This is a genomic window from Vibrio gallicus, from assembly GCF_024346875.1.
Lineage (GTDB): Bacteria > Pseudomonadota > Gammaproteobacteria > Enterobacterales > Vibrionaceae > Vibrio > Vibrio gallicus.
The window spans coordinates 862557-977899 of sequence record NZ_AP024872.1 but is presented as its reverse complement, the minus strand read 5'-3'; the positions used below and the strand labels follow the sequence as shown (position 1 = coordinate 977899).

The 115343-nt window shown below is 43.8% G+C and carries 97 protein-coding genes, 3 pseudogenes and 1 riboswitch (1 of these 101 only partly in view); of the genes and pseudogenes, 64 read left to right on the top strand and 36 right to left on the bottom strand.

Going from position 1 to position 115343, the window contains the following annotated elements:
- Nucleotides 1-329: 329 nt before the first annotated feature.
- Together OCU28_RS16100 and OCU28_RS16095 are read right to left on the bottom strand one after the other, a co-directional pair.
- Complete coding sequence (locus tag OCU28_RS16100; RefSeq protein WP_261817895.1) at nucleotides 330-1214, bottom strand: LysR family transcriptional regulator; 885 nt, start codon at nucleotides 1212-1214, stop codon at nucleotides 330-332.
- Nucleotides 1215-1313: 99 nt separating this feature from the next.
- Nucleotides 1314-3158 carry a TonB-dependent receptor domain-containing protein gene (locus OCU28_RS16095; protein ID WP_261817894.1) on the bottom strand — a complete coding sequence of 615 codons (1845 nt, stop codon included), beginning with the start codon at nucleotides 3156-3158 and terminating at the stop codon, nucleotides 1314-1316.
- Nucleotides 3159-3198: 40 nt separating this feature from the next.
- Nucleotides 3199-3421: riboswitch (cobalamin riboswitch) on the bottom strand.
- Nucleotides 3422-3635: 214 nt separating this feature from the next.
- Here OCU28_RS16095 and putA point away from each other — a divergent pair.
- From putA to OCU28_RS16075, 4 genes are all read left to right on the top strand, one after another.
- Nucleotides 3636-6803, top strand: a complete 3168-nt coding sequence (gene putA / locus OCU28_RS16090) for a bifunctional proline dehydrogenase/L-glutamate gamma-semialdehyde dehydrogenase PutA (protein ID WP_261817893.1) — start codon at nucleotides 3636-3638, stop codon at nucleotides 6801-6803.
- Nucleotides 6804-6814: 11 nt separating this feature from the next.
- Entirely contained in the window at nucleotides 6815-7519 is a 705-nt protein-coding gene (locus OCU28_RS16085) for a hypothetical protein (protein ID WP_261817892.1), read from the top strand.
- Nucleotides 7520-8126: 607 nt separating this feature from the next.
- Nucleotides 8127-9215, top strand: coding sequence for a patatin family protein (locus OCU28_RS16080; protein WP_261817891.1), 1089 nt, complete (start codon nucleotides 8127-8129; stop codon nucleotides 9213-9215).
- Nucleotides 9216-9312: 97 nt separating this feature from the next.
- On the top strand, nucleotides 9313-10101 hold the full coding sequence (locus tag OCU28_RS16075; protein WP_261817890.1) for an ABC transporter permease: 789 nt from the start codon (nucleotides 9313-9315) through the stop codon (nucleotides 10099-10101).
- Nucleotides 10102-10200: 99 nt separating this feature from the next.
- Here OCU28_RS16075 and OCU28_RS16070 read toward each other — a convergent pair whose 3' ends face one another.
- A complete protein-coding gene (locus OCU28_RS16070; protein ID WP_261817889.1) occupies nucleotides 10201-11292 on the bottom strand; it encodes a mechanosensitive ion channel family protein in 1092 nt (363 codons plus the stop codon).
- Between the two features lie 3 nt (nucleotides 11293-11295).
- Nucleotides 11296-12252: a LysR family transcriptional regulator gene (locus OCU28_RS16065; RefSeq protein ID WP_261817888.1), complete on the bottom strand. Its 957-nt coding sequence runs from the start codon at nucleotides 12250-12252 to the stop codon at nucleotides 11296-11298.
- 81 nt (nucleotides 12253-12333) lie between these two features.
- On the opposite strand from OCU28_RS16065, the gene chrA reads away from it, so the two are divergent.
- Entirely contained in the window at nucleotides 12334-13479 is a 1146-nt protein-coding gene (gene chrA, locus OCU28_RS16060) for a chromate efflux transporter (protein ID WP_261817887.1), read from the top strand.
- A 13-nt stretch (nucleotides 13480-13492) separates the two neighbouring features.
- On the opposite strand, the gene OCU28_RS16055 is transcribed toward chrA, so the two are convergent.
- Nucleotides 13493-14686, bottom strand: coding sequence for an ISL3 family transposase (locus OCU28_RS16055; protein WP_261816841.1), 1194 nt, complete (start codon nucleotides 14684-14686; stop codon nucleotides 13493-13495).
- A gap of 148 nt (nucleotides 14687-14834) precedes the next feature.
- Complete coding sequence (locus OCU28_RS16050) at nucleotides 14835-16010, bottom strand: multidrug effflux MFS transporter (protein ID WP_390623839.1); 1176 nt, start codon at nucleotides 16008-16010, stop codon at nucleotides 14835-14837.
- An 81-nt stretch (nucleotides 16011-16091) separates the two neighbouring features.
- Between OCU28_RS16050 and OCU28_RS16045 the strand changes: the two genes are divergently transcribed.
- Nucleotides 16092-16976: a LysR family transcriptional regulator gene (locus tag OCU28_RS16045; RefSeq protein ID WP_261817885.1), complete on the top strand. Its 885-nt coding sequence runs from the start codon at nucleotides 16092-16094 to the stop codon at nucleotides 16974-16976.
- A gap of 210 nt (nucleotides 16977-17186) precedes the next feature.
- A pseudogene (aroG, locus tag OCU28_RS16040) lies at nucleotides 17187-18239 on the top strand (3-deoxy-7-phosphoheptulonate synthase AroG).
- Nucleotides 18240-18795: 556 nt separating this feature from the next.
- Here the strand turns inward: aroG and OCU28_RS16035 are convergent.
- From OCU28_RS16035 to glgX, 6 genes are all read right to left on the bottom strand, one after another.
- Entirely contained in the window at nucleotides 18796-18990 is a 195-nt protein-coding gene (locus OCU28_RS16035) for a hypothetical protein (RefSeq protein ID WP_261817884.1), read from the bottom strand.
- A gap of 106 nt (nucleotides 18991-19096) precedes the next feature.
- The gene (astB, locus tag OCU28_RS16030; RefSeq protein ID WP_261817883.1) at nucleotides 19097-20458 is read right to left on the bottom strand and encodes an N-succinylarginine dihydrolase; all 1362 of its coding nucleotides are present in this window, start codon (nucleotides 20456-20458) and stop codon (nucleotides 19097-19099) included.
- 20 nt (nucleotides 20459-20478) lie between these two features.
- On the bottom strand, nucleotides 20479-21519 hold the full coding sequence (gene astA / locus OCU28_RS16025; protein ID WP_261817882.1) for an arginine N-succinyltransferase: 1041 nt from the start codon (nucleotides 21517-21519) through the stop codon (nucleotides 20479-20481).
- 311 nt (nucleotides 21520-21830) lie between these two features.
- Nucleotides 21831-23663 carry an ABC transporter ATP-binding protein gene (locus OCU28_RS16020; RefSeq protein WP_261817881.1) on the bottom strand — a complete coding sequence of 611 codons (1833 nt, stop codon included), beginning with the start codon at nucleotides 23661-23663 and terminating at the stop codon, nucleotides 21831-21833.
- Nucleotides 23664-23751: 88 nt separating this feature from the next.
- Complete coding sequence (locus tag OCU28_RS16015; RefSeq protein ID WP_261817880.1) at nucleotides 23752-25542, bottom strand: diguanylate cyclase domain-containing protein; 1791 nt, start codon at nucleotides 25540-25542, stop codon at nucleotides 23752-23754.
- Between the two features lie 199 nt (nucleotides 25543-25741).
- Nucleotides 25742-27742: a glycogen debranching protein GlgX gene (glgX, locus tag OCU28_RS16010; protein WP_261817879.1), complete on the bottom strand. Its 2001-nt coding sequence runs from the start codon at nucleotides 27740-27742 to the stop codon at nucleotides 25742-25744.
- A 467-nt stretch (nucleotides 27743-28209) separates the two neighbouring features.
- On the opposite strand from glgX, the gene lamB reads away from it, so the two are divergent.
- The 3 genes from lamB to OCU28_RS15995 all read left to right on the top strand — a co-directional run bounded on the left by lamB (nucleotide 28210) and on the right by OCU28_RS15995 (nucleotide 31585).
- On the top strand, nucleotides 28210-29451 hold the full coding sequence (gene lamB / locus OCU28_RS16005; protein ID WP_261817878.1) for a maltoporin LamB: 1242 nt from the start codon (nucleotides 28210-28212) through the stop codon (nucleotides 29449-29451).
- A gap of 127 nt (nucleotides 29452-29578) precedes the next feature.
- Nucleotides 29579-30400 carry a MalM family protein gene (locus OCU28_RS16000; RefSeq protein ID WP_261817877.1) on the top strand — a complete coding sequence of 274 codons (822 nt, stop codon included), beginning with the start codon at nucleotides 29579-29581 and terminating at the stop codon, nucleotides 30398-30400.
- Between the two features lie 546 nt (nucleotides 30401-30946).
- Nucleotides 30947-31585: a tetratricopeptide repeat protein gene (locus OCU28_RS15995; RefSeq protein ID WP_261817876.1), complete on the top strand. Its 639-nt coding sequence runs from the start codon at nucleotides 30947-30949 to the stop codon at nucleotides 31583-31585.
- 103 nt (nucleotides 31586-31688) lie between these two features.
- Here the strand turns inward: OCU28_RS15995 and OCU28_RS15990 are convergent, their stop codons facing one another.
- A complete protein-coding gene (locus OCU28_RS15990; protein WP_261817875.1) occupies nucleotides 31689-33758 on the bottom strand; it encodes a YjbH domain-containing protein in 2070 nt (689 codons plus the stop codon).
- An 84-nt stretch (nucleotides 33759-33842) separates the two neighbouring features.
- Nucleotides 33843-34781 (bottom strand): hypothetical protein, encoded by a 939-nt coding sequence (locus OCU28_RS15985; RefSeq protein WP_261817874.1) that lies wholly within the window; start codon nucleotides 34779-34781, stop codon nucleotides 33843-33845.
- Between the two features lie 496 nt (nucleotides 34782-35277).
- Between OCU28_RS15985 and OCU28_RS15980 the strand changes: the two genes are divergently transcribed.
- Nucleotides 35278-36162: a DMT family transporter gene (locus OCU28_RS15980; RefSeq protein ID WP_261817873.1), complete on the top strand. Its 885-nt coding sequence runs from the start codon at nucleotides 35278-35280 to the stop codon at nucleotides 36160-36162.
- A gap of 1 nt (nucleotide 36163) precedes the next feature.
- On the top strand, nucleotides 36164-37003 hold the full coding sequence (locus OCU28_RS15975) for a methylated-DNA--[protein]-cysteine S-methyltransferase (protein ID WP_261817872.1): 840 nt from the start codon (nucleotides 36164-36166) through the stop codon (nucleotides 37001-37003).
- 825 nt (nucleotides 37004-37828) lie between these two features.
- Here OCU28_RS15975 and OCU28_RS15970 read toward each other — a convergent pair.
- The gene (locus OCU28_RS15970; protein ID WP_261817871.1) at nucleotides 37829-39490 is read right to left on the bottom strand and encodes a mechanosensitive ion channel family protein; all 1662 of its coding nucleotides are present in this window, start codon (nucleotides 39488-39490) and stop codon (nucleotides 37829-37831) included.
- A gap of 366 nt (nucleotides 39491-39856) precedes the next feature.
- Here OCU28_RS15970 and coxB point away from each other — a divergent pair, with 366 nt between their 5' ends.
- Genes coxB through OCU28_RS15950 form a run of 4 tightly spaced genes read left to right on the top strand, consistent with a single transcriptional unit; the run spans nucleotide 39857 to nucleotide 44161 of the window.
- The gene (coxB, locus tag OCU28_RS15965; protein WP_390623826.1) at nucleotides 39857-41011 is read left to right on the top strand and encodes a cytochrome c oxidase subunit II; all 1155 of its coding nucleotides are present in this window, start codon (nucleotides 39857-39859) and stop codon (nucleotides 41009-41011) included.
- The gene (gene ctaD / locus OCU28_RS15960; RefSeq protein WP_261817870.1) at nucleotides 41011-42672 is read left to right on the top strand and encodes a cytochrome c oxidase subunit I; all 1662 of its coding nucleotides are present in this window, start codon (nucleotides 41011-41013) and stop codon (nucleotides 42670-42672) included. The genes coxB and ctaD overlap by 1 nt, the downstream gene beginning before the upstream one ends.
- A 5-nt stretch (nucleotides 42673-42677) precedes the next feature.
- Nucleotides 42678-43289 carry a cytochrome c oxidase assembly protein gene (locus OCU28_RS15955; RefSeq protein WP_261817869.1) on the top strand — a complete coding sequence of 204 codons (612 nt, stop codon included), beginning with the start codon at nucleotides 42678-42680 and terminating at the stop codon, nucleotides 43287-43289.
- Complete coding sequence (locus OCU28_RS15950) at nucleotides 43286-44161, top strand: cytochrome c oxidase subunit 3 (protein ID WP_261817868.1); 876 nt, start codon at nucleotides 43286-43288, stop codon at nucleotides 44159-44161. The genes OCU28_RS15955 and OCU28_RS15950 overlap by 4 nt, the downstream gene beginning before the upstream one ends.
- A 9-nt stretch (nucleotides 44162-44170) precedes the next feature.
- Here the strand turns inward: OCU28_RS15950 and OCU28_RS15945 are convergent, their stop codons facing one another.
- On the bottom strand, nucleotides 44171-44386 hold the full coding sequence (locus OCU28_RS15945; RefSeq protein WP_261817867.1) for a DUF2909 domain-containing protein: 216 nt from the start codon (nucleotides 44384-44386) through the stop codon (nucleotides 44171-44173).
- Nucleotides 44387-44399: 13 nt separating this feature from the next.
- On the opposite strand from OCU28_RS15945, the gene OCU28_RS15940 reads away from it, so the two are divergent.
- From OCU28_RS15940 to cyoE, 4 genes are read left to right on the top strand one after another with little or no spacing between them, the layout of a single operon-like run.
- Complete coding sequence (locus tag OCU28_RS15940; RefSeq protein WP_261817866.1) at nucleotides 44400-45113, top strand: SURF1 family protein; 714 nt, start codon at nucleotides 44400-44402, stop codon at nucleotides 45111-45113.
- Entirely contained in the window at nucleotides 45103-45660 is a 558-nt protein-coding gene (locus tag OCU28_RS15935) for a hypothetical protein (RefSeq protein WP_261817865.1), read from the top strand. Before OCU28_RS15940 ends, OCU28_RS15935 begins: the two co-directional genes overlap by 11 nt.
- A 6-nt stretch (nucleotides 45661-45666) precedes the next feature.
- Complete coding sequence (locus OCU28_RS15930; protein WP_261817864.1) at nucleotides 45667-46728, top strand: COX15/CtaA family protein; 1062 nt, start codon at nucleotides 45667-45669, stop codon at nucleotides 46726-46728.
- The gene (cyoE, locus tag OCU28_RS15925) at nucleotides 46725-47621 is read left to right on the top strand and encodes a heme o synthase (protein WP_261817863.1); all 897 of its coding nucleotides are present in this window, start codon (nucleotides 46725-46727) and stop codon (nucleotides 47619-47621) included. Before OCU28_RS15930 ends, cyoE begins: the two co-directional genes overlap by 4 nt.
- A gap of 9 nt (nucleotides 47622-47630) precedes the next feature.
- Here the strand turns inward: cyoE and OCU28_RS15920 are convergent, their stop codons facing one another.
- A complete protein-coding gene (locus tag OCU28_RS15920) occupies nucleotides 47631-48410 on the bottom strand; it encodes an NAD(P)H-dependent oxidoreductase (RefSeq protein WP_261817862.1) in 780 nt (259 codons plus the stop codon).
- Nucleotides 48391-48984 (bottom strand): annotated as a pseudogene (locus OCU28_RS15915) (AarF/UbiB family protein); the annotation flags it as partial. The gene OCU28_RS15920 and the pseudogene OCU28_RS15915, both read right to left, overlap by 20 nt.
- A 223-nt stretch (nucleotides 48985-49207) precedes the next feature.
- Here OCU28_RS15915 and OCU28_RS15910 point away from each other — a divergent pair.
- From OCU28_RS15910 to OCU28_RS15865, 10 genes are all read left to right on the top strand, one after another.
- Nucleotides 49208-50113, top strand: coding sequence for a homocysteine S-methyltransferase family protein (locus OCU28_RS15910; RefSeq protein ID WP_261817861.1), 906 nt, complete (start codon nucleotides 49208-49210; stop codon nucleotides 50111-50113).
- Nucleotides 50100-51641, top strand: a complete 1542-nt coding sequence (locus OCU28_RS15905) for a BCCT family transporter (protein ID WP_261817860.1) — start codon at nucleotides 50100-50102, stop codon at nucleotides 51639-51641. Before OCU28_RS15910 ends, OCU28_RS15905 begins: the two co-directional genes overlap by 14 nt.
- 154 nt (nucleotides 51642-51795) lie before the next feature.
- Nucleotides 51796-52089 carry a DUF1330 domain-containing protein gene (locus tag OCU28_RS15900; protein ID WP_261817859.1) on the top strand — a complete coding sequence of 98 codons (294 nt, stop codon included), beginning with the start codon at nucleotides 51796-51798 and terminating at the stop codon, nucleotides 52087-52089.
- A 178-nt stretch (nucleotides 52090-52267) separates the two neighbouring features.
- Nucleotides 52268-52927 carry an endonuclease III domain-containing protein gene (locus OCU28_RS15895; protein ID WP_261817858.1) on the top strand — a complete coding sequence of 220 codons (660 nt, stop codon included), beginning with the start codon at nucleotides 52268-52270 and terminating at the stop codon, nucleotides 52925-52927.
- A gap of 173 nt (nucleotides 52928-53100) precedes the next feature.
- Nucleotides 53101-53520 carry a D-ribose pyranase gene (gene rbsD / locus OCU28_RS15890; protein ID WP_261817857.1) on the top strand — a complete coding sequence of 140 codons (420 nt, stop codon included), beginning with the start codon at nucleotides 53101-53103 and terminating at the stop codon, nucleotides 53518-53520.
- 24 nt (nucleotides 53521-53544) lie between these two features.
- Complete coding sequence (gene rbsA / locus OCU28_RS15885; RefSeq protein WP_261817856.1) at nucleotides 53545-55050, top strand: ribose ABC transporter ATP-binding protein RbsA; 1506 nt, start codon at nucleotides 53545-53547, stop codon at nucleotides 55048-55050.
- Complete coding sequence (gene rbsC, locus OCU28_RS15880; RefSeq protein WP_261817855.1) at nucleotides 55047-56036, top strand: ribose ABC transporter permease; 990 nt, start codon at nucleotides 55047-55049, stop codon at nucleotides 56034-56036. Before rbsA ends, rbsC begins: the two co-directional genes overlap by 4 nt.
- Before the next feature lie 90 nt (nucleotides 56037-56126).
- Nucleotides 56127-57008: a ribose ABC transporter substrate-binding protein RbsB gene (rbsB, locus tag OCU28_RS15875; protein WP_261817854.1), complete on the top strand. Its 882-nt coding sequence runs from the start codon at nucleotides 56127-56129 to the stop codon at nucleotides 57006-57008.
- Between the two features lie 126 nt (nucleotides 57009-57134).
- Nucleotides 57135-58049 (top strand): ribokinase, encoded by a 915-nt coding sequence (gene rbsK, locus OCU28_RS15870; protein WP_261817853.1) that lies wholly within the window; start codon nucleotides 57135-57137, stop codon nucleotides 58047-58049.
- 9 nt (nucleotides 58050-58058) lie between these two features.
- The gene (locus OCU28_RS15865) at nucleotides 58059-59063 is read left to right on the top strand and encodes a substrate-binding domain-containing protein (RefSeq protein ID WP_261817852.1); all 1005 of its coding nucleotides are present in this window, start codon (nucleotides 58059-58061) and stop codon (nucleotides 59061-59063) included.
- 120 nt (nucleotides 59064-59183) lie between these two features.
- Here OCU28_RS15865 and OCU28_RS15860 read toward each other — a convergent pair whose 3' ends face one another.
- The gene (locus tag OCU28_RS15860) at nucleotides 59184-60083 is read right to left on the bottom strand and encodes a LysR family transcriptional regulator (protein WP_261817851.1); all 900 of its coding nucleotides are present in this window, start codon (nucleotides 60081-60083) and stop codon (nucleotides 59184-59186) included.
- Between the two features lie 140 nt (nucleotides 60084-60223).
- On the opposite strand from OCU28_RS15860, the gene OCU28_RS15855 reads away from it, so the two are divergent.
- The 4 genes from OCU28_RS15855 to OCU28_RS15840 all read left to right on the top strand — a co-directional run bounded on the left by OCU28_RS15855 (nucleotide 60224) and on the right by OCU28_RS15840 (nucleotide 66695).
- Nucleotides 60224-61912 (top strand): L-lactate permease, encoded by a 1689-nt coding sequence (locus tag OCU28_RS15855; protein WP_261817850.1) that lies wholly within the window; start codon nucleotides 60224-60226, stop codon nucleotides 61910-61912.
- A 59-nt stretch (nucleotides 61913-61971) separates the two neighbouring features.
- A complete protein-coding gene (gene lldD / locus OCU28_RS15850; protein WP_261817849.1) occupies nucleotides 61972-63138 on the top strand; it encodes an FMN-dependent L-lactate dehydrogenase LldD in 1167 nt (388 codons plus the stop codon).
- Nucleotides 63139-63209: 71 nt separating this feature from the next.
- Nucleotides 63210-66026, top strand: coding sequence for an FAD-binding and (Fe-S)-binding domain-containing protein (locus OCU28_RS15845; RefSeq protein ID WP_261817848.1), 2817 nt, complete (start codon nucleotides 63210-63212; stop codon nucleotides 66024-66026).
- 69 nt (nucleotides 66027-66095) lie between these two features.
- Nucleotides 66096-66695, top strand: coding sequence for a class I SAM-dependent methyltransferase (locus tag OCU28_RS15840; RefSeq protein ID WP_261817847.1), 600 nt, complete (start codon nucleotides 66096-66098; stop codon nucleotides 66693-66695).
- Here OCU28_RS15840 and OCU28_RS15835 read toward each other — a convergent pair whose 3' ends face one another.
- The 4 genes from OCU28_RS15835 to hisC all read right to left on the bottom strand — a co-directional run bounded on the left by OCU28_RS15835 (nucleotide 66696) and on the right by hisC (nucleotide 69825).
- Nucleotides 66696-67331, bottom strand: a complete 636-nt coding sequence (locus OCU28_RS15835) for an HD domain-containing protein (RefSeq protein ID WP_261817846.1) — start codon at nucleotides 67329-67331, stop codon at nucleotides 66696-66698.
- Nucleotides 67328-67807, bottom strand: coding sequence for an ASCH domain-containing protein (locus OCU28_RS15830; protein ID WP_261817845.1), 480 nt, complete (start codon nucleotides 67805-67807; stop codon nucleotides 67328-67330). The genes OCU28_RS15835 and OCU28_RS15830 overlap by 4 nt, the downstream gene beginning before the upstream one ends.
- Before the next feature lie 156 nt (nucleotides 67808-67963).
- Complete coding sequence (locus OCU28_RS15825) at nucleotides 67964-68737, bottom strand: ABC transporter substrate-binding protein (RefSeq protein ID WP_261817844.1); 774 nt, start codon at nucleotides 68735-68737, stop codon at nucleotides 67964-67966.
- Between the two features lie 11 nt (nucleotides 68738-68748).
- Nucleotides 68749-69825, bottom strand: coding sequence for a histidinol-phosphate transaminase (gene hisC / locus OCU28_RS15820; RefSeq protein WP_261817843.1), 1077 nt, complete (start codon nucleotides 69823-69825; stop codon nucleotides 68749-68751).
- 153 nt (nucleotides 69826-69978) lie between these two features.
- Between hisC and OCU28_RS15815 the strand changes: the two genes are divergently transcribed.
- The 3 genes from OCU28_RS15815 to OCU28_RS15805 all read left to right on the top strand — a co-directional run bounded on the left by OCU28_RS15815 (nucleotide 69979) and on the right by OCU28_RS15805 (nucleotide 71915).
- Nucleotides 69979-70863 carry a LysR substrate-binding domain-containing protein gene (locus tag OCU28_RS15815; protein WP_261817842.1) on the top strand — a complete coding sequence of 295 codons (885 nt, stop codon included), beginning with the start codon at nucleotides 69979-69981 and terminating at the stop codon, nucleotides 70861-70863.
- A 109-nt stretch (nucleotides 70864-70972) separates the two neighbouring features.
- Nucleotides 70973-71161, top strand: coding sequence for a hypothetical protein (locus tag OCU28_RS15810; protein WP_261817841.1), 189 nt, complete (start codon nucleotides 70973-70975; stop codon nucleotides 71159-71161).
- Between the two features lie 31 nt (nucleotides 71162-71192).
- Nucleotides 71193-71915, top strand: coding sequence for a DUF4344 domain-containing metallopeptidase (locus OCU28_RS15805; protein ID WP_261817840.1), 723 nt, complete (start codon nucleotides 71193-71195; stop codon nucleotides 71913-71915).
- A gap of 180 nt (nucleotides 71916-72095) precedes the next feature.
- Here OCU28_RS15805 and OCU28_RS15800 read toward each other — a convergent pair whose 3' ends face one another.
- The 4 genes from OCU28_RS15800 to OCU28_RS15785 are packed head-to-tail and all read right to left on the bottom strand — an operon-like array spanning nucleotide 72096 to nucleotide 76590.
- A complete protein-coding gene (locus OCU28_RS15800; protein WP_261817839.1) occupies nucleotides 72096-74252 on the bottom strand; it encodes a c-type cytochrome in 2157 nt (718 codons plus the stop codon).
- Nucleotides 74252-74863, bottom strand: coding sequence for a cbb3-type cytochrome c oxidase subunit II (locus OCU28_RS15795; RefSeq protein WP_261818298.1), 612 nt, complete (start codon nucleotides 74861-74863; stop codon nucleotides 74252-74254). The genes OCU28_RS15800 and OCU28_RS15795 overlap by 1 nt, the downstream gene beginning before the upstream one ends.
- The gene (gene ccoN, locus OCU28_RS15790; protein ID WP_261818297.1) at nucleotides 74857-76272 is read right to left on the bottom strand and encodes a cytochrome-c oxidase, cbb3-type subunit I; all 1416 of its coding nucleotides are present in this window, start codon (nucleotides 76270-76272) and stop codon (nucleotides 74857-74859) included. The genes OCU28_RS15795 and ccoN overlap by 7 nt, the downstream gene beginning before the upstream one ends.
- Nucleotides 76273-76284: 12 nt before the next feature.
- Nucleotides 76285-76590, bottom strand: a complete 306-nt coding sequence (locus OCU28_RS15785) for a c-type cytochrome (protein WP_261818296.1) — start codon at nucleotides 76588-76590, stop codon at nucleotides 76285-76287.
- A 286-nt stretch (nucleotides 76591-76876) separates the two neighbouring features.
- Here OCU28_RS15785 and OCU28_RS15780 point away from each other — a divergent pair, with 286 nt between their 5' ends.
- Nucleotides 76877-77350: a DUF4442 domain-containing protein gene (locus OCU28_RS15780; RefSeq protein WP_261818295.1), complete on the top strand. Its 474-nt coding sequence runs from the start codon at nucleotides 76877-76879 to the stop codon at nucleotides 77348-77350.
- Nucleotides 77351-77371: 21 nt separating this feature from the next.
- Complete coding sequence (locus OCU28_RS15775) at nucleotides 77372-77731, top strand: hypothetical protein (RefSeq protein ID WP_261817838.1); 360 nt, start codon at nucleotides 77372-77374, stop codon at nucleotides 77729-77731.
- Between the two features lie 98 nt (nucleotides 77732-77829).
- On the opposite strand, the gene OCU28_RS15770 is transcribed toward OCU28_RS15775, so the two are convergent.
- The gene (locus OCU28_RS15770) at nucleotides 77830-78816 is read right to left on the bottom strand and encodes a zinc-dependent alcohol dehydrogenase family protein (RefSeq protein WP_261817837.1); all 987 of its coding nucleotides are present in this window, start codon (nucleotides 78814-78816) and stop codon (nucleotides 77830-77832) included.
- 313 nt (nucleotides 78817-79129) lie between these two features.
- On the opposite strand from OCU28_RS15770, the gene OCU28_RS15765 reads away from it, so the two are divergent.
- From OCU28_RS15765 to OCU28_RS15755, 3 genes are all read left to right on the top strand, one after another.
- Entirely contained in the window at nucleotides 79130-80254 is a 1125-nt protein-coding gene (locus tag OCU28_RS15765; protein WP_261817836.1) for an acyl-CoA desaturase, read from the top strand.
- Nucleotides 80255-80575: 321 nt separating this feature from the next.
- Nucleotides 80576-81016 carry a hypothetical protein gene (locus OCU28_RS15760; RefSeq protein WP_261817835.1) on the top strand — a complete coding sequence of 147 codons (441 nt, stop codon included), beginning with the start codon at nucleotides 80576-80578 and terminating at the stop codon, nucleotides 81014-81016.
- 175 nt (nucleotides 81017-81191) lie between these two features.
- Nucleotides 81192-82700, top strand: coding sequence for a lytic polysaccharide monooxygenase (locus OCU28_RS15755; protein ID WP_261817834.1), 1509 nt, complete (start codon nucleotides 81192-81194; stop codon nucleotides 82698-82700).
- A gap of 143 nt (nucleotides 82701-82843) precedes the next feature.
- Here the strand turns inward: OCU28_RS15755 and OCU28_RS15750 are convergent, their stop codons facing one another.
- Nucleotides 82844-83605 (bottom strand): RluA family pseudouridine synthase, encoded by a 762-nt coding sequence (locus tag OCU28_RS15750; protein WP_261817833.1) that lies wholly within the window; start codon nucleotides 83603-83605, stop codon nucleotides 82844-82846.
- 70 nt (nucleotides 83606-83675) lie between these two features.
- Nucleotides 83676-84539 carry an SDR family oxidoreductase gene (locus OCU28_RS15745; RefSeq protein ID WP_261817832.1) on the bottom strand — a complete coding sequence of 288 codons (864 nt, stop codon included), beginning with the start codon at nucleotides 84537-84539 and terminating at the stop codon, nucleotides 83676-83678.
- A 158-nt stretch (nucleotides 84540-84697) separates the two neighbouring features.
- On the opposite strand from OCU28_RS15745, the gene OCU28_RS15740 reads away from it, so the two are divergent.
- Nucleotides 84698-85612, top strand: coding sequence for a LysR family transcriptional regulator (locus OCU28_RS15740; protein ID WP_261817831.1), 915 nt, complete (start codon nucleotides 84698-84700; stop codon nucleotides 85610-85612).
- 194 nt (nucleotides 85613-85806) lie between these two features.
- Nucleotides 85807-86671 (top strand): annotated as a pseudogene (locus OCU28_RS15735) (DMT family transporter).
- Between the two features lie 59 nt (nucleotides 86672-86730).
- On the opposite strand, the gene OCU28_RS15730 reads toward OCU28_RS15735, so the two are convergent.
- A complete protein-coding gene (locus tag OCU28_RS15730) occupies nucleotides 86731-86979 on the bottom strand; it encodes a hypothetical protein (RefSeq protein ID WP_261817830.1) in 249 nt (82 codons plus the stop codon).
- 248 nt (nucleotides 86980-87227) lie between these two features.
- On the opposite strand from OCU28_RS15730, the gene OCU28_RS15725 reads away from it, so the two are divergent.
- The gene (locus OCU28_RS15725; protein WP_261817829.1) at nucleotides 87228-88226 is read left to right on the top strand and encodes a transposase; all 999 of its coding nucleotides are present in this window, start codon (nucleotides 87228-87230) and stop codon (nucleotides 88224-88226) included.
- A 341-nt stretch (nucleotides 88227-88567) separates the two neighbouring features.
- Nucleotides 88568-89008 carry a DUF411 domain-containing protein gene (locus OCU28_RS15720; RefSeq protein ID WP_261817828.1) on the top strand — a complete coding sequence of 147 codons (441 nt, stop codon included), beginning with the start codon at nucleotides 88568-88570 and terminating at the stop codon, nucleotides 89006-89008.
- A gap of 118 nt (nucleotides 89009-89126) precedes the next feature.
- Here the strand turns inward: OCU28_RS15720 and OCU28_RS15715 are convergent, their stop codons facing one another.
- On the bottom strand, nucleotides 89127-89441 hold the full coding sequence (locus OCU28_RS15715; RefSeq protein WP_261817827.1) for a hypothetical protein: 315 nt from the start codon (nucleotides 89439-89441) through the stop codon (nucleotides 89127-89129).
- Between the two features lie 227 nt (nucleotides 89442-89668).
- Between OCU28_RS15715 and OCU28_RS15710 the strand changes: the two genes are divergently transcribed.
- Both OCU28_RS15710 and OCU28_RS15705 read left to right on the top strand, forming a co-directional pair.
- Nucleotides 89669-90514: an SDR family oxidoreductase gene (locus OCU28_RS15710; RefSeq protein ID WP_261817826.1), complete on the top strand. Its 846-nt coding sequence runs from the start codon at nucleotides 89669-89671 to the stop codon at nucleotides 90512-90514.
- 176 nt (nucleotides 90515-90690) lie between these two features.
- Nucleotides 90691-91845 carry a glycerate kinase gene (locus tag OCU28_RS15705; protein WP_261817825.1) on the top strand — a complete coding sequence of 385 codons (1155 nt, stop codon included), beginning with the start codon at nucleotides 90691-90693 and terminating at the stop codon, nucleotides 91843-91845.
- 12 nt (nucleotides 91846-91857) lie between these two features.
- Here OCU28_RS15705 and OCU28_RS15700 read toward each other — a convergent pair whose 3' ends face one another.
- On the bottom strand, nucleotides 91858-92829 hold the full coding sequence (locus OCU28_RS15700) for a GlxA family transcriptional regulator (protein ID WP_261817824.1): 972 nt from the start codon (nucleotides 92827-92829) through the stop codon (nucleotides 91858-91860).
- A gap of 112 nt (nucleotides 92830-92941) precedes the next feature.
- On the opposite strand from OCU28_RS15700, the gene OCU28_RS15695 reads away from it, so the two are divergent.
- The 9 genes from OCU28_RS15695 (at nucleotide 92942) to OCU28_RS15655 (ending at nucleotide 102347) form a co-directional block, all read left to right on the top strand.
- Nucleotides 92942-93733, top strand: a complete 792-nt coding sequence (locus tag OCU28_RS15695; RefSeq protein WP_261817823.1) for an MBL fold metallo-hydrolase — start codon at nucleotides 92942-92944, stop codon at nucleotides 93731-93733.
- A 286-nt stretch (nucleotides 93734-94019) separates the two neighbouring features.
- Entirely contained in the window at nucleotides 94020-94214 is a 195-nt protein-coding gene (locus OCU28_RS15690) for a hypothetical protein (RefSeq protein WP_315972404.1), read from the top strand.
- A gap of 60 nt (nucleotides 94215-94274) precedes the next feature.
- Nucleotides 94275-95888 (top strand): ABC transporter substrate-binding protein, encoded by a 1614-nt coding sequence (locus OCU28_RS15685; RefSeq protein ID WP_261817822.1) that lies wholly within the window; start codon nucleotides 94275-94277, stop codon nucleotides 95886-95888.
- Between the two features lie 2 nt (nucleotides 95889-95890).
- Nucleotides 95891-96883 carry an ABC transporter permease gene (locus OCU28_RS15680; protein WP_390623838.1) on the top strand — a complete coding sequence of 331 codons (993 nt, stop codon included), beginning with the start codon at nucleotides 95891-95893 and terminating at the stop codon, nucleotides 96881-96883.
- Entirely contained in the window at nucleotides 96880-97689 is an 810-nt protein-coding gene (locus tag OCU28_RS15675; protein WP_261817820.1) for an ABC transporter permease, read from the top strand. The genes OCU28_RS15680 and OCU28_RS15675 overlap by 4 nt, the downstream gene beginning before the upstream one ends.
- A complete protein-coding gene (locus OCU28_RS15670) occupies nucleotides 97664-99067 on the top strand; it encodes an ABC transporter ATP-binding protein (RefSeq protein ID WP_390623823.1) in 1404 nt (467 codons plus the stop codon). Before OCU28_RS15675 ends, OCU28_RS15670 begins: the two co-directional genes overlap by 26 nt.
- A 139-nt stretch (nucleotides 99068-99206) precedes the next feature.
- Nucleotides 99207-99725, top strand: coding sequence for an RNA methyltransferase (locus tag OCU28_RS15665; RefSeq protein ID WP_261817819.1), 519 nt, complete (start codon nucleotides 99207-99209; stop codon nucleotides 99723-99725).
- Nucleotides 99726-100147: 422 nt separating this feature from the next.
- Nucleotides 100148-100978, top strand: coding sequence for a hypothetical protein (locus OCU28_RS15660; protein WP_261817818.1), 831 nt, complete (start codon nucleotides 100148-100150; stop codon nucleotides 100976-100978).
- A gap of 379 nt (nucleotides 100979-101357) precedes the next feature.
- Nucleotides 101358-102347 carry a 2-hydroxyacid dehydrogenase gene (locus OCU28_RS15655; RefSeq protein WP_315972403.1) on the top strand — a complete coding sequence of 330 codons (990 nt, stop codon included), beginning with the start codon at nucleotides 101358-101360 and terminating at the stop codon, nucleotides 102345-102347.
- Nucleotides 102348-102424: 77 nt separating this feature from the next.
- Here the strand turns inward: OCU28_RS15655 and OCU28_RS15650 are convergent, their stop codons facing one another.
- Entirely contained in the window at nucleotides 102425-103324 is a 900-nt protein-coding gene (locus tag OCU28_RS15650; RefSeq protein WP_261817817.1) for a LysR family transcriptional regulator, read from the bottom strand.
- A 147-nt stretch (nucleotides 103325-103471) separates the two neighbouring features.
- Here OCU28_RS15650 and OCU28_RS15645 point away from each other — a divergent pair, with 147 nt between their 5' ends.
- The 4 genes from OCU28_RS15645 (at nucleotide 103472) to OCU28_RS15630 (ending at nucleotide 109386) form a co-directional block, all read left to right on the top strand.
- A complete protein-coding gene (locus OCU28_RS15645; RefSeq protein ID WP_261817816.1) occupies nucleotides 103472-104782 on the top strand; it encodes a serine hydrolase domain-containing protein in 1311 nt (436 codons plus the stop codon).
- A 486-nt stretch (nucleotides 104783-105268) separates the two neighbouring features.
- Nucleotides 105269-106837, top strand: coding sequence for a polysaccharide lyase 6 family protein (locus OCU28_RS15640; RefSeq protein ID WP_261817815.1), 1569 nt, complete (start codon nucleotides 105269-105271; stop codon nucleotides 106835-106837).
- 207 nt (nucleotides 106838-107044) lie between these two features.
- Nucleotides 107045-108043: a transposase gene (locus tag OCU28_RS15635; protein WP_261817814.1), complete on the top strand. Its 999-nt coding sequence runs from the start codon at nucleotides 107045-107047 to the stop codon at nucleotides 108041-108043.
- 359 nt (nucleotides 108044-108402) lie between these two features.
- Nucleotides 108403-109386, top strand: coding sequence for a polysaccharide lyase (locus OCU28_RS15630; protein WP_261817813.1), 984 nt, complete (start codon nucleotides 108403-108405; stop codon nucleotides 109384-109386).
- A gap of 181 nt (nucleotides 109387-109567) precedes the next feature.
- Here the strand turns inward: OCU28_RS15630 and gcvP are convergent, their stop codons facing one another.
- Nucleotides 109568-112435: an aminomethyl-transferring glycine dehydrogenase gene (gcvP, locus tag OCU28_RS15625; protein ID WP_261817812.1), complete on the bottom strand. Its 2868-nt coding sequence runs from the start codon at nucleotides 112433-112435 to the stop codon at nucleotides 109568-109570.
- Between the two features lie 161 nt (nucleotides 112436-112596).
- Nucleotides 112597-112977: a glycine cleavage system protein GcvH gene (gcvH, locus tag OCU28_RS15620; RefSeq protein ID WP_261817811.1), complete on the bottom strand. Its 381-nt coding sequence runs from the start codon at nucleotides 112975-112977 to the stop codon at nucleotides 112597-112599.
- A 222-nt stretch (nucleotides 112978-113199) separates the two neighbouring features.
- Between gcvH and OCU28_RS15615 the strand changes: the two genes are divergently transcribed.
- From OCU28_RS15615 to OCU28_RS15605, 3 genes are all read left to right on the top strand, one after another.
- Nucleotides 113200-113823 (top strand): helix-turn-helix domain-containing protein, encoded by a 624-nt coding sequence (locus OCU28_RS15615; RefSeq protein ID WP_261818291.1) that lies wholly within the window; start codon nucleotides 113200-113202, stop codon nucleotides 113821-113823.
- Nucleotides 113824-113961: 138 nt separating this feature from the next.
- Complete coding sequence (gene gcvT / locus OCU28_RS15610; RefSeq protein WP_261818290.1) at nucleotides 113962-115080, top strand: glycine cleavage system aminomethyltransferase GcvT; 1119 nt, start codon at nucleotides 113962-113964, stop codon at nucleotides 115078-115080.
- 68 nt (nucleotides 115081-115148) lie between these two features.
- On the top strand, nucleotides 115149-115343 hold the 5' end (the start) of the coding sequence (locus OCU28_RS15605) for a fumarylacetoacetate hydrolase family protein (protein ID WP_261817810.1). Its footprint extends 414 nt past the window's final position; only the first 195 of its 609 coding nucleotides appear in the window; it begins with the start codon at nucleotides 115149-115151; the stop codon falls past the right edge of the window.

Below are 115343 nucleotides of genomic sequence, written 5' to 3'. Positions count from 1 at the left end.
CCGCCTGCGCGGGGAGGACGTGGGAGGCGGAATCGGTGTATCGATGTAGCTCCACACTCAATTTCGTCATGCCGGTGGTGTTTTGAGCCGGCATCTGTGGTTGCTCGGTGTTTGTTTTGATCTGTGTGCTGTGCTTGAGACCGAGTGTTTACAGATCCCCGCCTGCGCGGGGAGGACGTGGGAATCGATGTTTCGATGAGTCGATGTAGCGCCACACTCAACTGCGTCATGCCGGTGGTGTTTTAGGCCGGCATCTGTAGTTGCTCGGTGTTTGCTTTAGTCTATGTACTGTGCTTGAGCTGCTTCTCAACTCGTCGCTTTTGTTCTCCCTATAAATTCAACCTTGGTTGTATGAACTCGATAAAGGCGGTGAGCTTTTTGGCGGGGGATGCAGAGCGGTAGTAGACGGCGTTAACTAACTCACGTCCGGTATTGGTTAGTTTATGCTCCTCTAATAGAGCGACCAATCGGCCTTGCTCAAGGTCTTTTTTGATCATGAATCCTGATAAGCAGGCAATTCCATTCCCTTCAATTGTTAGTTGGCGTACGGTTTCGCCATTACTTGAACTCATATGTGGCGTAATGGTGTTTTCGCCGATAAATGGCCACTTATTTAGTGCTTTAATGCCAGAAAAGCCAATTAGGTCATGTTGTTGTAGCTGCTGAGGAGCGGTTGGAGTACCACGTAATTCTAAATACTTTGGTGAGGCTACTATGTATAAATGGCTCTTACCTAAAGGCTTGGCATGAAGGGTTGAGTCTTCAAGTTTACCGATTCTAATCGCGATATCTGTTCTTTTTTCAATGAGGTCAACAATGCCTTCATTGGAGGTTATCTCAAGGTCAATATCCGGATAGGCTTGTTTAAACTCGGCTACTAAGGGAACTAATTGATGGAATACGAACGGGCTTGCCGCATCAACACGCAGGTGTCCTTTGGGGAGTTCTCCTCGGGTAATCACTTCTTCTTCAGCTTGTTGAATAACCTGCAGGCCGTTTCTAATTGCTTCAATAAATTGCCGGCCTTCATCGGTTAATTCTATGCGACGAGTGGTGCGATTAAGTAATGTAACCTTGAGTTGGGTTTCGATCTTCCTTACCGATCTAGAGACCTTAGCTACTTGGATATTTAATGTATCCGCGGCTCCAGAGAAGCTACCACTATCTACGACGGCGAGTAGAATTTGAAGATCATCAGAACGAGTCAGTAACATTTATTGCTCAAAATAAGAAAGTGTTGCTTTGATTATATTATTTTTTGCAAAAAATGCCTCAACCGAGGCTGAGGCTTGAGATTGTATAATAGGTTTCGCTTAGAAGCGGTAATCTAGACCAGCATAGTAGCTACGCTCTTGGCCAACCCAATTGTATGTGCCACCATCGGCAATATCGTAGTCTTCGTCAAGAAGGTTATTGATCTTAAACTTAGCATCTAGGTTATCGGTAATACCGTACTTAGTGGCGAAGTCTAGAGTAATGTAGCTATCGAGTGTCTTGCTAAAGTCAGCACGTTTACCTACGTATATAGTAGATACAGACAGGTCGAGAGCTTGATAGCTATAGTCGACGATCCATTTGTAGTTTTGTTTAGCGCGGCGAAGCAACTGCTCACCAGTTGATTTATCTTCGGTATCTTTCCAGTCCCCAACCAAGGTGTGGTTAATTGGCCCGGTCGCGAAATCAACGGTCAGTTCAATACCCTTAATTTGCGCTTTATTGATATTCTCTAAACTGCCATTCCACGGGTTACTTGCTGTTGGTTGAGAAACCCAAGTGATTAGGTTGTCGATATCATTTTTATAGGCAACCAAGCTCCAATTTGCCCAAGAATGGTAGCCATTTAGCCCAACTTCAAATGACTTTGCTTCTTCAGCTTTAAGGTCTTTGTTGCCACCAAATGGACCATAAAGGTCAGTAAAGCTTGGCGCTTTAAAAGAGGTGCCGTAATTAGTGGTTAACTGTAGCGAGTCAATAATGAACCAACCAGCACCAGCACCCCATGTAGTATTGCCACCATAGATGCTATTTTCATCATGTCGCACATTTGCTTCAAGGGTTACAGGGTTAAGGTTTATGCTTGCACCTGTAAATACCGCGGCATTGTTACGGCTATTTTTATCAAAATCTGTTGTAGCAGCAGGTTTTTCAGCCTGCTCATAACTGTAATCTACCCCAGCGATAATATCGGTTCCCTCGATTCCAGAATAATGGTTTACCCAAAGTACTGAGGTACGCTTAGACTCGATATAATCCTTCTGTGCATTTTTTTGATCTAGACCATCGGCTTGATCTTCATTAGCAAAGCTTACTTGTAGAGAAGAGTTATAGGTGTCTCGGGTGTAATCTAGATTAGCAGCAAGGTTGTAAGCATCGGTTTCTTGAAGCTTAGCGGTATCGGCAGGGGTTGTTCCAACATACTGGTTTTCAAGTTGTTGCCAAACACCGTTGAAGCCTGCGTTCCAGTTGTCGCTAAGTTGTTTGTTAAAACCACCGCTAACGAATTGGGATTTATAACCAAAGTCTTGACCATTTGGATCGCTAGAGATGTTGTAGCCTTTGCTGCCTTCATTGCTGACTAAGATATGACCTTGCGCAGTATCTGAAAGTGCACCTGAAGAGCGCCAGCCTTCTTGGTGGTAATTATTTGAACCACCGTTGAGGGTGACTTCATGTACTGAGCTTTCTTGAGGCTTGGTAGTGATGCTGATAACGCCACCGATAGCATCGGCACCATAAACGGCTGCGCGTGGACCACGAATAACCTCAATACGCTCAATTGCAAAGGCTGGTATTAAGCCAAGAGTGCTGTAACGACTCGATGCTGCAGTGTTTAGTCGGACGCCATCTAAAAGAATAAGGGTTTGGTTGCTGTTTGCGCCACGGATGAAGATGCTGCTCGCACCTGCCTTGGTTCCTTGGCTACGCACCTCAACACCAGGTAGTGTTTTTAATACGTCAAATGCACTATCTGCTTGTAGCTTTTCGATCTGATCGCGTTCAACCACGCTAATAGAGGCAAGAGCTGAGGTTTGTGTTGGTTCAAAGCGGTTAGCGGTAATTACCATAGTTTCATCAACGTTTGTTGAGTCAACTTCTTGGGCAAAAAGAGAGGGAGCGTACAGCGCAACAATGGCTGTAGCTAAAATTGTTTTTTTCATTATGTATTCCTAATACGCGTAGTAAATAAAACGCTTATATTTGCGTTCTTTGTTACTGGCAGGTATTCGGACTTATGAGCTCTGTAGTTAATCTACAACCTTGCGTCTCACTTCCCACGTATTGCAGTGTGTGGCATAGCCATAGACGTTTGTTCTCAAATACCGCTGCGCGTCAGTTTTGGATTCACACCAAATTCCCTTTTAAGTCTGAAACCAAAACCCTTGAAGGGAAGGTTTGAGACACCAGCGGTAGGGAGTGTATAGATTGTTATAATCGATGTAAAGTTCCCCTGCGCACATGTTAATTACTGCAAAATGATTTGTTAATGAACCGTAATCACACTTCTCTAAATTGGAAATCCATATTCTTTGATCTACAACAATTGCCTAGGTAGGATGAGGCCAACTTTTGTTCAATATCGCGTAGACAATAACTGGTTTTTTGTCAAGGTGAGTGGCTTTTTAAGAGGTGGATCAATGTTTAAAGCGTCTAGAGTTTTCGACCCCGAGTTTATTAATCAGCCCAGAAAGACTTTGTGGGCTGAGATCTCCTTAATGTATATGGTGGATGAATCGGCATGGCTAACAGAACTTTTACCTATTGCTACTCCGACTGCAGATGAAAAGCTGCGAATTGAGCGACAAACCACTAAGTTGATTGAGGCTATTCGAGCGGATAAACGATCGATCCAGATGATTGATGCCTTATTACTGGAATACAGTTTAGATACTCAAGAGGGGATCTTGTTGATGTGTCTTGCTGAGGCACTGATGCGAATTCCCGATAAACAAACGGCCGATGCCTTAATCAAAGATAAATTAACCGTAGCGGATTGGAAATCTCACCTTAGCCAATCTGACTCTGTGTTTGTAAATGCCTCGACGTGGGGGTTAATGCTGACAGGTAAAGTGGTTGGAGTTAATGATGTAGATAAGACTAGCCCTAGCTCAGCCATTTCTAAGCTAGTAAATAAGATGTCTGAGCCGGTTGTGCGCAATGCGATGCACCAAGCAATGAAGATTATGGGGCATCAGTTTGTGTTGGGACGCAATATTGTTGAGGCGCAAAAAAACGGAGCGTCCTTGCGTAAGAAAGGCTTCACCCATTCTTTTGATATGCTAGGAGAGGCCGCATTAACTACCTCTGACGCCCATAAATATTTTAAAGATTATCTGTGTGCGATTGAATCTGTTGGTCAACATAGCGTTGGTAAGGATTCTTCGGCTGCGCCATCTGTCTCCATTAAACTATCTGCTCTGCACCCTAGATATGAGGTTGCCAATAAAGATCGCGTGATGGATGAGTTGTATGATGTATTGATGCAGCTTCTCAAGCGCGCTGTTGAATTAGATGTCGCAATTACCATTGACGCTGAAGAAGCTGATAGATTAGAGCTTTCCTTGGCGCTTTTTGAGAAAGTCTATTGCAGTGAACTTGTTCAAGGTTGGGGAAAGTTTGGGCTTGTGATCCAAGCTTATTCTAAGCGCTGTCTTCCGGTGTTGGTTTGGATCAACGCCCTTGCCCGTGAGCAGGGAGATATGATCCCATTGCGCCTGGTGAAAGGAGCTTACTGGGATAGCGAAATTAAATGGTCACAACAGGCAGGTTATAGCAATTACCCAGTATTTACTCGCAAAGAAGCTACAGATACATCGTATCTAGCCTGTGCTCGCTTTTTGCTTAGTGAGGGTGTTAGAGGCAATATATATCCTCAATTTGCCAGCCATAACGCGCATACCGTAACAGCTATCGGAGAGATGGCAGAGCATCGTGACTATGAGTTTCAGAGATTACATGGGATGGGGGAGTCTCTTTATCATCATGTAATGGATAAGTACGGTCAAACAGTTCGGATCTATGCTCCGGTTGGAAGCCATAAAGATCTGCTACCGTATTTGGTGCGTCGCTTGTTAGAAAATGGTGCCAACAGCTCCTTCGTCCATCGCTTAGTGGATGCGAGTTGTCCGGTTGAGTCATTAACGCAGCACCCAGTTGATACCCTACTTTCTAATCATAGCTTAAACAATACCAGTATCCCTTTACCAACTGAGATCTTTGGTGATCGTAAAAACTCCCTTGGCATCAATATTGATATCCACAGTGAGGCATCCCCCTTTGAATCGCAGGTAGAATCTTTTCTAAATAAAGCCTGGATCGGTGGCCCAATCATAGATGGGGACATAAAAACCGAAAGCATGATCAAGGCTAAAAGCGTTGTTACGCCGTTTGATCACAGTGTTAAAGTTGGTGAGATCACGTTTGCTTCTCTTGATCATGTTTCCGATGCTATCGCTGTCGCACAATCTGGTGTTGATAAGTGGCAACGCACACCAATTTCAAAGCGCTCTGCGTATCTCCGAGTATTGGCGGACAAGCTGGAAGCCAATCTTGCAGAGTTAGTGGCTCTTTGCCACATGGAGGCGGGAAAAACCATTCACGACAGTATTGATGAGGTACGTGAAGCGGTCGATTTCTGTCGTTACTATGCTGACAATGCGGCTTTACTTGGCCCTGAATCAATCAAAGATTTTGATGGTAACCTGCAATGGTGTGAGCGCACGGGGCGAGGTGTGTTTGTTTGTATTAGCCCTTGGAATTTTCCATTAGCGATTTTCCTCGGTCAGATCTCAGCCGCACTTGTGGCGGGAAATACGGTAGTCGCAAAACCTGCCGAACAGACTAGCTTAATTGCGGTGAGAGCGGTTGAATTGATGCTTGAGTCGGGATTGCCTAAAGATGTCATCCAGTTACTGACAGGTGCTGGGGCTGAAATAGGTTCGGCTCTTACAGGCCATAAAGCAATCGCCGGCGTCGCTTTTACCGGATCTACCGCCACCGCACAACGAATTAACCAAGCATTGGCTGAACGCGACTGTGAGCCAGTGCCGTTTATCGCAGAAACCGGTGGTCAAAATGCGATGATTGTAGATTCGACAGCCTTGCCAGAACAAGTCGTGCGTGATGTGGTTCGAAGTGCGTTTGCTTCCGCTGGGCAGCGCTGCTCTGCGCTACGAGTTCTGTTTGTACAGCAGGATATTGCTCCGCGTATTACCTCCCTGATAAAAGGTGCAATGCAACAGTTACGTGTTGGAACACCTTATCTGCACTGTACCGATGTGGGGCCGGTTATTGATCTCAACGCCAAATCAAAGCTATTGCAGCATATCGAGAATATGCGTCAAACCCAGCAGATTCTTGCCGAAGTCGAGTTACCTGATGAGTGTGAGCACGGCACTTTTGTTGCGCCGACAGCTATTGAAATTAGTGATATCTCTGTTCTGAAAGAGGAACAATTTGGTCCTATTTTGCATATCGTTACCTTTAAGGCCAACGAGCTGGCATCGGTTGTGGAAACTATCAATGCTACGGGATTTGGTTTAACTATGGGTATCCACTCACGTAATGAGACTACGTATCGCTGGATAGAGCAAAATGCGAGAGTCGGAAACTGTTATATAAACCGCGACCAAGTTGGTGCTGTGGTTGGAGTGCAACCTTTTGGCGGGCAAGGGCTTTCTGGAACAGGTCCAAAGGCGGGTGGTCCGAATTACCTATATCGATTTACCAATCATATGTGTCGTGAACGTCACCTGCAGCCTAGTGCTGACATGACAAACCATCAATCAGCACTTTTGGATACATAAGGAGTAGTAACATGAAATCAGCATCGATTTATTTTTCGAAAGCGCAGCAGGTTTGGAGTATATGGAACCAGATTCCATTTGCTAAGCGTGTTGAACTGATAGAATCCGCCGCAAATAAGTTGGCGTTACCTTCTTTATTAAAGCCTTTGGCATTTCATAAAGAGCACTGCACGTTATTACTTTCTGAGCCACAGTTCATGCCCGGACCTACAGGTGAAACGAATGAACTGTATACCGCAGGTCGAGGTGTAGCCTTGATTATTGCCGACCAGTCCGTAACTTGTGAATGCTCTATGGCTTTGTTTGCACAGCTATCGGTAGCTTTGCTAGCCGGGAATACCTTGCTGGTATGCGTGCAAGATAGCGAACTTGCTGAACAAGTGCGCAATTTAATTGAAACGGGGCAACTTCCTAACGACGTACTTAACTTGGTTGAGTATGAGCAATATACGCAGTTATTAGACTGTGATGTTCGAGTAGTGGGTGTTATTTCGCAACATAACCTTGCCCACGTCGTTAACCGTAAACTCGCGGCTAAGTCGGGTGTGATTGCTCCCTTGATTGTAGAGTCAGACGTTAAGCATATGCCAGTCGCATTAGACTCCAAATTGGTGCTTCGCTTCATTACCGAGCGAACCCGTACAATTAATATTACCGCGGTGGGGGGTAATGCAACGCTGCTTGAATTAGGCGCGGGAGGCGAGGTAGTGGTGTAAGGGGAAGCGGAGTCGATGTGGCGGTGAGTCTGTGTATCGGTGTATCGATGAGTCGATGTGGCGGTGAGTCTGTGTATCGGTGTATCGATGAGTCGATGTAGTGCCACACTCAACCTCGTCATGCCGGTGGTGTTTTAAGCCGGCATCTGTGGTTGCTCGGTGTTTGTTTTGAGCGATGTACTTTGCTTGAGCCTGAGTGTCTGCAGATCCCAGCCTTCGCGGGGAGGACGTGGGAGGTGGAATCGATGTGGCGGTGAAACGGTGTATCGATGAGTCGATGTAGCGCCACACTCAACCTCGTCATGCCGGTGGTGTTTTAAGCTGGCATCTGTGGTTGCTCGGAGTTTGTTTTGTTCTATGTATTTTGCTTGAGCCCGAGTGTCTACAGATCCCCGCCTTCGCGGGAAGGACGTGGGGGGCGGAATCGGTGTGGCGATGAGTCGATGTAGCGCCACACTCAACCTCGTCATGCCGGTGATGTTTTAGGCCGGCATCTGTGGTTGCTCGGTGTTATCAACCGCTCACTCTAACGCTATAATTTACAATGTAAATTCTTCGGAGTATGTTGATTATATAGAGTTAAACTAAAATGGGTTAGGGACGAATTATGAGATGGGAAGATCAGCAAAAATACGCACTTGTTGTTCAAGGTGGTGGACAAAAGGGCGTATTTGCTGCGGGGGTCTTAGACGCCTTTCACTCTGCAGAATTTGACCCTTTTTCGCTGTATTTAGGCACTTCTGCTGGGGCGTTGAATGTCTCTTCGTTTGTGACAAAGCAGAGAGGTTTAGGTTTGGATTTTATTCTTAACTATACCACCAAAAATCGCTTTTTCGACTTTAATAAACTCGTTACGAAACAGCAACCAATGGATCTAGATTGGGCCTTTCAGTTTGTTCATAGTGGTGAATTTCCCCTTGATATTAAGAGGGGGGCACAGTGCCTTGGGAGTGAAAGAGAAGCATTGGCGTGTGTTACCCATGTCGAAGAGATGAAGGACTATTATTTTCCAATCTTCTCAGAAAATTGGTTTGATGTACTGCGAGCGACCTGCGCTATTCCGTTACTCTATAACAATGATATTGAGATTGATGGCGCAAAATGGGTTGATGGCGGAGTATCAGCGACTATCCCTGTGCAAGAAGCCTATCGTCGGGGTATTAAGCATATGGTCGTGATTACCACCGAGCCTATTATTGGACATCACAGTACTTCATTTATGCCGGTTGCCAGTGAACCCTTTGAAAAAATAAAAGCGGAATGGCACAAGGGTATTGATGGTTATTTACAACGCATTGCCCCGGTTGCTTCCAATGATTCAATAAAACAACTGGGTGGGCTCATTGCTGACCGAGTGCACAAGATGAAGGCCGATTCTCATTGGCCAACCTTTAATTCAACGCCTAAGAATTGGTTGCCGAATAGTGAAAAACTCACTGAGCTTTTGATTCAGCAATCACAAAAATGGCGCACCCATACCCCTCGTTCAATGGAAATGCTGTTTTCTCACTATGCCAATCATATGAGTGTCAGTGAATTTATGAATTGTCCGCCTGAAGGTGTGGTTATTCATGAACTAGCCCCAGATAAGCCGTTAAGTTGTAGCGGTTTGATGAGCGGTAAAAGTGACATTCTAGCTGACTATGAAAGAGGGATAATGGTGGGTAAAGATTTCTTAAAGCGCATCCAATCTTAATCCTATTTCATACATATTACTTATTAATACTATTGATTTGATTCATTTTAATGTGAGTATTACTTTATTGAGAGTAACAACATAGTGAGTACTTTCTATGCAATCCTCCATTGATATTGACTGGTGGTTATTGGCTCTATTTAGCTTAACCTTAGCCGGCCCTTTTGCAATTAATCGCTATTTTGGGTTGAGGTTAGGTAAAGATACCGCCATTTCAATACTACGTATGACCATTCAGTTACTGCTGATTGGCCTATATCTTGAGTATTTATTTGAGGTAAACAACCCTTGGATAAACCTAGTATGGCTGGTGGTGATGATTGGAGTGGGAGCGAGTGCCATTGTAGGAAAGGCAAAACTGCCCAAGCAGGTGTTGCTGCTGCCTGTCGCGATAGGCTTAACCCTTGGATTAACACCGATATTGCTTGTGTTGTGTGGGTTAGTGATACAACCCGTTCCTTTTTACAGTACGCAGTATATGATTCCGTTGGCTGGAATGCTGCTTGGAAATTGCTTAAGTAGTAACATTATTGCCTTGCAGAATCTTTATGGCGCGCTCAATGAGAGAAAGAGTGAATATGAGGCGGCAATCGCACTTGCAGCCCCTATTCCCTACGCCACTCGCCCTTTCGTTCAACACGCGATGCGTAAAGCGTTTGCCCCATCACTAGCATCTATGTCAACCATGGGTTTAGTCACTTTACCCGGAATGATGACAGGACAGATATTAGGCGGGGTATCACCAATGATCGCGATTAAATATCAACTGATTATTATGATAGCAATCTTTGTTGTGATGAATCTGTCGGTAACGATAAGCCTACAGTTGAGCTTAAAGCAGGCAATCACTAAGCAAGGGCGTATTGTGGTAAGTTGCGGCGAGTAAATAAGTTTTAGTTCGCGTTCCCGGAATTTGCATCGCAAATATCCGGGAACTGATTTAGGTTATATATCTTATACAATCGTTAGTTGTATAAAATCTTCATCACTGTGTTGTGATATCCGTTTCTACTTTGGTTTCGTTGATATGAAGTGTTTGCGTAGGGAAGGCTATATCCGCATTATTGTCATGAATAATGGCGATAACCTTTAGCATTACATCTTGTTTTACTTCGTGAAACTTGATCCAATCAACGGTTTTGGTGAAGGTGTAGATAAAGAAATCTAACGATGATGGACCAAAGGCATTGAGGTTTACGATCAGTGTCTGATTTGCGTCTATTTCAGGGTGAGACTCTAGCATCGCTTTTACATCGATAATGATCTTATCTACTTGAGTGGAGTCTTGATAGCGCAACCCGATAGTTTCGTAGATACGGCGATTTAGCATGCGTGACGGGTTTTCCACAACGATATTACTGAATACCGAATTAGGTACGTAGATCGGCCTTTTATCAAAGGTACGAATCATGGTCATGCGCCAACCGATACGCTCAACTGTTCCCTCTATATTGCGGTCAGGGGAGCGGATCCAATGCCCAACTTTGAAGGGGCGGTCGAAGTAGATCATCATGCCACCAAAGAAGTTCGAGAGAAGATCTTTCGCGGCAAGACCTGCAATTAAGCCACCAACGCCACCAAAGGTGAGTAAGCCTGATAGGCTTAACCCTAAGGTTTGCATCAGGGTTAAAGACCCAATAATAATCACAATCAAACGTGCAAGCTTGGAGATGGCTTGTACCGTTGTCGGATCGCGTTCTGGCTTGGTCAACACCTCAGCTTCAAGGTTTGAGATAATACGGTACAGCGCCCAAACCACCACAAAGATAATCAGTATCAGTTTTAGGGTGACTAACCAGTCTAATGAGTGCTTAAAATACTCTTGTAGTAATAGCCCAAGTGAGACGGTTCCCGGCCAGCACCAAATCAAGGTACTTATTGGGGAGCGCATGCCGTGCAATACTGCGTTGTCCCAGGTGACCTTGGTTTTTTCTGCGATATGTTCGAGTCGATTGAGTACAATCCGCCAGATGATCCACGCCACCAAGCTTAATCCGGTTATCAATATGATCTCATTAAATAAAGGGCTATCGGTGATCTGAACAAGGCCTTGCCAGTCAGGTAAGGTGTTGGACATAGTTTATTCCTTGATTGAGAAGTCTGGGTTAATTACGCTTGCTACGCAGTGCTGAAGCCATTGTTGTTTATCTGCATTTGAGGCGTTGCTACGCCACAACATACTGATGGTAAAATCATTGACCTCTATCGGCGGCTGACAGCGGGTAAGCCCTTCGGCAATGAAGGGTATCATAGACATTAGCTTTGGCACGATGCAAGTAAGATTGCGCCCTTTAATGAGCTGACCAATAGTCAAAAAGTTTTGCGATAGAACCTGCACGGTTCGGGTTTTATTATAGTGCTTAAGGGCATCATCAACACCGGTTTTCCAACTGCCATCAGGACTGACTAAAGCGTGAGGAAGCTGGCAAAATTGCTCAAGATTTAGTGGGGGTTCAACCCCAGTTGCTGCGGTATCATATAAGCAAACATGGCTTTCTTGGTATAAAGGTTGGGATTCAAACCCCTCGGCTAGCGAAGGAAAGCTTCCGATTGCCAGATCTAATCGCTCTTTTTCTACGACTTCTGCTAGATTGTGTCGATTTACCCTAATAAAGCTTACTTTTGCATTGGGTGCTTTTGCACAAATCTGGTCAAAAATCTGTGGAGCAAACACAAATTCAGCGTAGTCGGTTAGACCTATTTTAAAGCTTCCAGTGTAACTTTGTGCGGTGAACGGTTCGGAATTGAGGATATTGTTTTTAACAATACGGATCACCAGCTGTACATCGCTAGCCAGTTGTAGTGCTCTTTCTGTGGGCTCCATTTTATGACCTTGGCGATGGAACAAGGGGTCATTGAGCATTTGCCTTAGTCTAGCTAGGCTGTGACTCATCGCAGACTGACTAATATGCAACTCATGCGCTGCTTGAGAGACGCTTTGAGTCTTAAGTAAGGCTTGAAAGGCTATCAAGAGATTGAGGTCGATCCCTTTCCAGTTAATATCTGTCACATGTAACCCCGAATCTATTTTGTTCATATAGATTATCAATTCTATCAATTTGAATCATATATGTGTATGGCTTAGTTTATGCAAAGTTTCTTTAATAGGTTTTTGCTAATGTTTTCCATTTTTAAGATCTTTTTTGCGTTGGGGTGGGTCAGTTTCGGTGGACCTGCTGCCCATATTGGCTATTTTCGTAAAACCTTTGTTGAGCAAAGGGAGTGGCTCAGTGATGAAGAGTATGCCCAACTAGTCGCTTTGAGTCAGTTTCTTCCAGGCCCTGGTTCGAGTCAGGTTGGTTTTGCATTGGGCTATAAGAAAGGCGGGATAGCCGGTGCGTGCGCGGCATTTCTTGGATTTACCTTGCCCTCTATCATTTTAATGATTGCACTGGCAGTGCTAAGTAGCAGTTTGCTGGAGACGTCACTTTTTATTGGTGTAATACACGCTCTTAAATTGCTAGCGGTAGTCGTGGTGGCAGATGCTATCGTGGGGATGTACCGAAGCTTTTGTCAAACCAAGCAAACCATAGGGCTATGTATGATGGTCGCGGTGTGTATGCTGCTATTTGGCGGAATTGGGGCACAGGTTATCGCATTGCTAAGCTGCGCTATGGTAGGTGCTTTTTGGTTTAAGCCTCACAATAGCGACAGCCCTCAAAAGAAGGTTAGGTTGCAGTTAGCGCCTCTGTTCATATTTGTAGGCATCTTATTATTGGGCTCCGCATTTGCTTCTCAAGGGACTATCGCTAACTTGTTCCACGAGTTTTTCTATGTGGGATCTTTGGTGTTTGGTGGGGGACATGTAGTACTGCCTCTTTTACAAAACCTGATTGGCGATCAGTTAACTACAGATAGCTTTTTAACCGGGTATGCGGCGGCTCAAGCTGTTCCGGGGCCGATGTTTACCTTTGCCACATACTTGGGTTATGAACTGTATCCTCAGCAACCTATTGTGGGTGCGATTGTGGCTACCTTTGCTGTTTTTCTACCGGGTTTTCTATTGGTTCTAAGCGTTATCCATAACTGGAAAGCCGTAGCGAGTATTCCTACGGTTGCTGCTGCGCTAAAAGGGGTAAATGCGGGAGTTGTTGGGTTATTGATCGCAGCCTTATATCAGCCGATATTTGTTAATTCGATTATGAGTGCGCAGGATATGGCTGTAGTCTTGATTGGCTTGTTCTTATTAAAGCAAATGAAGCTGCCTATCGTTGGCCTAGTAGCATGTTTCATTGGTTATGGTGTGGTTTTGTCTCTATTTTAGGCTTATTTTTGGTTCATCGCGGCTTTCCGGGGAAGGCCGCTTTTATCTTCATAAAGAAGTAATCCGTATCTCGGTACCCATAGCCCATTCTTTTGATTAGCTTGATCTTGTTATTAATCCCTTCCAAGGTGCATGTATTTAAATGATACAAAGCTGAAGACACTATCCCATGAAGGTACGGTTTCAGCTTTTTAGCGAAGTTTATGAGCGGTTTTACTCCGCTTTCATGGACTTGCTGCCACCATATTTCCCAAAGGTCTTTGGCTTGTTTTTCCGAGTCGCAGTACCAGAGCTCCTTGAGCTGAGCACCAAGTAAATGGGTCACCATTAAGTCACGGTTAACCGCAAGTATTTCATCCAGGTAACTTTGTTGCTTAGTATTTAAGTTCTCTCTATTTTTCAGTAATACCCAACGTGAGCGCTTGACCCAACGCCGTGCACTTTTGTCATCTTTAAGTTGGTTGGCTTGATCTACTCGAACTCTATCCATAACTTCTCGACCAAACTTAGCGACGACATGAAAAAGGTCATAGACAATACAAGCCTTTGGACAATGAGCTTGAACCTCTAGGTCAAAAGCGGTGTTCATATCCATTGCCACAACTTCGATATTTTGAGCATGCTCTCCAAGCATTTCAAAGAACGGACGTATATCTTTACGACTTCTACCTAGACCAATCCAAAGTACTTGATGCGTTTGTGCATCGGCGATAACAGTGGCGTAACGATGCCCCTTGAATATGGCAAACTCATCCATGACCAGTTGACGCAAACAACCCCAAGGAACCTCAGGTACGACACGCTTCAGACGTTGCTTATCTATTTCTTTGATGGTGTGCCAGTGCACCCCAGTAAGCTCTGAAATGTGTTTGATGGGTAGCAATGGTAATAGATTCTCAATGTAATCAATCAGCCGATTGGTAAGGCGAGAATATGGCTTAACCCAAGAAATAGACTCAGTCTTGATACCACAATTTGAACACCTGATGCGCCGAGTTTGAACGAGTAATTCGACGGGTGTGCCTAGCATCATCGCATCCTTAAGCGTTCGCCACTGAGTGTCATGAATAGAGTCAGAAACTTGACCACAAGAACAGTATGCAGGGGTATCAGGAATTAAGGTGATAGAGATTAATGAATCAGTTTTATAAGACTTTACGATCTGAAAGCCTTCCCAGAACGACGATAGGAAAGTATTATTCGGCATGAAAACGGTAGTTTGTGAAAGGTTGTGTTTGGCGATGTAACCTTACCACTAACTACCGTTTTTGTTTTCAGTTCCCACTAATCCGCGATGAACCTTATTTTTAGCCTTGTAGGGTATCGTGTTCTACAAGGCTAATTATCGACAGCAGTTAGTCTTGTTTAGCCAAATTTTGACTTAATATCAGGGCCATAGCCAAACCGATTACCACATAGAAGATACCTAATTCTGCCTGATCTGATACCCAGCTTCCCACTAGATAACTACCAAAAAATCCCGCCAAACACATTTGGATAGAGCCTGCTAAAGCCGAAACGGAGCCGGCATCTTTTTTATGTGGCTTGAGTAGCATGCTGATCGAAAGTGGAAAGGCGAGCCCTTGAGCAACCGCTATCCATGTAAATGACCATATTAAGTTAAAGATGCTAAACGGGGTTAGTAGTAACCAGCAGCCAGCAAAAATAAACAAACAGATATTTAGTCCGAGCAGTTGGCGGGTACTAAAGCGTCTATTCAATATGTTTAACAAAATACTGCCACACAATAACCCAAGCGATGGAATGATCATCACGCCACCATAATCTGCGGCATTCATACCGAGTTGATGTTGGATAAGGTAGGGCATTAAAGAAAGAGAAACCAGCGCCGCTAAGTAGCTAAGCCAGTTGTAGGATGCACTGCTGATAACTTGCGGATTCTGAATTAGTTCAAGGTACTTTTTGGCAACATGACGCAGTTGAAAGCGCTTTTTAGGATAGGGTAAGGTCTCAGGTAACACCCACCATCCGACGATAAAAATGGTCACTAGATAGGCTAATACAAATACAAAGACAGCCTGCCACCCGAGATGAAATGCAATCCATCCGCCCAACACCGGAGAGACTATCGGTAAGATAGAGGCAGTAATAGATAGGTATGATAACGCCTTGGTTAATTGTCCACCATCATAGCTGTCACGTAAGATACTGCGTCCTAAAACAGAAGCACTGCCCGCGCCTAACCCCTGAATAAGTCGACCTGTATCCAATGCCCAAATGGTATCGGCGAAACATACACAAAGCAGTGTACCGAGTAGGTAGATAACCTGACCTAGCAAAAATACTGGTTTGCGTCCGATTGCATCAGATAAGGGACCATAAAAAAGCTGTGATAAGCCAAAGCCAACCAAAAACAGGGTTACTATCGATTGTAAATCTGTTTTAGAGATTCCTAAATCTTGACTAATTAAAGGGAGGGAAGGTAAGTAAATGCTCACACCTACTTGTCCTGTCGCAATGATTAGCATTGCGAGCATAAGGGGAATGAGGCTCATCTTGGATTTTTTTATCATAGATTGAATTCTATATTGATTTTCTTTAGATGATAATTAACCATTTAGGAATTAGATTGTTTCCCAATAGGAACTAATATGGATTGGATTCAGAGTATTCGTAGCTATGTGATGGTTGTTGAAGAGGGAAGCTTTAATGGTGCGGCTAGACGAATGTCGACCACAAGCTCTGCGGTTAGTAAGCGCATACATTGGCTAGAGGATCGAGTTGGCACGCAGCTATTGAAGCGAACTACTCGAAATGTAACGCAAACCGAAGCCGGCGCGTTGTTTTACAAGCGTATGAAACAATCCTTAGCTAACTTTCAATCCATCATTGATGAAACACGCTCGGTTAATGAAGCGCCTGTAGGTCTACTAAGGATTGGTGCGACCTTAGCTGTGGGGGCTAAATTTTTATTGCACTACATTGATGGTTTTTTACAGCTCTATCCCGATATCCGCATTCAATTGATTACCACAGTCCCAGGGCAGTTGCCGGAGATGAGTTTAGACTTGTTTATAAGCAGAGAGATAGAGCAACTCAATTCATTGAGCTTTCGTTCAAAACGGTTATTTGAAGATAAATTCCGTTTTTACGCTGCACCGTCATATCTAGAAAAATATGGTGAACCGAAATCGATAGAGGCGCTACAGCAACACAATATATTGATGTTTAGTGAACAACTACAGCGAGAATTTACCTTGGTTGGAGGAAAGCGTATCTCAGTGTCCGGTAACTTTGCTACAACCAATCCTGAGGCTCTATTCCATGCCGGGAAGAATGGCATGGGGATCTTGCCTACCAACTCAGTAATGATTCAACAAGAGCTGAAACAGGGTATTTTGGTTCCTATTTTGCCTGAAGTTTATATAAAGGATATGGCGATTTATGCGTATTACCCCAAGCTTGATTATGAGCATACCCGTACGCGATTATTTTTGGACTACCTTCAACAGCAGCTATCTCTCAGGAATGAATAGTTAATTTTAGTGTAATTTATTCTTTACAATTCAATGGCATAATTTTTTATGCCAAAAAATTGCGTTTTAATTAACTGAGTGCTTGCAACTGCAGTTTGTCTTAGTTAAGTTGATTTTTTAAGAGACAATTATATTAACTAAGTAGCACTGCTTTTGTTGAAAAACGATATTTATGAGCTGCTGTATGAATCAAAGTAAGGATCATTAGCTATGTATCAAACCGATGACGTCCGTATTAATAAAGTAAAAGCACTGCTGCCACCAATAGCAATTTTAGAGCGTTTTCCAGCAACTGATAACGCTGCAACCACCACTTTTAATTCGCGTAAAGCCATTCATGATATTTTGAACGATAAGGATGACCGTCTATTGGTTGTGGTAGGTCCTTGCTCGATTCACGATACCGAGGCGGCTATAGAATATGGCAAGCGTCTTAAGCAGTTACGCGATGAATTAAGCGATGATCTTGAAGTGGTGATGCGAGTCTACTTTGAGAAACCACGTACAACGGTAGGCTGGAAAGGGCTGATCAATGACCCGTATCTAGACAATACCTATAAGCTTAATGATGGCTTGCGCATGGGACGAAAGCTACTGCTTGATCTAACGGATATGGGGCTACCTACTGCCGGTGAGTTCTTGGATATGATTACTCCACAATACGTAGGTGACCTTATTAGTTGGGGCGCAATTGGTGCTCGTACTACTGAATCTCAGGTTCACCGAGAGCTGGCATCTGGAGTCTCGTGCCCAGTTGGCTTTAAAAATGGCACCGATGGTAATATCAAAGTTGCCACAGACGCTATTCGCTCTGCGGAATCCTCACACCATTTCCTTTCAGTTACCAAGCACGGTCATTCGGCAATTGTGGAGACAGCCGGCAACCCTGACTGCCATATAATTCTGCGTGGTGGTAAAGAGCCAAACTACAGCGAAGAGCATGTAGCCGAAGTAAAATCTAAGCTGGAAGCTTCAGGTCTACGCCAGAAAATAATGATCGATCTAAGCCACTCAAATAGCTCTAAGCAATATCAGCGTCAAATGATAGTTAATGAAAACGTTGCTGGGCAGATTGAATCTGGCGACAAAGCGGTATTTGGTGTGATGATTGAATCGCATCTAGTTTAAGGGAGACAAGACCTTGTAGAAGGCGTTGCTCCAAATTACGGTCAGTCCATTACCGATGCCTGCATTAGCTGGGAAGACACCGAAGTTGCTCTGCGCCGCTTAGCAAAAGCAGTTGCTAAGCGCCGTGAGGGATAATCAGGGGAGTCGTTTCTGAATTGACGTGGTGGTGTCGAGTCGATGTAGCGGTGTAGCGGTGTAGCAGTGCACTCAACGCCGTCATGCCGGTGGTGTTTTAGGCCGGCATCTTTGGTGGTGCGGTATTTATTTTGTTGCTGCGGACTTAGATAGGATTCACGCGTCTACAGATCCCCGCCTGCGCGGGGAGACGTGGTGGTGTCGAATCGATGTAGGTATGTAGGTATGTAGCTATGTAGCAGTGCACTCAACGCCGTCATGCCGGTGGTGTTTTAGGGCGGCATCTGTGGTGGCGCGGTATTTGTTTTGGCGTTGCGGATTTAGTTAGGGTTCACGCGTCTACAGATCCCCGCCTACGCGGGGAAGACGAAAGGGCGCAGTGTACTCAACGCCGTCATGCCGGTGGTGTTTTAAGCCGGCATCTTTAGTGGCACGGTAGTGGTTTTGGTGTTGCGGACTTAGTTAGGGTTCACGCGCCTACAGATCCCCGCCAGCGCGAGGAAGTGGGAACGGAAATGCGGTTCTATAGCGATGAACTATAGAACCGATACACTCTTTATTTACTGTATCCGCATTGCTCTAGCAATTGGACTAATTCATTTTCAGTTTTAGGTTCTGTCGCGAGATTTATCTCGGGAGATGAGCCACCTCTTAACACATAGGCTTTGGTTCCGCAGTGGTCATAGTGATACCACAGTCCATTGACGCATACATCTGTGTAACATCTTGGTAATTTACATTTTGTCCACAAAATTAAACATACAGTTAATCTCAGCCCACTAAAATGACACAGATCAATATAATGGGCGCTATTGTTGGTTGTTTGTTAATTAATGTGTTGTTGGTGTTCTGGGGTTTTAACGTACTGCGCCTATTTGTTGAAAGTCATAGACTGAGCCTAGGTTAAGAAGCTGAGTTAATTCATCTAGAGCCGTTTGGCTTTCGGTCATTAGACTCGGGTCGATGAGATCTTGGGAATAGACTTGATCTCTATAGTGACGTTCGACCCATTGATTAAGGGTCTCAAACAGAGTGTCATTCATAATTACCGAGCTGTTCATCGCAGCCCTTTCTTGGTCAGATAACACCACACGCAAGCGTAGACACGCAGGCCCACCACCATTTTGCATGCTTTGCTTTAGGTCAAAACAGAGTAATTTGTCTATCCCTCGGCTCTCTGCGATAAGATGGTTTAGATAGTTATTTACGTTAGGGTTTAGCTCACATTCTCGCGGAACCACTAGAGCCGTTTCACCATTTGGCAGTGACAGCAATTGGCTGTTAAACAGATAGCTTGAAATAGCATCTGATATTGCTACTTGTTGCGTTGGAACCTCGATGATGTTTAGCGTCTCACCCATTGCATCAGTGAGTTGTTGATATACTGAGTCTTGGTTTAGAAAAGCCTGCTGGTGACAAAATAAAACATTGCGATTACCCACAGCGATGACATCATTGTGGAATACGCCGGCGTCAATAACCTGTGGATTTTGCTGTGCGTACACAACTTTGTGCTCGTCTAGCCCATGGGTACGAGCAATCGCGCTGCTAGCTTCAAAGGTTTGGCGAGCAGGATATAGCTTAGGTTTGGGAGCATTATTGTCGAACGCCCTTTCGCCATAAACAAAGAAACCTACTCCATGGTCTGCGTAGTTTTGACACAATCGAGTGTGGTTTGCTGCGCCCTCATCACCAAAATAGTTACTCATAGGCAGGGCTTTATGATGTGCAAAGTGGCTTTCATCATTAAACATAGCATGCAGGATACGCCCAGTTTGTTGATGTTCTATAGAGCGATGAAACTTATTGACCAGATTGGCAGGGGTAAAATGCAGTCGACCATCTTTGGTATCACTACTTGGTGAAACTGTAGCGGCATTTGCCGTCCACATGCTGGAGGCGGAACTACAGGCAGCCAGTAGGGCTGGGGAGTGCTTAGCTGCATTCTTTAATACGTTAGCGTCAGTGCCCGAAAACCCAAGCTCTCGTAGTTGACCTAAGTCTGGTCGAGATAGAGGAGCTATAACTCCTTGTACCATGCCCAAGTCATGTAGGGTTTTCATTTTCTTTAAGCCTTCCTTTGCGGCAAGCTTAGGATTTGCAGCCTTGGTTTTGTTGCTTAAGGAAGCGAGATTGCCCCCTGATAAGCCAGCGTAGTTATGAGTTGGTCCAACTAGTCCATCGAAGTTTGCTTCTACGTACGATAGTGGGTGATTCATTGTGATTCCTTAAACATGAACTATTCGGCGGCGATTGCTGAAATAAAGAGTGGGGCTACGGCGGCGATATCACCTTGTTTTAGCTGTAACGTGTCTGCGATATAAGCGTTTAGATAGAGGCTATCATTGATGATCTGAGCATGCTTAGTTGCTAATGCTCGGAAGTTTTTGATCTTTCCATTGCTGAGCATTAACGGGTTACTCGAATATAAGCGCTGTGTATCATCGACGACGACGGTCAGACGTCGCTGCTCGCGAACAGAGCGGATATCACCAACTTGGGCTTCAAGCATTGGGCCTGCGTCAAATATGTCTACGTAATGGTTGAATCTAAATCCTTCCGACTCTAAGAGCTTTCTTGCGGGTAGGGTATGCGGGTGGGTATGCCCAATAACCTGTTGTGCATCTGAAGGTAACAAATTGGTATATATAGGGTTTTTAGGCATGAGTTCTGCGATAAAAACCTTGTCATGCATAGACAATTTGTCTGCGGTTGCAAAATCTAGATTGAAGAAATGACGCCCTAATCCTTCCCAAAAAGGAGAGCTACCCTCTTGGTCACTGAATCCTCTCATTTCAGCAATAACCGTTGAATCAAACCTGTGTTGATTTTGTCCCATGAATAAGAAGCGACTTTTTGAGAGTAAATGCCCGTTAAACCCTTTACGCGCTTCAGGAAGTAGAAAAAGGGTACACATTTCAGTACATCCGGTATGAAAGTTACTGAGGCTTAAGGTTTGCACCTTACTGTATACGTTGAGCTCACGAGAGGCGTGAACCGTGGTATCGAGGTGATAGCTATAAAAAGGGTCACTAAGGCCGACGCCTGCTTGTATAGCGCAGGTGCCTACTAGTCGGTCTTGTTCTAAATCTTCTGCTACAAAAAGGTAGTAGCCATCTTCTAGCGGCTCACCACTCTCAAAGGCAGCGCAACCGGATGCGATCATATCTTCAATGCGTCGCGGGCAATCTTGCATAGAGGTGAAACCAGTGCCAGTCTGTTTGGCAAGCTCGGTGAGTCCTTCACGGTCGTTCTCTGTTATAGGGCGTATTATCAGCATTATCCCTGAGTCCTGTATAAAATCCTTTGCCTCAAAATACAGACATAGACATGCTTATCAAGGGCAGTAAACCCTATAAGGTGGAGGATGTTTCTATTTGGAATTGCATTTATGCATTACGAGTCAATAAATATGCTAAAAAGTGCGTATTGTGTGTAAGGTAATCTAGGAGCAGAGTGACTAATTATTAAGGGAATGAACTAATGAACTATAGCAGCGTTGATTGTTAGTTTTGTGACGATGCGCACTAATAAACACTTGGCGAAAAATAGAAAAACGGCTACTCAAAAGAGTAGCCGTAATTGTTTTATTTAGGCTTGCTCACCAATAAATCCACCGGTTTGGTGGGCCCATAGCTGAGCATAGATGCCTTTTTGGGCGATAAGTTCTTGATGGGAACCCTGTTCTATGATGTTGCCTTTGTCGAGTACGATAAGGCGATCCATTGCCGCTATTGTCGATAGTCGGTGTGCGATGGCAATAACCGTTTTACCTTCCATCAATTCGTTTAAAGATTCTTGGATAGCCGCTTCAACCTCAGAATCAAGGGCTGAGGTGGCTTCATCTAATACCAATATTGGCGCATCTTTTAGTAGTACTCGAGAAATTGCGACTCGTTGTCTTTGGCCACCAGAAAGCTTAACCCCACGCTCCCCAACTTGAGCGTCGTAACCAGTATTACCAAATGGGTCGGTTAGAGTTTCAATAAATTCGTGCGCATGTGCTTGAGTTGTTGCCGCTATTAATTGCTCGTCGGTAGCGTCAGGGTTGCCGTAGAGTATGTTGTCTCGGATAGAACGATGCAATAAAGAGGTGTCTTGGGTCACCATACCGATTTTGCTGCGTAGAGAATCTTGAGTAACGTCTGAGATTCCCTGACCATCAATTTTGATCTTGCCTGCTTCCACATCATGAAAGCGTAACAGTAGATTTACTAGAGTCGATTTACCTGCGCCGGAGCGACCTACTAATCCAACTTTTTCACCAGGCTTAATCTCTAGATCCAAATGATTTATAACGCCTTTATTTTCGCCATAGTTGAAGCTTACATCTTCAAATTTAATGCCGCCTTGGGAAACTTGAATCGGTTTAGCATCTTTTTTATCTTGGATATCTACGGGTTTAGAAAGGGTCGACATACCATCAATTGTGGTTCCCATATTTTCAAAAAGAGCACCAACTTCCCACATAATCCACATTGACATACCGTTTAGGCGAAGCGCTAAACTGATCGCAATCGCAATGGCGCCCACGGATACGGCGTTGTCCATCCATAGCATGATTGAGATAGCAGCTATAGCAAATACGAGAATATAGTTGACGATCTCGACTGTGACATTAAACCCAGTCACAAGGCGCATCTGGCGATAAACCGTATCAAGAAAGCCTTTCATGCCTTGCTCAGCATATTCCGTTTCTCGCTGGCTATGAGAGAACAGCTTTACTGTGCTGATATTGGTATAGCTATCAACAAAACGACCCGTCATGGTAGAGCGAGCATTGGCTTGTTCTGAGGAGACCGCTTTAAGCTTAGGAACAAAGTAAACTTGAATAGCAATATACGCCAGCAACCACACTAGCATAGGTAACATTAGGCGATAATCTGCTTGAGCTAGTAAAACGATAATCGAAGTAAAGTAAACACAGACATAAACGAAAACATCTAAGGTTTTCATAACCGTCTCACGTACCGATAGTGATGTTTGCATTACCTTGGTTGCGATTCGGCCCGCAAAGTCGTCTTGGTAAAAGGTCACGCTTTGTTTTAATAGGTATCTATGTGCCATCCATCGAATCGACATAGGATAGTTACCCAGTAGGGTCTGATGTTGTATGAGTGAGTGAGCGGTTACTAATATAGGCATAACAACCAGCAGCAGTACTCCATAGACTATAAGGGTGCTTGAGTTGTCATGTAAGAAAGTAGTTGGATCACTACTTCCGAGCCAATCGACAAGTTGCCCCATCATGCCAAATAAGGATACCTCTACGATGGCAACAACAGTGCTAAGTAGAGCCATTAGCAGTAAGGGTTTTTCAAAGCCTTTCGTATAATAGCGACAGAAGGCAAACATTGTTGTCGGTGGCTGTTCGGGCTCTTGTTTAGGGAAGGCTTTAGTGAACCCTTCGAAAATTTTATACATACTATTTTCCAAAATGATAAAACGACTCATCCCTGCTAGGCAGGGATGAGTATAGATACATGCTTGTCGCGTAAAGTATTATTACAGCTTACAGCACATTCATAGTGGTTTGGTTTCTGCCGTTATGCTTACTTTTCTCTACGGCTTGTTGCGAGAGGCGCAGTGATTTATCAACATCATCATGGATATAACTGACACCTACGCTGGCAGTGAAAGATATGGTGCTATCCATATAAACGAACGAAAATGCTTCAATTGCTTTACGTATTTCTTCTGCCACTTCTAGGGCATGGTTATGGCTGGAAGCTTTGATTAGTACGCTGAATTCATCACTTCCAATGCGTGCTCGACATAGGCTATTTAATGCGACTACATCAATTAGGTCAGAAACTGAAATAATGATTTGATCGCCACATAGATAACCATGTTTGTAGTTGATATCTCTCAAGTTATCAATATTAAGCGTAATAAGGTAGCGATTGGACTGTTCGAGATTGTCGTGAATACGCGCCCGCATCGTCAGCAGGTTATTTTGTCCGGTTAGCGTATCTTGCAAATAAATTTGTTCATTGAGTAATACGTTGCAGATCGTACTTTCAATGTAGGTTTTTAGTAGATTAATCAAGCCTGCGCTCGTTGAAAAACTGCGCTCTACAAAAATTACTCCAATCAAGTGTCCTCGGCCAAAAAGAGGCACCCTGAAATAGCGATTGTTAAACTGAAGCTTTTTAGCAAGTACGTCATCATTGATTGATCTATAGTATTGGGTATTGTTGCGAGCCGTTTGCATCGCGTATTGTTTATCTATGAGTATTGCTTGCTTATTGCCATTAAAATCAACCTTAAAGAAACTGCATGATTCGTGTTCAAACAGGCACAGTTGGACTCGCTTTGAGGTGCAGAACTTATTAAATATCAGTAAGGCTTGGTTCTTGGCCTCCAATACATTCATTGATTTTGAGAGAAGACGTAGCTCTTTTCTCAGATTTTGAATCAAATAATGAATTGCAAAGATTATAAAAATCAGAGTAATAGATACAAAAAATATCAGAAAGTGAACATAGGTATAAGCCACAATATCTGAGCGTAATGCGCCTGAAACAAACACCCAATTAAAATCGTTATAGGCGTTGTATTCAGCTATTTTATATTGGTCTTCAAAGTAGTAGCTAATTCGACCCACAAGCTCGTTGTGTTTCAAGCGGTCAATAAGCTCGTCATTATAAATTGTTGCTGTGTGGCCTACTCGGTTGGGATGGGGGTGAAATAAAATTTGTCCCGAATCTCTATCAAAAATAAAGACAAAACCAAGGTCTAGCGTTCGAATATCGATAAATAGCTGCGTCATATACAGCAAATCAAACTCTATATAATAACTTGGAGCAAGCCCTGTTTGGTCTTGAGTTAATGCAAAAACCCAGCGTCCTGAAAGGTTTTTATACATGTTTGAGAGTTGATAGATATGCTGCCCAATCGTTACTGCGGTCCAGCTAAGATTAGGTAAACTAAAGCTTTTAACTTGATTCCCATTTTGTTCTGCGAGATGAGCTTGCTTTTCAGATATGGCGGTGAGGGTTTGAGTATCGAACCTAATAATATCAGCAAAGTTCTGGTTACCAGAGATGATCTGGTAAGCGGTCTGGTTTGCTGCTGTATCCCCGCCTTTTTCCCATGCGTTATTAAGCAATTGGAAATTGCTGGTACTGTTTTTCATCTGTTCACGAGCAAGCTTGGTCGCAGTGCGTAGGTTTGCTTGCGCTTGTGTATAGATGTTTTCTTTATTGGTTTGATATTGATGGATACTGGTATATCCGACCAATAGAATCAATCCAATGACGCAGGGCTTGAGGGAGCCAATTAAGAATTTAGGTAAAGACATTGTTATATTATTGGTCTGTCAATTTTACGAGCTCAGCAGGATTACATATTGAGCACTTCTTAGTGGCTGATATTAGTGGATTTTATAGCATGATCAAGAACTGTTTTAATTTATTCTTGGTGACTAGATAATCAAAGGGCGAATTTGGATTAAATAAATGATAATTCCCCTTACAGGCGATGGCCTGTAAGGGGAGTTTTTAGGCTTCCATTGATAGCTGTGTTGCAGGCAGTTGTTTCACTGCGCCCTGTGCTTTTAAAATCGCCATAGATTGCGGTTTTAAAAGCATATCTCGGGATATTTTCCCTTCTCCTGCTTGTGAATAAGCGGTATCACAAACCAGTGTCCAGCGCTCGGTGCCACCATCGGGTATTTTAAAGCGAGCTGGGGTTTGAGATTGGTTGATGAAATAGAGTAACTCTGCACCATCGGTACCGATTCCCAGTTTTAGAGAAACGGCATTGAGTTGGTTCCAGTCATCCATTTCCATTAACTGACCGTCGGGTCTATGCCAGCTAACACGGTTGTCATTTCTGGTTTCACCACTAAAGGCATTAATAAACGGCACCATATGCTCCTGGCGAGCGGCGACCATTTGTGCGAGCCACTTCTTAAAATCGAGGCTGTGGTGATCCAATTCCCAATCTAGCCAGCTCAGCTCATTGTCTTGGCAGTAGGCATTATTGTTACCACCTTGAGAATGCGATAGAACATCGGAGGTGAGGATGTGTGGGATACTAAATGAAAACAGCAGAGAGCTCATGAAGTTACGCTTACGTTTTTCGCGCAACATTCGAATCTCTGTACTCTCGGTGTCCCCTTCGGTTCCCAGGTTATCAGAGCGGTTGTCACCATGACCATCATGGTTGTTTTCGCCATTGGCTTCATTGTGCTTCAATTTGTAAGACACGAGGTCTTGCATCGTAAAGCCATCGTGATACGTAATATAGTTAACTGTTAGCTTGTGGGGCCAGCGACTGGCACTGTAGATATCGCGTGAACCCATAATGCGGGTTGCGAATTCTTTTAAAAACCCTTGGTCACCACGCCAGAAGCTGCGCGTAATATCTCGAAATTTATCATTACATTCGTTCCAACCGTCAGGGAAGTTGCCAACTTGATAGCCGTTAGGGCCAATATCCCATGGCTCAGCAATAAGCTTTACCTGTTTTAGCGTTGGATCTTGAGCGATGGCCTTGAAAAACGCGGCTTCACGATTAAAGTCATCGCCATTTCTACCTAAGGTTGCTGCGAGATCGAAGCGAAAGCCATCAACTTTGAATTCCGTTACCCAATAACGCAACGTATCCATCACTAGATTGAGTGCCGGCTGATAGTTTAGATCTATGGTATTACCACATCCTGTGAAGTTAGCGTAATGGCAACCGTGTTTTAGGTAATAGTCGTTATCTAATAATTTGAGGTTAAAGACTAAACCGCCATTCCCACCTTCTGCAGTATGGTTATAGACGACATCTAAAATTACCTCAATATTATGCTTATGTAGCTCACGAATCGTCGTTTTGAGTTCGTGTACCGCATCGAGTTGTGCATAACGAGGGTCTGGAGCCATAAATACATAAGGGTTATAGCCCCAGTAATTCACCTTGTTCATTTCGAGTAGGTGAGGCTCATGCATACATGCAGCGATAGGTAAAAGTTGCAGACAGTTAATGTTCTGCTCTTTATAGAACTCGAGCATCTGTTCGCTGATGAGGCCCAGATAGGTTCCTCGGTCTTGAATTGGGATCTGTTGATTAAGTTTAGTTGAACCCTTGACGTGGGTTTCAAACAGTACCATTTCAGAGCGTGGAATACGCGGGTATTCAGAGTCTTGCCAGTCAAATTTGCCTGAAATAACCACAGATTTAGGCATTAACCAGCTTTTCTCGGCTGTAAATGGCGCCTCATAGTGTAAAGGAGCACTGAGGGCCTTAGCGTAAGGGTCCGATAATAAGTACTGTTGATTGTTTTCATCAGTAACCGTATACCCATACTTCTGACCGGCTTTTACGCCGTTGATATAGATATGACGAATATCACCAAAGTGCTCTGTCATTGGGTAGGTTTTGAATTGTCCATTTTCATCAAATAGCACCAACGCAATACCGGAGCGGTTGGGTGCATGAATTGAGAAGTTACATCCACTTGTATCTAACTCGGCACCCAGCGGATAAGGGCGAGATCGTTTAATAATCATTCTAATAGGTGTTCTTTTTATATTAATCTTGAATGCTTTTGCTTACGTTAAAAGGTTTAATGAGTTAACGCAATAGCCTTTCTGCGTCATGTCACAAAAATGTAAATTCTCTGATTTCATATCAAAATGGGTTGAACTTTTTAAACATCGATCGAGATCTTCTTTTGCAGATACCTACCCGAGATCAATCTCATAAAAAAACAGGAAAATACACCTTGTTTATGTGATCTCATACCTAAAGTACGCCTAGTACGCCTTTTCTACACCCTACTACTCCCCCTAGGTAAAAAAAATCAAGGGGCAGGCACAGATATGCTTCTAGTCATAAGATTTTCACATCGATAAGGCCCAAGCGAATTCTAATTGCTCTTAATCGATAGCAAGTATGAAGCGATTCCATATCGGAACGGAACGTCTCTAGCTCTGCCTTACTTAAAAATATAATGTTGTCGGGAGTTGACAGGATAATGAAAAAACTAAATATACTCACAGCAGCGGTAGCAACCGCATTGCTTTCTACTTCTGCTCTAGCAGTTGATTTCAATGGTTATATGCGTGCTGGCACTGGTATTAGTGGTAACAGCGGTTCAGACGTATCAGTAAATAAAAACGGTGTTGGTCGTCTAGGTAACGAGAACGATAACTACTCTGAGTTTGGTCTTGCACAAGATCTTAAAACTGGTGAAGTTAACTGGCGCATCGAGTCAATGATTGCTTCTAGCGCTCCAGGTGCAAACGGTTGGGAAGACGGTGACTTCAACGTTGCACAGTTTGCTGTTAAAGCAAAAGGCGCTCTAGCATTTGACCGTAGTGCAACGCTTTGGGCTGGTAAAACTTACTACCAACGTAAAGACATCCACATTACTGACTTCTACTACCTAAACACATCAGGTACTGGTGGTGGTATTGAAAACATCTCTATTGGTGATACTAAGCTTTCTGTAGCACTTGTCCAAGATGGTGATAATACTACAGATCCTACAGATGCTGATGCACCAAAAAGTGATTCTTCTGGCTTCATCCTTGATGCACGTCTAGCAAACATCGGTCTTTGGTCTGATGCTAACCTAGAAGTCGCGCTTGCATACAACTTCGCAGTAGATAAAGATTCTGGTGTATCTGAGCAAGCTGATGATGGCCTACTAGCTACATTGATTCTTCAACAAGGTCTAAGCAATGGCTTCAACCAAACTGTATTCCAATATGGTACAGCTGGTTACGGTGTTCAGGCTGCTAACTTCTGGGGTTCAGGTTCTTACTACGCTCGTGGTACAGACCAATTTAATGATTCTACGGGTTACCGTCTATTGAACTGGGGTGTTATCTCAATGGGCGACTCTTGGGAAATGGGTCACCAGTTAGCATACCTAGCAGGTCAAGATATTGGTGATGACACTGGTGCTCAGAACGATATCGACCAGTACTCTGTTGTAGTTCGTCCAATGTATAAGTGGGATGATACTATGCGCACCGTACTTGAAGGTGGCTATAATGCAGGTAAACGCTTAGATAATAATGGTGGAACTGAAGACTTCGGTAACGCTAAATTTACAGTTGCTCAAGCTTGGGCAATGGGTAGCAGCTTCTGGGCTCGTCCTGAGATCCGTGTATACGGTTCTTACATCCTAGATACTGAGAATGATGATGCATTCGGTACAGGCAACGATACTGAGTACGTAGTGGGTATCCAAGCAGAAGCTTGGTGGTAAGCGCTCGCAAATTGTGAAAATTTAGGTCTAATTTGTAGCCGGCCACTTGCCGGCTATTTTTATTAGTGTTTTGATTAGTAATGACAGTGTATTGATAAAGCACTAATAAAAATAACAAGGAAAACCAATGAAACTACGCGCCCTATTTTTAAGCTGTTGCGTTGCCCTTACAGGTTGCGCAGCTCAAGAAGTGATGCATCAAAGTGCTCAGCATAGTGCAGTAGCTGCGATTACATCATTGCAAACCGCACAGTTTAAGCTAGATAGTCAATCTACGGTTGCGATTGATGAGGATACTCAAGTTTTGAACAACGGAACTATAGATAGTCCTGTTGTTGCCTTCGATATTCCATCAAATAGGGGACCACTAGATATATCAGTCACCAGTCAAATGGTTGATGATGCATTCTTTTCACCCCAGATTCTATTTGTCACTAAAGATGGGCAAGTTATTGAAAAGTACGATTCATCTGCATTTGAATATCGTCGTCCACGCCTTGCATGGGGTGACCGCCTAGTTGCTGAATTTCGCTTTACACCACCAGTAACGGAAAAGTCAGTCACTATGCTGATTTATACTACTGATGCTGAGCTGAAGAAAACCACTGACCGTATACACCCAGCACGAGCGATGGCTGAAGGCAAAGGTAATTACCTTCCAGAGGTAAAAGATATCCCTACGCCACATGTGAAAACGGGTCGAGTATTGGTTGAAGTCGAGGGTGCTACGTCATCGTTATTCACTACTGACAAAGAAGATGCTGCAACGACCGCACCACATGCCCAGTCTGTTGATGAAGCGACACAAACATATTACCGCAATGCGATTCGTAAGGCAGTAGAACAAGACAACATTCCTAAGGCTCTTAGCTTATTAGATGAGGCGAAAGAGGTAGGTGTTGAAGGTGTTCAACAAGTTTATGTTGACGCTGTTAATTCCAAATCCTAATTGTTTTTCGTACATTTGTTAACTTTTTGCCAGAGCTTATGCTCTGGCTTTTTTTGTTTTATTTTTGCCGTATTTGTTTGTAGGGGTGAGGGGCGGCTCTATGGTCATTTGGATCTATGATCCTATGGAGCGGCGCTATAAGAACCGTAGTTCCTTTAGGCTTTTTTACGCCTCTTTGCTGCGTAGGTGGTGTTTGTGTGAGTTGGGTATAGCGCTATTGAATAAATACTGAGTTATCACAGATGCCGGCTTAAAAGCCTACCGGCATGACGGGAGCGGTGAGAGTGGCGATACATCGGAACACCGATACACCGATACATCGATTCTAGGATTCTTGCTCCTATAGAGCGTCGTTACAAGAACCACATCGACTCACCGGTACATCAGTTGTGACAGGTCTAATACTGAGATATTGAACTATAATACCCTTAGGTAAATGCATATCGTTTTCATGTTTGTATGACAAGTATGGAGCGAATCTTGATAGAAACTTGAATTTCCTTACTTATTTTACTTGTGTAAGGAAACGATGGACGGTGGTTGTGTATGGATACAACAACGGAAATCTTGTATACGGTCGGTGCAATTGCGGTATTTGTAGCCCTATTTTTTTCGATAGGTCGCTTTTTTGCATACCGGGCAGATCGTATCAAGCAAAAAGAGCTAGAAGATCAGCAGTTGCACAAAAACGCTGCTGCAGAACGCGCACGCGCGCACAACCAAACTTTAGCTCTAGCCGATGAGGGGCTCGTATCCGCGCAATTGCAATTAGCTAAAGAAAATGAATCCTCTTCCCCCAAAGAATCCTTGTATTGGTATGAAAGAGCTGCAGAGCTCGATTCAGAACAAGGTATCGTAGGCTTTATCCGTGTGTGTGATAACAATAATTCAGACCTTGTACCACAAGATAAATATAGATACTGGAAAAATGCGCTGGATGCGGCTCAAGGAGATGAGCAAGCAGAATTTGAGCAAGGGCTAGCCTTGTTTGAAGGTTATGGAATTAGGTCAAATATGGATCGTGGCTTAGCTTTGATTGAACATGCGGCCTCGAATCGATGTGTTAGGGCTCAGATGTTTTTAGCTGAATGGTATCGCTCTCCTGAAAACCCTTTAGCTGACGACGATAAAGCGAAGATCTGGAGCGAGAGAGCGGAAGGGCAAATTGAGGATGAACAGAAGTGAGGAGAGAGCGAATCGATGGTTTGAGACTCTCAGTTTGTCATGTGGTTTCTTCTGACAGCTGAAAGTCTTCAGCTGTCAGTGCAACAGGTATGGTGCTTCGTTACTATTCGTAAACCACTTCATCAAGGTATTTTAAGTAAGCATTACGCAATCTAGTCGGGTTGTGCTCAAAATAATCAGGGTTAAGTCTGGTTCTAGAGTAATACTGACGGTCAAGGTTGTGGTAGTTATTAGCCGTTTGCCCTAGGCCGGTATTAAGCTGGTTGTGGGTTTCTCCAACACGGGTTTGAACATTGAAGTTCCATTCACTTGCGCCTCGAACTTGCAGGTAACCGGGTTCCATTTCTCGCCATAAGGTGAGTGGGATAGAAATGTTTAGGGTGACGAATTGTTCACGTTCGCTATTGAGATAAGTGGCATCAAGGCGAGTATCACCTAGCCAATGGCTAGAGGTTGTTTTAACGCCCTGATCTCCTCCCCAGAATTGCCCAGCATCTACCTGTAACTGCCAATTCCATTGCGCTACTGATAGGCGGTAGTGGGCTAATAATGGCGTTCTCTCGATGGAGTTTGAATCTTGATTCGATTCAAAATACCCTGCTTCAAAACCGAAATTATGCATACCAGTAGAGCTATACCACTGTGTTTCGTTTTGGCCACCGTAATAATTACCGCGTACTAAACCTGCACTAAATTGAGTCATAAGATTAGCCGGTAAGCGAAAGGCTTGATGGAACAAAGCTCGGTCTACTTCGTTTTCTAGCGCTTGTGACGCGTAATAGCCGTCTTCATAATCGTCGCTATTCGTGATTGGAAGAATATGGCGAATATCTATAGCAGCGCCTTTCCATAAGGGGGTGTATAGGTTACTGCCGAGTCCAACAGAATAGTCAAAAACACCGTATTCAGTTGCCACTGCATAATTCATAACGGGAGCAAAAATCAGTTCACTATAACCAAATCCATCATTGACGGTTTCATACTGCCATTGGGTTTGTTTCATTTTGGCATTGAGGTTATCGGTAGAGAATTGGGTTTTGGTACATTCTATGGCTTGCGTTAAAAATGTCTTGTAGCAGCCTACATCGCTAGATACCGACAGCATAGGTATCTTGTTTTGCAGCACTATTAACTCGATGTTTTGGGAGGCTTTTGTGTGACCTGGAAGGCTATTAAATATCTCTTGGTTGGTATTGGCCGCAATAATACCAAGGGCGACCCCAACACCATCAATCGGGTTATGGCGGTAGCGTTTGTTTTCTAGTGCAACCACTAACGTACCGAGATCTGAGCCTACTTGTATGTTTACAAAGCCTTCTTGTTTAAGCTTGTTGATAAGTTGAGTTAGGCTGCCTGATTTATTTTGGGTCAGTTGTTGCTTAACTTGTGTTGCGGTATCAGGTTTGATATCGGTGTATTTTTTACGAGTGAGGGTGTCACCAAATAATGGAACTGAAGCATTTACTCCCCACAGAGTTTTGTGTTGCGGCTCATGGCCTGAATAAAGTTGATATTGTGCGGCCACCTGTGCGCCATATGGCAACATCCCCTGTGGGGTCATTATTCGAACCGCAGCGTTTAGCTGTTGAGCATCGTACTCCCCCGCTAATTGCATGAAATCAAAGGGTTGCCATTCAGCACCGGCAAAGGGCCCATCTAAGACCCCTAGGCTCAGATCAGATTGACCATAGCCGCCGCTGAGTCGCAGGTTGAATGGTTCAATTTCGGTATCGGCAACGATGAAATAGGCATCAAAATTACTGGCTGCACCACCGATATCTTGTGCCCCAATGGCTAAATTAAATCCGGTCCAATCTTTAATATAGGGCAGTTGCAGCTTGGCGGTTGCCGATAGGTCACGGATACCGCAGTTTGAATCGAAATAGCCATTGCAGCTATATGTATCGGTAACAATGCGACCACCAGCCTCTAAGTGAGGAAAAACACCAGCGTTTACATACCAGTTATCTAGGTCTGCGATACTGTTGCGATACGGGACTCCTTGCCCATAAAAAATACTGCCTCTTCCGGCTTCCAATACTTGAGCGTTGGGGGTAAAGATAAGCCCACTAAATCCTTGTTGTGAAGGAAATATATCGACCTGAGAAAATGCAGGGTAGCTTAAGCTTGTAAGAAGTGAGAGTGATAGAGCACGAGAAACAGCTATGCGCATCGGAATGTCCATATCCTAGATTGCAAATCAATGAGTACTAAAAATAACGCCTCATAAAGAGGCGTTGATTATGACTAAGTCTACTTAGTTAGAAGAGCCACTGCCACCTGTTGGTGAAGGAAGTTCGGCTTCTGGAATTGGGTCTAATTTTTTGCCAGTTTCTAATGCTGGATCATCAGGCTTAGTTGGAGCTTGTGGCTTCTCAACTTCTTCACCTGGATTAGCCGCTACATCGTTATAGTAGTTTTCAAAATCACTAGAAAGGTCAATGTAAGTAGGATCCCCATTATCATTCGTTGGGAAAGCTGGGTTTGATGCAAGTTGTGTAGCTGCACCTTTAGTTGCCGCTTCAATGAGGCTTGAGTCTGGAATGTCGCTTTGAGTATCAGCGCCAGCTAGCGCATCAGATAGTACTAAGGTCGCTGCTTGAACCGCTTTAGAGCTATCGCTATCTAGGCTGTTTAGAACAGCTTGTGGATCGGTAAGCAGTTGCTGCTGTTGTGCTTGGGTTAGGTTAGTGCCAGCAGGTAGAGTTTGCTCAAATGCTTGTTTAACAATCGCATCTAAGTCTAGAACAAGCCCAGCATCTTTTGTTTCAGCAATCTTAAGTGCAATTAGGGTGGTATATGGCGTTGCTGCGATAGCTTGTCCCGCACTCATTAGTTCGCCTGGAATAGTGTAGCGAACGTTAGTCATATCTTTATTATTGCTCTCATCGACAGCATCTTGGCTACCGCCAGCGCCGGTTAGGTTTTCACCAAATTGGAACTCACACTTGCTAGGGTCAGCATCAAAAGTAGAGAAGTTTCCTTTACCAATTTTGATAACGCCATTGCCACCAGTTTCACCAACATAATATAAGCCAGTATCACCGTCACACTTTATATAGGTATCAAGGTAGCGAACAGCACCGTCAAAAGCTTGAACAGCGGTTGAGTCGGCATCGACACTGTTGTCATTGTCACTTCCGCAACCTGTTAATAAAACACCAGTTACTGCAAGTGCGATTAGTTTTAATTTCACATTATCCTCCTGGGTGAAATTTTTGCTTATTAGTCATGATAAGCGCAATGAGAAATAGATTTAATTTATGCCGTTATAGGCAGATGAGAGAATGATATAACTTGTATCATTTTTACTTGGGCCTTTGAAATACAAGGCGCCACTAGTGTGGGGCGAAGTAAGCGTTTTTCATTTGCTAAGGTCCTTCCAAGCAGAAAAATAAATGTTACTTATATAAATGTTACTTATATAAATAGCCTAGCATGTTGAAATAAGCTATACGCTGATTTTTTAGCCAGTCATTCTCTATTGAGTATTTAATATAGTTAAGTGTGATCTAGATCGTGATTGCATGCAATGCATAGATTGAATTTTCTGCAGCTTATTGAAAATAAAAGCAAGAATCGGGTTGAATATAAAGGTGCGCTAACTCACACTTCTGTCATTATTTTTGGCTGTGAGCGCTATAAAAACTCACTACCAAAGGTCGATAGATTTTATATGTAAGGGTATTATTGTGAACTTAGCTAGCCTGCTACGCCTTGTTTCTCTGGCTGCGATATGGGGTGGTTCTTTTCTTTTTATGCGCATTTGTGCCAATGCTTTTGGGCCTGCTTACCTGATAGAAGCACGGGTTCTGCTAGCGGCTATTAGTTTGATGTTGGTGGCGATGTATTTTAAACGGCAGTTGCCATTGCTTGAGCATCGCCGACATTTTTTTATTATTGGCTTATTTAATACCGCGCTGCCATTTTTGTTGTTTGCCTATGCCGCTCAAACATTACCTGCTTCAATACTATCCATTCTTAATTCAACTGCGGCTATTTGGGGAGCGGCGATTGCTATGATTTGGAGCCGCAATTTACCAAGTGTTAAGGTTGTTTTGGGGCTGTTATCTGGTGTTATTGGGGTTGCGATTTTGGTTGGGTTAGATCAGTCACACCTTCAGAGTGGGTCTGGTTGGCCTATTATAGCTGGGGTTATGGCGGCATGTTGTTATGGTATAGCCAGTAATTATGCTCGATATGCGCCTAAGATATCGTCGTTTAATAATGCTCACGGTAGTATGTGGATGGCAAGCTTAATTGTGTTGCCGCTGCTTCCATTTATGCCAATGCGTGAAGACCCGACATTGACCATGTCAGCATCCGTTATCGCGCTTGGGGTTGTCTGTACAGGGCTTGCCTATCTTTTATATTTTCGCTTAATTGAAGATATTGGTGCTGCTTCTGCGCTATCGGTGACTTTCCTTATTCCACTATTTGGCATTTTATGGGGAAATCTATTCTTAGATGAATTAGTTGGGTTGAATACGGTATTTGGAGCAATATTTGTCATAGTCGGAACGATGCTAGTGACGGGCTTTTCATTCAAATCTTTACGAACATCTCGAGTAGCTTAAAATGAAAGATTACGATATCGAATCTTTGCGGCATTATGAAATAGTAAAGCAAGCTATTGAATTTATTCGTGATAATTCAGCATTACAGCCAAGTTTGTCGCAAGTGGCACAGGCGGTGCATTTGAGTGAATATCACTTGCAACGGCTGTTTGTGCAGTGGGCTGGAATTTCACCGAAGCGATTTATGCAAAGCCTAACCAAGCAACGCGCCCTAGAATCACTAAAGCACTCAAGCTCTTTGTTGGAAACCGCTCATGATGTTGGGTTATCAGGAACCGGGCGTTTACATGATCTTATGGTGAATTGCGAGGCGATGACACCTGGTGAAATCCAGAACCTTGGAGATAAGCTAACCATTGAATACGGTGTTGCTAGTACGCCTTTTGGTATGGCGCTTATCGCATGGACGACAAGAGGGATCTGCTATCTGCAATTTATTGATGATAACCAGTATCAAAAAGAGTTAGCCCTCAAACAGCAGTGGCCCTTAGCAAGCTATGTGGCGGCAGATGCTCAGAAGGTGGCTAATCAGATATTTCTTTCAGAGCAGAGTAGTAAATCCAAACCGGTAAATCTGCTGGTTAAAGGGACTAATTTCCAGATTAAAGTGTGGGAAGCCCTAATCAATAGTCAAGCGGGAGAATTATTTTCCTATGCACAGATAGCTAATAAAATTGGGTCACCCAAGGCATCTCGAGCAGTGGGTACCGCTTTGGCCTCAAATACAATTGGCTTTTTAATTCCATGTCATAGGGTTATCCGTGCTGATGGGGATGTGGGTCAATTTAGGTGGGGAACAGACAGAAAGCTTGCTATTCAAGGGTGGGAGGCAGCCAAGTAAGTCGCATAAATAGCTCTTGTGAATGTATCTTTATTCTAATGCTTGCTCTGGTTATTGATGCATTAATCATATGAAAATAAAGGATTAAACACCTAGCAACCCTCTTTCTAACCAATTATTCATTGAATAGTTATCCCTACAAGGTATTTATGGCGGGTGTTTTGCCCGTCATTTTGTGCGAGATCTCTTACAAATGCGTGAGATAAAGGGGTTATTTTCAACCCTAAATATCCAGATATGATATTAAGCTACTGATTATTAATGTTATTTTGTATTTATGATAGGTGTGTGTCCTTTATCGAGGGAGGATTTGCTATTGTTTACTGCGCAGAAAACAGCGAAACTTAAGTGGTAGGCAGGAAGCCCAACAAATGGATACTTCAGGATGAAGGATAACGGCTAGGAAGGTCGTTGATAAAGGATTTAGGACATTGTATGGATACACTAGTTACTAGGATGGTAGCTAGCTAAGGAAAGCAATGGACACCTCTAGGATAGAGGAAGGATTAACATCAGGATGATGTAAAGGATACCGCTCAAGGATTCGAGTGAGCAGTACCAAAAAGGATATTGGTCAGCCGGGATAAGGCATTGGACACCGCTAGGAAGGCGAGAAAGGAATAAGCTTAGGATAAGCAAGCTATCAAGGAATTGATGCAAGGAGCACTGTTTAGTAGCTGGATTGCTGCGAGTAAGACTACAACCCCGATGGGCTATCGCCCTCGGGGTTTTTCTTTATCTGTTAGTCGAAGTCATATTGATTCAATTAATAGAATCTAGTGGGAGTGCTAATGGTATTCACCGTATAGCACCCTCCACTGGTCGTTATTTTGCTTCAACCTTACCTTTTAGTATTTCACTGACCTGCTCAGAATTATTATCTACAAGGTTAAGATGCACATCTCGCTGAGGATAAGGAATAGTAATGCCCTTAGCATCAAACTGACGTTTGATTTCTTCCGTTACATCCCAGTAGGTATCCCAATAGTCGTCAGTTTTTACCCAAGGACGTACAATAAGATCAACCGATGATTCGTTGAGCGTATGCAGGCGTACATTTGGCTCTGGTTTCTTCAATACCATACCGTTACTGGTTAATACATCCATCGCTATTTGCTTGGCATAATCAAAGTTATCGTCATAACCAATGCCAAATACCATATCGACACGGCGGACTCGCTCCGAGGTCATATTATTGATTACGTCACCCCAGATCTTGTTATTTGGAATAACGAGTGTTTGGTTATCAAGGGTTCGAATGGTAGTAGATACCAGGTTCATATGGCTGACTGTGCCCTGTATACCGGCTACTTGAACCAAATCTTTTACATCAAATGGACGGTAGATAAGGATCATCAAGCCAGAAGCAAAGTTTGATAGTGTATCTTGCAGTGCAAAGCCAATAATTACCCCAGCAACACCAAAGCCGGTTAATAGTGGGCCAAGGTTTATCCCTATCTGTGATAGTGCGATCAGTATTCCGATGAAGGTCACTGCCTTTGAGGCGATGGAGGTGAAAAAGTCCTGCATCAACACGCTGAACTCCATTTTTGAGTGCGAAACACTGCGTTTAACTATTTTCGCTACTCCTTTTGCCAGCGTGCGTGATACCCAAATGATGACGCAGAAAACTAACAGTTTCACCAGAATAGACGGGGTATTGTCGAGCGCCCATTCCTTGAATGAATCGACCCATTCACTAACCAGTCCCCATGCTACGTTGATATCTAATACGTCTGCATTGATATCCCCTGTCATTGCAAATAGGGTTTGTTTGTAATCGGTAACATCCAGCTCATATTTTTCCATTAATGAGACTGTGTTATTTAGGCTAGATAGTAAGAATTTCTGCAATTGCACTAAAGCGATAGATTGTTTAGTTACATCATCTTTGTCCGCTTCTGCAGTGAACTTCAATCGCTCGTCGAGCGCTTTTTTTCTTGAGTCTAAGTAAATCGCAATATCATACAGCGCCTCACCACGGGTTGTGAGGTCTTGTTTGAATTGGGTTTCATCGATTTCAATCTCGAGTGTTTTTGCCCAGTCAAAGGTGGCTGATAACTCGTTGTAGTAGACATCAACTGTACTAAGTCTTTGTTGCGCTAGAAATTGATACTCTGCTTTTTCCGCGGCTTCTGCATTACGTGAGTCTGCAAACAGTTTTGCTGCCTTGACTTCAGAGAAGTCGATAAGGGTTTGTAATAGATCAGATTGGGCTACGACCAGGCGCTTGAGCTTTTCAGGAGCAGCGCCTTTGGTTATCTCACTGCCAATTTGCTCGCGCAGTACGTTGTTTTTACGACGCAAAACGTCTTCTAAAAACAAGCTTTCTTCTTCTGCTGCCGATGTTACCTTTTCAACCTGGGCTGAAATTGCGGTTTGTTGCTTAAGCATGTGATCGATATCGGCCGCATTTGCGACCGTGCTAGCTAAACCAAGCAACATCAGAGGCATCAATAATTTCAGAAGGAACCTACCTAGTTTCATTCTCGTATCTCTTTGAATTTATGTGAAAAAATAGAACCCATACTGGGATGACATGAGTATAGGGAATAAAGTGAGATTTTGCTGACAGATGATTGTCAGAAAATTCAATTAAAGAAAGAAGCATTAGATTTCTTGAACAATGTTCAATCTAAACTAGCATTTATTAACATAAAAATAACATTCAGATGTCAGTCAGAAGTCGACATTGAGTATTTGGGTTGCGTATATCTGGGCTTGTAGCATCAGTTATGTTGAAAGCTAAATATATCTCTTAGCACAATGCATTAGTCGTTCTGAGCTTGGTTCTGACCTATATGTCAGTCTACCGGCCTCAAACTATGGCTCACCAGGAGGGTGACACGCCAAATGAGAGACCACATCAAATCGCTGGTATCGATAGCGCCACTGTGCGCATGCGCTTTAAGTAGCGTAGCATCTGCTCAATCTGAGCCTTCCTATAACATGACGCAAGGCGTCACTGAGATTAGCGGAAAGGTATACGACCTTCATATGTTGATCTTCTACATCTGTGTTGCCATCGCCATAGTGGTGTTTGGTGTGATGTTCTATTCCATTTTCAAACACCGAAAGTCTAAAGGGGCAGTGGCGGCTAATTTCCACGAAAGTACTAAGGTTGAGATTATCTGGACGGTAATACCGATTGTGATCTTAATTGCAATGGCGATCCCAGCCACCAAGACCTTGATTGAGATGGAAGACACCAGTGAATCAGAATTGACGATCAAAATAACCGGTTCGCAGTGGAAGTGGCATTACAGCTATTTTGAGCATGATGTTGAGTTCTTTAGTTACCTATCAACCTCAAATGAACAGATAGAAGGTACTGACGAGAAAGGGGAGCACTATCTGCTTGAGGTTGATAATCCTTTAGTGCTGCCGGTGGGAAAAAAAATCCGTTTTCTAATGACAGCTGATGACGTCATCCATTCGTGGTGGGTTCCTGACTTTGCAGTTAAAAAAGATACCATTCCAGGCTTTATTAATGAGGCGTGGACCAAGATAGATAAGCCAGGGATTTATCGTGGACAGTGTGCTGAACTGTGTGGTCGTAACCATGGCTTTATGCCGATCGTCGTACGTGCAGTAGAAGCGGCCGAGTTTGATGAATGGATAGCGGAAAAAGAGCAGCAACTTGCTAAACAAAAACAAGCCGAACAAGAGGCGTTAAGTAAGACTCTGAGCATGGATGAGTTGATGCAAAAGGGTAAGCAGGTTTATGAGGGAAGATGTGCAGTCTGTCACCAGAGTAACGGATTAGGGGTCGCTAATGTCTTCCCTGCAATGAAGGGAAGCCCAGTGGTATTGGGTGGGATTGATAATCACATTGATATTATTGTCAATGGAGTGAGTGGTACAGCAATGCAGGCATTTGGCACCCAACTGACTGCCGAAGAAATAGCAGCGGTTGTTACATACGAAAGAAACGCATGGGATAACAATACTGGAGATGCAGTGCAGGCATCGGATGTGAGTGCACAGATGAATGCGGAGGGTGAGTAATGAAAGAGCATGATAAAAGCACGGTCTGCGAAAGTGTCGCAACCGATGATACCCATGCCAGTGGTGGCGGTGTTCATGAAGATCACGGGCCTGCCAAGGGTATTGCTCGCTGGATTTACTCTACTAACCATAAAGATATAGGTACTCTCTACTTATGGTTTAGTCTAATTATGTTCTTTACCGGTGGTGCGATGGCAATGGTCATTCGTGCTGAGCTTTTTCAGCCGGGGTTACAATTGGTCGATCCACAGTTTTTCAATCAAATGACCACAGTTCATGGCTTGATCATGGTATTTGGTGCCGTGATGCCCGCTTTTACAGGTTTGGCTAACTGGATGATCCCTATGATGATCGGTGCGCCAGATATGGCATTGCCAAGGATGAATAACCTAAGCTTTTGGATCCTACCGTTTGCTTTTTTAATCTTATTGAGCTCGCTATTTATGCCTGGTGGCGGCCCCGATTTTGGTTGGACATTTTATGCTCCACTTTCTACAACATACGGACCTGATAGCACTGCGCTATTTGTATTCTCGGTCCATATCATGGGTATCAGCTCTATTATGGGAGCAATAAACGTCATAGTTACTATCTTCAATATGCGCGCTCCAGGCATGACCTTAATGAAGATGCCATTGTTTGTGTGGACTTGGTTGATTACCGCCTTTCTTTTGATTGCAGTAATGCCGGTTCTAGCGGGCGCTGTGACTATGGTGTTGACTGACAAATATTTTGGTACCAGCTTTTTTGATGCCGCTGGTGGAGGGGATCCGGTGATGTTCCAGCATATATTCTGGTTCTTCGGTCATCCTGAGGTATACATCATGATCTTGCCTTCTTTTGGCATTATCTCGGCCATTGTTCCAGCCTTTAGTGGTAAGCGTCTATTTGGTTATCACTCTATGGTCTACGCGACTTGCTCGATTGCACTGCTGTCGTTTTTGGTATGGGCGCATCATATGTTCACCACCGGGATGCCTGTGTTCGCAGAGATCTTCTTTATGTATTGCACCATGTTAATTGCAGTGCCGACAGGGGTTAAGGTGTTTAACTGGGTTGCGACTATGTGGCGTGGTGCTTTGACCTTTGAAACGCCAATGCTGTTTGCGATTGCTTTTATTGTGTTGTTTACCATTGGTGGCTTCTCTGGCCTGATGTTAGCGATTGTACCGGCAGATTTTCAGTATCATGATACCTACTTTGTGGTGGCGCATTTCCACTATGTGTTGGTCTCTGGGGCTGTGTTCTCGATTATGGCGGCAGCTTATTATTGGCTCCCGAAATGGACGGGAAATATGTATAGCCATAAGCTGAGCTTGCTCCATTTTTGGACCTCAGTGGTATCAGTCAATATCCTGTTTTTCCCGATGCACTTTTTAGGGCTCGCGGGGATGCCAAGGCGTATTCCTGATTATGCTATCCAGTTTGCCGATGTGAATCAGATAGTCTCTATTGGTGGGTTTGCTTTTGGGTTGTCACAGCTTATCTTTTTATGGGTAGTGGTGAAGTGTATCCGCGGCGGAGAGAAGGCTAAAGCGAAACCATGGGAGAGAGCCGAAGGCCTAGAGTGGACGGTACCTAGCCCTGCTCCACACCATACATTTAGTGTTCCACCAACAGATTTTGGCTATAACACGCCTGACTCTAAACGGGCGGAGTAACCCTCATGCCCAGCTCGATGTCTAATAAAAAGCTGACTGCGGTTTTATGCGGTACCACTTTAGCCATGTTTGGCTTTGGGTTTGCGCTAGTACCACTGTATGACATTTTATGTGAACAGCTGGGCATTAACGGTAAAACCTCTAGTGAAGCAGCGGTGGCACCGCTAGCGATGCAAGTTGATACCAGTCGCACTATTAAAGTGGAGTTTATTTCACATATCGCTAACGATTTGCCTTTGACCTTTGAGCCGCAAAAACAGGTGATACAAGTACATCCTGGTCAGGTTGTACGCACGGCTTATTTTGCAACCAATCAATCGAAGTCTCCTATGATTGCTCAAGCAGTACCATCGGTATCTCCAGGGATGGGCGCGACCCATTTTAACAAAATCGAATGCTTTTGTTTTAATCACCAACCCTTACAGGGGTTAGCTAAAGCTGAGTTACCACTGATTTTTTATGTAGAACATGATCTGCCACAGTCAATCCACACCCTTACGTTGGCATACACCCTTTACGATATTTCACCAAAACCTGCTTCTGCGACGTCTGTCTCATCACTTGAGATTGGGAAGCGCTCTTCCACTATGGATGAAAACCTAGGAGACACGTTATGAGTAATAAGCATCAGGCTTACTACATACCTGCGCAGAGTCATTGGCCTTTAGTTGGGGCTATTGCCCTGTTTTTTATTGCCGTAGGAGCAGGCGTAACGGTTCAGACCAAAGATAGCGGTGGGGTATTTGGCCCTTGGGTGCTGGTAATTGGCTTAGTTATATTGCTAGTAATGTTAGCAGGATGGTTTACCAATGTGGTGCAAGAGTCGTTATCTGGGTACTACAGCGCTCAGATAACGCGTTCTTTTCGACAGGGGATGAGCTGGTTTATCTTTTCTGAGGTGATGTTCTTTGGAGCCTTCTTTGGTGCGCTTTTTTATGCACGGATGTTTTCAGTCCCATGGTTAGGTGGTGCGGATAATAACGCTATGACTCATGAGGTGCTTTGGCCTGCATTTGAGTCATTGTGGCCGTTAACTACTACCCCTGATGGTACGATGACAACCGCTATGGGATGGGAAGGCCTACCACTTAAGAACACCATTATCTTGCTGATCTCTTCGGTGACCTTGCATATGGCTCATATCAGCCTTGAACAGAATAAACGTATGGCCCTTATCGTATGGTTAGAGCTGACCATAGTCTTAGCTGCATTCTTCTTGTACTACCAAGGCGTTGAGTATATTCATGCTTATCAAGATATGGGGCTTACTTTGCAATCTGGGATCTACGGAAACACCTTCTTTTTATTGACGGGTTTCCATGGAATGCATGTGTTTCTAGGTACTACGGTACTTGTGGTATTACTGTTTCGGATTGCTAAAGACCACTTTACACCGAAAGATCATTTTGCGTTTCAGGCTGGCAGTTGGTATTGGCATTTTGTGGATGTGGTGTGGTTGTGTTTATTTGTATTCGTGTATGTGTTGTAGGTTTTACCCTTAATAAGGGCGGGCATTTGGCATGACCCAACCAAGTTTTAAGGCGAGTACCAGAAATAATATTACGCAGGCTGATAGCAGCACGCGTCGTCCTAAGTAGCGACTCATAGGCACAGAGCCATCTTCTTTCACCATAATAATCAACGCTTTAGCAAGGTTTGTTAGGATAAAGAGCAGTAGTCCGATGATAATTAATTTAAAGATCAATGGTGACATAAGCGCGTCCAAAGTGCTGTTGAAGACAATATTATTAACCTTAACTGTGGCCGTGTTTGTTGCTCTGGTCAAACTTGGATTCTGGCAGTTGGCAAGAGGGGATGAAAAGCTGGGTTATGAGGCTGACTTAATGGCGCGAGAAGATATGGCACCATTGAATTACACTCAAATTATGAACCAGCCTGCTAATCAATTACTGACTGGTTTTCCGGTGCGGGTTGTACTCGATAGTACCGACCTCCCTTTAGTATATTGGGATAATGTAACCTCGGATTCGGGGGTTGGTTACCGAGTGTTTCAGATAATGCAGTTAGCTAATAATGGGAGTTATATGCTGGTTGAGTTAGGGTTTGTGCAGGGCGGGGTTTCGAGAGAGCGCTTGCCTGTGGTTAATCAGACACTAAAAAATCAGGTGATTGAAGGGCGAGTATTTGAGAAAAGCCTCAATCCTTTAAGCTCTGATTTATTAATAGAACCCCTTGTTCGGGGAGTGCGCATTCAAAATCTTAATCTTGAGCAATTAGGGAGCTATTTTGAACGGGTATTTGTACCGTTTATCGTGCAACCCAGTGTCAGTGTTGATAACCCATTACCTAAGATATGGAAGCCCTATCCAATGACATCACAAAAGCATTATGGCTATGCATTTCAGTGGTTTGCGATGGCTGGGGTTTATGCCTTGTTGATTGGATTGATAGTAGTTAGAAGGAAGAAGAATGGAAGCTAGCCTTAATCAACAGCAACGAAGTGGTCGCTATAAGCTAGTAGCACTATTGGCATTGTTTGTTATTCCTGTCATTGCCGCAAAACTGATCCTATATATGCATTGGTATGAAGCAGGAGCGACCAATAAAGGTAATCTAATAGAGCCTCGAGTTACCTTTAAACAGCTAGGAATAGTGAATCCTATTCCTGACTCATGGCAATTGGTATTCATTGTACCTAGCTCTTGCGATGCAGTGTGTAAGGAGCGTTGGTACTTGCTCAACCAAAGCCGCGTTGCGTTAGGTGCTTACGCTGAGCGTGTGCAAATTGCACTGTATGCATCCGATTCATCCGATCTTGAGTGGGTAAATAGCTTGGCTGATAAGCAACATCTATTGATGTTACCTGCGCGCGAGCTCCCGGTAGTTGAGCAAGATTATCTGCTGGTGGATCCATTGGGACAATGGGTGATTCGCTATCCTGAGGTGCAGGTAGAGAAGGCGGTAAGTCAGAGTAAAGGGTTAATCTCAGACGTGCGGAAAATTCTTAAGCTTTCACGAGTGGGGTAGTAACAGATGCAAGGACGCATACTGATAGAGAGGCGACTGCAAAGTGTCACAATGTTGGCTTTAGTCGTAACTTTTATGGTTATTGGTTTAGGCGCTTATACTCGATTGGCTGATGCTGGCTTAGGTTGCCCTGATTGGCCCGGTTGTTATGGACAACTCACCGTTCCGACTCATGCTAAAGATGTAGTTGCGGCTGAACAGCTTTTTCCCGAGAGGCCAGTGGAGAGCAATAAGGCATGGCTGGAGATGGTTCATCGCTACTTTGCAGGGACATTAGGCACTATCGTATTTGCATTATCTTTGTTGGTTTGGCGATATAAACCAGATATGCGTGGTATCGCAGTCGCTATGAGTGTGCTTATTGTTATGCAGGCAGCTCTTGGAATGTGGACGGTTACCCTTAAGTTGATGCCTGTGATTGTGATGCTGCACTTACTTGGCGGTTTCGGGCTGTTTTGTATATTAAGTTTGGTGTGTTGTCGACTTAGATTTAGCCGAGAGTTAATGATGTATTTGCCGGCTAAGCCATTATCCACCTTGCGCTGTATCGTTGCGGTTGCAACCTTGATATTGCTAGTGCAGATCATGCTTGGTGGGTGGACGTCTTCAAATTATGCGGCATTAATGTGTACCAGTTTACCAATCTGTCAGGGACAATGGGTCTCGCATCTTGATTTTGAAAACGCGTTTACATTCATACAGCCTGAGCATGATAGCTATGAGTTCGGTGTACTTGATTACGGCGCTCGAATGACCATACATATATCTCATCGGATTGGTGCAATGATAACCAGTTTCAGCTTATTGATTGCGATCGTTTTTCTAGTTCGCAGTAAATTGTCAATCCTACAACGCCTTGCCAAGGTTATTGCTATTGGGCTTTTGATACAGGTTTGGCTAGGAATTGCCAATGTTGTATTTCACTTACCTTTGATAAATGCGGTGATGCACAACCTAGGTGCAGCCCTTTTGTTAGTAACCTTAGTTGCGGCTAATCATGCATTATGGGCTCGCGTTGTTATCGCCCCCATTTCTTCTGTGTCAACGAACAAGGAACTGTCGTTATGACTCAATATACCCCTCAAGCAGATACTCTAAAAATACGCAGTTATTGGCGCAGTTATTATGAGTTGACCAAACCAAAAGTTGTTGCATTGATGTTATTAACGGCGGTTGTGGGGATGTGTCTTGCTATGCCTGCTGGGCTGCCGTTACTAGCTGCTAGTTTGGGATTGGTGGGGATAGGGTTGATGGCCGGTTCAGCCGCAGCCTTTAACCATTTAATTGATCAGCGAATTGACGCCATAATGGCTCGCACCTACAAGAGGCCATTGCCATCTGGTGATCTTTCATCTATAAGAGTTTTTGGGTTTGCTACCTCGATAGGTGTATTGGGGTTTGTTATTTTATGGCTAGGAGTCAACCCGTTGACCGCCATATTAACTTTTGCCAGCTTACTGGGATATGCCGTTGTATACACCCTTTATCTAAAACGTGCCACGCCACAAAACATTGTCATTGCCGGGATTGCAGGAGCTATGCCACCGTTGTTAGGTTGGACAGCGGTAACCGGGGAGCTTCATGCTCATGCATGGCTATTAGTGATGATTATCTTTGTATGGACCCCACCCCATTTTTGGGCGTTGGCGATTCATCGACGGGAAGATTACGCTAAGGCAGATATACCTATGTTGCCAGTAACGCACGGTGTGGCGTACACCAAAACTAGTATTTTGTTGTATACCATCTTGCTCGCGTTGGTGTGTGCAATGCCGATTTTAGTCGGCATGAGTGGTTATATCTATATGGTAGGGTCAACGTCGTTAAGTGCAGGGTTTATCTATCATGCTTGGAAGTTAAAATACCGTAGTGATGAAAAACAGGCGATGGAGACCTTTAAATTCTCCATCTACCATTTAATGTTGTTATTTGTGTTCCTGTTAGTCGACCACTACGTGTGAGGCTAGCCTCTAATCCTGAACGGGTTCAACGATATAGCTACAGATTTCTAGCTTGCCGTTGCTATCTGTAAGAGCCCATTGTTCATTGACAAGCATATTAATAGATTCACCCTGAAGGGTTTGCGCCAATAATCGTATACGTAGCTGTGCTGAGATGCCTGAGTCGGTTTCATCGACTTTTATGTCTTCAATAATATGCTGGCAGTTGGGCTTAAACATCTTGCGTATGGTTGAGTACCAATCATTGAACCCAGCATGACCACTAAAGTTTCCTTCAGGTGATTGCCAGAGAATATCCTTAGACAAAGATCGCAGGAAGTATTCACTGCTTTCTGGCAAGAGATCAAATTTTGCAAACCACTCTGTGGCGAGCTTTTTAACCTTGTTTTCTGTTGACTCTAAAAGCTCATTAAGGCGAACACAAAGCTGCTCACCGTGCAATGCCGCTTTTTCTTCAACCCCTTGTTGAGTGTTATATACACCGGGAATAAACACCATTCCGTGGCTATATAGTGGTTTTTGGTAGTTCATCCCAGCAAGGTATGCCGTTTGTTGTAGCGGTGTAAGTAATTGCTCAATAGTAAAGTGGTTGTATCCTAGTGGATCATAAGATTCATTTGGGCCGCCGATGGTAAATGACAATAGGAAGTCTTTGCCTTTAAGTTTGTCCCCTTTTGAACCATAAGCAAAGTTGTAGCTAAATACATCGTCTATCCATTTCTTAAGTAGTGCTGGGATTGAATACCAATACAATGGGAACTGCAGCACGAAGTTGTGTCTTTGCCTCATCTAGCAATCCTTTGTAATCAACACCTTTTGGGATCAGCCCTATGATGCTTAATAGAGCAGTAACATTGTCCACATCGCTATCAATGCTCTCACTAATGCCAGGGTATTGAACCTTGACCGCCAATGGGGTTCCGTCGTCAGCATGGGCTTGATGTACCTGACCGATTGAGGCGCTTGCAATTTGTTTAAATTTGAATGTTATAAAATTTTCTTTCCAGTTGGAGCCTAGTTGTTCAGTAAGAACCTCAGACAGTTGTTTAGCGGGCATGGGGACTGCATCAGAGCGCAGTCGCGCCAGAATGTATGCGAGCTCTGGATTGATAAGATCGCCTGTATCCATGGATAACAGCTGTCCTACTTTCATAGCGGCGCCGCGAAGATGTGCAAGTTGATCTGCTATTCGCTTAATGTTGGCAGGTGTTAGTAGCAAGTCTTTTGTATTGGGGCGTTTACCTTGAGCTAATTGCTTGGCTCCTTCGGTTACCATAGCGCCTCCAACTCTTGTTGTTAAGGATACGATCTTACCGAGTCGTGAAATCCTATGGGTTGGTACTTTACTTTCGTCGCTAGCCATGACGTGCCTTTTAAGATTATTTCTCTAATAATCATACGCACCCTTAAGTTAGTTTGCTCACTTATCATTTTATGAAACTGCACACTTAGCGTAATTGAATAACTAATACTCAATAATCTCATCATGAATTTTGCTCATGTTGATGGTGAGTAATTTTCACTGTGATTTATGTCTCAGTATGGTTGAATAGCACCAAATCCAGTTAGAAGTATAGACGTCTAAAGTGCCAAGATTAACAATATTAGATGGTGGAATGGGGAGAGAGCTTAAAAGAATCGGAGCTCCTTTTTCTCAACCACTATGGAGTGCACAAGCACTGATTGAGTCACCTAAGCATGTTGCACAAGCGCACACAGGCTTTATTGATGCAGGCGCTGAGATCATCACAGTAAACAGTTATGCGTGTGTCCCGTTTCACCTAGGGGAAGCGCTTTATGCAGAGCAGGGTGCTGAATTAGCTAAAAGTGCGGCTAAGATAGCACGTGATGTCGTTGCTCAGTCGCAAAAAGATGTGTTAGTTGCAGGGTCTATTCCGCCGGTATTTGGGTCTTATCGCCCCGACTTATTTAAAGCTCAGCAGGCATTTGAAATTAGTTTAACTCTATTTCAAGCCCAGAACGATTATGTGGATATCTGGTTTGCTGAAACGGTATCGAGTATCGCAGAAGCCGAGGTCATCGCTAAGGTTCTTTCTAATACTGATAAACCTTGTTACTTCTCATTTAGTCTCATTGATGACAACGAACACAGTGCTCGTTTGCGCTCTGGTGAATTGGTGACAGATGCGGTTAAGGTGTTAATTAAACACAATGTTGCTGCAGGTATTTTCTTTAACTGCTCCGTACCTGAGGTAATAGAGCAGGCGATAAAAGATGTTAATCAAGCTCTAGAGCTGACGGGTACCAAATTGACAATTGGGGTTTTTGCAAACAGTTTTACACCGATTAAATCGGATCATCAAGCAAATGGGACGCTTCAACAAATGCGCAATTTCTCACCCGAGGAGTACCTAGAATTTGCCAAAGTTTGGTACAACTTAGGTGCAAGTATTATTGGTGGATGCTGTGGGATTGAGCCTTCTCATATACAGGCATTAGCAAATTGGAGAGATAGCCTTGAAGAATCTTAATTTTGGACTGGCGATTCCAGCTATTGTTTTAGTGCTGTTATTGCTTGTTGTTTCCTCTGTGTATCCAGTTGAGTCTCAAGCGGTAGCAAACGGTGCTATGACCTTTGTTACTCGTTGGTTTGGTTGGTTGGTTCAGCTGTGTAGCCTTGCTCTAGTTGGATTTTTATTCTGGTTGGCTTTTTCAAAATACGGCTCTATTAAGCTTGGAGAAGGTAAACCTGAATACTCAAACTTTTCATATGGCGGTATGATCTTTACCGCAGGTGTCGGTGCGTCTCTTATCTATTGGGGAATTGGTGAGCCGATGTACTATCTGCAGTCGCCACCACTGTTTGCAGATCCGAACAGCTATGCAGCCGCCGCATGGGCGGTGACCTACTCAATCTTCCATTGGGGTGTGACCGGATGGGCAATTTACTGTTTCCCTGCACTACCATTCGCTTATGCATTTTATGTGCAAAAGAAGCGCACACTTAAACTTTCCACGCTGTGTGAGCCAGTAGTAGGTAAAAATCCAATCGTCGCGAGATGTATTGATTTACTTGCTATTTTTGGAACTCTAGCCGCGTTTGCTAGCTCCTTAGCGCTAACAGTTACCCTGTTAAGTACAGGGGTCTCTGAGCTGTTTGGTATTCAAAATAGCCTGTTGTTGCAGGGCGGGATCATCTTACTATTCGTTGTGGTGTTACTTGCGGTCATGCTGGTGGGCTTTAACAAGGGTATCAGCAAGGTTTCCGACTATACCGTGATAGCAGCTATAGCGTTCGCTTTATTTGTTCTATTTTCATCTAATGCACATTTCATATTGAATAACTTTACAGATTCTATTGGCGTAATGCTTGATAGCTATTTCCGTATGTCATTGTGGACAGACCCAGTTCAGCAAAGTGGCTTCCCACAGGCATGGACTGAATACTATTGGTTCTGGTATTACGCATATCTAATCATGATGGGTTTATTCATTACTCGAATCTCCCGTGGTCGTACGATCCGTCAGGTTATCTTGTGTACTATTTCAATGGGCTCACTTGGCTGTGCATTCTTTATCTCAATCTTTGGTGGTTATGCGGTTTGGGCTCAAATGCTGGGTGGCTTCCCCGTTCAGGATTGGATGAATGATGGTGGGCTGACCTTTGCGGTGGTGTCGTTAATTAAAACTTTACCGGCTAAAGATTTTACTCTGGCACTATTTCTCATCATCCAGTTCTTCTTGATGTTGACCACCATGTCTAGTGCAAGTGTTGCTACATCAATGCTGACAACGAATCAACTTGCACTTAGCGGCGACCCAGATAACAAGGTGAAACTCTTATGGGCAGGTGCTATTGCCTTGATAAGCTTTAGCGTGTTCTTATGCGGGGGAGGTATCAACACCATTAAATCCCTATGTGTGGTTGCAGGCCTACCTATGATGTTTATCTACGGGATTTTGGTTAAGCAGTTAATGATGCAACTAAGGGGCACACCCATAGTTGAAAGTGATGAAGACCAAACATTGGTAGCTTCAACAACAGAACTTACCGCTTAATCCTATATATAAAACTAAGTCCCTCGTAGCATTGCTCCGAGGGATTTTTTTGCTTTTGTTGAAACTGAATCGCGATATGTAAGGGTTATCTAACTATAAAAGCGGTGCTATGCTATTTGAAGTTTCAGAAATCATTGAAAGGAAGGATTGGAAGATGGCATTTTATTCAGTATTAGAGGTATCCCCAACCTCAGATTCATGGGGTGCAGAATATGCAGCGGCATCAGGTGCTATCGTTGCCAAGCATGGTGGTAAGTATATTGCTCGTACGACCAACCACATGCGTCTAGAAGGTGAGGGTGAAGACCCGATTGCACGAGTTATACTGTGGTGGCCATCCAAGGAGGCTGCGTTAGCCTTTATGAATGATCCAGAATATGCACCGCATCTAAAGGCAAGAACCGAAGGCTCGATTAGCCATCATGTGCTGATTGAAGGCTTGGAATAACCCTAAACAAATCTCACTCGTTTTAGGTCCGGAAAAAGGCTAGATACATAAAGTATCTAGCCTTTTTCTTTGCCAGTTAACCCGTTTGGCATGTGTTTTTTCTTGATATTTAACCTAGGCTACTAGCGTTATACTTGAGGATAAAAAAACATACCTAGTCATGTTATATAAGGTAATTATGCAACGAAATACAAGCCATACCATTATTGCTGTATTTGAGCAGTTAGAATCCCATTACGGCTATCTTGTATGGTGGCCAAGTCAGGACCCTTTCGAGATTATGTTAGGCTCGATACTGGTGCAAAATACCAACTGGAATAACGCCCAAAAAGCCCTAGATAATTTAAAGCCCGACTTAAAAGCCGATACTATTTTGCAAATGGATGTGACGGATCTCGCGCAAAAGATAAGACCAAGCGGTTATTACAATCAAAAGGCTCTCAAGATAAAGGCATTAACCCAGTGGTATGCCAATTACCACTTTGATATTCAACTCGTAAGAGAGCAGCACTTTGATGTACTTCGTAAGCAATTACTCGCAATCAAAGGCGTGGGAGGGGAGACTGCAGATGTGATTTTAACCTATGCCATCGGCAAGCCTTCGTTTGTAATAGATGCCTACGCGCGCAGGATTTTTTCTCGCTATGGTATGCCTGTACCTAAATCCTACGAGGAACTGCGCGCTCTGATGCAACAAGCTATTCCTGCAGATACGACCACCTATGCATACTATCATGGGCTTATGGTTGAGCATGGCCAGACCTTTTGTCGAAAAAAACCTCTGTGTGGTGACTGTCCTTTATCTAGAACCTGTTTGAAGGTAGAAGTGAAGGGATGATCTAGTCTTATAGTTAGCGTGAATATAGTGTGAATTTTTTGAGTCTGATCCCATAAAACAGTTTTGCTAGTCGTCATTTTATTTCTGCTAGTTATTATTCATCGAAACGTTTCGATGAATGCGCTCTACATTATAAAATGTGTTACATAAAAGCGCAAAACAAGGCTCTGATTATGAAAAAAAGTACCCTAATTAACTCGGAAATATCTTACTTAGTTGCAACCCTAGGCCATACCGATGAGATCACCATCTGTGATGCTGGCTTACCCATCCCTGACCACGTACAACGAATTGATCTAGCGTTAAGCCATGGTGTCCCTTCTTTTATCGAGACCGTCAAGGTGATACTCACTGAGTCCCAAGTTGAAGGCGTTGTGATAGCTGAAGAGTTCAAAACGGTAAGTGCCAAATTGCATGCGGCATTGATGGATGAATTACAGACTGAACAGGCACGCACTGGCAAGGCTATCTCAATCAATTATGTATCTCACGAGGAGTTTAAACAACAAACGCACAATAGTCGCGCTGTGGTTCGAACTGGTGAGTGTACCCCATACGCAAATGTGATTTTCCAAGCGGGTGTTGTCTTTTAATCTAATTGAGTTTGAGGAAGTGGTATGAAACAAGCCATTTTACAGCTATCCCAGATAGACAAAGCCTTTCCTGGGGTTAAGGCGCTAGATAAAGCGGGTTTGAATGTGTACCCAGGCCGAGTGATGGCTCTAATGGGTGAGAACGGCGCAGGAAAATCGACTCTAATGAAGGTGTTAACGGGGATCTATTCTAAAGATGCCGGCACCATTCGCTATCAAGATAAATCTGCAGCCTTTAAAGGTCCCAAGGATTCTCAAGAGGCGGGTATTAGCATTATTCACCAAGAACTTAACCTTATTCCAGAGCTAACTATTGCGGAAAATATCTTTCTAGGCCGTGAATTTACCTCAAAGTTAGGTCGCATCCAGTGGGATAAAACCTATCAAGAAGCAGATAAGTTATTAGCTCGACTTAATGTAAAACACAGTGCTAAGACCCTGCTTGGTGAGCTGAGTTTAGGTGAGCAGCAGATGGTTGAAATTGCGAAAGCGTTATCGTTTGAGTCAAAGGTTATCATCATGGATGAACCGACAGATGCTCTAACCGATACGGAAACCGAGTCTCTATTTGCTGTTATTCGAGAGTTAAGAGAGCAGGGCTGCGGTATCGTTTATATCTCCCACCGTCTCAAAGAAATCTTCGAGATCTGCGATGACATCACCGTACTTAGAGACGGCAAGTTTATCGGTGAGTGTCAGGTTTCATCTACCGATGAAGATGGGCTAATTGAGATGATGGTTGGCCGTAAACTCGATGAACAGTACCCCCGTATTGCGGTGAGCCATGGTGATCTTTGCCTTGAAGTTAAAGGCCTAACCGGCTCTGGTATTCACGATGTGAGCTTTAACCTCAAGCGCGGTGAAATCTTAGGGGTTTCAGGCTTGATGGGGGCTGGGCGTACGGAGTTAATGAAGATTATCTATGGCGCTCTGCCAAGTGAGCGAGGCGTGATTAATCTAAATAACCGAACTATTAATCCTGCCACTCCACAAGATGGGTTAGCCAATGGCATAGCTTATATCTCTGAAGACCGTAAGGGTGATGGCTTGGTCTTAGGATTGTCAGTCAAAGAAAACATGTCGCTTTGTTCGCTAAACAAACTCACTAAGGGTGGGCGTATCCAGCATAGTGATGAGGTAGTGGCGGTAGATGATTTTATCCAGCTATTCAATATTAAAACCCCAACACGCGAGCAGATTATTGGCAATCTTTCTGGGGGTAATCAGCAAAAGGTTGCGATTGCTAAAGGCCTAATGACTAAACCAAAGGTTCTTATTTTAGATGAACCGACTCGTGGTGTAGATGTTGGGGCTAAAAAAGAGATCTATCAATTAATTAACCGCTTTAAAGCAGATGGAATGAGCATCATCTTAGTCTCCTCAGAAATGCCAGAAGTACTGGGGATGAGCGACCGAATTATTGTGATGCACGAAGGTCGAATTAGTGGTGAATTTGATGCCAAACAGGCAGACCAAGAGAAATTAATGGCGTGTGCCGTTGGCAAAAAAATCAAAGAGGTAGCAGCATGAGCAGCAAGGCTATGAACAAAACAACAACCGAACCTAGTGTGAAGAAATCCTTGATCAGTAAACAATGGCTAATTGAACAAAAGTCATTGATTGCACTATTATTTTTGATTGCAGTAGTGTCATTCTTAAACCCGAATTTTTTCACGCTTGATAACATCCTAAATATTCTGCGTCAAACCTCAGTTAATGCAATTATCGCAGTGGGCATGACCTTAGTTATTCTCACCGCTGGTATTGATTTGAGCGTCGGCTCAGTGCTAGCCCTGTGTGGCGCTTTTGCTGCCACCATGATTGGTCTCGAAATCCCCGTAATAATAGCCGTACCCACTGCATTGTTAGCAGGAGCGGCGCTCGGTGCAATTAGTGGTGTCATTATCGCTAAAGGTAAAGTACAGGCGTTTATAGCAACCCTAGTCACTATGACCTTATTGCGCGGCGTCACTATGGTTTACACCGATGGTCGACCTATCTCAACCGGCTTTACCGACACCGCTGACGCCTTTGCTTGGTTTGGTACCGGCTATGCGTTTGGTATTCCAGTACCAGTGTGGTTGATGGTTATCGTATTTGCATCGGCATGGTATTTGCTAAACCACACTCGCTTTGGTCGTTATGTATATGCCCTTGGTGGTAATGAATCTGCAACTCGTCTATCTGGTATCAATGTTGACCGCGTCAAAATGGGTGTATACGCCATCTGCGGTATGTTGGCTGCACTGGCCGGTATCATTGTGACCTCTCGTCTATCTTCAGCTCAGCCTACCGCAGGTATGGGTTATGAGCTTGACGCTATCGCAGCAGTTGTACTGGGTGGTACAAGCTTGATGGGTGGTAAAGGACGTATTATGGGAACATTGGTCGGTGCGCTTATTATTGGCTTCTTAAACAATGCCCTTAACCTGCTCGACGTTTCTTCCTATTTCCAGATGATTGCCAAAGCTGTGGTGATTCTGCTGGCGGTAATGGTAGACAATAAAAATAAATAAGTTTTTCTACAACCTACAACCATTGGCTAGCAATGCCAGTCAATGGATAAAACTAAATGGTTGAACCTGTACCTACACAAGGAAATTATAATGAAAAAACTCACTGCTTTAATCTCTGCAGCCCTACTGTCTTCAACAATGTCTGTTTCAGCGCATGCTCAAGATACGATGGCAATTGTTGTTTCAACTCTTAACAACCCATTCTTTGTAACTATGAAAGATGGTGCTGAAGCTAAAGCCAAAGAGCTGGGCTACAACCTAATTGTTTTGGACTCGCAGAATGACCCAAGTAAAGAGCTCTCGAATGTCGAAGATCTTACTGTGCGTGGTGTTAAGGCTATCTTGATCAACCCAACAGATTCAGATGCAGTATCCAATGCAATCCGTATGGCTAACCGTTCTAATATACCTGTACTTACCTTAGACCGCGGCGCGAACCGTGGGGATGTGGTGAGTCATATTGCATCAGATAATGTTGCTGGTGGTGAAATGGCTGGAAAATTCATCATGGAAAAAGTAGGTGAAACTGCGAAGGTTATCCAACTTGAAGGCATTGCGGGTACGTCTGCTGCACGTGAGCGTGGCGAAGGCTTCATGAAGTCAGTAAAAGAAAGCAAAATGGAAGTTCTAGCCAGCCAGCCAGCTGATTTTGACCGCACTAAGGGTCTTAATGTAATGGAGAACCTGCTAGCCGCAAATCCAAATGTACAGGCAGTGTTTGCGCAAAATGATGAAATGGCGCTAGGTGCATTGCGTGCTGTGCAAGCATCGGGTAAAGATGTGATGATCGTTGGCTTTGACGGGACTGATGATGGTATTGCAGCGGTTAACCGTGGCTTGCTTTCTGCAACAGTTGCCCAGCAACCAGACTTGATTGGTGCTCTAGGTGTTGAGACTGCGGCTAAAGTCCTTAAAGGCGAAACCGTTGAAAAGAACATCCCTGTGCCTCTAAAGGTTATTGCTAAGCAGTAATATGTGATGTTTGTTTAAGCCCCCTTTTCCTTTTTTGGGGGCTTATCAAATAGGTGTGAGTTTTTATAAAGAGTTCACACCTATCTGAATATATTATCTTAATTTACAACTCGTAGAGGGCATCCCATGAGCAAACTGATTGTTTTGGGCAGCGTGAATGCTGACCATGTTTTGCAGGTACCATCTTTTCCTCGCCCGGGAGAGACCTTACACGGACACAAGTATCAAGTGATTCCTGGTGGCAAGGGGGCCAACCAAGCAGTTGCGGCGGCTAGGTTGAATGCCGATGTTGGGTTTGTAGCAAGCGTGGGTGATGATTCATTTGGTATCAATATTATTGATAGCTTCAAGGGTGATGGTATAGATACACAAGGTATCAAGGTTGTCACCGATCGCCCGACAGGTATCGCAATGATCCAAGTGGCAGATAGCGGTGAAAACAGCATCTGCATCTCAGCTGAAGCTAACGCTGAGCTTACTGCACAAGTTATTGAAAGTGATCTTAGTGCGATAGCCGAAGCGCAGTATCTATTAACTCAGTTAGAGACACCGTTGTGCGGCATCCAAAAAGCCGCGCAACATGCAAAGCAGCACGCTACCCAGGTGATCTTAAACCCAGCTCCAGCCTGTCAATTATCCGATGAACTGCTTAAATTAATTGATATCATTACGCCAAATGAAACCGAGGCTGAAGTGCTCACTGGTGTCGCGGTTGTCGATGAAGCGTCGGCGCAATTAGCGGCTAATAAGCTCCATCAAAAGGGTATTCGCACAGTGATGATAACCCTTGGTGCCAAAGGGGTATGGGTGAGTGAGAATGGTGAAGGGCAAATTGTTGCCGGATTTAGGGTTGAAGCTACAGATACTACTGCAGCGGGAGACACCTTTAACGGCGGTTTGGTGACCGCACTTCTAGAAGGTAAAGATCTGTATCAGTCGATTGTGTTCGCACATGCCGCTGCTGCAATATCTGTTACGCGCTTCGGAGCTCAAACTTCGATTCCAACTCGAAGCGAAGTTGAAGCATTTTTAGCGAAATAAGAGGCAAATATGGCGACAATGAAAGACATCGCAAAGCACGCGGGGGTATCTACCTCTACAGTAAGCCATGTGATTAATAACAGTCGCTATGTGAGCGAAGAGATATCCAAGCGAGTGAACAACGCAGCGAAAGAGCTCAACTATTTCCCGTCAGCGTTGGCGCGGAGCTTAAAGCTGAATCGAACCAATACCTTCGGTATGTTGGTAACCAATAGCACCAACCCTTTTTTCGGTGAGGTTGTGAAAGGGGTTGAGCGTCACTGCTATCAGCTCGGCTACAATTTGATCCTATGTAACACCGAAGGCGACCATGCTCGCATGCGAGATTCAATTGAAACCTTGATGCAAAAGCGAGTAGATGGGTTGATCTTGATGTGTCCTTCTTTAGAAGGAGAAAATCTTGAGGTGTTTGATAGGTATCCTAGCTTGCCGGTAGTAGTTATGGATTGGGGGCATATCAGCTTTGAGGCGGATAAGATCCAAGATAACTCACTACAAGGTGGCTATATCGCCACTCAGCACTTGATTGACAAGGGACATCAAGACCTAGGTTGTATTACCGGACCTTTGATTAAGTATCAAGCTCAAAAACGCTTTGAAGGATTTAAGAAAGCACTTAATGACGCCAACATGACGGTGAATCCCGATTGGATTGAAGAGGGAAATTTTGAGTGTGAAGGCGGATACGATGCTTTCTATCGCTTACTTGCAAAAGGAAACTTACCCTCGGCATTATTTGTATGTAACGATATGATGGCCATGGGGGTTATAAATGCTGCCACCGAAAGTGGTATACGCATCCCTCAAGATCTGTCAATCATCGGCTATGACGACCTACAGATTTCTCGGTTTATGGCTCCCGCCCTTACCACTATCCATCAACCTAAGTTTCGTTTAGGAAAGGCTGCGGTTGATGCGTTACTTAACCGGCTGAAAGGTCCGGACACTGAGTATGAAATCGTTGAGCTTGAGCCAAAGCTCACCGAGCGTCAAACCGTTAGCGCTATTATCTAGTTGAAATATATTCGGGACTGTCCCGTTTCTAATATGTTTGAAAATATTGGGACTGTCCTGAATAAAACACCTTACAATCAACTTTATTTTGATAGTGGGTGCTAACTTAATGGTCATTGCTTAGAAGTAATGGGCTATCTTCTGATAGCGCTGTTTGATATGTTCGATTAGCATTTTTATCTTTTGAGGTGGGTATTTTGAGTAAGGGTAAACGGCATAAATCCCAAGATTCTTTGCGACTTGCTCAGGAAAAAGGTCAATTAAGGTTCCTTTCTTTAAATCCTGATAGACAAGACAGCGGGGTACATACGCGATCCCTCTTCCACCTAAGGCTGCCTTGCGCAGTGCACCTGCGTTATCAGTAGAAAACGTTCCTGAAACGTGCACAAAATAGTTGTTGTCCCTAGTTTTAAACTCCCATTCGTTGGCGCCGGTTAATTGATAGGCGTATTGCAAGCAATTGAATTCTGATAGTTGATAAGGGGATAACGGCCTACCGTTTTGTGCAATGTAAGTGGGAGAGGCGCACACTATCCATTGTGAATCGATAATGTGCTGAGATACTAAGCTCGCTTGCTCCATATAACCCGTCCGAATCACAAGATCGAACCCATCTTCAATAAGCTCAACAAAGCGATTATCTAGAGACATATCTACGCTAAGGCCTGGATTTTGATTACAAAACTCTGATACGGCATCAGCCAACAATAGGTCCCCGGAGATAGTTGGGACCGACATCTTGATATGTCCTTCAATTTTCTCATCAAATTTAGATACGGCATCTAATGCTTCTTGCGTGGCTTGCCTCACATTTCTAGAACCAATATAGAGGGCTTTTCCTGCCTCTGTAAGTGATAGCTTTCGGGTACTTCGATATAGAAGTTGCACTCCAATTTGTTGCTCTAAACGAGAGATACGCTTACTGACAACAGAGTTTGTAAGGTTATTCCTATCAGCTGCTTTGCTAAAACTGCCAAGTTCGACTACCTGAGAAAAAAGGATTAGGTCATTAGAATTCATTGATTATGTCATTTTAGGAAAGTATCAATGTCATTGTTTCCATATATCGAAATAATGTAAAGGGTTAAGTTATCAAAGTGTTAACAGACGTTTAATTGAACGCAACAGTATGCTCATAGAAGAACAAGGATATAACTACCATGAGTGATACCATCTTAGCCCTTATTGCTTTTTCACCTATTGTGGTGGCGGCAATATTGTTGGTTGGCCTAAATTGGCCAGCAAAACGCGCCATGCCAGTGGCGTTTGCGTTAACGGTAGTGATAGCGTTAACGGTATGGGATATGTCAGCAAACCGAGTGTTGGCTTCAATATTTCAAGGATTCGGAATCACCATTTCCGTGCTTTGGATAATCTTCGGTGCCATCTTCTTGCTGAATACCCTCAAGCATACTGGGGCAATCTCAACGATCCGTAATGGCTTTATCAATGTATCACCAGATAGGCGTGTGCAGGCGATTATTATCGCATGGTGCTTTGGCTCATTTATTGAGGGTGCGTCCGGCTTTGGAACACCAGCGGCAATAGCGGCTCCGCTATTAGTTGCGATTGGTTTTCCAGCTCTAGCCGCAGTGTTGATGGGTATGATGATCCAATCAACTCCAGTTTCATTTGGAGCGGTTGGTACACCGATTATTGTTGGGGTAGATAGAGGATTAGATACTACTGCAATCAGTGCTGCTCTACTGGAGAACGGCTCTAGTTGGGTGGCGTACCTTCAGCAGATAACCGCTGGTGTGGCGCTCATCCATGCTGTAATTGGTACCCTGATACCAGTGCTTATGGCGATGATGTTGACACGCTTTTTTGGTAAGAATAAGAGCTGGACAGAAGGGCTAGATATTCTTCCTTTTGCACTATTCGCAGGTTTAGCCTTTACCATTCCTTATGCGTTAACGGGTGTGTTCTTAGGACCTGAGTTCCCATCTTTGATTGGCGGTTTAGTTGGCCTTTCTGTTGTGGTATTTGCCGCAAAACGTAACTTCTTAGCCCCTAAGAAAACGTGGGATTTCGAACATGAAAGTAAGTGGCCAGCAGAATGGTTAGGCTCTCTAAAAATGGACCTTAAAAAAGAGACGGCTAAGCCAATGAATATGGTTGTTGCATGGCTTCCATATGTTCTATTGGCTGTGATTCTAGTGGCGAGTCGTGTCAGCACGGAATTTAAGTCGTTGCTGACCAGTATTAACCTTGGGGTGAGCAATATTCTTGGTGAAGCAGGCGTGAGCGCTGCTATTCAGCCTCTCTATCTACCTGGCGGTATCTTGGTGTTTGTGGCCCTGCTAGCGGTGCTGATCCAGACTCAAAATGTAAAGCCATTGGTAAAAGCGTTTGGTGAATCAAGTAAAACCTTAATCGGGGCTGGATTTGTATTGGTGTTCACCATCCCTATGGTACGTATCTTTATTAACTCGGGAGTCAATGCGGCTGATTTAGCCAGTATGCCAGTTACAACCGCAACCTTTGCCGCTGGACTAGTTGGCGATGCGTTTCCTGCATTGAGTGCAACTGTCGGTGCACTGGGTGCCTTTATCGCAGGCTCAAATACGGTGTCTAATATGATGTTCAGCCAGTTCCAATATGAGGTTGCACAGACATTAACTATATCTAGCGTGGTGGCGATTGCTCTGCAAGCTGTAGGTGCTGCGGCGGGTAATATGATTGCGATTCACAACGTAGTTGCCGCGTCAGCGACAGTTGGGCTACTCGGTCGAGAAGGGGCTACGCTGCGTAAAACCATTATTCCAACGGCGTATTACTTGTTGGCTGCGGGTCTGATTGGATTGATAGTGGTATACGGATTTAAGTTTACTGACTACCTAATGTAGGACAAAGCTAGAGGGCGTTGGACGCCCTCTGATTTTCTTTCAATACCAACGAGCTGACTATGATAATTTCTTCTCCAAATGACTTTCGCGCTGCCGCTAAATCAAAGCTTCCACCCTTTTTATTTCACTACATAGATGGTGGAGCAAACTCTGAACACACACTAGGTAGAAACACCAGCGATCTACAACAGGTGGGGTTAAAACAGCGCATACTGAGAAACATGGAAGGCCTTAGTTTAGATACGGAATTGTTTGGCGAAAAGCTAGCATTGCCGGTAGTACTTGCTCCGGTAGGGCTAACGGGGATGTACGCGCGACGTGGTGAGGTGCAAGCGGCAACTGCGGCAAGTAACAAGGGAATTCCGTTTACCATGTCTACGGTTTCAGTCTGTCCTATTGAAGAGGTTACACCAAAGATTGACCGCGATATGTGGTTTCAGTTGTATGTACTCAAAGATCGTGGATTCATGAAAAATGTCCTCGAGCGTGCAAAAGCCGCTGGGGTGAAAACCTTGGTGTTCACGGTAGACATGCCAGTCCCAGGCTCTCGTTATAGAGACATGCATTCTGGTATGAGTGGGCCTAATGCCGCTATTCGTCGCGTGATGCAGGCGGTAATGCACCCAGATTGGGCGTTGCAAGTGGGCTTGATGGGGAAGCCACATGATCTGGGCAATATTTCGACCTATCGTGGACAGCCTACCAACCTTGAAGATTACATCGGCTGGTTGGGCAATAACTTTGACCCATCAATTTCATGGAAAGACCTAGAGTGGATCCGTGATTTATGGGATGGACCTATGATTATTAAGGGTATCCTCGACCAGCAAGATGCTAAAGACGCAGTTCGTTTTGGTGCCGATGGCATCGTAGTCTCAAATCATGGCGGAAGGCAGCTTGATGGTGTGTCTTCAAGTGTTAACGCTTTGCCATCGATTGCCGATGCGGTTAAAGGCGATATAAAGATTTTAGTGGATTCTGGGATTCGTTCAGGACTGGATGTGGTGCGTATGCTCGCCCTTGGCGCTGATTGCACCATGATCGGTCGCTCATATATCTATGCTTTGGCCGCCAAAGGGCAGGCTGGTGTTGAGCAACTTATTGAATTATATGAAAAAGAAATGCGAGTTGCTATGACTCTGACGGGTGCTAAAAGCATCAAAGAGTTGAATAGGGATGCGCTAGAAACCACGCACCAAGCCTTGCTTAGCGGCAAGTTGCTGTAGCGAAAACTAATAATAAGAATTAACCAGTGAAGCCCTATTGGCTTGGCTGGTGTCTGTCTCAGGGGAGAGGTATGAGCCGGAATAAAGCCAAAGATATACAAAAGTTAGTTGAGAACTTTAGTCAAAAAATTGACGAAAAACGCATTATTACCCAACAGGATCAATGCCTTGCATATGGTACCGATGCCAGTTTCTATCGCCTGATCCCACAAGTGGTACTTAGGCTAAAAGATCTTGATGAGGTTATTTTTGCCATTCAAAGTTGTCGTGAACTTAAGGTGCCGTTTACCTTTCGTGCGGCAGGTACAAGCCTTTCTGGTCAGGCGGTTTCTGATTCCGTTCTTATCACCCTCACTGACGATTGGCGTGGACATCATATCCATGAAAATGGCCACAAGATAACCCTTCAACCTGGTGTTATTGGCGCAGATGCAAACAAATACCTAGCCCCTTTTTCACGTAAGATTGGGCCAGATCCAGCATCAATAAATACGTGTAAAGTGGGTGGAATAGCGGCAAATAATGCCAGTGGTATGTGTTGTGGTACCGCGCAAAATTCATATCGAACCCTAGAAAGTATGAAGATTGTCTTTCAGGATGGAACTCTGCTCGATACCGCTTCAAATGAGAGTATTGAGAGCTTTAAGAAAACCCACGCCCAACTGTTAGATGGTTTAACTCAGCTTGGGATGGAAACGCAGAATAATCAGGATTTACGACAGCTGATAGAACATAAGTATCGACTGAAAAATACCACGGGTTATTCATTGAATGCTCTGGTTGATTACCGCGACCCGATTGATATTTTGCAACACCTTATGATTGGTTCCGAGGGTACCTTGGGATTTATTGCTGAGATCACCTATAACACTGTGGTTGAGCATGCCCATAAGGCTTCGGCATTATTGGTCTTTGGTGATATTGAACAGGCAAGCCTTGCGGTTACCACGCTATCAAAGTTGCCAGTGGCAGCCGTTGAATTGATGGATGGTCGAGCGCTTCGTTCTGTGGCAAATAACGCAGGTCTGCCTGAGTTTATTAAGACGCTAGGTCTTGATAGCACTGCACTATTGATTGAGTGTCATGCAAGTTGCAGCCACGAGCTTGAAGATAAGTGTGCTCAAGTGATGTCGGTATTATCTGATTTTACAATTCCTCACTCTGTAGATTTCACTTCACAAAAGAAAACAACCGATACCTTGTGGTCTATCCGCAAGGGTATGTTTCCTGCGGTAGGTGCGGTGCGTGATGTAGGCACTACGGTCATTATTGAAGATGTTGCCTTTCCTGTGGAGCGACTGGCAAACGGCCTGCGCGACCTTCAAGCTCTATTTGATGAATACCAATACAATGAGGCAATCATCTTTGGGCATGCCTTAGAAGGTAATTTGCACTTTGTATTTACTCAAGGGTTTGATTCTCAAGTCGAGATAGAGCGCTATGGCGCTTTTATGGATGAAGTGGCGCAGCTGGTTGCGGTTAAATATCAAGGTTCGTTGAAGGCAGAGCATGGCACTGGGCGTAATATGGCTCCATATGTTGAACTTGAATGGGGCAAAGATGGCTACCGCTTGATGCAACGTATTAAGCAATTATTCGACCCGCAAGGGCTGTTAAATCCAGGCGTTATTATTAACGATAACCCTCATTCGCATATTGAAAACCTCAAGCCAATGCCTGCTGCAAATGAGATTGTTGATAACTGCATTGAGTGTGGGTTCTGTGAGCCTGTATGCCCGTCACGGACATTGTCACTGTCACCGCGCCAGCGTATCGTGTTATATCGTGAAATTCAGCGTAGGCGTGCCGCGGGAGAAGCCCCTGAGCATAGTGAGCTAGAAAAAATCTTTGAATACCAAGGGCTTGATACCTGCGCTGCCACCGGATTGTGTGCCGATCGTTGTCCTGTCGGGATCAATACTGGCGATCTTGTTAAGTCACTACGCACCGCAAAATATCAAAAGTATCAAAGTATCGCGCGCTGGACTTCTGAACACTTTGATACCACCACCAAGCTTGTTAAAGCAGGCTTAAAAGTAAACCAGTTAGCGATGAAGGGGCTGGGGGAGAATAACCTTGGCAAAGCCAGCAATGGGCTACGTAAGCTATCACGCAATACGGTACCTCAATGGCTGCCAGAACTGCCAACGGCTAACTCTCATAAAGCGCAAGCTCAAGGTAGTTCTGATAAAAAATTGGTGTATGTCCCTTCGTGCGCCTCTAGAACTATGGGGGCTCAGGCTCAAACTGACGATAAACGAAGCTTGACTGAGGTCACGTTATCACTGGCTGAAAAGGCGGGCTTTGAGGTAATTATACCTAAAGGGTTGGACGATCTTTGTTGTGGTATGCCATATGACAGCAAGGGTATGAGCGCCCTTGCTAAGACAAAGTCACAACAATTGGAGCAGGCGATATGGCAGGCAAGCGATAACGGGACAGTCCCGGTATTTATGGATACCAGCCCGTGCGCTAAATTGAGCCAAGAGCAATTTTCTAAGCCACTTAAAATTGTTGAACCAACAGGACTGGTGTTTGAGCATCTCTTGCCTCATTTAAGCATTGAACAAAAGCAAGAAACCGTAATGCTACATGTAACCTGCAGTTCAAAACGGATGGGAATTGAAGGGCAGATGCTAGATCTGGCTAAGGCATGCGCATCAGAGGTAATTGTGCCTGAGCATATCGCGTGCTGTGGCTGGGCTGGAGATAAAGGCTTTACTACGCCTGAGCTTAACGCCGCCGCGGTTCATCCGCTAAAAGAACAGGTTCCCGATTCTTGTACTAGAGGCTTTAGTAATAGTCGCACCTGTGAGATTGGGCTTTCTCACCATAGTGGGGTCCCATATCAGTCTATTCTGTATTTGGTTGACGAAGTTACCCGTTAGTATCTTCAGCTACACAATCTGCGCCCAGTTGATATAAACTGGGCGTTTTTTTATGCCAAGGAAGTCGTCATGAACCCAGTGGATATCGGTAAGGCCTACGATCAGATAACTGAGCGTTGGACAAGTAATAACTTCAATATGAACAATGGGATAGAAGCCCATAAACGAGCGCTAAGCTTTGTTGAGAATAAAGGACAGGCACTTGATATTGGCTGTGGTTGTAGTGGACGCTTTGTTGATTTACTACTCGAAGAGGGCTTTGAGGTTGAGGGGATAGACGTTTCTCGCAAAATGATAGACATTGCGTCAAACAAACATCCTCAGGTTCGGTTTATTCACGCTGATATATGTGAGTACCCACTATCGAGGAAATACAGTTTTATTACGGCTTGGGATAGCCTTTGGCACCTTCCACTATCACAACAAAAATCCACCTTGATTAAGATAGTTGATAGCTTAGCTAGTGGAGGGGTATTTATTTTCTCTTTCGGTGGCACTGAGCAAAGTGGCGAACACAGTAATGATGTAATGGGGCCAAAAGTCGCGTATTCGAGCTTAGGCTTGAATGGATTTTTGCAGTTGTTTGTTGGGCTTAGGTGTAAAATACGGCACTTGGAGTTTGATCAACACCCTGAATTACATACCTACCTGATTATCGAAAAAATCTAATTACTCGATTTCTTGGCGTAGCTGGTTGAGGTATTGACGCATGAATATAGCGCGCTTAGTTCCTTCTTTTTGGCCAGATTTTGTCTGCATAGTTTGTGGTAGCTTAAATAGCTTGCTAAAAAAGTGGTCAATACAATAGCGTTTGTCATCTAATTCGCGCTTATCTGCGAAAGGGTCTTGTGCCTGATAGAGGGAGGATGACAACTGAGTACTTACTTGAATGCAGCGTGCTATGCCAATGGCGCCCAACGCGTCTAGTCTGTCGGCATCTTGAACCACCTTAGCTTCAATAGTTTGTGCGCTAATATTGGCGCTATAGCTATGTGCACTAATAGCGTGGTAGATAGCCTTATGGGTGTGGCTTGGGTAATCTAATTCGATGAGAAATTGTACTGCCTTATCAGCTGCGAGCTGCGAGGCTAGGTGTCTATCTGGGTGGTCTTTCGGTAGGTTGACACAGTCGTGTAGATAGGCGGCTGGAACGACGATGTCCAGTTGCGCCTTTTCTTGATTGGCTAATAATTTTGCAGTTTTGACCACTCTTTTGATATGGGATATATCGTGCGCACTATCGGTTTTCATCTGCTCACTGATAAAGCGTAAAAATAGCGATTCATATTGCTCGAAGCTGCTCATAGCGATTTATCTGTAGGAAAGATTTTATTGAAATATTCTAGTACCAGAATGGAATCTGGGGTGAATGTTATTCCAAGTTGTTGCGCGTAATCATCGAAGAACTTTTGATGCGCTTTCTTCCACCATTCAAGGGTCTTGTCTCCTTCACCTTCCAAGGTTGCAAACTCTTGCCCCACATCTTTAAAAGCACAGGTTTCGACTCGTTCAATTTGTATGATACAAACGGGATTCTGTTGCCAATCTAATACTACGGTTAGGTCACCTGCTTTGGGTAAGGGAACACCTTCAATATCGTAGCCTGACTTTAGGCTACATGAAGCGCGCTTTTGATGGTTGTTGATGAGTTTTGCGCACTCATTGGCGTTAAATTCATCGGCACAAAAATGCTCAAAGCTGATGCGGCTGAGTGGATCTATTTGATTGTTGTTTAAGGTATTTAGGTAGGTATCTAGATACTGCTTCTGCTTACAAGTCATAGGTGCACTCACTTTCATAATGAGTTATTTATTCTATAGATTGTACAAAGCAAAGGCGTGATTTAGCGCAGTATTTGGAGAAAATTAGAGCGATAAATAGTAACTATCACGGTCACCGATAAGGGACCGTGATAGTGAAAATGATAGTTCTAGGGCTTATAGGTTTTCGCCGTAGATATCAAAGTTGAAGTATTTGGCCGCAATTTTGTCATAGGTTCCATTGGCGCGGATAGCGGCAATAGCTTTGTTAAACTTCTCGGCTAGTGCTTTATCTTGTTTACGTAGCGCAAGGGCTGTGCCTTCACCGATATATGCTTTGTCCGTAACCGCTTCACCTTTAAATGTGAATCCTTTACCAATGTCTTTTTCAAGGAAAGCCAGTTCAAGTTGGTCAGCGTTGCCAAACGTGGCATCAAGACGGCCATTTTTCATATCAAGGTAGACTTCATCTTGTCCTGCATAGCGTTTGATTTCAGCTACGTCACTAAACTTATCTGTTACATAGCGATCATGAATAGTACCTTGCTGAACACCAATTACTTTACCTTTCAGACCGGCTTTATCCATGCTGAAGTTTGTATCGGCTGCTGCGACGAAGCGAGCAGGTGTTTGATAGTATTTATTAGTAAACAGAATGCGTTTCTGACGCTCTTTGGTGATACGCATAGAAGCCATGATAACGTCTGATTTGTGAGCGAGTAGGCTTGGAATAAGTGCATCCCAGCCTTGAGATACCCAAGTACATTCTAGCTTTGCTTCTTTACAAAGAGCGGCAGCAATTTCAATATCAAAACCCGTTGGTTCACCCTGTGCGTTTTTATAGTTAAACGGAGGGTAGGTAAAGTCAGATGCTAAGCGAACCTCTTTTGCACTCACTACTGTTGAAGCTAAGGTTGCGGCAAATGCTAGGGCCATAATGATCTTTTTCATGTTTAAGTCCTTTATAGTGATGTTTGAGGGTATTGGCAGATCAAATCAGCGACTTCGAGCATAGATGCTTGTGTGCCGATGGTGATTCTTACACAGTTATGTAAAGCGCTTTCATGGCTTTGATTACGCGTCACGACCCCATGTTTCTTTAAATAATCAAACAGGTTAACGTCCTGCTTGGTGCGAATAAGTACAAAGTTTGTTGAAGATGGGTAAATAGTTTCTATCCAAGGTTGCGCTTTAATAGCGTCTACAAACGTTTGCTTTATGTGAATAAGCGCTTGGGTATTATCCATCGCGATCTTGATCCCTTGCGTAGATAGGGCATCAAGAACGATTTTTGCTGAGCAATCTGGCATTGGATAAGGTGGAATGAGCTTTTGAACAAACTGCATTACTTCGGGCGCGGCCAGGATAAACCCGCAGCGCACTGCAGCTAAACCAAAGGCCTTAGATAGGGTTCGAATTACAACTAGGTTTGGGTAGTCTTTGATGAGTGCCACTAAGTTGCTGTGCAATTCAAACTCAATATAGGCCTCATCGACAACGACCAAAGCCTTATCGGATGTGCCTTCAAGTACCTTGATTATATCATCGCGCTTGAGCAGATTACCGGTTGGGTTATTTGGTGAGCACAGGAAGACCAAGCTTGCTGATGACGCTAATTGAATCACCTGGTCTGTGTTAAGCGAGAAGTCAGGTGCCAATAGCGGCGCATCAAGGGTTTCAATGGCAAGCGCATCGGCACAAAACTCGTACATTGCATAGGTTGGAGAGGTGATTAAAATCTTGTCTTCACCTGGTTTGCAAAAGGTGCGAATCAATAAATCAATGGCTTCATCTGCACCACGTACCGCTACCGCTGGAGTGTCTGTCTCGCAATATTCTTGATAAGCCTTGGCAATATCATGGGGCAAAAAATCTGGATAACGATTGTAGTCGCTATCAGCTGAATTATATTGAACACCTTGCTCTAACTCATTCGCATTTAGCCACAGCCGGCCTGAGCCACCAATACGACGTGCGGATTGATACGGTATTAATTTTTTTATACTCTCAGGCGCTAGTTTTTCTGCTAAAGATGTCATTGTTGAGCAGTCCTTTTTGCATTCAAAGTCATCTTAATGACCTTAAAGTGAATATCTATTGTGTTTTTTTAATAATTTAGTCAAAAAGCTATTGAGAGTGAATCGAAATAATTACATACTACCTATGATAAAAACGCATACCTTGGTAATTTAATGAAGCATCACCTTCCAACAACTAAAAATCTGCAAGCTTTTTTAGCTACAGCGCAACACCTTAACTTTACTCATGCAGCGCAGGCGTTAAATATGACGCAAGGCGCGCTTAGTCGGCAGATTCAAGCACTGGAGGATGTGGTTGGGGTTGCTCTTTTCTATCGGCAGGCGAGGGGACTTAGCTTAACCCCACAGGGAAGTAAGTTTATTCCCTTGGTTGAAGATATTCTTACTCGTATGCGAAATGCGATGTTAGAGGTTGCGGAGCGTTCAAATCGAATCAAGTTAAATGCACCGAGTTGCCTTACCTCTTGGCTACTGCCTAAATTAATGTCATTTCAACAGTTCTACCCGGATATTGAAGTGGAGCTAACTTCCAGTATTAAGCATCAAGTTCTCCCCAATTTTGATGAATTTGACTTGGTTATCTTATATGGAAAGCCAACACAGTCGTTATCCGTAACCCAATATGTGCTGTTTGATGAACTTCTGACACCGGTATGTTCTCCAGAATTGTGGAAAGTGACCCTAGATGATGACTGGCAAGAGTCAGACCTTTCTCGCTTTACATGGTTGCATGCAGATATCGAACAGCAAGATTGGAAGCTATGGATAAAAAGTAGAAATAGCGGTTTGCAAAAAGCGAAGCGCAATCAGACATTTTCGACACTCGATCAAGCCATGAATGCCGCACAGCAAGGATTTGGAATTGCAATTGGAGATATTACTTTGGCCAAGCAGGACTTAAATATGAATCGATTAATGCGTCCCTTCGAAACTGCGGTTGCATCGGGACAAAGTTATTGCTTATTGAGACCTGAGCAAGCCCAAGAAACATCGATTGACTCATTTATAAACTGGCTATTAGAGCAGAGCGCCACGTAACATTTCCTTGCAAATACAAATGAGAGCTAGAAGCGGTATTACGATACTGGTTTAAGCAAACATGGACATCTTTGCTAGCATGATAGTACGTCTTTAAATAGAGATAGTTATGAATAGTCGCAGTACCGGTTTTGGGTTGGTGTTTACGGGTATCACTTTACTGCTGTTAGAAGAGATCTACGCTATTGCCCTACTAGAAAAGCTTGGCCTTGAACGTGAAATGAATCTAATTATTATTCTGTTATTAGTAGTGACGGGACTAGTTATGCTGTTACTTAAAAAATATATGAACCGCTAATCTAATGATGCTAAGGATATTAGGGTGCTGTTTGTTGTTTTTCACGCCATTAGTTTGTGCTGATAATGTGCTGGAACTTAAATATCAGAAACGCCTAACAACCGAACAGAAAGCTTACCAGCTGGTGATTGAAAGTGGAGTAAATGAACAATTTACGGACTTAATCGAGAGCTTATTTCCATTCAAACAACGCTTAACCCTCGTCTATGGTGGTGAAGAAGGGCCACTGTATGACCCCGAATCACATACTATATTCATCCCTTATACATTTATTCTTGATACTCAATTTTATTTTGCCAAGCACCGCCCCAAACAAGACGTTGAGCAAGGGGTGATAGATACCTTATTGCATACTTTGCTGCATGAGGCAGGACATGCATTGGTAGAAGACCAAGATATCCCCATCCTAGGTAAAGAAGAGGACGCGGTAGATAACCTAGCGACCTTAATAATGCTTGGGTATTTAGACAACGGGACTCAAGCCGCTTTGAATGCCGCAGGTATGTTTGGTTACGAATCTGAAGATGGCGAAGAGTATTATGAACTAGGCGAATACGCTGGAGAGCATAGCTTTGATTTACAACGCTATTTTTCTACATTATGTCTTATTTACGGTAGTGACCCACAAGCCAACGCAGATCTGCTAGATGAAGTAGAAGATGATTACCTTCCCCAGCAACGAGAAACCTGTGAAGAGAGCTACTTGCAACTAAATTATAACTGGCACAGATACCTGAAAGGCAAAGCGCAGTAACAGAGTGCGACTCAACGGGACTGTATTGATGGTCGAACGCTTAAAGTTCCGGTCATATCACTCCAGAATCCAGAATCCAGAATCCAGAATCCAGAATCCAGAACCCAGAACCTAGGTCCCAGCTCCCAGGACCTAGATCCTACCATCGTTTCAGCCCCTCAGCTGTCAAAATACACTCCGCTACTTGATATTAATATTCCTATCACGTTGGTCGTACATATCTGGTGTGGTGTGCACACCACCGGCATAGCCGGCTTTTTCTAGTGTTTCACGTACGTCTTTTACATCCTCAGTGGTTACTGGAATATCTCGTGCGCCTAAATGATAACGAACAAAGGTGATAAGATCGGCTAGCTGTTGATCCGACAGTACATCTTCAAAGCTTGCCATCGGCATGAAGTTTTTATCTTCAACCAGATAGGTTGGCTGAAGACCACGTACCGCCACTGCAATAGTATTGAATGGGTCGCGATGCATTATGATGCCATTGTTTAATAGCGCAGGGGCGATAGGCTCGCGTCCTTTACCATCATCTCCATGACAAGCACCACAGGTTTGAGCATAGGTTTTATAAATCTCGGTTTTGTAAGCGCCTTGGCTAAAGCCTTTTGGTTTTAACACCACCGAATCCGTTGCGATGCTGTTATTTACATCACCTTTGAGTAGATAATAAGACATACTTTCAACGTCTTCTCGAGTCATTAGACTGAGACTGTTCTTAATTACATCGGCCATACCTGCAAACGCGGTGCCTTTGTCTGAATGCCCTGTGTGCAGGAAGTCAGTAAGAGAGTCTAAGTCCCATCCATCTACGTATAATTCATTGGCGGTAATATCTGGAGCATTCCAACCATCAATGATATTGCCTTGGAAGATACGGTCGCTAATAATCGCTTGGGCGAGGTTTCTCGGGGAGTGGCACTCAGAGCAGTGACCAAGACCGGCTACCCAGTATTTTCCTTGTTGCCACTTTTCAATATCTTCAACGGTATCACCCAATTCAGCTGGTACCTCATAAGAGAGCGGGGCGGTATCCATGAATACAACATTCCATCCCAACAAGCCAAGGCGGATATTGGATGGGAATATCATACTGTTGTCGTCATTGCGGCGAGGAACCGCAGTGATAGATTGTAGGTACTCCCACATATCGCGCATGTCTTGTTCTGAGACGTGTTGATATGAGGTATAAGGCATTGCCGGATACAAGTATCCATGGCGCCCTTTGCCATCGACCAGTGCCGCTTTAAAGTCATCAAAGTCATATTCACCAATACCCTCACTGCTATGAGGAGTGATGTTGGTAGAATAGACGGTACCAAATGGTGTCACAAAAGGCAGTCCGCCAGCAAAGGGTTCGCCCCCTTCGGCGCTGTGACAGGCAACACAATCACCTGCATGCGCTAGGTACTCTCCACGAGTAACAGCACTTTGGTCTAATTTTGCAAGCTTGTCATCATAGTCAAGGCGCGCCTTGGTTAGCATGGCACCGATAGCTAGAATCTCGTTGCGAGATAACTGCTTTTCAAATGCAGGCATGACGTTATTGAGGCCATAGAGAATGGTATGTTGGATCTCTTCGATACTGCCGCCATGTAGCCAGGTGTCATCGGATAATACGGGAACGCCCATATCTTGGTTTGAATGAGAGCCATCGCCATGGCAAGCAGAACAATACTGCATAAAGGTTTGTTTACCCAACTCTACCTTGACGGGGGGGACATCGGTATGACGTTGATTGAGTGAGGCTAAGTAGTAAGATACTTTGGCGATTTCATCTTCAGTGAGTATCTCTAAATAACCCGCCATGGCACCGTTGCGCCCCTTCTCGATAGAATGCAGGATTGCCTGATCGCTGCCCCCGTACATCCAGTCATTATCGATAAGGTTTGGAAAATGCTTTTGTCCTTGAGCGTTGTCTCGGTGACAAGCGGCGCAATGAGTTTTAAATAACATTGCTCCGCTATTGGTAATGGCATCATTGGTCGCTAGTGAGGCTAATGATACGTCAGATAGTTGCGCAAACTGTTGGTCTAAATTGGTAGTAGGAGTACTGAGTTTATCCTCACTCTGCTCCCAATCTACTAAGCCGTGCCAGTTTCCCATTCCCGGGTATAAAATAAGGTAACCAACGGCTATTACTAAGGCTATTGCGTAGGCGATAAACAATAGTTTAGGTGCTGGTGCATCGTTTTCAGCCACGCCATCAAAGGTATCTAAGGTTTTGTCAGCGTCGGCGGTGTGGTTTTTTCTCCAGTAATAGACCACAACAATTATCATCACGATAGAAAATGAGATGATGCTTAGGATGGTCCATAAATTCCAAAAGTTACTCATTACATGGCCTCCGCTGCGGTATCAATCCCTAGGCTTTGCAGGTAGTGAATTAGTGCTTCACCCTTGGTTTTTCCTCTTACCTGAAGTCTTGCATTCGCGATGTCTTCATCGGTATATGGCACGCCAAGAATACGCAATGTCTCCATCTTGTTGGTGATATCGTCACCGGAGAGCTTTTGTTCAAATAACCACGGATAAGCGGGCATTATAGAGGTCGGAACCACAGCTCGAGGATCAACCAAGTGCAGTACATGCCATTGGTCAGAGTATTTGCGACCTAGATTGGTTAAGTCTGGTCCTGTTCGCTTTGAGCCCCATAAATTTGGGAATTCGTAGATATCATCCGACTCTTGATTGGGCCTGCCATTGCGTTTGGTTTCCGGTTCAAGAGGGCGCACCATCTGGGTGTGACAAACATGGCACCCCTCACTAATATAGATATCTCGCCCAGCGACCTGCACTGCGGTTAAGGGTTTAGCTAGGCTGCCTTTGGCGATATCGTCGCCACGCACTAGGTTTGGAACCAATAGCACTATGATGGAAAATGAGGCAACGACTATAGTGGTGATGATCAAAATCACCACTGATTGAGTGAAGTCTTTATTCATGATTTTATCCCCCGAGCAAGGATAGGTCTGGGCATATTCACTGTGCGATAGAGGTTATAGATCATAAGAACCAGGCCAATAACAAACAGTGAACCGCCAAAGAATCGAAGAAATAGCCAAGGTGCTTTGAAGTCCATAGCTTCCACGAAACTGTAGATAAGCTCACCGTTTTCTTGTTGAGCTAACCACATATACCCTTCACCAATACCCGCTACCCAAAGGGCTATGGCGTAAATTGCAACCCCTGCATGGGCTAGCCAGAAGTGCCATTTGATTAGGCGATTTGACCAGAGCTGCTCTTTACCCCATAGGCGAGGTATAAAGTAATAAAATACCGCAATACCGGACATCCCAACCCAACCTAATGCGGCGGAGTGTACATGCCCAATTATCCATTCACTGTTGTGGGCGACCATGTTAAACCAGCGAATTGCTAATAGTGGACCTTCAAACGTTGCTAAGCAGTAATAGAGTACCGCAGAGAAGAAGAACAGCATTATGTAATCGTTCTTCATTTTTTCTTTGTTCTGCCAGAGTGTCATACCACTATTAAATGCCCCAGCCCAAGATGGTAGCCAAAGAATCAAGGACATCACAATACCAATGTTTTGCAACCAAACGGGTACAGATGAGTACACTAAGTGGTGAGTTCCAGCCCAAGTATAAAAACCGACTAGACCCCAGAAGTGAATAACGGATAAACGATAAGAATAGATGGGACGCTCTGCTACCTTGGGAATAAAGTAGTAGTTCATACCTATGACACCTGCAGTCAATAAGAAGCCTACAGCGTTGTGTCCCCACCACCATTGAACTATGGCATCTTGTGCGCCGGCAAACACCGAATACGATTTGGTAAGTGAGGCAGGCATTGCTAGGTTATTTACAATAAATATCAATGCGATAACTATAATGAAAGCGGCAAAAAACCAGTTGGCAACAAAGATATGATTGATCTTTCTTTTGGCTATGGTGCCAAAGAATAGAATGGCATAAAGCACCCACACCAGTACGATTAGTAGGTCGATAGGCCACTCTAGTTCAGCATACTCTTTTGAGGTGGTATAACCGAGAGGTAAGGTCAGTACTGCCAGTAATAATACCAACTGCCATCCCCAAAATACCATCCATGCGAGGCTCTTGTTGAAGAGTTCGCAGTGCCCTGTTTTTTGTGCGATATAGAGAGAGGCACCCATCAATATATTGACCACGAAGCCGTAAATAACCCCGGAGGTATGTAGCGGACGCAATCGGCCAAATTGAAAATATTCAGAATTAAAATTTAGGATGGGCCAATAGAGTTGAGCGGCAAGGATCACACCGATTAACATCCCAATAAATGCCCAAGTGACAGATGCCACCACAAAGTATTTAACGACCTTAGTGCTGTAGTCGGGAGTTGTTGTATCCATCATGTCCCCTGATTACTTAGCGTCACTGCCGAGTTGTGAGTAAAAGTATGAAATATCTCGGATGTCCTGCTCAGAGAGCGTATCAACCTGTTGCTGCATCAAGATAGCTAATCCACTGGTTCGTTCACGCGCTTTGTAGTCTTTAAGCGAGGAGATGAGGTATCCCATTTTTTGTCCCCGAAGATTGGGGTAGGGATCGAGAGTTGAAATGCCATCTTTACCGTGGCAGGTCATACATACCTTTGCTTTTGCTTTACCAATTTCGAACTGTTCATCTTTGGCTGCATCTGCTGTGGCGGTAAAGCTTAATGCCGCCATCAAAGTCCAAACTAGCTTCATATTAAATCCTTTTTAAGCTACTCCTGTAATCGGATTACAGGCAGGGAATAGCAAAAAGTATAGTTAATATATAAAGGATTGCTGTATATCGTGTTGCGGATGTTACTTAAAAATAATCAAATACCGCAATTTGAACGCTTTGGGCTCTTTTTGACTAGATGGTCTATCTTAATTATTGAATTAAATACTTTTTTAGCGCTGTGCAGAGCTAAGCATAACTGTCAGTTATCCATAAGTTTTCAAGTTAAGGGGTGTTATGGGTGCCATGTTATCAGTAAGACAAAAGGCCAATCTCTATCTTAAGCTATTTAGCTTTAACAAGGTGCCTATGCTGTGGTTGTGTCGACCTAAAATCATTCGTATAGACGATGATATGGTCGAGGTTAAGGTTCCCCTTAGAAGGCGCACCAAAAACCACTTAGATAGTATGTATATAGGAGCGTTAGTGGCAGGGGCCGATGTTGCGGGTGGGTTTTTGGCCGCGATGAAGGCTCAAAATCAAGGCCAGCCAATATCGTTAGCATTTAAGGGCATTAAAGCTGATTTTATCAAAAGGCCTCAAAGTGATGTGCACTTTATATGTACTGAAGGTGCCAGCATTGATGACATGCTAAATGAAACCATATCAACTGGTCAGCGAGTAAATAGAGATGTAACTATAGTTGCGACCTGTCCCAAGTTAGAAGGTGATGCTCCCGTTGCAGAATTCAAGTTGACCTTATCACTCAAGGCTAAGTAAACTCGGTGCAAAGGAGAATTTATGCATAAAATTCGATTGGCACTGCTGCTTGTGTTAGGGGCTTTCAGTTTACCAAGTCAGGCGACGACTGGTTTTTTGGATTCAGAAAGTAGCCAAGGGTTTTCTAAGGTGTGTTTTTATGATGTGTTAGGGGATACCCATGCGCTGAATTTGAAATCGACCGATATATGCCCTCTTACGCATGAGTTTGAGCTCACGCCTAAGCTACAACCTGCGGCCCCAGAAGCTCAAAAAACGGGTTTCTTTAAACGAGAAAAAATTGAGGGCTTTAATAAGCTCTGTTATTACGATGTATTAGGTGAGAGCTATATTCTTAATATAGGGAGTACAGAAATCTGTCCTCTGACCTATAAGTTTTAGCACGAAACCTTGTCGCGTTATAATTATCGGGATAACGCTGTGATAATTATAACGCTTATGACTAATTTAAAGGCTCTTGCTCTTAATCTGTCGATTTATTAGATGTTTACGATAACTTTACCAATGGCGGTGCGACTGGCTAGGTGATCATGCGCTTTACCTACCTCTTCTAGTGGAAACTGTTGTGGATCAACAATTGGTGTCAGGCCGCCTTCTTCAGCAATGAGAGTCATCGCCTTTAGAATATCACCATGCTGTTGCCGATTTACATTGTAAATCATCGGAATGAGCATAAATACGATGTGTAAGGAAAGCCCCTTAAAATGAACCATGGAGAGGTCAAGTTCAAGGAAAGAAACCGTCGCTGCTATTTGCCCGTTGAGTTTGGTTGCTTCAATCGAGTTTGGTAGGTTTTCACCACCTACAGAGTCAAAAACGACATCAAACCCTTCACCACTAGTGTACTTTGTAACGTAATCAGCCACGCTTTCGGTATTGTAGTTGATACCGGTCGCACCTAGTTTTTCCATCAGCTCAATCTGTTTATCTGAGCTTCCTGTGGCATAAACATCCGCTCCAAAATGTTTGGCAAGTTGGATGGCTATATGCCCTACGCCACCCGCTCCACCATGCACTAATACCTGATGTCCTGGTTTGAGGCCTGCTCTATTTAGACCTTCATAAGCAGTAATACCGACCAACGGAATTGCAGCCGCTTGTTGCATCGAAAGATTTTTAGGTTTGTGGTATATCAGGCGCGCATCTGCAAGCATATATTCAGCCAGCGCACCGGGGAGATCGCCCAGTCCTCCGGCGCAACCATATACCTCATCCCCCACATCGTATCCATCTACATCATTACCAACAGCTTCAACAACTCCAGCAAAATCCATGCCCAATATAGCGGGTGATGCAGGGGAAAATGGAAGTTCGGGTCCCATCTGTCGAATCATCATATCAACAGTATTTACGCTGGTAGCGGAGATCTTAACCAACACATTACCTGCCGTTACCTCTGGCTTGGGGATATCATCTAATACAAAGGCATCACTGCCACCAAACTTATTCACAACCATCGCTTTCATAATGCCTAATTCCTATTGAATACTAAACAGCACATTAACTGTAGGAGCGGAACCGCATACTGACAAATTGGACTCTAAATATTTCGTTTCAATTTAGGACACACACCACTTAGCCTTTCCAAATGCCTATATAAGGTGTGTGTCCTTAAATGTTAAGGGGGCGCTAGGGCTATGTTGGGTAGATTTATTGCTGAATATTTAGGCTTTTTTATGAGGTGAGGTCACGGGATTGTGATCAGGATATTTGTATTGTCATATGAAACTGATATTCTGGCGAACACATGTAAGCTGAAATGTTGATTATGGAGTTATTGTGAGTGCAAAACGTCCACCACTATTGTGGTTTAATATTTTTATATTTACTTCGAGCTTGCTATTAGCGCTCGTAGCAACACCGCTATACGCAGTTAGCCATGGGCTAGGCTGGGAGCATCTAATATGGTTGTTGATAGCGTTTAGCTTTACTAATTTGTCGATAACCGCAGGCTACCATCGGCTATGGAGTCATAAAACCTATCAAGCGAGCTCAATCCTTAGGGTGATCTTTGCAATAGGCGGTGCGTTTTCTTTGCAAAATAGTGCATTACATTGGTCGTCAGACCATAGAGATCACCATAAGCATGTAGACCATGATAGTAAAGACCCATATTCAGCCTCACGCGGTTTTTGGTATTCGCACATGGGGTGGATGTTGCGTGATTACAATCATGAGACCTATTTCGATTATAAAAATTGTCGTGATTTAAAAAAGGATAAGATTGTCCAGTGGCAGCATAAATACTACGCGGCGCTGGCTATAGCGACAAACTTTGGCTTTCCTATCTTGCTAGGGATTATCTATAGCGACATCGTGGGAATGTTTTTAGTCGTTGGCGCGTTGCGATTATTCTTGAGCCATCACACCACATTCTTTATTAATTCCTTAGCTCATATCTGGGGTAAACAAACCTTTACTAACAAAAATTCAGCTCGGGATAATGGCGCATTGGCATTCCTTACCTTTGGAGAGGGCTACCATAATTTCCATCATCTGTTTGAGAACGATTATCGCAATGGTATTGATTGGTGGCATTACGACCCAACAAAGTGGCTGATTAAGGGGTGCTCTTGGATTGGGTTAACTGAAAAGCTGCGTGTAACTCCTCAATTTAAAATAGAGAAAGCGCGCGCCACTATGCTGCTGCAAAATGCCCATCAGAAACTACATACAATGGATGTAAACCCAAGCCTTGCTCATAAATTAGAACAGGACTTTGAATCTCTGATCGAGAGTATGCATGACTATTACGATAGTAAAATGCAGTTGTTGCAAAGCAAGAAGCAGCAGATATTGAAAAGCCATGAATTGGAGCTACTAAAGCACCGTCATCATAGGCTCAAAGAGCAGTTTAAATATCAGCAACAGATGTGGATGAGTGACATAAAGCGCTACGCCTAACTTTATTAAACAGTACTCATAAAATAGTGAAATAAAAACGGGACACACACCATAAATTTGGTGTGTGTCCCGTTTTGTTGAGGTGGGTTCAGCTAATCGTTATGCGGTTTATGTCTTTAATTTAGGGGGTAATATGCAGCGGATTATTAGCTCATGCCACTTGTTGATTATTGCCAAATTTAGAATCAAAAGATCCAATCAAGTCAAAGCTTGAATCTAATGCTATTAAAGCACTTGAATATTTTTTAGCAGGTGTTGGGCGTTGTTAATTGATGCTAGGCAACATCGTGGTTAGACCCGTATTTTAGAAGTAATAAGCCAATGAAGAAGCTCATCCCTTTAGTTTTGATCCTGATAACTGGACACGCCTTTGCCAAGGATGCCAAGCACCTTACTTATAATTCTACCCATATAAGCAGCTCTACCGTTGATGATGCGAGTGCCGCGGGTGGTTCATTCTATGCGACAGATATTAATAATGGGTTTGGTTTTAAGGTTGGTTATGATGCTTATAGTGGTGATTTAGACGGACATATCGTATCAGTTGGTGCAACCTATAATATTACTGATTGGTTGTTTGTTGCCCCGACATTTGGGCTCGCTAAGACCAAGATCAATAAAATAAACCATACCAATCCAGTTGGCGGTATTGATGTGATGGCGAATGTGAGCTGTTTTACCTTTGGTGGCGGCTACTACTATACCGTAATTGAACATACTGATATGAGCATGCTTGGTTTTAAACTTGGGTTTAATTTCTAAACTTATCCATCACTCTTTATGTGTTAAGAGCGAACCATTGGGTTCGTTTTTTTTCATCTGGAATCTCGGTTGTTATAGCCCAGCCAAATGGAAACACCTTGTTTCATTTTTGTGATAAATGTGTTCATTAAATCCATTAGAATCAGCGCCAAACTTACTCATAGTGTTGATAATAATGAAAAAAAATCATTCCCCTTTACTAATCGCGATGGCGTTTGCTTATACACCCACAGCTTTTTCTCATGGTTGGACTGAGTTTCCTGAAGCTAGACAATCAATTTGTTATGAGCAAGGTGGAATTTGGACGGGTAATATTCCCAATGCAGCCTGTAAAGCTGCGTATGATGAGTCTGGGAGTTACCCCTTTGTCCAGCGTAATGAAGTGGCAATTAATATCCCAGATTACACCAACCAGGCCGTCGTTCGACAAATGATCCCAAATGGCACTTTGTGCTATGCCAATGATTTACAGAAAAAAGGACTTGGCGTAGAACACTCTGCATGGACTCGTACTGAAATTTCTCCAGGCACTTTTGAGCTGATTTTTAATGCAACAGCTCCGCATAACCCATCTTACTGGGAAATATTCATTACTAAGCCTGGTGTTGATGTAGCTAAACCACTGGCATGGGATGACCTTGAGTTGCTCCAAGAATATGGCAATATCGCGATTGATGCGCACAGCAAATATCGAATGAATGTAACCATTCCAGCAGATAGAAGTGGTGATGCGGTATTATTTACTCGTTGGCAGCGTATTGATGCTGTAGGTGAAGGTTTCTACAACTGCAGTGATATCACTATTACAGGCTCAGCGCAGCAGCCACCAGTTGAGCAACCGCCAGCAGATACCGAAGGAGCTTATCTACATCAGGGCGCTAATTTTGTGCCAGCTGGGGTTACTCTAGAATCAGCGCAGGTTGGTGATGAGGTTAAATATGAAGTATTCAATAAACACGGTGAAATCCACAATACCTTTACCTTAAAAATTACCCAAGACAATCAAAACGATTGGGATCGCTTGTTAGCCTCTCAAGTGAGTGGTTATTACCAAAGCTTCCATTCAGGTAATGTGTTTATTGGGGCGTGGCATGATGCGATGGATCACTACATGTACTTTAGAGACAACCTGCAAGCGAACTACTTCAATTCAAAAGATGATCGCGCCTCGGGTTTGTTTTCGATTGTAGAGGCGCAGGATTCTGATCTAGAGGCCATCATTACGCCGCAAATACTGACAGAATTATTGAGCGCACAAGTAGAGTTTGGTCAGTTGGTAGTACTGCATCCAAATAATACTCAAGGAAGTTTTGACAGCGTTACATGGGAGCAGTTATCTGGCCCGTTACTTAGCACTGAGATTGGTAGCCAAAATGAATTGTTAATAAAAACCGATTCAGTCGATAACACGCAACATCATCAAGTAACCTTTAAGTTGTTGGTGTCTGATAGTTCAGGCTCAGATAGTGCTATCTATAGCTTTGACATCTTGGCTGCGGCTGCCGATATTCCTGAAACACCTGAAACACCTGAAACACCTGAAATAAGTGCGTGGGATGCCACGGTTGTTTACTACGAAGGGGATAAGGTTACCCACAATGGTAAGGTGTGGACGGCTCATTGGTGGACTCAAGGTGAAAATGATGAACCAGGTACAACCGGCGAATGGGGTGTTTGGCGTTAAGCTCTAACTACACTTGCGACTGTTGATTTGAGCGGTCTAGTCTTGCAGCTAGGCCGCTTTTGTTTATAGATGATATGAATTATCCGGTGGTGATTTTAAGACCAAAAGCCAAAGTAGGTTACTATTATACACATCCATCCCTGTTACTTGAATGTATCAGTATAGGGGCTTTTACCATGAATGCGCGCCCCGGTAGTTGGGTGGGTGAAGTAAATATCACTAGCGTGGAGCATTAATCTCGGCAATGAGATACTTGCTTGTTGGTCAAGATTGTTGGTTGGCGGTGAAAGGTTATAAAGGTCACAGCCAATAATAGGATGGCCAAATTCAAGGCTATGAATACGTAATTGGTGGGTACGACCGGTAATAGGGGTGTACTGCACTAAAGTACGAGGTGGGTTATTCAATCGACGGATTACTTGATAATCGCTAATGGCACTTTTTCCGCTATTGTGGCAAATTTTTACTCGTGGAAACAACGCCTTATCTTTAGCAATAGGCGCCGAGATTTGACCTGTGTCAGATTCAACCCACCCAGTAAGCATGGCTACATACCGCTTTTGTACTGACCGCGCCTGAAACTGCTGATTAAGACTCTTCGATGCCTCATGGTTAAGCCCTACGACCATAATGCCAGATGTGCCAAGATCTAGCCGATGTGGTAATTTAGCGTTTACAAAAGCCGGAGTTGCTTGCTCAATCTGGGTCGCTTCTTGGCCGTGCACTAAACGATAGTGCACTGAATCCCAATTAAGAGGGTTCTTACCTGACAAGCTTAATAAGCCACTGGGTTTATCGATCAATAAAATGTCATCATCTTGATAAAGGATCTCAACTCTTCCTAGGCACTTAGGTGCGACAAAATTATCAATAATCTCTTGATTGGAAGGGTTAGGATGAGGCATTCATGGGTCCTTGTTGGGATAGAATCATCTATAAACAAAGGGCAGATATGCTCCCCTCTGTTAGTTGTGATTACTTCTCTATTAGTGATACAAATTCTTTAGCAAAAGCGCGGAAGGTTCTCGGCTTGTTTCCGGTTACCTTTTCTACTGTCGTAGTAACGTCAGCATAATCACCCTTGGCAAACCATGCCATGATCTCCGCTAGTTTCTCAGCACTCCAGTAATCCATTCCCGCTTCTTTCATAGCCGACTCTGCCGCTTGTTGAGGTATAGCGATATAATCGATCTGTTTTCCAGATAGCTCGCTTAATATTTCAGCTTGCTCGGTAAAAGTCAGTGCTTCAGGACCCGAAATTAAGTAAGTTTTGTTTTGATGATCAGGCTTGGTTAATACCGAAACCACCACTGTTGCTACATCACGAATATCAATGACACTCTGTTTTGCTTGTGCCAGCGGTAAGAAAAACTGCCCCATCGCATTGATTGTGCCAAGACTGGCATAAAGATTCTGGAAGAAGGAGTTTGGTTGCACTATGGTATAGCTAATACCTGAGGCCTTAACGATATCATCTGTTATTACATGGGTGCGTATAATCTCGGATCCCGCATCGGATTTAGCCCCCATACCTGAAAGCTTCACAATCAGTTCGACATTGGCATTTTTAGCCGCGGCCACAATATTTTCTATCCATTTTTGATTATTAGGATGGGCAGGCATTGCAACGTATATCTTTTTAATGCCGCGCATCGCTTCTGTCATGGTATCAACATTGTCGTAGCTGCTTACACGAACCTGACTTGGAGCAACGTCGAGTGTTGTTGCCGCATCTGCGTTGCGAGCCATAATACCGAAATCAACCTGTTGCTGTTTAAGTTGACGTACAACCTCTGAACCCGTATTGCCTGTCGCACCTAATACTAGAATTTCCATCATTAACCCCTTCGTTATCTCATTAATCTAATCATAATCTACAGCGTAAATGGAGTGCGCTGTGTTGTATGGGGGTACTATAGTAAATATCAAAAACATTGATTAGAGGGTTAAAATGCACTTTACTATCCCACATATGGGATTGTTAGGGTTTAGAGAGAATGAAAGAACTATCTGCTTTACCGCTGTTTGCCAAAGTTGTGGAGTTGAGTAGCTTTGCTGAAGCTGCGAGGCAGTTGAGTGTGCCAACTACAACGGTGAGTCGAAAAATACAGCAGCTAGAGCATGACCTCGGTGGTAAGTTGCTTAATCGCTCAACACGCTCGTTATCTTTAACTGAGTTAGGGGAGCAAGTCTTGCCTAAGGCTCAGCTGATAGCTGAAACAGTTTTTGAGCTGTACAATCAAGCGGAAGATATGGCTACTCAGCCTATTGGCTCCTTAACTATCACAGCACCTAAGGCCCTTAGCCAAGACTTGTTAGCTCCTATCATCGCTGAGTTTAGAACACTTTATCCAACTATCCGGATCAACTTAGCTTCATCAAACCGCTATCAAGATCTTACCAAGCAGAGTATCGACTTCGCCTTCCGATTAGGCCCGCTACATGACTCGAGTCTGATGGCATTGACCTTATCCCCAGTTAAATATGTATTAGCAGGCTCTCCGCGCTACTTCGCTAACTATGGGCAGCCAACTCACCCCAGAGATCTGTTCCAGATGCCTTGTATTCACAATCATATCGAGGGGTACTTCCTTCCTTGGCGATTCAACTACAATAGTGAAGAGATCGAAGTTACCAATAATTCAGAATTGATTTGTGATGATTTTAATGTGACGAGAGAGCTTGCCTTGCATCACGTTGGTGTGTGCTACTTACCTTATTCGTTACTACGTGAAGAGATTGAAGGTGGTGTTATGAAACCGGTCCTGGAACAGTGGATTCCACAAGAGAGAACGCTGTTATTGGTGTATCCTGATAAGCGTCACTTACCACTCAAGTCCCAGCTTTTTATCGAGTTTATACGTAGTAAGCGCCAACAATTCAAACAAAAATTATTAGGTTCAACAACCTAAAAGTGCTGTTTCAAACAACGTATTCATGCTTACTATGGTTATTGAGTTAACTTGTTTATAAGTAATGCGTTTAGAATAATTACTCTCACTTGACCACTTTCCCAAAGGGACTCATCTCGGTGTATCAGTTACTCGCAAAATATACGGTGCAACATCCCAAGGTATTACAGCTTTTTAATTACCTCCCGTCGACGATGAAGGGCTGCATACTTGCCCTTATTTCAACGGCCTTATTTACTATTGTTGGTATTTTCGTGCGTAAGCTAAGTGCAGATTTCGATACCTTTCAAATTCTGTTTTTTAGACAGCTGATCTTTATGCTATTGCTTGTCCCAGCTGCCCTAAAAAGTATTAATGTGTTGCTAAGACCTAACAAGCTACGACTTCACGCTTTGCGGATAACAGGTGCTTTTACCGCGCTTTATTGTGGATTTATAACGATTAGCAATATTCAATTTGCAGATGCAACGGCGTTAGGTTTTTTGCAGGTGCTTTTTGTGGCGGTGATTGCGCGCTTTGTATTAGCAGAACAGATCACGCGAGGGCGCATATTTAGTATATTGGTGGGGTTTATAGGGGTGATGATGGTTGTGCGACCTACCTTTGAGGATAGCCATAATGTGTATGTAATATTGGGATAGTTGCGGCGTTAGGTGCTGCAGTAGCGGTATATGTGTTAAAAAAATGGCTCACAGTGAACCCAAAATCACCTTGATGGTGTATCAAGCGCTACCGATTGGTTTGATTGCTCTTATCCCAACCATTTATTTGTGGAGTACCCCAACGCTAGCCGATTTTATATTATTACTGTTGGTTGGTGTTATCTCTTCACTAGCGCAATACGTTGGTATTTCCGCTTACAAATGGGCTCCTGCGAATATTATTGTTAACATAGAGTACGTCAAGATCATCTACTCCATTATTATTGGTTTGGTGGTGTTCTCTGAATTGCCAGATAGATGGTCGATTATTGGTGCGTTAACTATCTTCGCCAGTGCATTGCTCCCTATGCTTTGGGCTTATCGTTGCCAACACAGTAACAACCGTTCAAGATGTTGAGTACCGACAGCTCTGCACTGAGATACTCAAGAGATCATTATTGATTACGAGCGGTCTAACTATTTTTCAAAGCACATGGTTAGTGTTGTGCCTTTGCCTGAGTCGTGAGCAACCTCTGAAACGTAAACTAAACGAGAATCTTCTTTAGAAGAAGCATAAGTGTTTTTTTGATCACCGTCTTCAGTTTCAAATGTTTCGCAATACACCTTGCCACCTTGTGGTTCGGTAGGTACATGAGATTGCATTTGAGCCACTGTGGCACAACCTGAAAAGACTAATACTGATGAAACAATTATGAACTTTTTCACTCTAAATCCAAACTAATATAGATAATATGTTGCGATATTAGATATTAATTAAGCGACTGAATAATGATCTTTATATATATCTGATATTACTGAGGTAATAGGACCAGAAAATGTTTGTATTATTGTTGCTTCACTAAAATATGCGGACACCCATCAATAGAAAATTAGCGGACACCCATAAATATTGACGCCTCTTGGTCCCACAACTAACCTTAAATGATACACAGTGCATCTTAGAGGTAGTTGTTATGACCCAATCTCGACAGTCTCAAGTCTCCCTTTCTGATACCCCTTATTACCATTGTATCTCGCGTTGTGTTCGTCGAGCCTATCTGTGTGGCGACGATAAATATACAGGGCAATCATTTGAGCACCGCCGAGCATGGGTGGTTGAGCGGATGCATTATTTGTCGACGGTATTTAGTATGGATATCTGCGCCTATGCGGTGATGTCAAATCATTACCACATTGTGCTGCATGTCGATGAGAAATTAAATCAACAGCTTAGTGATGAAGAGGTCTGTTGGAGATGGGGGCAGTTGTACTCACTTCCCGTATTAGTTCAGCGCTGGCTAAAAAAGCAAACCTGCGCTGAAGTTGAAAGTAAAGCGGCTCTTAGTATCATCAATGATTGGCGAGAGCGGCTTATTGATATTTCATGGTTCATGCGCAGCCTAAATGAGTTTATTGCACGCAAAGCCAACGCAGAAGATGACTGCTCCGGAAGGTTTTGGGAGGGGCGGTTTAAGTCGCAAGCGTTACTCGATGAAGAAGCCTTATTAACGTGCATGGCTTATGTCGATTTGAACCCCATACGCGCAGGCATCAACGACAGCATCGAAGCGTCTGAATACACCTCCGTTTATGAGCGTGTTCACGGAGTGTCACATCAAGATGAACAGCAAAGCGAGCCCCCTTGTAACAAGAAGGGATTATTTGGTTTTGTTGGCGATACCAGTGAGTCCGAGCAGCGAGGCATTCCGTATTCATTACTCGATTATATTGAACTAGTGGATTGGAGTGGCCGTACTATTCGAAATGACAAACCCGGTGCAATTGTCGCTTCGCACCCGAAACTACTACATTCACTTGGCTTAGATACAGAGACTTGGATGGGCTTAGCCAGTAATTTTGGTAAAGATTATCAAGGAGCTGTCGGTACACTAGATGAATTGGCGTTATTTGCAGAGCACACAGGTAGGCGATGGATAGCGAAAAAGAACCAACTGCGACGATGTTTGCACTAACCACTCGCTCTATTTACTCATATCCACCACACATCTTTATTAATTAGCCTAGCTAACGATACGCCACGCCTTGAATTCGCTAATTTACGTATTTTAATGTCAATTTCACGGTATTAATCAACATTTATCCGATTTAAACACAATATTTTATACGTCATCATTTAACTGTTCAGTATGGTTCTAAAGATTTAATTATTGGCTGTCCAGAATTGAGAAGTATTGCTGCGGTTGAATGTTGAGCTATATGAAACTAAGGTGTTTTAGATGGAATCTAAAGAGATTTCTTTATAGCCGAGAAACGTTAAAAATGGATTCTGCATGACAATTTAGTAGGTATGGATATGAAAAATGAACTAAGAGTTGTTGCTCTTTCTTGTTTGGTTTTTAGTTTCAATATTTTCGCTAAGCCAGTCGTAGACTTGTACAAGTCTCCATCCTGTGGGTGTTGTAACGAATGGGCCGAAATCATGGAGGAAAAAGGCTACGAAGTGCATGTCAATAATACTCGAGACTGGAGTCATGTGAGAAAACAGTTTGGTATGCCGAATCAAGTGATGTCATGTCATACAGCGATTATTGATGGATATATGATTGAAGGGCATGTACCTGAACCCGATATTAAACGTCTATTGGAGGAAAGGCCAAACAATATATCTGGGATTGCAGCCCCTGGTATGCCTCAACATTCTCCTGGAATGGCAAGTTCTGGACAAGAGTATAAAGACTTTAATGTTGTGTCCTTTAGTCAATCAGGTGAGGTCAAACTTTACCAAAAGTATTGAATGGGTTTTAGCCATATCTAAACTCTCATCGGTCTTCAACATTGAAGGTAACCGAACACTTAACGCTCGCTTAAAATTAATGTGTGCTATCACTGTCACATATCGGTGATATGCGGACTCACTTTGTTATTTCACACTCGGCAATGGCATAGATGTTTTTAGAAACATATGGTTTGTAAGGTTTACCCTCAACTGAACCTAGGTCATTAGCGATAGAGGCCAATTTAACTGTCGAACCATTATTTATGCTGTTGTTAGGTAGTAGCAGCATATAAATGTACTCTTGCCCATATTCGTTGGGACGAAAAACAACTCTCGTTGCAAACCGTGCAATTTTAGTGGTGTCAGGGTTATAGAACCATGGAGCTGTTTCACCGGTTGGCAGCGTTACCCTGCCAATTGATGGCTCATTTATGAGGTTTAATTCTTTCATATACCTGCTTATCTCAATCTTTGATGGCGACGATATAAACCTTATTGTTACGCATTACATCCAAAATTGGCACCAACTATTGTTAATAATCTTGACTGTTATGTATTTAATTTTGGTGACTCCGTATCTTGGTCGAAATGCATAACATGGAATAAGGTGTTTCATTATCGCTAAACCATTAAATCGCCTACGCTTATTTAGATGTAAGGATGACCTTGGAGCGTGGTATGAAAATCGCTGTCACAGCGGCAAGTGGGCAATTAGGTGCTGCTATTGTACAAGCAGTAATTAAGCAAACCTCAAAAGATAATGTCATTGCGCTTGCAAGAACACCACAACGCGCCGTGCATCTAGGGGTAGAAGTAAGAGCGGGTGATTACAATGATCCTGCACAACTGGAGCATTCGTTGTCAGGTGTTGATATATTGTTGATCGTGTCTGGTATGGATGCGCCAGAGAAACGCATCCAGCAACATAGAAACGTAATTAGTGCCGCTAAAAAAGCGGGAGTGAAGAAGCTGGTTTATACCAGTGTACAAGGGGCTGAACAAAATACAGCCTTCTCTCCTGTGATTCAGAGTAACCGCCAAACTGAACAAGATATACGTGAGAGTGGATTACACTGGGCTATTGGCCGCAATGGTATCTATATTGAACCTGATATTGAATATATCGAGAGTTATAAAAAGCTTGGTGGAATATTTAACTGCGCAGCTGACGGTAGGTGTGGATATACCACAAGAGTAGAGCTTGGCTATGCCTATGCTCGTATGTTAGTTGAAGATAAGCATAATGGGCAGGTTTATAACCTACACGGTGAGGCAATTACTCAAAGCGAATTGACCAATTATATGAACATGGCCTTTAACACTAAACTGAGATTTGAATCTATGAGTGTTGAAGATTATCAGCAAGACAGAGTTGCAGAGTTAGGAGAGTTTATTGGCTGTGTCATTGCGGGTATCTACCAAGGAATTCGCGAAGGAAAGTCCAACAACCCAAGCCATTATGCACAAGCCGCTGGGCGCGAGCATATCTCGTGGCGAGAGTACTTTTCTAACGTAAATGTTTGATTAAAAAAGATTAGATATCGAATAACTGTGTTGAAGATGCCCCATAAAGGGTATTCAACAAAACCTAACATGAGGATGCTCTCATTGTATGCACAGCCCATCAGGTATGAGCATCAATATCTGATGCCATCTCATCTACTTAAGCTTTACGACAACCAGATAGATAGGTGGCACAAATGAAAATTGTCATTGCCCCAGATTCATTTAAGGAATCACTCGCTGCTCATCAAGTTGCAACGTGCATTGAACGTGGGTTTTCGGATGTCTTCCCTTGCGCCGAATTTGTCAAAATGCCACTGGCTGACGGTGGTGAAGGCACGGTAGATGTACTGTTAACTGCGCTCAACGGAAACAAGCAATTACTAAAAACCACGGATGCTTTGGGGCGTGAATGCACTGCCTATTGGGCATCGCTTGAACAACAACTGGAAGGCAAAAGTGTAAAAACCGCGCTAGTTGAATTGGCGCTAGCTTCAGGCTTAGACCAGTTGAGTGTTGATGAGCGAGCGCCACTGATAGCATCGTCGTTTGGCACAGGATTACTAATTAAAGACGCTTTGGATAGTGGAGTTGAACAAATCATTATTGGTTTAGGTGGCAGCGCAACTAATGACGCTGGCGCAGGTATCTTCCAAGCGCTGGGCGGCAGGTTGTTAGATAAGCAAGGCAATGAGTTATCTGGTGGCGGGGCCGCGTTAAGCCAGTTAGCTAACATAGATTTAGCGGGTCTACACTCCAGATGCAAAGAGGTGGCCTTGGTTGTTGCATGCGATGTGAGTAATCCATTATGTGGTGACAACGGAGCCAGTGCTGTATTTGGTCCGCAAAAAGGTGCTTCGCCGGCAGAGGTTGTTGAATTGGATGCAGCTTTAGGACACTTTGCGGATGTTGCTCAAGTACATACCAATGTTGACCATCGAAATTTAGCTGGGTTTGGGGCCGCTGGTGGCACTCCGTTAGGGTTAAGTATTGCATTTAATGTTCAGCTCAAAGCGGGTATCGAAGTGGTATTGGACGCCTTAGATGCAGATAAGGTGCTTGAAGGTGCTTCGCTAGTTGTAACCGGAGAAGGTCAGATGGATAACCAAACCCTGCAAGGCAAAACACCTTTCGGCATCGCTCAACGCGCGCACAAACAAAATATCCCAACCATTGCGATAGCGGGCTCTTTAGGGAAGGATGTTGATGCTCTCTACGAGACTATGTCTAGCTTATTTGGGACAGTACGCTCACCACAAACATTACCTCAAGTGCTTGAAGAAGCAGAGGGAAACCTAATTAGAACAGCACGTAACGTCGCCGCTACGCTGAAATTAGGTCAGCAGATGTAATTCTTAGATTAACTAAACACTACTGCTAAACGAAGCGCGCCATTGAGTCGGTGATACATGAAAAGTGCTCTTAAAGTGTTTTCTAAACACGCTTTCAGAGCCAAAGCCTGCCTGCTCAGCGACTTGAGAAATAGGTATCTGAGTGGTTTCCAATATGCGCTGACTCAGCACTAAGCGTTGATTTTGCAACCATTCGCCAAATGTACAGCCATAAGAGGCTTTAAATTGGCGGGTGAAGGTGCGTTTACTCATTGCACTGCGCTTGGCTACCTCATCTAACGCATGTGGTTGATTTAGATTTTGCTCTACTTGTTCAATCACAAGACTAAGACTTGTCTCGGTAACAGCTTTGGTGTTGATAGGGGCAGGGATGTACTGCTGCTGTCCCCCGTTACGAAAGGGGGCGGTAACCATCTTTCGCGCTAGATCATTGGCAAGCTCACTGCCGCAAAATCGACGCACTATATGTAGACAACAATCCAGTGAGGCGGCGATTCCAGCAGAGGTCATAACAGTTTCATGCTCAATAAAAAGAGGGTTTGGGTCAAACTCTACCTTGGGGAAACGACGCTGAAATTGTTCGGTAAATGCCCAGTGCGTTGTTGCTCGCTTACCATCTAAAACCCCAGTACACCCAAGGGCATAAGCGCCCAAGCACAGTCCAACTAACAATTTGCCGTTGGTATGGTGTTTTTGTAGTGCCGTAAGCAGTTGTGTGCTCGGCTGTGGTAATTCACTTGGCCAGCTTGGGATAATAACAATATCTGCGTCTTCGATGGCGCTTAGATCTTGATCAATCACAACACTAAAGCCAGAGCCAGTTTCAAACTGTGAGCCGCTTTCAGTACATATTTCCAGATCAAACCGAGGAGGCTGACCCACAAAGATATCTTGAAATACCATGCAGGGTACAGATAGATGAAAAGCACTGATCCCTTCAAAAGCAACTAAAGTAATCTTAATAATATCGTCTGATTTAGGCATTTTGTCTTGATTTGAGCGAATGGTGACTTTCGAGACAGTATTGCATTAATAGTGAACAATGCATACTAAACCCTATCCGAATTATAACTTGTTATGAATCTAGAGAGTGATTATGAAAATCCATCATCTGCGTAGCGCGACCTTTATCATTGAATCTAATGACAAATTTATCCTTATAGACCCTATGCTGGGGAAGAAAGGCTCTATGCCGCCATTTTCGGTAATTAAAGCTAAAGCTGCAAAAAATCCTACGGTTGATATGCCAAGTAGTGCTGATGAATTACTCAACAAGGTTACTCACACCTTAATTACTCACAGCCAAACCTTTGGTATTAAGGCGCTCCAACACGGTGACCACCTTGATGCTGCGGGTGAGGCATTTTTAACTAAGCGTAATATACCTGTTGCCACGCCAGCGAAAGACAAGGCTTATCTGGAGAAATACGGTTTAACCGTAAATTGGGGGATAGAAGACTGGCAATCCATCGACTTTTTAGGGGGCAAGCTTACTGCAGTTCCCGCCCAGCACGGTCATGGCTGGATCCATAAGGTTATGGCAAATGGCGTTGGCTTTTTCCTAGAACTACCAAACGAGCCATCTATTTTCATTAGTGGTGATACCGTGTTAACCGATGATGTAAAGCGTGCCTTGAATGAGTTTAAACCAGATATTACGGTGGTGGCTGCAGGTCGTGCACGTATGGATGTGGGACAGCCATTATTAATGTCTACAGATGAGGTGATGGAGTTTATTGCCCTGTCGCCAAACAAGGTTATTGCAAATCATATGGAAGCGCTCAATCACTGCGCGGTGACTCGCCCAATACTAAAACAATCTATTGAAAAAAATGCTCTATCAGAGAAGGTTCTTATCCCTGAAGATGGTGAGACGCTAACCTTTTAATACCTTGTAGGCACGATGCAGCAAGGCTTGTGTGCCGCAACTCCTTGTATCTATGTTTAGTCGTTTGTAACAGGTCGTCAGCCCCTGTTTGAATTAAATTGAGAGTCAGCAATCAAACAAACTTGCCTTGCATAACTCAAGAAATGTTATAACATATCATTTCTTGAGTTCTACCGTGCTGATTGTGCTTTACTTACGTCGTTTTCACCTTAATTTATTGCTTTTACTTGTGATGCTCTTACTCCCTATTGGGTTGAGTAGCCTTGTGCTCGTCCATGCAATGGAAATGGACCAAGATGTACATGAGCAACATCAGTGTGAAATCTACGAAACGATGCAAAATGCGCTGATCACCGCTTCTGATTTAGATCTTTATGTTGTTATAGAGCGCAGCTTTTGGGCGTTTAATACGTTACAACAAGTAGCACACTCAAAATCCCTTCCTAGAACACGCTCTCCACCTATTTTGGTCTTGCTTTAACTTAAAAATAGCTTTCGCTATTCATTTATATAACGTTAATAACTTCAAATAGGGTTGATCATGACCGAAATAACTTACGCTTCTATCGCAAGAAAGAGGCTGATTAAGCGTGGCCTCTTTATGGCTACGCTAATAGCTGTACTAGCGATAATTGTGGTGGTGTTTACTGACACAGAGCAAGCGACGCAGCAAATAAAAGCGAGTAAAAATAATACTTTATCAATTAGTGGCCCTTGGGAGATGTCTAGCTTAGACCCATCTAAGCAAGGCTATATCCTCACGCGTATGCAGGTGATTGAGACCTTGCTCAATGTGGACGCGCAAGGAGACATCACTGCTGGGTTGGCAACGGATTGGCAAGTAAGCGATGATGGCCTAGATTGGCAATTTGTGCTACGCAAGGGTGTTAGATTTCACGATGGTTCAGAATTTAATGCGCAAGCGGTCGTTAATTCATTGGCGTATGCAAAGCGTAAGCATGGCACACTGAATAAAGCGGATATCGTTGAAATTCGTACGGTCGATAGTGACTCAATCGTGATTGAGTTAGCCCAGCCTTATACCGCATTTGCTTCGCTGCTTACCAACTATTCTACGGCTATCTTAGCCCCAAGTTCATATCAAACAGACGGCTTAATCAAGGCGTTATATGGCACGGGCCCTTATCAAATGGAGAGCTTTTCTCCACCTCATAAATTAATGGTTAAGAAATTTGCTGATTACTGGGGACAGAAAGCACAAATTCAGTATGCGACCTATTTAACCGGCCACCGAGCAGAGAGCCGTATTTTACAGGCCAAATCAGGGGAGGCGGATATTGTCTTTACCCTTGACCCTTCAATGCTAAATCAATTACGAGATAGCTCTGAAGTGGTTGTGCACAGCAATTTAATACCTAGAACCATGTTTGTGAAGGTCAATGCGGCTCATCCATACCTAGAGTCAGTCAAGGCTCGTAAGGCTCTTGGTCTTGCATTAGATAGAGCTTCTATTGCGCACAATGTATTGGGTACGAGCGGCTCTCAAACGGCGCAATTAATGCCGAGTTCTATGTCGCAGTGGTTTGTTCAAGGTGTCGATGATAATCCATTTAACCTGCAGCAGGCGCAGGCATTGTTAGCAGACTTAGGCTGGCAACGTAACGCTTCTGGTGTGTTAGAACGAGATGGAAAGCCGTTTCAATTGACCATGATTACCTATGCTGATCGTCCGGAACTAACCACAGTAGCAACGGCTATTCAGGCGCAATGGTCGAAACTGGGTGTGCAGTTAAAAGTAGATGTCACTAACTCAAGTATGATCCCAGCAGGGCATCAAGACGGTTCGCTAGAGTTGGCTCTAATTGCACGTAATTTTGGTTTTATTGCCGATCCATTACCGATTATCAGCACCGATTTTGCTAATTCTGGTGGTGATTGGGGCACGATGAACTGGTCAAATTCAGCGGTAGATGACGCTATTGATAAGCTTGTTAACTCGACGGCAACTGCTAATCGTTTTGAGCTTAGCCAAGTCGTGGCGACTGAGATTTACAATGAGTCACCGGTATTGCCTATCTCAAGCTATAGCCAGCATACATCTGTAAATCACAGGGTAAAAAACTTCGAATTTGACCCATTTGAGCGTAATTACTTCATTAATCAAATGACCATAGAGCAAGTAGGAAGCAACTGATGCTGTGGGGGCTAATTAAAAAGCGTATCTTGCAACTCATTTTGGTCGCTTGGGGGGTTGGGACATTAACATTTGTGTTGATGCGCAGCCTGCCCGGCGATATGGCGTATCGAATTGCAGCTAGTCGCTACGGGCAAGACAATGTTGATTCCGCGGCGGCGGAGTTGGTTCGTCAAGAGCTCAATTTAGGCCAAGGTTGGCTAAGCAGTTATGTACATTGGTTGATGGATTTACTGCAATTTAAGCTCGGTAATTCATTGGTCAGTGGCTTGCCGGTTAGTGAAACTGTCATTCACCAATTGGGACACTCATTGTTACTGGCTGGGTTTGGCATTGCATTATCTATGGTTATTGCGATACCGCTTGGCATTTTTACTGCCAAAGAGGTGGCGGTAAAAAAAGTATCGATAGGGGAAGCGTCCAAGCAACGCCGCGTTAAACAGATACATGGGTTTAACTCATTGGTGGTGGGCCTCTCAACCCTTATCCGAGCAATGCCGATCTTTGTATTGGGTTTGATCCTGATTTTGGTGTTTGCTATCGAATGGCAAATGTTACCCGTGGCTGGCTTTGGTACATGGCAGCATCTTGTTTTGCCTAGTATCACCCTAGCTATTAGCCTCGCCGCAGTATCAAACCGAGTGGTACATAACAGCGTTGGCAAAGTTCTGCGCTCGCCGTTTTATCAATTTTCGCGTGTTAAAGGTTTGGCCGAAGGGCAGACGTTCATGCGCCATGGCGTAAGAAATATGGCGGTGCCAGTTGTTGCCTATATCGGCATTCAGCTTGTCAGTGTGATTGAAGGCATTGTCATGATTGAATCTCTGTTCTCTTGGCCTGGGGTTGGGCATGGTTTAGCACATGCCATTTTTGCGCGTGATATCCCAGTTATCCAAGGCTGCGCACTCACTATGGGCGTACTTTTTGTGGCATTAAACAGCTTGATTGATGTGCTGTGTTATTGGATTGATCCTCGAGGGCAGCAAGAAAAATGATCAGTAATTTTACATTTAATCAAAGGCTTGGGATAGCTCTGCTGCTTGGATTGTTTCTATTTTCAGTGTTAGTGAGCGGGTTATCGCCTTACAGCATTGATGAGCAAAACCTGTCGATTCGATTGCTTACCCCGAATGCGGAGCATTGGCTTGGTACTGACCATTTTGGTCGCGATATGATGACACGTTTAGCCAGTGCGATAGGTTTGTCGTTCACTCTGGGTGTGTTGTGTATGGTCAGCTCTTCAGTGCTTGGCGTTACCTTGGGCGTATGCTCAGCGTGGGCTGGTGGTCGAGTTGAGCAGGGGCTAGATGTTGTAGTAAATATTTTATTGGCGCTGCCTGGTTTGGTGTTGGTGTTATTGCTGTCTGCAATTGCGCCAGGCTCTTTTCTAGTGATGTACCTTGCTATCTCCTTGGTGCAATGGGTGGAGTATTACCGTGTTAGCCGCGCAATTACTCGTACCTTAATGGACAGCCCACAAAGACAGGTTTCAGTGATGATGGGCTTTGGAAAATGGTATCAATTCAAACGCCATATATGGCCTGCCATCGCTCCTTCTGTGTTTACTATGGCCGCTTTTGGCGGTGCTAATGCCATTTTAATGATGGCTTCGCTCGGCTTTGTGGCTGTGGGTATTCAGCCTCCGTTGGCTGAACTTGGCTTGATGAGCGTAGAGCTATTTCCGTTCTATGTTGAAGCGCCATGGCTACTGGCCCAGCCACTACTCGTTGTAGCTTTGTTGGTGTTAGGTTTTCATTTATTAGCAGGAGCGAGTCGTGCATCTCTTAATTCAGCTGACTGATCTATCCATTCATACTCAAGCAAGTGATGCCGCTACCCAATCGGTTGAACTGTTGCAACCTTTGTCATTACGCCTCTATCAAGATAGGCCATTGACTATTCTTGGGCAGACGGGTTCGGGCAAAAGCCTACTCGCGCAAGCAATAGTCGGTTTACTGCCTAGTGAGTTGAGCTATAACGGACGGGTTGAATTATTCGGTCAAACCCATAACAGAGACTCTTTGATTGAGCTATGGGGCAAAGAGGTTATCATGCTGCCGCAAGAGCCTTGGCGTGCACTTGACCCTTTAATGCCAGCCTACAAGCAGGTTTCTGAGGTGTATGAGTGTTTACATGGTCTGGATGAAGAATCGGCATATTACCAATCGCAAAAAGATCTGGATAAGGTTGGGCTGAAAAGCAGTGCTATGAAAAGACCGGGTCAATTGTCGGGTGGGATGGCACAGCGTTTAGCCGTTATTGCGGCTACTGCAGGCGGCGCAAAACTAGTGCTTGCCGATGAGCCCACCAAAGGGCTGGATGTCAGTCGTCGTGATGACATTATCCAACTGCTTATGCAAAGCGCAAAAGGTGGCGGTTTATTGACTATTACCCATGATATTGAGGTTGCCCGCCAGATAGGTGGTGACATCATTGTCATGAAACAAGGGGTAGTGGTGGAGCAAGGCAGCGCCGATGGAGTACTGAATGCGCCCCAGCATGAGTATACTCAATCTTTAATTAACGCAGACCCGCGTCATTGGCCTGACCAAGACAAAACACCGGTTAAACAAACAGCGGTGCTTGACGTTAATGGGTTAGCGATTGGCCGTAATGGTGAGGCGCTCTCTGATGGCATCAACTTCACCATCCATGCTGGTGAAATCGTCGGGGTAGTCGGTGATAGCGGATGTGGTAAAAGTACCTTGGGTGATACCTTGCTTGGTTTATTAAAGCCGATAAAAGGCCAGGTGAATAAACTGGCTCAAGGGGCGAAACCTTATCAATGGTTGAAGCTGTTCCAAGACCCACCCGCTGCATTTACTTCAAGTGTGACACTCGGTGTTTTGCTCGAAGATGTGATTAAACTGCATCAACTTGATCGCCAAAGAGTTGCGCCTTTGATGGCAAAGCTAAAGTTAGATCCTGAGCTTTTACAGCGAAACAGTACTGGGGTATCTGGGGGAGAGCTTCAGCGTTTTGCTATTTTTCGCGCTTTACTCCTCGACCCATTATTCCTGTTTGCTGATGAGCCGACATCCCGTCTTGATCCAATTACAGCCAAAGAGGTGACAGACTTATTAGTGGCGTTAGCAAAAGAGCAAGGCTGTGCACTTCTTTTAGTGAGCCACGATCCACATATGATAGATAAGTGCTGTGATACTGTGATTCGTTTATAAATCGAGCATTGAAAATATCTTAAACTCGCAACCACTGCTGTTTTAATCAGTGGTGGTTGCTACTTTTGTATTGATGATAGCTTTGATAGAATGCCGCCCTTATTTAGCTAGCTGTGTTGATTTGAAAGCGAGAAAGGCGATGAAAACAAACCATGTCACCATTGGTTTAACCAATCCTAAAAGCCCAACTAATGTTGGTGCGGTAATGCGTGCCTCAGGTTGCTATCAGGTTGATGAAGTAAAATATACTGGGCAGCGTTACGAGAAAGCCAGTAAATTTCATACGGATACAAAGAGCGCAGCTCGCACCATACCATTGTCTGCAGTAGATTCATTTCTAGATGATCTTGATCCTGAAACTGAAATCGTGTGTGTGGAATTAGCCGAGGGAGCAACCCCGCTTCCTCGTTTTCAGCACCCCAAAAAGGCGATGTATATCTTTGGCCCTGAAGATGGCTCAATCAGCCAAGATGTTGCAGATAAAGCCCATCATGTTGTCTATGTACCTACTATTGGCTGTATGAACCTTGCGGCAACCGTCAATGTATTACTCTACGATCGCTTGGCAAAATCAGACAATATGGATGAAAGTGAAGACTTGATCCGCAGCAGCCGTGATAACCGAAATCACCTAAAAGTTAAAACAGCAAGTCTTTAGGTATTTGGTCAAATAATTACCATCCAATCGATACAAAGCAGAGCTAATAGCTCTGCTTTTTTGTATGCAATAAATGGCACTCAATATACTCTTTGGGTTGAGTGAAATAATATAACCACGCCAAATTTGTGTTTTAAATAGATATATTTCATCAGATTTACGACATTCAAAATAAGATAGCTTGAGCTAATTTTAAGCGCTGTAATTAATGTTCATCTTAATTTTAACCTCCCTAATAAACAGCTCAAAAAGTAAAATTAATATTCAATATTTGGTTGATTACGTGTTTTTCCCTTTTAAATCAGACTCATAGAGTATTTTCGATTGGTAAAAGTAGCGATGCTGCCATTAGTTGTATTGGAATACCACATTATCGTTATGTTATAACATAACAAATTGAGTGGTGTGATTTAGGGATAAATATGAAATTAGCAAAAAACGTAGCAGTGATGACTTTAACAACTCTAGCTATGGCAGGTTGTAATAGCAGTAATAACGACAATGCTGCAATAAAAGAAACGGTAGCAAAAGAAACATCACTAACGGATCAAAGTGTAACTGCTCAACTAAATAGCAGAGCCATTCGTGTATTTGCTGGTGTTAGTACGGATGTTCTTGATGACGATGCTGAGCCTAAAAAAGTGCCATTTGATGGGACTGACTCCTTTCTATTACAAGGTTTTCCGACGACATATAACGTTGAAGTAGCATGTGATGGTGACAATCCAGTATCTGCACACGAAAAAGGCGTTATTGACCAAAACTTTAATTATGCGGTCATGTACAACGAGTGGGCTTCGAATACAAACAACGATAAGCCTTATTGGGCGAAGGCACGAACAAATTATGATGGTAGTGAATATTTGGGATTAAAAGATCTTAAAAATATCTCTCGATATGTAGCAGCTTTTGATTATGCAATTAAAACATTTAGCGCACTGCAGACTAATGAAAATTATCATAATAATGCGACCAATGATGTTATAGATTCTCTGACTAGTAATACTTCGGAAGTAACAATGATTCAACACGTTATTTTTGAATCAGATGTAGATTTTGTAGATTTCGTTGATGCAAAGAAAATAACTAATCCAAATGGGTTGAACGATATTGATCATGTCACTATTGCACCCAAAGCCGGTATTGTTGAGTTAACTGGATTTGACAAGGAATGCCAATTCTCTGTGGCGGTAGTAAATGGCACCGCTATTGCGTTAACTCAAGCAGAACAACTTGGAACTATCGCTGGTTAATTTGTTTAAACGTAAGCTTCACTTTCAGTTCACTAGATATGAAGCTTACTTTTTTGTCTCATAAAAATAGCTAGGTTTATAAGGTTGTAACCGTTTTTTGTGTAATGGCCACTTAGTTAATGTGCTTTACAGTAAGTGGAGCCCCCCAAGGCATCCCCTTATTTGCCTTTCCAGATCTTCATACCATCGCCCCATTTCGGGCACAAAGGTGTTCGTCAATACCATTTTCTTTAGACATTGCTCCCTATCCCTCGGATTTAATCCATTAAAGTCATGTGCAATAGGGCATCTCTCCCTTCTCTATTTATTCCATCATTGATATGGTGAACTCAATTAGCCGTATATCTCTCAAAATAGTACGCATTCAAAGGAACTATAAATGATCAATATAGCGTTTTTCAGTACCAAATCTTATGATGAACAAGCTTTCAAAGCAGCCAAGGCTGACCGTAATTATCAATACCATTTTTTTGATTTTCAGTTGACCGATAAAACAGCCAAATTAGCAAAAGGTTGCGAAGTGGTTTGTGCTTTTGTGAACGATGATTTGTCGAAGCCAGTTTTGGAGCAACTTGCTATACGTGGCGTGAAGATGGTTGCCATGCGTTGTGCTGGGTTTAACAATGTTGACCTTGATGCAGCTAAAGAGTTAGGAATTCAAGTTGCTCGTGTTCCCGCTTATTCGCCAGAGGCAATTGCTGAGCATGCAGTAGGTTTAATGATGACCCTAAATAGGCGCTTCCATAAGGCTTATCAACGAACTCGTGATGCTAACTTTTCTTTGGAAGGCCTAGTCGGTTTTAACTTTCATGGACGCACCGCTGGTATCATAGGCACTGGGAAAATTGGGCTTGCAACAATGAGAATCCTAAAAGGTTTAGGGATGAATATATTGTGCTATGACCCATATCCTAGTGATGTGGCAAAGGAGTTAGGTGTTATTTATTGCGATTTAGATACACTCTTTAAACAGTCGGATGTGATTTCTTTGCATTGTCCGATGACAAAAGAGAATTTTCATCTGCTTGATGAAGCGGCATTTAATAAGATGAAAGATGGGGTGATGATCATCAACACCAGTCGCGGAGAACTTGTTAATTCCAATGCGGCGATAGAAGCCTTGAAGCACGGCAAAATAGGCGCCTTGGGGTTAGATGTGTATGAGGCGGAGAAAGAGCTGTTTTTTAAAGATAAATCCAATGACGTGATTGTTGATGATGTGTTTCGTCGCTTATCTTCTTGCCACAATGTCATATTTACTGGGCATCAAGCTTTTTTAACTGTGGATGCCTTGAAAAGCATCGCCTCTACCACGCTAGATAACATTGACAACTTTAGCGTGAGTAAAAGCACTGCTAATTTTCTTTAAACCATAATCAAGTTTAGGGACAGCAGGGTGCACCTTAGTCTGTCCCTTTATTTTCTATAAGCCCCGCGAATCAGCTCTTACGCATAAAGGCTATGCGAGAACTGTTCCGCGCACTCTTTTGCGATTTTGATGATTCGACTTCGGTTTGGGTCCAGTTCTGAATGCAATGGGTAGAACAACACCATTTCGTGTCTTAGTGTACCAAGTGACTCACTGATCCTAATTCTTCTTAGTTTCCCTGCGCTAACTAGGTGGTGTGCGTTTGCCGTGCTTAACAACGTCCAGCCTTTCTTTTGAATCTTGTGGAGTAGCATGTCGTTGTTCGATACGAGATGCTTGCGATTGCTGATATCCGCATACCTCATGTTATTCAATGCTGAGTTCTCTGTGAGTAATAAATCCTCGGTGGTTAGGTCGTTAAGGTCGATGACTTCACGCGAAATCGTAGAATCGGTAGCAGTATAAGCCGCGTATTGATATGTCCCTAAATTGGTCATAGCAACTTTAGTGCTTGGGTAGATCTTGCCTGTTGTCGGCATCACAGAGAATAGTGCCTCACCTGACTCAATGTCCTTAAGGCTAGCTTCTCGGTCTCTTTGAAGCCAGTTAATGGCTATGTTTGGAAACTCACGTTCAATGGCATCGTCAATGCTCGATAGTAAGCTAAGTGGTACTAAGTCATCGTGGTGAAGAACTACTGAGGTTATGGAAGTTTCGAAGGTGGACAGTGCAACTGTGTAGAATTCTTTTGATTGCCGAGTAAGGTTCTCTGCTCTTGAGTACAAATGCTGAGCACTGCTAGTTGGGGTTAGGGTTTTGCCGTGGATCTCAAATAACTCAAACCCCAACACATCCTCAAGGGCTTTAACCCTTTCTCGCACAGTTGCTCTGGTTTTATTTACCTTCCTAGCGGCTTTACTATAGCTGCTACATTCATAGACCGCTGTAAAGCACGATAATTGCTCAAAAGTAATCATGTTTTTCCTTCATATTTGTACGTGTTACCCATCCATTATGGATTCGTGTGTATGCCTATGCAAGCTTACTATATATACAAATGTGCAGAGAAGGTTACTTATTAGGTCTTAATCTTCTCCTTTAAAATGAAAACTCAGTGAGGGCTTATGAAGCTAAAATTACTTGCGGTTATTACATCTATGTCAGCAGCTATGGTGTCTGCCAACGAACAAGCCAAAGCGATGTATTCGCCCTTTACCCAAGCAAAAGACCAAGTAACACTTAGTAATTGGATGCACCCTGACCATAATCATTGGTCATTCCAGAATGTCGGTATCCACCCCAGCCTAGTGGTGCCACGTGATGGGAATGTCGCAGTGTTACCGGAGAATCTCGATAGCAATATAGCTAGACTAACCTTTGAATATGGTGGAGAGAAATTCACTGTCAACGAGGCTATGGTAAATGACCGCACTGATGGTTATGTCATCATTAAAGACGGGCATATAGTGCATGAACAATACTTCGGTACCTTTAGTGCTAAAAAACAGCACCTTTGGGCGTCAAGTACCAAGTCACTCGTTGGACAGGCAATTGGAATTCTTGTTGAACAGGGTAAACTTGACCCTGAGCACACTGTAGACAGTTATATTGAACAGTTGAAGGGCAGTTATTTTGGTAAACAAAAGGTTCGCACCATACTGAATATGACAACCGCGCTTGATTACAGCGAGGATTACGCAAATATTACACCTGGTAGTGTTCATTATGAATATTTTCGACGCATCGGTTTGGTTCCGTCCTATGATCTTATGCAGCTTGATCCCAAGAAAGACGCGACCCCAAGAGGCTTGTATCAGTTCGCATCTGAGTTCCAACACAATTCAGGATTAAGTGTGAACCATCAATTTGAGTACCATTCTCCAAATGTTGATATTGCCGGTTGGCTTATTGCTGAAGTATCAGGGAAGCCTTTGCATGAGTTCATTGCTGAAAATATTTGGTACAAGCTCGGGGTAGAACATGACGCGAGTTTTATGGCTGATATGACGTTCACGCCAGTGGCGACAGGTGGTTTTACCACGACTTTAAAAGACTTTGCTCGCGTGGGTGTCGCGATTGCTAATGATGGTAAATTCAACGGCCATCAGGTGTTCTCTAAAGCGTGGTTAGACGATACCTTCAAGCTAACGGATGATGAAAGAAAACATATGGAGCGAAGTGTATATAAGGATAGAGACTCAGGTGTTTATGACCAGTGGCTAGAGGGTTATAAAAACTACCTATGGATACATGATAGTGAGAAAGGTATTGCGACATTCAGAGGTATTTTTGGTCAGCATTTATATGTTAATCAGCAACAGAACCTAGTCGTGGCGACATTCTCATCATCTGAATCAGCGTCAAATGCAGCAAGAACGACCAATTTACCGCGTTTGGCGGCGTTTGAAGCGATTGCCAATCACTATGTGGATTAGGGATACCGAATTGGTTAACTTTGTTAGATCAAATTGAGTGTTGGAACAGATATGACCCGAGTCGCTCCGCGAATTATACTAAACCCCTTAGTTGTAGAAATATAATATTACAATTAAGCGGAGTGGCTGGGATTTTAATGTTGGTTTATATGTGTATGTGGCTAGCTATTATTCTCGAAACTTACATCAGTATTTACTTTTATATCTATAATTAATGTAATTAAATCAGTGGTTTGATGTTTATTCATTTAATGAATTTTTCGATGGCGTACACAAGGTGTATCTCACTTTTAATAACGCGATACCTTATCTTTTTCAAGCCAATGTTACCTTGATTTATTTGTGTTATTAAATTATTTGAAGGTGTCCACAAATTAATAAATTAGCTTGGTGTGAGTAGACATTACTGGGTAAAAGCAATTTTCTAGATATGCATCCTATTGCTAATCTTGCGCTCAACGGAAATACCCTTTTAAAGAGATACTTATGAAAAAGTCACCAATTCTATTAATCGCAGGTTCACTACTATTGGCGGGATGTACTTCAAATCAAGGAAGTACCGTGCCAGCTACTCAGCCAACATTTATCATGGCAGGCCAAGGTGTTGCGATGGCTTCGATGCAACAGGTTGTAGAGCTACGAGAAAGTATTGTTAATGCTCAAGATGGCGATGTAATCAGCATTAAAGCGGGTCGTTATAAAGATTTAGGCAGCGTTACTTTAAACGCGAACAACGTGACTATTAAAGCTGAACAGCCAGGTACGGTTATTTTTAATGGTTCGACTCAGTTCTTGATTAAGGGTAACAACAACCTTATTGAAAGCTTGGTATTTACTGACGGTGGCGCGACCTTAAGCACAAAAAGTCATGATGCAAACATCATGGGTGTGTTTGGGATCTTCGGTAAAAACAATACGCTGAACAACTCTGTGATCTACAAGTTCAATGACTACGAATACGTTGCAGACGCGAAGGGTAAATACCCTAACATCCGATGGGTAACTGTTGGCGGAGAGAATAATAAGATCACCAATAATACCTTTGAAGGTAAGTACAAGCGTGGCGCTATGCTTGTGGTTGCAACTTCAGACAAGCTAGAAAAAACATTGATTGAAGGTAACATATTCAAAGACTTAACTGCTTTAGATATCGAACTTATCGAGAATTCTGACCCTAAAATGGTGAGAACAAACCGTAACGATAGACAAGCGATTCGCGTTGGTGATAGCCACAACTCACTCTTTGACTCTCAAAGCATTGTAAGAAATAACTACTTTGACAACATCAGTGGTTACGTCGGCAAAAATGGCTCTGGTGAAATTGAGTTAATCTCAGTTAAAGCAAGTGGCATTACATTTGATGGAAATACCATCAAAAACAGTACTTCAATGATCTCTCTAAGACATGGTCATAATAACGTCGTGACAAACAACGTTATCTTGCCTGGCAATACGGCTAACTCTGGCGGTATCAGAATTTATGATGAGAATCATTTGATTGAAAACAACTACATCGAAGGAACGCTAGGAAAAGGAACCTACAGAGGTGCCCTTGTTCTAAATACCGGTATTATTGATGTTGCTAAGGGTGAGGTGCTAAGCAAGGACTCTACAGAGGGTAAAACGCTACAAAAGCAGTGGACGCCTAAAGATGTCATTGTTAAGAACAATACTTTAGTAAATAACACGCAAGGCATCTTTGCTAGTAATGCTGTTCACCGCGTGAGCCTAACCAACGATGCTCGTGTTGAGACTATCTTCCCAGCTGTTGATACATTATTTGAAAACAACTTATCAATCGCTGCGAACCAAGGTACTAACGCGTTCAGACAGTTTGAAGGCGAGAAATTCCAAATGGTCGGATCTGAATATGTGAACAACATCTTCTACGGTCAGATTGAAGGCCTTGAGCCACTGCCATCAGGGATCTCAACCGAAGCTCCTGCGATGGAAAGAGACGAGCAAGGCTTGATCAAAGCGGTAGGTACAGTGGGTGCAACTAACCTAACCGTACTAACTGAAGATATGGTTGGTTCTTCAATCGTATTCAAATAGTAGAACTATTTAAATATTAAGGCGGGCCATTCACTTTTTACGAAAGTAGGAAGTGAATGGCCCGCTTTTGTTTTTACGCTTACCAAAATAGAAACAAAATTAGTGGACACCCATAGTAGAAAATTAGTGGACACCCATAAATATTGACGCCTCTTGGTCCCACAACTAACCTTAAATGATACACAGTGCATCTTAGAGGTAGTTGTTATGACCCAATCTCGACAGTCTCAAGTCTCCCTTTCTGATACCCCTTATTACCATTGTATCTCGCGTTGTGTTCGTCGAGCCTATCTGTGTGGCGACGATAAATATACAGGGCAATCATTTGAGCACCGCCGAGCATGGGTGGTTGAGCGGATGCATTATTTGTCGACGGTATTTAGTATGGATATCTGCGCCTATGCGGTGATGTCAAATCATTACCACATTGTGCTGCATGTCGATGAGAAATTAAATCAACAGCTTAGTGATGAAGAGGTCTGTTGGAGATGGGGGCAGTTGTACTCACTTCCCGTATTAGTTCAGCGCTGGCTAAAAAAGCAAACCTGCGCTGAAGTTGAAAGTAAAGCGGCTCTTAGTATCATCAATGATTGGCGAGAGCGCCTGATTGATATTTCATGGTTTATGCGTAGCTTAAATGAGTTTATTGCACGCAAAGCCAACGCAGAAGATGACTGCTCCGGAAGGTTTTGGGAGGGGCGGTTTAAGTCTCAAGCGTTACTTGATGAAGAAGCCTTATTAACGTGCATGGCTTATGTCGATTTGAACCCCATACGCGCAGGCATCAACGACAGTATCGAAGCGTCTGAATACACCTCCGTTTATGAGCGTGTTCACGGAGTGTCACATCAAGATGAACAGCAAAGCGAGCCCCCTTGTAACAAGAAGGGATTATTTGGTTTTGTTGGCGATACCAGTGAGTCCGAGCAGCGAGGCATTCCGTATTCATTACTCGATTATATTGAACTAGTGGATTGGAGTGGCCGTACTATTCGAAATGACAAACCCGGTGCAATTGTCGCTTCGCACCCGAAACTACTGCACTCACTTGGCTTAGATACAGAGACTTGGATGAGCTTAGCCAGTAATTTTGGCAAAGATTATCAAGGAGCTGTTGGTACGCTGGATGAGTTGGCGTTATTTGCAGAGCACACAGGTAGGCGATGGATAGCGAAAAAGAACCAACTGCGACGATGTTTGCACTGACCACTCGCTCTATTTATTCATATCCACCACACATCTTTATTAATTAGCCTAGCTAACGATACGCCACGCCTTGAATTCGCTAATTTACGTATTTTAATGTCAATTTCACGGTATTAATCAACATTTATCCGATTTTAACGCATTATCTTACTCTTCACCATGTAGCGGTTAAGTATTGTTTTGATAATTAGAATTATTGGGTGTCCAGGATTAAAAAATTTAATAAGACATAGATCGACTTTCAAATAAGATGACGGGTGCAAAATGTAATGCATGTAACAATCTGTAGATATGATAAGACAAGTTTATTGCTGGCGATGATATTTTTAGCGTCTATTTAGAATACTAGAAGTGCCTTTATGTTAAGAACTATTGTTGCTAGTACCATTGTATTGGTCTTGGCGGGTTGTGGAGGAAGTAGTGTTAATTCTACAGAATCAAGTAATCCTAGTCAGCTAATTAATCCGCCAATTGATGAAACAGGTCACTATAGGGTAATTAGCTCTACAGAGCTTAATTCAGATGGTCCTGAAGGCATGGAAACCTATGACTTGATCGAGAGTGTCTTGGGTCGAGGTGCTATAGAGGCTCCAGATCTCTATTCAAACAACGACCCCGATGGCGGTAGACATATCGTTGAAGAATACGACGAAGTCATTGGCAATCACTTTAAGTTCATCATGCACTTTGAAGATGGAGACCGTGATAAAGGGCGGATTGACCGACAAAGAAACGAGATCAAGGCATATGATAAATCGCCCGATAAATTAAAGGGTTACCTTGGTAAAACCTTTGAATACAGCTGGAAATTTAAAATTGGTAATGACCTTAAGGTAACGAAACAATTTACTCATCTATTCCAGTTAAAGGCGGTAGCCGAGAAAAATAGTGAGGAGTTTGTGAATATAAGCAGTCCGATACTGACACTTACTGCTAACGTACGCAGCAATCAAAGTGGTCTTGAAGTAAGGCATGTTCATTACAACAACGACCGTACAGGTACAGTGAACAACACCTTGGTTCATACCACAAAGATGGATGACGTAGATTGGAGTCGTGATATTGCAGGGCAGTGGATAGAAGCCTTTGTGAGAGTCAATTACAACGAATCTGGCAGCCTATACATGACATTAACTCCGTTGGGTGAATCTAAACCAATGATAGAAATTATCGAGAACAACATAGAAATGTGGCGTTCAGGATTAGATGGACGCGATGGAAACTTTGTAAGACCTAAATGGGGTATCTATCGTTCGCTTAAATCTGAGGAGCTTCTAAACCAAGATCAGGATGAGGTTTACTTCGCAGACTTTAAGATAAGAGAAGTGCAGCTTATCCAATAACTATCGAAGTAAATAAACTAAGCAACAGATATCAAAAAGCCAAGTCTTCGAGGCTTGGCAAGCAATTCCGCGATACCTTTAACTACTAAGCTTCAACAAAAAAGCGAACCATTAGGTTCGCTTTCTATTTTCGGTCATAACTCAGGTAGGTATCTTACTCATTGCTGCATGAATAACACATCTACTCTTCTACATACTCATCAATGCTCGGGCATGAGCAGATGAGGTTGCGGTCGCCGTAGACGTTGTCGACGCGGTTGACGGTTGGCCAATATTTCCAGTTGCGTTGTGACTTAGATGGGAATGCACCTAATTCACGTGGATACGGATGGTTCCAATCGGTTTGGGCAAGGTCTACTTGGGTGTGTGGGGCGTTAACCAACGGGTTATTGTCTAGTGGCCATTCGCCGTCACGTACCTTGTTCATCTCTTTACGAATTGCAATCATGGCATCACAGAAGCGGTTAAGCTCTTCAAGATCTTCCGATTCCGTTGGCTCAACCATTAACGTGCCCGCTACTGGGAACGACATGGTTGGGGCGTGGAATCCGTAATCCATTAGGCGCTTGGCAATATCTTCTTCATTGATGCCGGTTTCTTCTTTGAGTGGGCGAATATCAATGATGCACTCGTGCGCTACGCGGCCATTGGCGCCACGGTATAGCACTGGGTAGTAGGGAAGCAGGCGCTCCATTACGTAGTTGGCATTTAAGATAGCAACCTCAGTTGCCTTAGTGAGTCCTTTCTCACCCATCATGGCAATGTATGCCCATGAGATAGGTAGAATAGAGGCACTGCCAAGATCGGCTGCGGCAACCGCGTGGTCAGAACCTTGCACGCCGTTTTCGATATGACCTGGTAGGAAAGGGGCTAGGTGTGATTTAACACCGATAGGTCCCATGCCTGGACCGCCGCCTCCGTGAGGGATGCAGAAGGTTTTGTGTAGGTTAAGGTGTGACACATCCGAGCCAATAAAGCCGGGGGTGGTTAGCCCAACCTGTGCGTTCATATTAGCGCCATCAAGATATACTTGACCGCCAGCGGCATGCACCATCTCACATACTTCTTTAACCTGCTCTTCATATACGCCGTGTGTTGAAGGGTAGGTGATCATAATACTAGAGAGGTTGGCTGCGTGCTTTTCAATCTTGGCTTGCAGATCAGCAATGTCGATATTGCCGTTGTCATCACATTTCACCACTACTACTTTCATCGAAACCATAGAAGCGGTCGCTGGGTTTGTGCCGTGGGCTGAGCTAGGGATAAGGCACACGTTACGGTGGCCTTCACCGCGTGACTGATGATAGCGCTGGATTGCAATTAAGCCTGCGTACTCGCCAGATGCGCCAGAGTTAGGTTGCAAAGAGAAGTCATCGTAGCCGGTAATTTCACACAGCTTAGCTTTAAGGTCTAGCGCCAGAGCGGTATAACCCGCAGCTTGCTCAAGGGGAGCAAATGGATGAATAGCACCAAATTCAGGCCAAGTTACTGGGATCATCTCCGCCGCCGCGTTGAGCTTCATCGTGCAAGAGCCAAGCGGTATCATACCGTGAGTCAAAGAGAAGTCTTTGTTCTCTAATTGCTTAAGGTAGCGCATCATCTGGGTTTCACTGTGGTGGGTGTTAAACACCGGATGGGTAAGAAACTCAGATTCACGGCGGCAATCTTGGGGAATGGCCGCGTATTCATTGCTTGATATGTCTGAACTTAGTGCTTCAATAGATTCAGTGACTTGGAATACGCTAAATAGCGCCACAATATCGGCAACGGTAGTGGTTTCGTCACAGCTAACACCGAGCTTACCATCGAGTTTGCGCAGGTTAATGTTAGCGCGCTGTGCAATGCCGTATAGGGATTCCGTCTTGTCACCGCTGTCGATAGTGATGGTATCAAAGAAGCTATTGTGGCACAGCTCATAGCCAGCTTTGGTCAAGCCAGCAGCAAGGATAGCGGTCATATGGTGAGTGCGGCGAGCTATGGTTTTAAGCCCTTCACTGCCATGGAATACGGCGTAGAATGCCGCCATATTTGCGAGTAGAGCCTGCGCAGTACAGATATTTGAGGTCGCTTTTTCGCGGCGGATATGTTGCTCACGGGTCTGCATTGCCATGCGTAGAGCCGGATTTCCGTGGGTATCAATAGACACCCCAATTACTCGCCCTGGCATGGTGCGTTTGTGTTTGTCGCGGGTCGCCATAAACGCTGCGTGTGGTCCTCCATAGCCCATAGGCACGCCAAAGCGTTGCGCTGAGCCTATCACTACATCTGCGCCCATTTCGCCCGCAGGCTTAATTAGGGTGGAGGCAAGTAGGTCGGTGGCTACGGTTACTAGGGTTTTGTTGGCTTGTGCCTTACTGATGATATCCGTTAAATCACGAACCTCACCTGTGGTGTTAGGGTATTGCAATAGTGCGCCGAATACATCTTGTTGTGGCAGGGTATCGATAGCGCCGATTTGAACCTCAAATCCGATAAATTCTGCGCGAGTCTTCACCACTTCGATGGTTTGTGGGTGCACATCGTCTGCTACAAAGAAGGTTTTACTTTTGCTCTTACCTGCTCGCTTACAAAGGGTCATTGCTTCGCCGGCGGCGGTCGCTTCATCGAGTAAAGAGGCGTTGGCTATCTCCATACCGGTTAAGTCGATAATCATCTGTTGATAATTCAACAAGGCTTCTAGGCGGCCTTGAGATATCTCTGGTTGATACGGAGTGTAGGCTGTATACCAACCCGGATTTTCGAGCACGTTACGTAGAATAACGTTAGGAGTAAAGGTGTTGTAATAGCCTTGGCCGATAAAGGTACGCTTAACTTGGTTTAGTTTTGCGAACTTTTTCATTTCAGTCAGCATGCCAGCTTCGCTTAGCGGAGCATCAAGGGTCAGCGGTTTTTCTAGACGAATTTGAGCGGGAACCGTTTGTTCAACCAGCTCAGCAAGGCTTGAAATACCAAGGCGAGTCAGCATCTTTTGTTGATCGCTTAGGTTAGGACCATTGTGGCGAGCAACAAATTCGTTGTCAGTACTTAAGCTGCGTAGTAGATCAGTCATAATTCTTTTGTACCTTTCCTTCCATGAGGCGTTACAGGTGTTTTGATTTAGCTTTGCGACTCAAAATCCAGAGATAATAGCCGATGATTTCTCTGTATTCTGAATAGCAACATCCCCGCCAAAGCGGGGATTATCGTAATTATTTGAATGTGAAAGAAGGTTTAGTCTTCTTCAATGCTCGCGAGGTAGTCTTCTGCGCTGGTTAGGTTGTCGAGTTCTGCGGCATCCGTTAGCTTAACCTTTGCGATCCATCCGCCATCATACGGTTCTTCGTTGATAAGCTCAGGGCTATCTTCCAACTCTTCGTTGATCTCAACCACTTCACCGCTCACTGGGGCGTAGATATCTGACGCAGCTTTAACTGATTCAACTAGAGAAAAGCTATCACCTGCATCTACGCTGTCTTCTACATCCGGTAGGTCAACGAATACCACATCACCAAGCATTTGCTGAGCGTGCTCTGAAATACCGATAGTGACAGTGCCGTCACCGTTATCGCGTACCCATTCGTGGCTATCAGTAAACTTTAGAGTGTTGTCCATGCTTTAAATCTCCAACAATAATCAAGTACAAAGGAATTAGTCTGGTTATGTTCGAAAAATACACTGACTTGTTAAGCTTCTCAAGTCGAAATTTCCTATAAGAAACAAAAAGTCTAAATTTGCAACTTATCTCTCATTTATTCTATGGGTTGGCTCTTCATTTGCTAGGGGCGTTTGTGGCACACTTTCTAACCATTGTTAGGATGAAGTGTGGTGAAGAAATTGAAACAGCCTATTCTGGATGAGTACCCCTCATTAACCATAGAAAAATCCTCGGTTGAAAATAGTGTTGAGCCACTGCGTCTTGGACAAAAAATCAAAGGGATTCGCAGCCAGTTGGGGCTGACCTTAGAAGAGGCCAGTCAAAGAACCGGTCTGGCGCGCTCTACGTTAAGTAAGATTGAAAACGAACAGATAAGCCCTACTTTCCAAGCGATGCAAAAGCTGGCGTCTGGCCTTGATATTGATATGCCACAATTGTTTGCTCCGCCTAAGAAAGTCGGGGCTTCAGGGCGCCGTGACGTCACCCTTAACAATCAAGGTAAGCTGCATCCTACCACTACCTATGAACACGAATTATTAGCCACCAAGATGTCGCAAAAGCGCATGATGCCGTTTAAATCTTTTGTTCACGCTCGCAGTTTTAATGAGTTTCAAGGATGGGTGCGACACGATGGTGAAGAGTTCTTGCTGATCTTAAGCGGAGAGGTGCTGTTTTTTAGTGAATTTTACGAGCCGCTTTCTCTTGGTGAAGGAGACAGTGTTTATTACGATGCCAATATGGGACATGCACTTATTTCTACTAGTGCGATGGACGCGCAAATATTGTGGGTCACCGCCAAGTAGCGGTGGTATCAAATGTATAACAAGCCAAGTTTCCTATAGTGTCGGCAAACGATTGCTTGCCACTTGAGCTAGGTTCATAATCAAAGTGTTTGCTGGGCCTCATTTCGATATGAGGCACAGCAAAATCAAGGAGAAATGATGACTGAAGTACTACTAAAAACGCCACTGTTTGATCTTCATGTTGAACAGGGTGCGAAGATGGTTCCATTTGCGGGCTATGAGATGCCGGTTCAATACCCGCTGGGTGTAAAAAAAGAACACCTGCATACTCGTGAACACGCGGGCTTATTTGATGTATCACATATGGGGCAGCTTCGCCTTAAAGGTGCGCAAGCGGCTTCAGGTCTAGAATCGTTAGTTCCGGTTGATATCGTTGACCTAGCTAGTGGAAATCAACGCTATGCGTTTTTTACCAATGAGCAGGGCGGGATCATGGATGACCTGATGGTCGCAAACCTAGGGGATCATCTGTTCGTGGTTGTGAACGCGGCCTGTAAAGAGCAAGACATCGCACACCTACAAGCAAACCTGCCACAAGGCGTTGAGCTTGAGGTGATTAACGACCGTGCCTTACTTGCTTTGCAAGGACCAAAGGCTGTGAATGTACTTGCTGAGCTTAACCCCGCGGTAACTGAGATGCGCTTTATGGATGTGAAGCATATTGAGTTGCTTGGTACTGAATGCATTGTTAGCCGTAGTGGTTATACCGGTGAAGATGGCTTTGAAATCTCAGTTGCTAACGATAAAGCAGAAGAGCTGGCACGTGCCTTGACTCGCTCTGAGCTTGTCGAATGGATTGGCCTTGGTGCTCGTGATTCATTGCGTCTTGAGTGCGGTTTGTGTCTGTATGGTCATGATTTGGACCAAACCACGACCCCCGTTGAGGCGAGTCTGTTGTGGGCAATTAGCAAGGTGCGCCGCGCTGACGGTGAGCGTGCTGGTGGCTTCCCAGGTGCAGATATTATTTTACAGCAGATTGCGACTAAAGATGTATCGCGCAAGCGTGTGGGCTTGGTTGGTCAAACTAAAGCGCCAGTGCGTGAAGGCTGTAAGCTATTTGATGCCGATGATGTTGAGATTGGTATTGTGACTAGTGGTACAGCGGGTCCAAATGCAGGCAAGCCCGTTTCCATGGCGTATGTACGCAGTGACTTGATGAGCGTAGGTACGCAGATTTTTGCTGAAGTTCGCGGTAAGAAGTTGCCGATGGTGGTTGAGAAAATGCCGTTTGTACCTCAGCGCTACTATCGTGGCTAATAAATTAAATTAAAAATGGATCAATCGGCTCGATAATTATCGGGCCGTTATCTTTATGGAGTTAGGGTATGTTAGCAGTTCAGTACAAGGGACAGTCTATAACGCCAAGTAAGATCGTTTGCGTGGGTAGAAACTATGTTGAGCATATCTGTGAGCTTGGTAATGAGATACCGCAGCAGATGGTGGTGTTTAATAAGCCCAACTCTTCTATCACGACGCAGTTAACAAGTGGCAGTGATGAGCCAATTCACTACGAGGCTGAG

Bases quoted from the DNA above. Each gene is read 5' to 3' on its own strand.
- OCU28_RS15665 (WP_261817819.1), top strand. From the start codon at position 99,207: ATGAAAACAAACCATGTCACCATTGGTTTAACCAATCCTAAAAGCCCA.
- chrA (WP_261817887.1), top strand. From the start codon at position 12,334: ATGTTTTCCATTTTTAAGATCTTTTTTGCGTTGGGGTGGGTCAGTTTC.
- OCU28_RS16045 (WP_261817885.1), top strand. From the start codon at position 16,092: ATGGATTGGATTCAGAGTATTCGTAGCTATGTGATGGTTGTTGAAGAG.
- rbsK (WP_261817853.1), top strand. From the start codon at position 57,135: ATGAGCAAACTGATTGTTTTGGGCAGCGTGAATGCTGACCATGTTTTG.
- coxB (WP_390623826.1), top strand. From the start codon at position 39,857: ATGAGAGACCACATCAAATCGCTGGTATCGATAGCGCCACTGTGCGCA.
- OCU28_RS16055 (WP_261816841.1), bottom strand. From the start codon at position 14,686: ATGCCGAATAATACTTTCCTATCGTCGTTCTGGGAAGGCTTTCAGATC.
- OCU28_RS16100 (WP_261817895.1), bottom strand. From the start codon at position 1,214: ATGTTACTGACTCGTTCTGATGATCTTCAAATTCTACTCGCCGTCGTA.
- OCU28_RS16070 (WP_261817889.1), bottom strand. From the start codon at position 11,292: ATGTCCAACACCTTACCTGACTGGCAAGGCCTTGTTCAGATCACCGAT.
- gcvP (WP_261817812.1), bottom strand. From the start codon at position 112,435: ATGACTGATCTACTACGCAGCTTAAGTACTGACAACGAATTTGTTGCT.
- OCU28_RS15990 (WP_261817875.1), bottom strand. From the start codon at position 33,758: ATGCGCATAGCTGTTTCTCGTGCTCTATCACTCTCACTTCTTACAAGC.
- OCU28_RS15955 (WP_261817869.1), top strand. From the start codon at position 42,678: ATGCCCAGCTCGATGTCTAATAAAAAGCTGACTGCGGTTTTATGCGGT.
- OCU28_RS16020 (WP_261817881.1), bottom strand. From the start codon at position 23,663: ATGTATAAAATTTTCGAAGGGTTCACTAAAGCCTTCCCTAAACAAGAG.
- OCU28_RS15700 (WP_261817824.1), bottom strand. From the start codon at position 92,829: ATGCCTAAATCAGACGATATTATTAAGATTACTTTAGTTGCTTTTGAA.
- ctaD (WP_261817870.1), top strand. From the start codon at position 41,011: ATGAAAGAGCATGATAAAAGCACGGTCTGCGAAAGTGTCGCAACCGAT.
- OCU28_RS15935 (WP_261817865.1), top strand. From the start codon at position 45,103: ATGGAAGCTAGCCTTAATCAACAGCAACGAAGTGGTCGCTATAAGCTA.
- OCU28_RS15695 (WP_261817823.1), top strand. From the start codon at position 92,942: ATGAAAATCCATCATCTGCGTAGCGCGACCTTTATCATTGAATCTAAT.
- lamB (WP_261817878.1), top strand. From the start codon at position 28,210: ATGAAAAAACTAAATATACTCACAGCAGCGGTAGCAACCGCATTGCTT.
- OCU28_RS15860 (WP_261817851.1), bottom strand. From the start codon at position 60,083: ATGAATTCTAATGACCTAATCCTTTTTTCTCAGGTAGTCGAACTTGGC.
- rbsC (WP_261817855.1), top strand. From the start codon at position 55,047: ATGAGCAGCAAGGCTATGAACAAAACAACAACCGAACCTAGTGTGAAG.
- OCU28_RS15900 (WP_261817859.1), top strand. From the start codon at position 51,796: ATGGCATTTTATTCAGTATTAGAGGTATCCCCAACCTCAGATTCATGG.
- OCU28_RS15650 (WP_261817817.1), bottom strand. From the start codon at position 103,324: ATGATTACTTTTGAGCAATTATCGTGCTTTACAGCGGTCTATGAATGT.
- OCU28_RS15930 (WP_261817864.1), top strand. From the start codon at position 45,667: ATGCAAGGACGCATACTGATAGAGAGGCGACTGCAAAGTGTCACAATG.
- OCU28_RS16065 (WP_261817888.1), bottom strand. From the start codon at position 12,252: ATGAACAAAATAGATTCGGGGTTACATGTGACAGATATTAACTGGAAA.
- OCU28_RS15835 (WP_261817846.1), bottom strand. From the start codon at position 67,331: ATGAGCAGCTTCGAGCAATATGAATCGCTATTTTTACGCTTTATCAGT.
- ccoN (WP_261818297.1), bottom strand. From the start codon at position 76,272: ATGGATACAACAACTCCCGACTACAGCACTAAGGTCGTTAAATACTTT.
- OCU28_RS15675 (WP_261817820.1), top strand. From the start codon at position 96,880: ATGATCAGTAATTTTACATTTAATCAAAGGCTTGGGATAGCTCTGCTG.
- lldD (WP_261817849.1), top strand. From the start codon at position 61,972: ATGATAATTTCTTCTCCAAATGACTTTCGCGCTGCCGCTAAATCAAAG.
- OCU28_RS15775 (WP_261817838.1), top strand. From the start codon at position 77,372: ATGCATAAAATTCGATTGGCACTGCTGCTTGTGTTAGGGGCTTTCAGT.
- OCU28_RS15855 (WP_261817850.1), top strand. From the start codon at position 60,224: ATGAGTGATACCATCTTAGCCCTTATTGCTTTTTCACCTATTGTGGTG.
- OCU28_RS15690 (WP_315972404.1), top strand. From the start codon at position 94,020: ATGGACCAAGATGTACATGAGCAACATCAGTGTGAAATCTACGAAACG.
- OCU28_RS15705 (WP_261817825.1), top strand. From the start codon at position 90,691: ATGAAAATTGTCATTGCCCCAGATTCATTTAAGGAATCACTCGCTGCT.
- OCU28_RS15865 (WP_261817852.1), top strand. From the start codon at position 58,059: ATGGCGACAATGAAAGACATCGCAAAGCACGCGGGGGTATCTACCTCT.
- gcvH (WP_261817811.1), bottom strand. From the start codon at position 112,977: ATGGACAACACTCTAAAGTTTACTGATAGCCACGAATGGGTACGCGAT.
- OCU28_RS16075 (WP_261817890.1), top strand. From the start codon at position 9,313: ATGCAATCCTCCATTGATATTGACTGGTGGTTATTGGCTCTATTTAGC.
- rbsD (WP_261817857.1), top strand. From the start codon at position 53,101: ATGAAAAAAAGTACCCTAATTAACTCGGAAATATCTTACTTAGTTGCA.
- OCU28_RS15810 (WP_261817841.1), top strand. From the start codon at position 70,973: ATGAATAGTCGCAGTACCGGTTTTGGGTTGGTGTTTACGGGTATCACT.
- OCU28_RS15995 (WP_261817876.1), top strand. From the start codon at position 30,947: ATGGATACAACAACGGAAATCTTGTATACGGTCGGTGCAATTGCGGTA.
- rbsB (WP_261817854.1), top strand. From the start codon at position 56,127: ATGAAAAAACTCACTGCTTTAATCTCTGCAGCCCTACTGTCTTCAACA.
- OCU28_RS15815 (WP_261817842.1), top strand. From the start codon at position 69,979: ATGAAGCATCACCTTCCAACAACTAAAAATCTGCAAGCTTTTTTAGCT.
- OCU28_RS15725 (WP_261817829.1), top strand. From the start codon at position 87,228: ATGACCCAATCTCGACAGTCTCAAGTCTCCCTTTCTGATACCCCTTAT.
- OCU28_RS15740 (WP_261817831.1), top strand. From the start codon at position 84,698: ATGAAAGAACTATCTGCTTTACCGCTGTTTGCCAAAGTTGTGGAGTTG.
- OCU28_RS15845 (WP_261817848.1), top strand. From the start codon at position 63,210: ATGAGCCGGAATAAAGCCAAAGATATACAAAAGTTAGTTGAGAACTTT.
- OCU28_RS15920 (WP_261817862.1), bottom strand. From the start codon at position 48,410: ATGAGGCAAAGACACAACTTCGTGCTGCAGTTCCCATTGTATTGGTAT.
- OCU28_RS16080 (WP_261817891.1), top strand. From the start codon at position 8,127: ATGAGATGGGAAGATCAGCAAAAATACGCACTTGTTGTTCAAGGTGGT.
- OCU28_RS15770 (WP_261817837.1), bottom strand. From the start codon at position 78,816: ATGAAAGCGATGGTTGTGAATAAGTTTGGTGGCAGTGATGCCTTTGTA.
- OCU28_RS15825 (WP_261817844.1), bottom strand. From the start codon at position 68,737: ATGAAAAAGATCATTATGGCCCTAGCATTTGCCGCAACCTTAGCTTCA.
- OCU28_RS16085 (WP_261817892.1), top strand. From the start codon at position 6,815: ATGAAATCAGCATCGATTTATTTTTCGAAAGCGCAGCAGGTTTGGAGT.
- gcvT (WP_261818290.1), top strand. From the start codon at position 113,962: ATGACTGAAGTACTACTAAAAACGCCACTGTTTGATCTTCATGTTGAA.
- OCU28_RS15715 (WP_261817827.1), bottom strand. From the start codon at position 89,441: ATGAAAGAATTAAACCTCATAAATGAGCCATCAATTGGCAGGGTAACG.
- putA (WP_261817893.1), top strand. From the start codon at position 3,636: ATGTTTAAAGCGTCTAGAGTTTTCGACCCCGAGTTTATTAATCAGCCC.
- OCU28_RS15710 (WP_261817826.1), top strand. From the start codon at position 89,669: ATGAAAATCGCTGTCACAGCGGCAAGTGGGCAATTAGGTGCTGCTATT.
- OCU28_RS15780 (WP_261818295.1), top strand. From the start codon at position 76,877: ATGTTATCAGTAAGACAAAAGGCCAATCTCTATCTTAAGCTATTTAGC.
- OCU28_RS15750 (WP_261817833.1), bottom strand. From the start codon at position 83,605: ATGCCTCATCCTAACCCTTCCAATCAAGAGATTATTGATAATTTTGTC.
- rbsA (WP_261817856.1), top strand. From the start codon at position 53,545: ATGAAACAAGCCATTTTACAGCTATCCCAGATAGACAAAGCCTTTCCT.
- OCU28_RS15745 (WP_261817832.1), bottom strand. From the start codon at position 84,539: ATGATGGAAATTCTAGTATTAGGTGCGACAGGCAATACGGGTTCAGAG.
- OCU28_RS15645 (WP_261817816.1), top strand. From the start codon at position 103,472: ATGAAGCTAAAATTACTTGCGGTTATTACATCTATGTCAGCAGCTATG.
- OCU28_RS15840 (WP_261817847.1), top strand. From the start codon at position 66,096: ATGAACCCAGTGGATATCGGTAAGGCCTACGATCAGATAACTGAGCGT.
- OCU28_RS15945 (WP_261817867.1), bottom strand. From the start codon at position 44,386: ATGTCACCATTGATCTTTAAATTAATTATCATCGGACTACTGCTCTTT.
- OCU28_RS15630 (WP_261817813.1), top strand. From the start codon at position 108,403: ATGTTAAGAACTATTGTTGCTAGTACCATTGTATTGGTCTTGGCGGGT.
- OCU28_RS15830 (WP_261817845.1), bottom strand. From the start codon at position 67,807: ATGACTTGTAAGCAGAAGCAGTATCTAGATACCTACCTAAATACCTTA.
- OCU28_RS15950 (WP_261817868.1), top strand. From the start codon at position 43,286: ATGAGTAATAAGCATCAGGCTTACTACATACCTGCGCAGAGTCATTGG.
- OCU28_RS15970 (WP_261817871.1), bottom strand. From the start codon at position 39,490: ATGAAACTAGGTAGGTTCCTTCTGAAATTATTGATGCCTCTGATGTTG.
- OCU28_RS15975 (WP_261817872.1), top strand. From the start codon at position 36,164: ATGAAAGATTACGATATCGAATCTTTGCGGCATTATGAAATAGTAAAG.
- OCU28_RS15660 (WP_261817818.1), top strand. From the start codon at position 100,148: ATGAAATTAGCAAAAAACGTAGCAGTGATGACTTTAACAACTCTAGCT.
- OCU28_RS15685 (WP_261817822.1), top strand. From the start codon at position 94,275: ATGACCGAAATAACTTACGCTTCTATCGCAAGAAAGAGGCTGATTAAG.
- OCU28_RS15760 (WP_261817835.1), top strand. From the start codon at position 80,576: ATGAAGAAGCTCATCCCTTTAGTTTTGATCCTGATAACTGGACACGCC.
- hisC (WP_261817843.1), bottom strand. From the start codon at position 69,825: ATGACATCTTTAGCAGAAAAACTAGCGCCTGAGAGTATAAAAAAATTA.
- OCU28_RS15755 (WP_261817834.1), top strand. From the start codon at position 81,192: ATGAAAAAAAATCATTCCCCTTTACTAATCGCGATGGCGTTTGCTTAT.
- astB (WP_261817883.1), bottom strand. From the start codon at position 20,458: ATGAATCACCCACTATCGTACGTAGAAGCAAACTTCGATGGACTAGTT.
- OCU28_RS16095 (WP_261817894.1), bottom strand. From the start codon at position 3,158: ATGAAAAAAACAATTTTAGCTACAGCCATTGTTGCGCTGTACGCTCCC.
- OCU28_RS15895 (WP_261817858.1), top strand. From the start codon at position 52,268: ATGCAACGAAATACAAGCCATACCATTATTGCTGTATTTGAGCAGTTA.
- OCU28_RS16000 (WP_261817877.1), top strand. From the start codon at position 29,579: ATGAAACTACGCGCCCTATTTTTAAGCTGTTGCGTTGCCCTTACAGGT.
- astA (WP_261817882.1), bottom strand. From the start codon at position 21,519: ATGCTGATAATACGCCCTATAACAGAGAACGACCGTGAAGGACTCACC.
- OCU28_RS16015 (WP_261817880.1), bottom strand. From the start codon at position 25,542: ATGTCTTTACCTAAATTCTTAATTGGCTCCCTCAAGCCCTGCGTCATT.
- OCU28_RS15800 (WP_261817839.1), bottom strand. From the start codon at position 74,252: ATGAGTAACTTTTGGAATTTATGGACCATCCTAAGCATCATCTCATTT.
- OCU28_RS15720 (WP_261817828.1), top strand. From the start codon at position 88,568: ATGAAAAATGAACTAAGAGTTGTTGCTCTTTCTTGTTTGGTTTTTAGT.
- cyoE (WP_261817863.1), top strand. From the start codon at position 46,725: ATGACTCAATATACCCCTCAAGCAGATACTCTAAAAATACGCAGTTAT.
- OCU28_RS15785 (WP_261818296.1), bottom strand. From the start codon at position 76,590: ATGGCGGCATTAAGCTTTACCGCCACAGCAGATGCAGCCAAAGATGAA.
- OCU28_RS15655 (WP_315972403.1), top strand. From the start codon at position 101,358: ATGATCAATATAGCGTTTTTCAGTACCAAATCTTATGATGAACAAGCT.
- OCU28_RS15635 (WP_261817814.1), top strand. From the start codon at position 107,045: ATGACCCAATCTCGACAGTCTCAAGTCTCCCTTTCTGATACCCCTTAT.
- OCU28_RS15640 (WP_261817815.1), top strand. From the start codon at position 105,269: ATGAAAAAGTCACCAATTCTATTAATCGCAGGTTCACTACTATTGGCG.
- glgX (WP_261817879.1), bottom strand. From the start codon at position 27,742: ATGATTATTAAACGATCTCGCCCTTATCCGCTGGGTGCCGAGTTAGAT.